General features: G+C 64.7%; 105 protein-coding genes, 2 tRNA genes and 2 pseudogenes (2 of these 109 running past the window's edge). 60 read left to right on the top strand and 49 right to left on the bottom strand.

Annotated features, from left to right (window positions below):
* From sucC to map, 9 genes are all read left to right on the top strand, one after another.
* Nucleotides 1-735: the 3' portion of an ADP-forming succinate--CoA ligase subunit beta gene (gene sucC, locus QQK18_RS08035; RefSeq protein WP_284339787.1), read on the top strand. It extends 459 nt beyond the left edge of the window; 735 of the gene's 1194 nt are visible here — the last part of the coding sequence; its start codon lies beyond the left edge, outside the window; its stop codon occupies nt 733-735.
* A 5-nt stretch (nt 736-740) separates the two neighbouring features.
* Complete coding sequence (locus QQK18_RS08030) at nt 741-1277, top strand: hypothetical protein (RefSeq protein ID WP_284339786.1); 537 nt, start codon at nt 741-743, stop codon at nt 1275-1277.
* A 3-nt stretch (nt 1278-1280) separates the two neighbouring features.
* Entirely contained in the window at nt 1281-1655 is a 375-nt protein-coding gene (locus QQK18_RS08025) for a cupin domain-containing protein (RefSeq protein WP_284339785.1), read from the top strand.
* 8 nt (nt 1656-1663) lie between these two features.
* Entirely contained in the window at nt 1664-2572 is a 909-nt protein-coding gene (sucD, locus tag QQK18_RS08020; RefSeq protein WP_284339784.1) for a succinate--CoA ligase subunit alpha, read from the top strand.
* A gap of 166 nt (nt 2573-2738) precedes the next feature.
* A complete protein-coding gene (locus QQK18_RS08015) occupies nt 2739-5738 on the top strand; it encodes a 2-oxoglutarate dehydrogenase E1 component (RefSeq protein WP_284339783.1) in 3000 nt (999 codons plus the stop codon).
* Nucleotides 5739-5861: 123 nt separating this feature from the next.
* Nucleotides 5862-7187 (top strand): 2-oxoglutarate dehydrogenase complex dihydrolipoyllysine-residue succinyltransferase, encoded by a 1326-nt coding sequence (odhB, locus tag QQK18_RS08010; RefSeq protein WP_284339782.1) that lies wholly within the window; start codon nt 5862-5864, stop codon nt 7185-7187.
* A 150-nt stretch (nt 7188-7337) separates the two neighbouring features.
* Nucleotides 7338-7808, top strand: coding sequence for a hypothetical protein (locus QQK18_RS08005; RefSeq protein ID WP_284339781.1), 471 nt, complete (start codon nt 7338-7340; stop codon nt 7806-7808).
* A 177-nt stretch (nt 7809-7985) separates the two neighbouring features.
* Nucleotides 7986-9395 (top strand): dihydrolipoyl dehydrogenase, encoded by a 1410-nt coding sequence (lpdA, locus tag QQK18_RS08000; RefSeq protein ID WP_284339780.1) that lies wholly within the window; start codon nt 7986-7988, stop codon nt 9393-9395.
* 77 nt (nt 9396-9472) lie between these two features.
* Nucleotides 9473-10225, top strand: coding sequence for a type I methionyl aminopeptidase (gene map, locus QQK18_RS07995; RefSeq protein WP_284339779.1), 753 nt, complete (start codon nt 9473-9475; stop codon nt 10223-10225).
* Nucleotides 10226-10278: 53 nt separating this feature from the next.
* Here the strand turns inward: map and QQK18_RS07990 are convergent, their stop codons facing one another.
* The 3 genes from QQK18_RS07990 to QQK18_RS07980 form a co-directional block, all read right to left on the bottom strand.
* The gene (locus QQK18_RS07990) at nt 10279-11961 is read right to left on the bottom strand and encodes a hypothetical protein (RefSeq protein WP_284339778.1); all 1683 of its coding nucleotides are present in this window, start codon (nt 11959-11961) and stop codon (nt 10279-10281) included.
* Nucleotides 11962-12060: 99 nt separating this feature from the next.
* A complete protein-coding gene (locus QQK18_RS07985) occupies nt 12061-13008 on the bottom strand; it encodes a DMT family transporter (RefSeq protein WP_284339777.1) in 948 nt (315 codons plus the stop codon).
* A 251-nt stretch (nt 13009-13259) separates the two neighbouring features.
* A complete protein-coding gene (locus QQK18_RS07980) occupies nt 13260-14189 on the bottom strand; it encodes a tyrosine recombinase XerC (protein ID WP_284339776.1) in 930 nt (309 codons plus the stop codon).
* 103 nt (nt 14190-14292) lie between these two features.
* Between QQK18_RS07980 and QQK18_RS07975 the strand changes: the two genes are divergently transcribed.
* From QQK18_RS07975 to QQK18_RS07940, 8 genes and pseudogenes are all read left to right on the top strand, one after another.
* Nucleotides 14293-16461 (top strand): primosomal protein N', encoded by a 2169-nt coding sequence (locus QQK18_RS07975; protein WP_284339775.1) that lies wholly within the window; start codon nt 14293-14295, stop codon nt 16459-16461.
* An 82-nt stretch (nt 16462-16543) separates the two neighbouring features.
* Nucleotides 16544-16801, top strand: a pseudogene (locus QQK18_RS07970) (BrnT family toxin); the annotation flags it as partial.
* Between the two features lie 25 nt (nt 16802-16826).
* The gene (locus tag QQK18_RS07965) at nt 16827-17060 is read left to right on the top strand and encodes a BrnA antitoxin family protein (RefSeq protein WP_284339774.1); all 234 of its coding nucleotides are present in this window, start codon (nt 16827-16829) and stop codon (nt 17058-17060) included.
* A 234-nt stretch (nt 17061-17294) separates the two neighbouring features.
* Nucleotides 17295-17837 (top strand): F0F1 ATP synthase subunit delta, encoded by a 543-nt coding sequence (locus tag QQK18_RS07960; RefSeq protein WP_284339773.1) that lies wholly within the window; start codon nt 17295-17297, stop codon nt 17835-17837.
* Nucleotides 17837-19372: a F0F1 ATP synthase subunit alpha gene (gene atpA, locus QQK18_RS07955; protein ID WP_284339771.1), complete on the top strand. Its 1536-nt coding sequence runs from the start codon at nt 17837-17839 to the stop codon at nt 19370-19372. The genes QQK18_RS07960 and atpA overlap by 1 nt, the downstream gene beginning before the upstream one ends.
* Nucleotides 19373-19408: 36 nt before the next feature.
* On the top strand, nt 19409-20293 hold the full coding sequence (locus tag QQK18_RS07950; RefSeq protein WP_284339770.1) for a F0F1 ATP synthase subunit gamma: 885 nt from the start codon (nt 19409-19411) through the stop codon (nt 20291-20293).
* 22 nt (nt 20294-20315) lie between these two features.
* Nucleotides 20316-21752, top strand: a complete 1437-nt coding sequence (gene atpD, locus QQK18_RS07945) for a F0F1 ATP synthase subunit beta (RefSeq protein ID WP_284339769.1) — start codon at nt 20316-20318, stop codon at nt 21750-21752.
* Between the two features lie 100 nt (nt 21753-21852).
* The gene (locus QQK18_RS07940; RefSeq protein ID WP_284339768.1) at nt 21853-22278 is read left to right on the top strand and encodes a F0F1 ATP synthase subunit epsilon; all 426 of its coding nucleotides are present in this window, start codon (nt 21853-21855) and stop codon (nt 22276-22278) included.
* 96 nt (nt 22279-22374) lie between these two features.
* Here the strand turns inward: QQK18_RS07940 and QQK18_RS07935 are convergent, their stop codons facing one another.
* From QQK18_RS07935 to QQK18_RS07850, 18 genes are all read right to left on the bottom strand, one after another.
* Complete coding sequence (locus QQK18_RS07935; protein ID WP_284339767.1) at nt 22375-23088, bottom strand: aspartate/glutamate racemase family protein; 714 nt, start codon at nt 23086-23088, stop codon at nt 22375-22377.
* Nucleotides 23081-23620, bottom strand: a complete 540-nt coding sequence (locus tag QQK18_RS07930) for an RNA pyrophosphohydrolase (RefSeq protein ID WP_284339766.1) — start codon at nt 23618-23620, stop codon at nt 23081-23083. Before QQK18_RS07930 ends, QQK18_RS07935 begins: the two co-directional genes overlap by 8 nt.
* Before the next feature lie 12 nt (nt 23621-23632).
* Nucleotides 23633-24784: a divergent polysaccharide deacetylase family protein gene (locus QQK18_RS07925; RefSeq protein WP_284339765.1), complete on the bottom strand. Its 1152-nt coding sequence runs from the start codon at nt 24782-24784 to the stop codon at nt 23633-23635.
* 91 nt (nt 24785-24875) lie between these two features.
* Nucleotides 24876-26237: a S41 family peptidase gene (locus tag QQK18_RS07920; RefSeq protein WP_284339764.1), complete on the bottom strand. Its 1362-nt coding sequence runs from the start codon at nt 26235-26237 to the stop codon at nt 24876-24878.
* Between the two features lie 17 nt (nt 26238-26254).
* Complete coding sequence (locus QQK18_RS07915; RefSeq protein ID WP_284339763.1) at nt 26255-27622, bottom strand: murein hydrolase activator EnvC family protein; 1368 nt, start codon at nt 27620-27622, stop codon at nt 26255-26257.
* A 135-nt stretch (nt 27623-27757) separates the two neighbouring features.
* Nucleotides 27758-28240, bottom strand: a complete 483-nt coding sequence (gene rlmH, locus QQK18_RS07910; RefSeq protein ID WP_284339762.1) for a 23S rRNA (pseudouridine(1915)-N(3))-methyltransferase RlmH — start codon at nt 28238-28240, stop codon at nt 27758-27760.
* 11 nt (nt 28241-28251) lie between these two features.
* Nucleotides 28252-28578, bottom strand: a complete 327-nt coding sequence (gene rsfS, locus QQK18_RS07905) for a ribosome silencing factor (RefSeq protein WP_284340000.1) — start codon at nt 28576-28578, stop codon at nt 28252-28254.
* A gap of 252 nt (nt 28579-28830) precedes the next feature.
* Nucleotides 28831-29475, bottom strand: coding sequence for a nicotinate-nucleotide adenylyltransferase (locus QQK18_RS07900; RefSeq protein ID WP_284339761.1), 645 nt, complete (start codon nt 29473-29475; stop codon nt 28831-28833).
* Nucleotides 29476-29601: 126 nt separating this feature from the next.
* Entirely contained in the window at nt 29602-30882 is a 1281-nt protein-coding gene (locus tag QQK18_RS07895; protein WP_284339759.1) for a glutamate-5-semialdehyde dehydrogenase, read from the bottom strand.
* Nucleotides 30879-32021, bottom strand: coding sequence for a glutamate 5-kinase (gene proB, locus QQK18_RS07890; protein ID WP_284339758.1), 1143 nt, complete (start codon nt 32019-32021; stop codon nt 30879-30881). The genes QQK18_RS07895 and proB overlap by 4 nt, the downstream gene beginning before the upstream one ends.
* Entirely contained in the window at nt 32018-33061 is a 1044-nt protein-coding gene (gene obgE, locus QQK18_RS07885) for a GTPase ObgE (protein WP_284339757.1), read from the bottom strand. Before obgE ends, proB begins: the two co-directional genes overlap by 4 nt.
* A complete protein-coding gene (locus tag QQK18_RS07880; protein WP_284339755.1) occupies nt 33058-33594 on the bottom strand; it encodes a GNAT family N-acetyltransferase in 537 nt (178 codons plus the stop codon). The genes obgE and QQK18_RS07880 overlap by 4 nt, the downstream gene beginning before the upstream one ends.
* The gene (locus QQK18_RS07875) at nt 33591-34115 is read right to left on the bottom strand and encodes a GNAT family N-acetyltransferase (protein WP_284339754.1); all 525 of its coding nucleotides are present in this window, start codon (nt 34113-34115) and stop codon (nt 33591-33593) included. The genes QQK18_RS07880 and QQK18_RS07875 overlap by 4 nt, the downstream gene beginning before the upstream one ends.
* Nucleotides 34112-34642, bottom strand: a complete 531-nt coding sequence (locus tag QQK18_RS07870) for a GNAT family N-acetyltransferase (RefSeq protein ID WP_284339753.1) — start codon at nt 34640-34642, stop codon at nt 34112-34114. The genes QQK18_RS07875 and QQK18_RS07870 overlap by 4 nt, the downstream gene beginning before the upstream one ends.
* Nucleotides 34569-35297, bottom strand: coding sequence for a Type 1 glutamine amidotransferase-like domain-containing protein (locus QQK18_RS07865; RefSeq protein WP_284339752.1), 729 nt, complete (start codon nt 35295-35297; stop codon nt 34569-34571). The genes QQK18_RS07870 and QQK18_RS07865 overlap by 74 nt, the downstream gene beginning before the upstream one ends.
* 112 nt (nt 35298-35409) lie before the next feature.
* Complete coding sequence (rpmA, locus tag QQK18_RS07860) at nt 35410-35676, bottom strand: 50S ribosomal protein L27 (RefSeq protein ID WP_284339751.1); 267 nt, start codon at nt 35674-35676, stop codon at nt 35410-35412.
* Between the two features lie 11 nt (nt 35677-35687).
* The gene (locus QQK18_RS07855; protein ID WP_284339750.1) at nt 35688-36362 is read right to left on the bottom strand and encodes a 50S ribosomal protein L21; all 675 of its coding nucleotides are present in this window, start codon (nt 36360-36362) and stop codon (nt 35688-35690) included.
* A 224-nt stretch (nt 36363-36586) separates the two neighbouring features.
* Nucleotides 36587-37369: an MBL fold metallo-hydrolase gene (locus QQK18_RS07850; RefSeq protein WP_284339748.1), complete on the bottom strand. Its 783-nt coding sequence runs from the start codon at nt 37367-37369 to the stop codon at nt 36587-36589.
* Nucleotides 37370-37767: 398 nt separating this feature from the next.
* On the opposite strand from QQK18_RS07850, the gene QQK18_RS07845 reads away from it, so the two are divergent.
* A tRNA-Ser gene (locus QQK18_RS07845) sits at nt 37768-37857 on the top strand.
* Nucleotides 37858-37969: 112 nt separating this feature from the next.
* On the opposite strand, the gene QQK18_RS07840 is transcribed toward QQK18_RS07845, so the two are convergent.
* Nucleotides 37970-38359, bottom strand: coding sequence for a VOC family protein (locus tag QQK18_RS07840; protein ID WP_284339747.1), 390 nt, complete (start codon nt 38357-38359; stop codon nt 37970-37972).
* A 202-nt stretch (nt 38360-38561) separates the two neighbouring features.
* On the opposite strand from QQK18_RS07840, the gene chrA reads away from it, so the two are divergent.
* From chrA to QQK18_RS07820, 4 genes are all read left to right on the top strand, one after another.
* Nucleotides 38562-39788, top strand: a complete 1227-nt coding sequence (gene chrA / locus QQK18_RS07835) for a chromate efflux transporter (RefSeq protein WP_284339746.1) — start codon at nt 38562-38564, stop codon at nt 39786-39788.
* A 259-nt stretch (nt 39789-40047) separates the two neighbouring features.
* Complete coding sequence (locus QQK18_RS07830) at nt 40048-40290, top strand: hypothetical protein (protein WP_284339745.1); 243 nt, start codon at nt 40048-40050, stop codon at nt 40288-40290.
* The gene (locus QQK18_RS07825; RefSeq protein WP_284339744.1) at nt 40290-41786 is read left to right on the top strand and encodes a sulfotransferase family protein; all 1497 of its coding nucleotides are present in this window, start codon (nt 40290-40292) and stop codon (nt 41784-41786) included. The genes QQK18_RS07830 and QQK18_RS07825 overlap by 1 nt, the downstream gene beginning before the upstream one ends.
* A 3-nt stretch (nt 41787-41789) precedes the next feature.
* Nucleotides 41790-43067, top strand: a complete 1278-nt coding sequence (locus tag QQK18_RS07820; RefSeq protein ID WP_284339743.1) for an arylsulfotransferase family protein — start codon at nt 41790-41792, stop codon at nt 43065-43067.
* A 6-nt stretch (nt 43068-43073) separates the two neighbouring features.
* Here the strand turns inward: QQK18_RS07820 and QQK18_RS07815 are convergent, their stop codons facing one another.
* The 8 genes from QQK18_RS07815 to QQK18_RS07780 all read right to left on the bottom strand — a co-directional run bounded on the left by QQK18_RS07815 (nt 43074) and on the right by QQK18_RS07780 (nt 52986).
* Entirely contained in the window at nt 43074-44582 is a 1509-nt protein-coding gene (locus QQK18_RS07815; protein WP_284339742.1) for a DUF5060 domain-containing protein, read from the bottom strand.
* Nucleotides 44583-44598: 16 nt separating this feature from the next.
* Nucleotides 44599-46185 (bottom strand): DUF5060 domain-containing protein, encoded by a 1587-nt coding sequence (locus QQK18_RS07810; RefSeq protein WP_284339741.1) that lies wholly within the window; start codon nt 46183-46185, stop codon nt 44599-44601.
* 49 nt (nt 46186-46234) lie between these two features.
* Nucleotides 46235-47065: an ABC transporter ATP-binding protein gene (locus QQK18_RS07805; protein WP_284339740.1), complete on the bottom strand. Its 831-nt coding sequence runs from the start codon at nt 47063-47065 to the stop codon at nt 46235-46237.
* A complete protein-coding gene (locus QQK18_RS07800) occupies nt 47056-48036 on the bottom strand; it encodes an ABC transporter ATP-binding protein (protein WP_284339739.1) in 981 nt (326 codons plus the stop codon). Before QQK18_RS07800 ends, QQK18_RS07805 begins: the two co-directional genes overlap by 10 nt.
* Nucleotides 48033-48950 carry an ABC transporter permease gene (locus QQK18_RS07795; RefSeq protein ID WP_284339738.1) on the bottom strand — a complete coding sequence of 306 codons (918 nt, stop codon included), beginning with the start codon at nt 48948-48950 and terminating at the stop codon, nt 48033-48035. Before QQK18_RS07795 ends, QQK18_RS07800 begins: the two co-directional genes overlap by 4 nt.
* Nucleotides 48947-49948, bottom strand: coding sequence for an ABC transporter permease (locus QQK18_RS07790; protein ID WP_284339737.1), 1002 nt, complete (start codon nt 49946-49948; stop codon nt 48947-48949). Before QQK18_RS07790 ends, QQK18_RS07795 begins: the two co-directional genes overlap by 4 nt.
* A 68-nt stretch (nt 49949-50016) precedes the next feature.
* Entirely contained in the window at nt 50017-51924 is a 1908-nt protein-coding gene (locus QQK18_RS07785; RefSeq protein WP_284339736.1) for an ABC transporter substrate-binding protein, read from the bottom strand.
* Between the two features lie 318 nt (nt 51925-52242).
* A complete protein-coding gene (locus tag QQK18_RS07780; protein WP_284339735.1) occupies nt 52243-52986 on the bottom strand; it encodes a DeoR/GlpR family DNA-binding transcription regulator in 744 nt (247 codons plus the stop codon).
* Nucleotides 52987-53590: 604 nt separating this feature from the next.
* Between QQK18_RS07780 and QQK18_RS07775 the strand changes: the two genes are divergently transcribed.
* The 4 genes from QQK18_RS07775 (at nt 53591) to QQK18_RS07760 (ending at nt 57756) form a co-directional block, all read left to right on the top strand.
* The gene (locus tag QQK18_RS07775) at nt 53591-54343 is read left to right on the top strand and encodes a transketolase (RefSeq protein ID WP_379994906.1); all 753 of its coding nucleotides are present in this window, start codon (nt 53591-53593) and stop codon (nt 54341-54343) included.
* The gene (locus tag QQK18_RS07770; protein ID WP_284339732.1) at nt 54343-55296 is read left to right on the top strand and encodes a transketolase family protein; all 954 of its coding nucleotides are present in this window, start codon (nt 54343-54345) and stop codon (nt 55294-55296) included. The genes QQK18_RS07775 and QQK18_RS07770 overlap by 1 nt, the downstream gene beginning before the upstream one ends.
* Nucleotides 55293-56657 (top strand): FGGY family carbohydrate kinase, encoded by a 1365-nt coding sequence (locus QQK18_RS07765; RefSeq protein WP_284339730.1) that lies wholly within the window; start codon nt 55293-55295, stop codon nt 56655-56657. Before QQK18_RS07770 ends, QQK18_RS07765 begins: the two co-directional genes overlap by 4 nt.
* 118 nt (nt 56658-56775) lie before the next feature.
* Nucleotides 56776-57756, top strand: a complete 981-nt coding sequence (locus QQK18_RS07760) for a sugar phosphate isomerase/epimerase family protein (protein ID WP_284339729.1) — start codon at nt 56776-56778, stop codon at nt 57754-57756.
* Between the two features lie 6 nt (nt 57757-57762).
* Here the strand turns inward: QQK18_RS07760 and QQK18_RS07755 are convergent, their stop codons facing one another.
* Nucleotides 57763-58668 carry a LysR family transcriptional regulator gene (locus QQK18_RS07755; protein WP_284339728.1) on the bottom strand — a complete coding sequence of 302 codons (906 nt, stop codon included), beginning with the start codon at nt 58666-58668 and terminating at the stop codon, nt 57763-57765.
* A 118-nt stretch (nt 58669-58786) separates the two neighbouring features.
* Between QQK18_RS07755 and QQK18_RS07750 the strand changes: the two genes are divergently transcribed.
* The 7 genes and pseudogenes from QQK18_RS07750 to QQK18_RS07720 all read left to right on the top strand — a co-directional run bounded on the left by QQK18_RS07750 (nt 58787) and on the right by QQK18_RS07720 (nt 66368).
* Nucleotides 58787-59821, top strand: coding sequence for an aldo/keto reductase (locus tag QQK18_RS07750; RefSeq protein WP_284339727.1), 1035 nt, complete (start codon nt 58787-58789; stop codon nt 59819-59821).
* A gap of 97 nt (nt 59822-59918) precedes the next feature.
* Entirely contained in the window at nt 59919-60980 is a 1062-nt protein-coding gene (locus QQK18_RS07745) for an aldo/keto reductase (protein WP_284339726.1), read from the top strand.
* The gene (locus QQK18_RS07740; protein WP_379994867.1) at nt 60973-61656 is read left to right on the top strand and encodes a fumarylacetoacetate hydrolase family protein; all 684 of its coding nucleotides are present in this window, start codon (nt 60973-60975) and stop codon (nt 61654-61656) included. Before QQK18_RS07745 ends, QQK18_RS07740 begins: the two co-directional genes overlap by 8 nt.
* The gene (locus QQK18_RS07735; protein WP_284339725.1) at nt 61656-62744 is read left to right on the top strand and encodes an ATP-dependent DNA helicase; all 1089 of its coding nucleotides are present in this window, start codon (nt 61656-61658) and stop codon (nt 62742-62744) included. The genes QQK18_RS07740 and QQK18_RS07735 overlap by 1 nt, the downstream gene beginning before the upstream one ends.
* A 394-nt stretch (nt 62745-63138) precedes the next feature.
* Nucleotides 63139-64938: pseudogene (locus QQK18_RS07730) on the top strand (cation:proton antiporter domain-containing protein); the annotation flags it as partial.
* 634 nt (nt 64939-65572) lie between these two features.
* The gene (locus tag QQK18_RS07725) at nt 65573-66001 is read left to right on the top strand and encodes an RrF2 family transcriptional regulator (RefSeq protein WP_284339724.1); all 429 of its coding nucleotides are present in this window, start codon (nt 65573-65575) and stop codon (nt 65999-66001) included.
* A gap of 220 nt (nt 66002-66221) precedes the next feature.
* Complete coding sequence (locus QQK18_RS07720) at nt 66222-66368, top strand: hypothetical protein (protein WP_284339723.1); 147 nt, start codon at nt 66222-66224, stop codon at nt 66366-66368.
* Nucleotides 66369-66727: 359 nt separating this feature from the next.
* Here the strand turns inward: QQK18_RS07720 and QQK18_RS07715 are convergent, their stop codons facing one another.
* The 4 genes from QQK18_RS07715 to QQK18_RS07700 all read right to left on the bottom strand — a co-directional run bounded on the left by QQK18_RS07715 (nt 66728) and on the right by QQK18_RS07700 (nt 70799).
* Entirely contained in the window at nt 66728-67537 is an 810-nt protein-coding gene (locus QQK18_RS07715) for an ABC transporter permease subunit (RefSeq protein WP_284339998.1), read from the bottom strand.
* On the bottom strand, nt 67537-68493 hold the full coding sequence (locus QQK18_RS07710; protein WP_284339722.1) for an ABC transporter permease subunit: 957 nt from the start codon (nt 68491-68493) through the stop codon (nt 67537-67539). Before QQK18_RS07710 ends, QQK18_RS07715 begins: the two co-directional genes overlap by 1 nt.
* On the bottom strand, nt 68490-69638 hold the full coding sequence (locus tag QQK18_RS07705) for an ABC transporter ATP-binding protein (RefSeq protein WP_284339721.1): 1149 nt from the start codon (nt 69636-69638) through the stop codon (nt 68490-68492). Before QQK18_RS07705 ends, QQK18_RS07710 begins: the two co-directional genes overlap by 4 nt.
* A 72-nt stretch (nt 69639-69710) precedes the next feature.
* Nucleotides 69711-70799: a polyamine ABC transporter substrate-binding protein gene (locus tag QQK18_RS07700; RefSeq protein WP_284339720.1), complete on the bottom strand. Its 1089-nt coding sequence runs from the start codon at nt 70797-70799 to the stop codon at nt 69711-69713.
* Between the two features lie 492 nt (nt 70800-71291).
* Here QQK18_RS07700 and QQK18_RS07695 point away from each other — a divergent pair, with 492 nt between their 5' ends.
* The 4 genes from QQK18_RS07695 to QQK18_RS07680 are packed head-to-tail and all read left to right on the top strand — an operon-like array spanning nt 71292 to nt 73720.
* Nucleotides 71292-72239 carry a pseudouridine-5'-phosphate glycosidase gene (locus QQK18_RS07695; RefSeq protein WP_284339719.1) on the top strand — a complete coding sequence of 316 codons (948 nt, stop codon included), beginning with the start codon at nt 71292-71294 and terminating at the stop codon, nt 72237-72239.
* Entirely contained in the window at nt 72236-73126 is an 891-nt protein-coding gene (locus tag QQK18_RS07690; RefSeq protein WP_284339718.1) for a carbohydrate kinase family protein, read from the top strand. The genes QQK18_RS07695 and QQK18_RS07690 overlap by 4 nt, the downstream gene beginning before the upstream one ends.
* 40 nt (nt 73127-73166) lie before the next feature.
* Nucleotides 73167-73523, top strand: a complete 357-nt coding sequence (locus tag QQK18_RS07685) for a DUF1304 domain-containing protein (RefSeq protein ID WP_284339997.1) — start codon at nt 73167-73169, stop codon at nt 73521-73523.
* Nucleotides 73523-73720, top strand: a complete 198-nt coding sequence (locus tag QQK18_RS07680) for a hypothetical protein (RefSeq protein WP_284339717.1) — start codon at nt 73523-73525, stop codon at nt 73718-73720. The genes QQK18_RS07685 and QQK18_RS07680 overlap by 1 nt, the downstream gene beginning before the upstream one ends.
* A 2-nt stretch (nt 73721-73722) precedes the next feature.
* Here QQK18_RS07680 and QQK18_RS07675 read toward each other — a convergent pair whose 3' ends face one another.
* From QQK18_RS07675 to QQK18_RS07665, 3 genes are all read right to left on the bottom strand, one after another.
* Nucleotides 73723-75123, bottom strand: coding sequence for a M20/M25/M40 family metallo-hydrolase (locus tag QQK18_RS07675; protein ID WP_284339716.1), 1401 nt, complete (start codon nt 75121-75123; stop codon nt 73723-73725).
* Between the two features lie 131 nt (nt 75124-75254).
* Complete coding sequence (locus QQK18_RS07670; protein ID WP_284339715.1) at nt 75255-76598, bottom strand: UDP-glucose dehydrogenase family protein; 1344 nt, start codon at nt 76596-76598, stop codon at nt 75255-75257.
* 100 nt (nt 76599-76698) lie between these two features.
* A complete protein-coding gene (locus QQK18_RS07665; protein WP_284339714.1) occupies nt 76699-77724 on the bottom strand; it encodes an NAD-dependent epimerase/dehydratase family protein in 1026 nt (341 codons plus the stop codon).
* A gap of 282 nt (nt 77725-78006) precedes the next feature.
* Here QQK18_RS07665 and lra1 point away from each other — a divergent pair, with 282 nt between their 5' ends.
* Genes lra1 through QQK18_RS07645 form a run of 4 tightly spaced genes read left to right on the top strand, consistent with a single transcriptional unit; the run spans nt 78007 to nt 81635 of the window.
* Nucleotides 78007-78792: an L-rhamnose 1-dehydrogenase Lra1 gene (gene lra1 / locus QQK18_RS07660; protein ID WP_284339713.1), complete on the top strand. Its 786-nt coding sequence runs from the start codon at nt 78007-78009 to the stop codon at nt 78790-78792.
* A 13-nt stretch (nt 78793-78805) separates the two neighbouring features.
* Nucleotides 78806-79693 carry an amidohydrolase family protein gene (locus tag QQK18_RS07655; RefSeq protein WP_284339712.1) on the top strand — a complete coding sequence of 296 codons (888 nt, stop codon included), beginning with the start codon at nt 78806-78808 and terminating at the stop codon, nt 79691-79693.
* The gene (gene rhmD, locus QQK18_RS07650; RefSeq protein ID WP_284339711.1) at nt 79690-80892 is read left to right on the top strand and encodes an L-rhamnonate dehydratase; all 1203 of its coding nucleotides are present in this window, start codon (nt 79690-79692) and stop codon (nt 80890-80892) included. The genes QQK18_RS07655 and rhmD overlap by 4 nt, the downstream gene beginning before the upstream one ends.
* Nucleotides 80889-81635: an SDR family NAD(P)-dependent oxidoreductase gene (locus tag QQK18_RS07645; RefSeq protein ID WP_284339710.1), complete on the top strand. Its 747-nt coding sequence runs from the start codon at nt 80889-80891 to the stop codon at nt 81633-81635. Before rhmD ends, QQK18_RS07645 begins: the two co-directional genes overlap by 4 nt.
* Nucleotides 81636-81652: 17 nt before the next feature.
* Here the strand turns inward: QQK18_RS07645 and QQK18_RS07640 are convergent, their stop codons facing one another.
* Entirely contained in the window at nt 81653-82477 is an 825-nt protein-coding gene (locus tag QQK18_RS07640; RefSeq protein WP_284339709.1) for a manganese catalase family protein, read from the bottom strand.
* A gap of 194 nt (nt 82478-82671) precedes the next feature.
* Between QQK18_RS07640 and QQK18_RS07635 the strand changes: the two genes are divergently transcribed.
* The 5 genes from QQK18_RS07635 (at nt 82672) to QQK18_RS07615 (ending at nt 87064) form a co-directional block, all read left to right on the top strand.
* Nucleotides 82672-83208, top strand: a complete 537-nt coding sequence (locus QQK18_RS07635; RefSeq protein WP_284339708.1) for a DUF1003 domain-containing protein — start codon at nt 82672-82674, stop codon at nt 83206-83208.
* Between the two features lie 225 nt (nt 83209-83433).
* A complete protein-coding gene (locus tag QQK18_RS07630; protein ID WP_284339707.1) occupies nt 83434-84420 on the top strand; it encodes a tripartite tricarboxylate transporter substrate-binding protein in 987 nt (328 codons plus the stop codon).
* A gap of 161 nt (nt 84421-84581) precedes the next feature.
* Nucleotides 84582-85043: a tripartite tricarboxylate transporter TctB family protein gene (locus QQK18_RS07625; protein WP_284339706.1), complete on the top strand. Its 462-nt coding sequence runs from the start codon at nt 84582-84584 to the stop codon at nt 85041-85043.
* A gap of 15 nt (nt 85044-85058) precedes the next feature.
* Nucleotides 85059-86564 (top strand): tripartite tricarboxylate transporter permease, encoded by a 1506-nt coding sequence (locus QQK18_RS07620; protein WP_284339705.1) that lies wholly within the window; start codon nt 85059-85061, stop codon nt 86562-86564.
* Nucleotides 86565-86638: 74 nt separating this feature from the next.
* Entirely contained in the window at nt 86639-87064 is a 426-nt protein-coding gene (locus QQK18_RS07615; protein WP_284339704.1) for a VOC family protein, read from the top strand.
* A gap of 81 nt (nt 87065-87145) precedes the next feature.
* Here QQK18_RS07615 and QQK18_RS07610 read toward each other — a convergent pair whose 3' ends face one another.
* The 5 genes from QQK18_RS07610 to QQK18_RS07590 form a co-directional block, all read right to left on the bottom strand.
* Entirely contained in the window at nt 87146-87412 is a 267-nt protein-coding gene (locus QQK18_RS07610; protein WP_284339703.1) for a hypothetical protein, read from the bottom strand.
* 237 nt (nt 87413-87649) lie between these two features.
* Entirely contained in the window at nt 87650-88705 is a 1056-nt protein-coding gene (locus QQK18_RS07605) for a VWA domain-containing protein (RefSeq protein ID WP_284339702.1), read from the bottom strand.
* Nucleotides 88702-89619, bottom strand: a complete 918-nt coding sequence (locus QQK18_RS07600; RefSeq protein ID WP_284339701.1) for a DUF58 domain-containing protein — start codon at nt 89617-89619, stop codon at nt 88702-88704. Before QQK18_RS07600 ends, QQK18_RS07605 begins: the two co-directional genes overlap by 4 nt.
* Nucleotides 89594-90613 (bottom strand): AAA family ATPase, encoded by a 1020-nt coding sequence (locus tag QQK18_RS07595; protein WP_284339700.1) that lies wholly within the window; start codon nt 90611-90613, stop codon nt 89594-89596. The genes QQK18_RS07600 and QQK18_RS07595 overlap by 26 nt, the downstream gene beginning before the upstream one ends.
* A gap of 16 nt (nt 90614-90629) precedes the next feature.
* A complete protein-coding gene (locus tag QQK18_RS07590) occupies nt 90630-91661 on the bottom strand; it encodes a S1C family serine protease (protein ID WP_284339699.1) in 1032 nt (343 codons plus the stop codon).
* 309 nt (nt 91662-91970) lie between these two features.
* Between QQK18_RS07590 and QQK18_RS07585 the strand changes: the two genes are divergently transcribed.
* From QQK18_RS07585 to QQK18_RS07575, 3 genes are all read left to right on the top strand, one after another.
* On the top strand, nt 91971-97463 hold the full coding sequence (locus tag QQK18_RS07585; protein WP_284339698.1) for an alpha-2-macroglobulin family protein: 5493 nt from the start codon (nt 91971-91973) through the stop codon (nt 97461-97463).
* Nucleotides 97464-97480: 17 nt separating this feature from the next.
* Nucleotides 97481-99604: a penicillin-binding protein 1C gene (gene pbpC, locus QQK18_RS07580; protein WP_284339696.1), complete on the top strand. Its 2124-nt coding sequence runs from the start codon at nt 97481-97483 to the stop codon at nt 99602-99604.
* Nucleotides 99605-99676: 72 nt separating this feature from the next.
* Nucleotides 99677-100006: a type II toxin-antitoxin system Phd/YefM family antitoxin gene (locus QQK18_RS07575; RefSeq protein ID WP_379994888.1), complete on the top strand. Its 330-nt coding sequence runs from the start codon at nt 99677-99679 to the stop codon at nt 100004-100006.
* A gap of 27 nt (nt 100007-100033) precedes the next feature.
* On the opposite strand, the gene QQK18_RS07570 is transcribed toward QQK18_RS07575, so the two are convergent.
* Nucleotides 100034-100109 (bottom strand) — tRNA-Ala (locus QQK18_RS07570).
* Nucleotides 100110-100176: 67 nt separating this feature from the next.
* Nucleotides 100177-101199, bottom strand: a complete 1023-nt coding sequence (locus QQK18_RS07565) for an NAD-dependent epimerase/dehydratase family protein (RefSeq protein WP_284339695.1) — start codon at nt 101197-101199, stop codon at nt 100177-100179.
* Between the two features lie 87 nt (nt 101200-101286).
* Here QQK18_RS07565 and QQK18_RS07560 point away from each other — a divergent pair, with 87 nt between their 5' ends.
* On the top strand, nt 101287-101862 hold the full coding sequence (locus tag QQK18_RS07560; protein ID WP_284339694.1) for a TetR/AcrR family transcriptional regulator: 576 nt from the start codon (nt 101287-101289) through the stop codon (nt 101860-101862).
* 111 nt (nt 101863-101973) lie between these two features.
* Nucleotides 101974-102486, top strand: a complete 513-nt coding sequence (locus tag QQK18_RS07555) for an HPP family protein (protein ID WP_431307853.1) — start codon at nt 101974-101976, stop codon at nt 102484-102486.
* Here QQK18_RS07555 and QQK18_RS07550 read toward each other — a convergent pair.
* Nucleotides 102483-103025: an NAD-dependent epimerase/dehydratase family protein gene (locus tag QQK18_RS07550; RefSeq protein ID WP_284339692.1), complete on the bottom strand. Its 543-nt coding sequence runs from the start codon at nt 103023-103025 to the stop codon at nt 102483-102485. The genes QQK18_RS07555 and QQK18_RS07550 overlap by 4 nt on opposite strands.
* Nucleotides 102982-104334 carry an NAD(P)H-dependent oxidoreductase gene (locus QQK18_RS07545; RefSeq protein WP_284339691.1) on the bottom strand — a complete coding sequence of 451 codons (1353 nt, stop codon included), beginning with the start codon at nt 104332-104334 and terminating at the stop codon, nt 102982-102984. The genes QQK18_RS07550 and QQK18_RS07545 overlap by 44 nt, the downstream gene beginning before the upstream one ends.
* A gap of 186 nt (nt 104335-104520) precedes the next feature.
* Here QQK18_RS07545 and QQK18_RS07540 point away from each other — a divergent pair, with 186 nt between their 5' ends.
* The 4 genes from QQK18_RS07540 (at nt 104521) to QQK18_RS07525 (ending at nt 108196) form a co-directional block, all read left to right on the top strand.
* Nucleotides 104521-104811 carry an STAS domain-containing protein gene (locus tag QQK18_RS07540; protein ID WP_284339690.1) on the top strand — a complete coding sequence of 97 codons (291 nt, stop codon included), beginning with the start codon at nt 104521-104523 and terminating at the stop codon, nt 104809-104811.
* A complete protein-coding gene (locus QQK18_RS07535; protein WP_284339689.1) occupies nt 104808-105176 on the top strand; it encodes a response regulator in 369 nt (122 codons plus the stop codon). Before QQK18_RS07540 ends, QQK18_RS07535 begins: the two co-directional genes overlap by 4 nt.
* Before the next feature lie 151 nt (nt 105177-105327).
* On the top strand, nt 105328-107649 hold the full coding sequence (locus QQK18_RS07530; protein ID WP_284339688.1) for a chemotaxis protein CheA: 2322 nt from the start codon (nt 105328-105330) through the stop codon (nt 107647-107649).
* 58 nt (nt 107650-107707) lie between these two features.
* Nucleotides 107708-108196: a chemotaxis protein CheW gene (locus QQK18_RS07525; protein ID WP_284339687.1), complete on the top strand. Its 489-nt coding sequence runs from the start codon at nt 107708-107710 to the stop codon at nt 108194-108196.
* A gap of 75 nt (nt 108197-108271) precedes the next feature.
* Here QQK18_RS07525 and QQK18_RS07520 read toward each other — a convergent pair whose 3' ends face one another.
* A complete protein-coding gene (locus QQK18_RS07520; RefSeq protein ID WP_284339686.1) occupies nt 108272-108625 on the bottom strand; it encodes a hypothetical protein in 354 nt (117 codons plus the stop codon).
* A 167-nt stretch (nt 108626-108792) separates the two neighbouring features.
* Here QQK18_RS07520 and QQK18_RS07515 point away from each other — a divergent pair, with 167 nt between their 5' ends.
* The 5 genes from QQK18_RS07515 to QQK18_RS07495 all read left to right on the top strand — a co-directional run.
* The gene (locus QQK18_RS07515; protein WP_284339685.1) at nt 108793-109380 is read left to right on the top strand and encodes a chemoreceptor glutamine deamidase CheD; all 588 of its coding nucleotides are present in this window, start codon (nt 108793-108795) and stop codon (nt 109378-109380) included.
* 103 nt (nt 109381-109483) lie between these two features.
* Complete coding sequence (locus tag QQK18_RS07510; RefSeq protein ID WP_284339684.1) at nt 109484-110329, top strand: CheR family methyltransferase; 846 nt, start codon at nt 109484-109486, stop codon at nt 110327-110329.
* The gene (locus tag QQK18_RS07505) at nt 110326-111372 is read left to right on the top strand and encodes a protein-glutamate methylesterase/protein-glutamine glutaminase (RefSeq protein ID WP_284339683.1); all 1047 of its coding nucleotides are present in this window, start codon (nt 110326-110328) and stop codon (nt 111370-111372) included. Before QQK18_RS07510 ends, QQK18_RS07505 begins: the two co-directional genes overlap by 4 nt.
* Before the next feature lie 121 nt (nt 111373-111493).
* Nucleotides 111494-111883 carry a response regulator gene (locus tag QQK18_RS07500; protein ID WP_284339682.1) on the top strand — a complete coding sequence of 130 codons (390 nt, stop codon included), beginning with the start codon at nt 111494-111496 and terminating at the stop codon, nt 111881-111883.
* A gap of 241 nt (nt 111884-112124) precedes the next feature.
* Nucleotides 112125-113173: the 5' portion of a methyl-accepting chemotaxis protein gene (locus QQK18_RS07495; protein WP_284339681.1), read on the top strand. 1423 nt of this gene lie beyond the right edge of the window; 1049 of the gene's 2472 nt are visible here — the first part of the coding sequence; it begins with the start codon at nt 112125-112127; its stop codon lies off the right edge, out of view.

The following is a 113173-nucleotide window of genomic DNA, read 5'->3' as shown; positions in this document are numbered from 1 at the left end:
ATCGTGACCATCGCCATCGATCCGGATGCCGGGGTGACGGACGCGGATGTCGCAAGCATCGCGCAAGCCCTGAAGCTCGAAGGGGCAGCCGCCGAGGATGCCAAGGCGCTTTTTCCCATACTCTACAAGGCCTTTACCGAAACGGACATGAGCCTTCTGGAGGTCAACCCGCTGATCGTCATGGAGGACGGGCATCTGCGCGTGCTCGATGCCAAGGTCTCGTTCGACAACAACGCCGGCTTTCGCCATCCCGAATGGAGCGAGCTGCGCGACCTCTCCGAAGAGGACGACAAGGAGATCGAGGCCTCCAAGTTCGATCTCGCCTATGTGGCGCTCGAGGGCAATATCGGCTGCATGGTCAACGGCGCAGGGCTCGCCATGTCCACCATGGACATCATAAAGCTCTACGGGGCCGAGCCCGCCAACTTCCTCGACGTCGGCGGCGGGGCTTCCAAGGAGAAGGTGACCGCTGCGTTCAAGATCATCACCGCCGACCCGAACGTCAAAGGCATCCTCGTCAACATCTTCGGCGGGATCATGCGCTGCGACGTCATTGCCGAGGGCGTCATCGCCGCGGTCAAGGAAGTCGGCTTGACGGTGCCGCTGGTGGTGCGGCTCGAGGGGACCCGCGTCAAGGAAGGCAAGGAGATCCTCGACCAATCCGGCCTCAACGTCATCTCGGCGGACGATCTCGACGATGCCGCACAAAAGATCGTGGCGGCGGTGAAAGGATAACGAGCATGCGCGCGCTGCGTCCGGCGGTTCCTCTCTTGCTTGCGGCGCTCGTTGCCGCGACGGCGCCCGCGGGCGCCCAGGAAAAGACCAAGAGCAAGGAACCCGTGGCGCCGCTCGCGATCGAGCTCCTCGAAACCTGCGAGCTGTTTGCTTCGGGCGACGTGCTGGCGAGTGCGACGGCGACCTCCAAGGGCTGGGATGTCGCCGATGCTACGACCGACAACGTCTTCGTCACCTCGTACGATGCCACGCGCAGCATCGAGGGCGTCGGCGACGCCGAGCTCTTCGTCCTCGTCGAGACCTATCCGCAGCTGACGCTCGGCTATTGCCGTATCGACATCAACGAACCGCAGGGCGAGGCCGGCGTGGCCGAACTCGACGGGCTCGAGCGCCTTGCCGGCGAGCTCGAGGAAAACGCCGACGGCACCTATGGCGCCTGGAACGGCGCTGAACTCGGTGCCGACTACATGCTGCTCTCCAACCAGGACGAGTTCAGCTTCGGCCTGCAGCTGACCATCCTGAAGCCTGTGGAGGCGGAGTAGCCAATGCCGCTACCGCGCAAGATCGATCTCGTCGCGGCCGCCGATGAGCGCATCCACGCGGTCTTCCAGCCGCATGTCGCCGGCGACGTCAACGACGCCCAGGTCAAGATCGCCAAGTTCGGCGAGGTGTTCGACTGGCACGCGCACGAGAACGAGGACGAAGCTTTCCTTGTCCTGCGCGGGCGCATCGCCATCGACTTCCGCGACGGAGCGGTGGAGATGGACGAGGGCGAGTTTCTCGTCGTGCCGAAAGGCGTCGAGCACCGGCCGCGATCTCTGACCCACGAGCCGGTGGTGCTGATGTTCGAGCCGGCCACCACAATCAACACCGGCAACGCGCAAAGCGGTCTGACCGTCACCGAACTCAATCGACTTTAGGAAGCTCAATGTCCATTCTCGTCAACAAGGATACCAAGGTTCTGGTGCAGGGGCTGACCGGCAAGACCGGCACGTTCCATACCGAGCAGGCGCTGGCCTATTACGGCACCAGGATGGTGGGGGGCGTGCATCCCAAGAAAGGCGGCGAGACGTGGACTTCTGGGCTCGATGCCTCGGCGAGCCTGCCGATCTTTGCCACCGTTGCCGAAGGCAAGGAAGTGACCAGCGCCAACGCGTCGGTCATCTATGTGCCGCCGGCGGGCGCCGCCGACGCCATCCTCGAGGCGATCGCGGCCGAGATCGAACTGATCGTCTGCATTACCGAGGGCGTGCCGGTCCTCGACATGGTCAAGGTCAAGTCGGCGCTCGAGAAGTCGAAGTCGCGCCTCATCGGTCCGAACTGCCCGGGTGTCCTCACCCCCGAGGAGTGCAAGATCGGCATCATGCCCGGCTCCATCTTCTCCAAGGGGTCGGTGGGCATTGTTTCGCGCTCGGGCACGCTTACCTATGAGGCTGTGTTCCAGACCACCAATGAAGGCCTTGGCCAGACGACCGCCGTCGGCATCGGCGGCGATCCGGTCAAGGGCACCGAGTTCATCGACGTGCTCGAGATGTTCCTCGCCGACGACGCAACCCAGTCGATCATCATGATCGGCGAGATCGGCGGTTCGGCCGAGGAAGACGCGGCCCAGTTCCTGATCGACGAAGCCAAACGCGGCCGCAAGAAACCGATGGCCGGGTTCATCGCGGGCCTGACCGCGCCCAAAGGGCGCACCATGGGTCATGCTGGTGCCGTAATTTCGGGCGGTAAGGGCGGCGCGGAAGACAAGATCGCGGCCATGGAAGCGGCCGGGATCAGGGTGTCCAAATCCCCGGCGCGGATCGGGGCGACGCTGGCCGAGGTCCTCAAGGGCTAACGGTCACGATTTGATGAGCCGCGGCGTGGACGGGGCGCGCCGCATATTTTAACACGATACAAAGGACAAGCGGTCAGTATCGGGCGGGTTTTCTGACTGCATTCCGAGACCGGCGCAGCCGGTTCGTTGAGAAGGACAGCGAGGCGAGAAGCCTCGCGACAGAGCGATGACACGACAGGAAAAGAACGACACGTTCTTGCTGACTTCGTTCCTCTACGGAGGAAACGCCGACTACATCGAACAGCTCTATTCCCGCTACAAGACCGACCCTCAAAGCGTGGACGAGACCTGGGGCTCCTTCTTCTCGAGGCTTGAAGACTCCGGCACCGATGCCAAGCGCAATGCCGAAGGCCCTTCCTGGGCCCGGCGCGACTGGCCGCAGGCGGCCGATGGCGATCTGGTTTCGGCCCTTGATGGCAACTGGGGCGAGGTCGCGGTCAAGACCGAGAAGGCGGTTGCCAAAAAGGCCGAGGCCGCCGGAGCGCCCGCTCCCACCGCCGAGACCATCCTGCAGGCCACCCGCGATTCCATTCGCGCCATCATGATGATCCGCGCTTACCGCATGCGCGGGCATCTGCATGCCGACCTCGACCCGCTAAAGCTCAAGGCCGAGGAGCCGGCACCCGAGCTCGACCCGGCAAGCTATGGCTTTTCCGAGGCCGATTTCTCCCGCAGGATCTTCATCGACAACTATCTCGGGCTCGAATTCGCCACTATCCCGGAGATGCTGGCGATCCTCAAACGCACCTATTGCGGTACGGTTGGCATCGAGTTCATGCACATCTCCGACCCCGATGCCAAGGCCTGGCTGCAGGAGCGGATCGAGGGACCGGACAAGGAGATCACCTTCACCGCCGAGGGCAAGAAGGCGATCCTCAACAAGCTTATCGAGGCTGAAGGCTTCGAGAAGTTCCTCGACGTCAAATATACCGGCACCAAGCGCTTCGGGCTCGACGGGGCTGAATCGGTCATTCCGGCGCTCGAGCAGATCATCAAGCGCGGCGGCGCGCTCGGCATCAAGGACATCGTGCTCGGCATGGCCCATCGCGGGCGCCTCAACATGCTCACGCAAGTCCTCGGCAAGCCGCACCGCGCGCTCTTCCACGAGTTCAAGGGCGGCGCTTTCTACCCCGAGGACGTCGAGGGCTCCGGCGACGTCAAGTATCACCTCGGTGCTTCCTCAGACCGCGAGTTCGACGGCAACAAGGTGCACCTGTCGCTGACGGCCAATCCCAGCCATCTCGAAATCGTCGACCCGGTGGTTCTGGGCAAGGCGCGCGCCAAGCAGGACCTGCATATGTCGCCCGATGGCAAGCTCGCCAATTTCGAGACCGAAGGGCGGCCGGACCGCTCGACGGTGTTGCCGCTCCTCCTTCACGGCGATGCGGCCTTCGCCGGCCAGGGGGTGGTGGCCGAATGCTTTGGGCTTTCGGGCCTCAAGGGTCACCGCACCGGCGGGTCGATCCACTTCGTCATCAACAACCAGATCGGTTTTACCACCGCGCCGCTCTATTCGCGCTCCTCGCCCTATCCGACGGACGTCGCCAAGATGATCGAGGCGCCGGTGTTCCACGTCAACGGCGATGATCCGGAGGCAGTGGTGTTCGCGGCCAAGGTCGCCGTCGAGTACCGTCAGAAGTTCGGCCGGCCGGTCGTCATCGACATGTTCTGCTACCGTCGCTTCGGCCACAACGAGGGCGACGAGCCGAGCTTTACCCAGCCGCTGATGTATTCGCGCATCCGCAGCCACAAATCGACGCTCGAGCTCTATGGCGAGAAGCTGATCGGGGAAGGGCTGGTTTCGGCCGAGGACGTCAACACGCTCAAAGCCGAATGGAAGGCGCGGCTCGAAGCCGAGTTCGAAGCGGGACAGGACTACCGGCCGAACAAGACCGACTGGCTCGACGGCGTCTGGAAGGAAATGAAGCCGGCCGAGCAGGAGGGGCCCCGTCGGGGCGTCACCGGCGTCGAGGTCGACCAGATCGCCCGCCTTGGGCAGGCGATGACGGCGGTCCCGGAGGGCTTCAACGTCCACAAGACGGTCAAGCGCTTCCTCGACAACCGGCTGGCTGCCATCGAATCGGGCGAGGGCATCGACTGGGCGACGGCCGAGGCGCTGGCCTTTGCCACCCTCGTCACCGAGGGCCACCCGGTCCGCTTGTCCGGCCAGGATGTCGAGCGCGGCACCTTCAGCCAGCGCCATTCGGTCCTCAATGACCAGAAGAACGATTCGACCTATACGCCGCTCAACAACCTCTCCGAAGATCAGTGCCGCTACGAGGTCATCAACTCGATGCTCTCGGAAGAGGCGGTGCTGGGCTTCGAATACGGCTATTCGCTGGCTGAGCCCAGGGCGCTGACCGTCTGGGAAGCCCAGTTCGGCGATTTCGTCAACGGCGCGCAGGTGGTCATAGACCAGTTCATCTCCTCGGGCGAGCGCAAGTGGTTCCGCATGTCGGGCCTCGTCATGCTCTTGCCGCACGGCTACGAGGGCCAGGGCCCCGAGCACTCCTCGGCCCGTCCCGAACGCTTCCTGCAGCTTTGCGCCGAGGACAACATGCAGGTCGCCAACTGCACGACGCCGGCCAACTACTTCCACGTCCTTCGCCGCCAGGTGAAGCGCGACTTCCGCAAACCCCTGATCCTGATGACGCCCAAGTCGCTGCTGCGGCACAAGCGGGCAGTCTCCAGTCTTGCCGAGATGGGGCCGGACTCCTGCTTCCATCGGCTGCTCTGGGATGACGCGGAGGCGCCCGGCGCCCCCAAGACGACGATCAAGCTTGCCAAGGACGACAGGATCCGGCGCGTGGTGCTATGCACCGGCAAGGTCTATTACGACCTCCTCGAGGATCGCGAGAAGCGCGGCGTCGACGACGTCTACCTGTTGCGCGTCGAGCAGCTCTACCCGTTCCCGGCCAAGGCGCTGCTCGACGAGCTCAACCGCTTCCCCAATGCCGAGGTCGCTTGGTGCCAGGAGGAGCCCAAGAACATGGGTGGCTGGGCGTTCATCCAGCCCTATGTCGAATGGGTGCTCGACCAGATGGGCCGCACCGGGCAGCGTGTCCACTATGTGGGCCGGCCGGCCTCGGCCTCGACCGCCACGGGCCTTATGCGCACGCATCTGGCCCAGCTCCAGGCCTTCCTCGATGAAGCGTTCGCCGCTTAGAGCGGGATGCGAAAAGTGGGAACCGGTTTTTTGCAGAAAATCCCGCGTCAACAAAAGCTAGAGCGCGCGATTTGATGCAATCAAATCGCATCGCGCTCTAGGGCAGATAACAAGGATCACACGATGTCGACAGAAATCCGCGTGCCGACGCTGGGCGAAAGCGTCACCGAAGCCACCATCGGCCAATGGTTCAAGAAGGTAGGCGATACCGTCGCTGCCGACGAGCCGGTCGTCGAGCTCGAGACCGACAAGGTGACCATCGAAGTGCCCGCGCCGGCCGCTGGTGTGCTCGAGACCATCTCCGCCCAACCGGGTGAGACGGTCGATGTCGGCGCGCTTCTCGGTGCGATCGGCGGGAACGGCGCGGCGGCAACGCCCGCCGAGCCGCCCAAGGCAGAAGCGCCCAAGGCTGAGGCGCCCAAGGCCGAGGCCAAGGAGGAAAGCCCGGCGGCGACAGCCGGCCAGCAGGTGGCCTCCGGCCAGACCCCGCCGACCGCTACGGACCGCGCGCCGACCCCGTCGGCCCAGAAGCTGATGGCCGAGAACAACCTGTCGGCTGAAGGTGTCGAGGGCAGCGGCAAGGCCGGCCAGATCCTCAAGGAAGACGTGCTGGCTGCCATGAGCCGCCCGGCTGCCGCCGCGCCTGCGCCCATGCCGCCGATTCCTGGCGCTGTCGATGCGCAGCCGACCCCACGGCCCGAGGCCAAAGCCCCTGCTGCCCCGCGCGCGCCTGTTGCCGCCGACGACGAAGCGCGCGAGGAGCGGGTCAAGATGACCCGGCTGCGCCAGACCATCGCCCGGCGCCTGAAGGACGCACAGAACACGGCGGCCATGCTCACCACCTTCAACGAGGTGGACATGAAGCCGGTTATGGACCTGCGGAACCAGTACAAAGAGCTCTTCGAGAAGAAGCATGGCGTCAAGCTCGGCTTCATGGGCTTCTTCACAAAGGCTGTCGTCCATGCCCTCAAGGAGATTCCGGCGGTCAATGCCGAGCTCGACGCCGACGACATCATCTACAAGAACTACGCCCATATCGGCGTTGCCGTCGGCACCGACAAGGGTCTCGTCGTGCCGGTGGTGCGCGACGCCGACAAGATGACCATTGCAGAGATCGAGAAGGAAATCGGCACGCTGGGCAAGAAGGCCCGGGACGGCCAGCTGTCCATGGCCGACATGCAAGGCGGTACCTTCACTATCTCCAATGGCGGCGTCTACGGCTCGCTGATGTCGACGCCCATCCTCAACGCGCCGCAGTCGGGGATCCTCGGCATGCACAAGATCCAGGAGCGGCCGGTGGTCGTCGGCGGCCAGATCGTGGTGCGCCCGATGATGTACCTGGCCTTGTCCTACGATCACCGGATCGTCGACGGCAAGGAGGCAGTGACCTTCCTCGTCAGGGTCAAGGAGAGCCTCGAGGCGCCCGAGCGGCTGGTGCTCGACCTCTAAATCTCCGCAATGTGCTGATTTGGAAGGGGCTCGCCACTGGCGAGCCCTTTTCGATTTCGGGGCAGAAGGGGCCGAGGGGAGGGAGGCATTAAGCCTTCATTGAGGATTGCACCGCAAACACTCGGGCAAAGAACGTATTTGGAGTGCGCCTTGCGCAACATCACGCGCTTAGGGGCCGCGCTGGTCGGCGCGACCCTTTGCCTGTCGAGCCAGGCCCTTTCCGTTCACGCCCAATCCGGACCGGGAGACGCCGCGCTCGTCGGCGAGCTCGTTGCTTTCCACGGCTCGAAAACCATCGTCTCGGTGATGACAACACATTGCTACGAGACCACGGGGCTCGATCCGGCCTACAAGCAGGCCGCCGAGGACTGGTATCTGAGGAATATCGGTTTTCTCGATCTGGCCGACCGGGTGGTTGCCCGCCTCGGCGGTGCCGCTCCACAGGAGCAGCAGGCAGTTGAGACCTATGCCGGTGAGCAGATCATGAGCGCCTACAACCAGACCGCCGATAAGAATGCGTTCTGCCGCGAATTTCTCGCCAAGGTGGAAGCGGGCGGGTTCGATATCGACAAGCAACTGCCCGGGCCCCTGAAGCAGGCCCAGGAGATTGCGTCGCAGTAGACTGCAGCGTCGACATTTGGGGCTCGGACGTGCCCGACGAAAGGCGGGCTCGCCGCCGGCGAAACGTCGTTCTATCGAGGGCGCACAGCGAACAAGGCTTTTCCCGGCGGCGATGGTGGTTTAATCGGGTCGTCGGCATTACATCTCCGACTGATCCACCTCAGGGGCACTCTCCAAATGGCAGACCAATTCGACGTCACCGTTATCGGCACCGGTCCGGGCGGTTATGTAGCCGCGATCCGCGCCGCCCAACTCGGCAAGAAGGTGGCGGTCGTGGAAAAGTGGGCGACCCATGGCGGCACCTGCCTCAATATCGGCTGCATCCCCTCCAAGGCGCTGCTGCATACCAGCGAGCTTTTCGAGGAGGCCGGCCACACCTTCAAGCAACTGGGCATCGACGTCGGCACGCCACGGCTCGACCTCAAGCAGATGATGGTCCACAAGGACGACACGGTCGCAGCCAATGTCGGCGGCGTCGACTATCTCTTTAAAAAGAACAAGATCGCCGTCTATCGCGGCATCGGCTCGATTCCGGCCCCCGGCAAGGTGCTGGTCACCCCGCAATCGGGCGCGCCGACCGAGATCGCCTCCAAGGCCATCATCATCGCGTCCGGCTCGGTCCCGGCGAACTTGCCGGGCATCGACATCGACGAGAAGCGAATTGTCACCTCGACCGGCGCGCTGACGCTCGAAAAGGTGCCCGAGCGCCTTTTGGTCATCGGGGCGGGCGTCATCGGGCTCGAGCTCGGTTCGGTGTGGGCGCGGCTCGGCTCCAAGGTCACTGTCGTTGAATATCTCGATCGCATCCTGCCCGGCATGGATTCAGAAGTGGCGCGCAACTTCCAGCGCATGCTGCAAAAGCAGGACATGGAATTCCGTCTCTCCTCCAAGGTTGCCAGCATCGACAAGGCCGAGGACGGCACGCTCAGGGTTCAGGTCGAACCTGCCCAGGGCGGCGAGGCCGAGACGCTCGAGACGGACGTGGCGCTGGTCGCCATCGGACGCAAACCCTATACCGAGGGCCTGGGGCTCGATCTCGTCGGCGTTGCGCTCGACGAACGTGGTCGCATCCGCGTCGACGGGCACTACAAGACCTCGGTCGACGGCATCTATGCGATCGGCGACGTCATTGCAGGGCCGATGCTCGCCCACAAGGCCGAGGACGAGGGCATTGCGGTGGCCGAGATCATCGCCGGTCAGGCCGGACACGTGAACTACGGCGCCATCCCCTCTGTCGTCTACACCAATCCGGAGATCGCCTCGGTCGGCAAGACCGAGGATGAATTGAAGGCCGAGGGCATCGACTACAAGATCGGCAAGTTTCCCTTTACCGCCAACGGCCGCGCCAAGGCGATGCTGGCGACGCAAGGGTTCGTCAAGATCCTGGCCGATGTCACGACCGATCGGGTGCTGGGCGCCCATATCGTCGGAAAGAACGCCGGTGAGATGATCCACGAGCTCGTTACCCTGATGGAGTTCTCCGGCGCCGCCGAAGACCTCGCCCGCACCACCCACGCGCATCCGACCCTCTCGGAAGCAGTGCGCGAGGCGGCGTTGGCCTTGGGCGATGGAGCGATCCATATCTAGGGAGCTACCGTGGTTTCGTTCCCCTTCGCCCTGAAGGCGAGGGTTGGAGCTGCTCCAATCCTAGAGAGAGTGCACTCATGACAGTCTCCAACGAGGAAGAGCTTGCAGGCCTGAAGGCGATCGGTGCCATTGTCGCCAATACGCTGGAGGAGATGCGCAAGACGGTGGAGCCGGGCATCACCACGGCCGAGCTCGATACGCTCGGCCGGCGGCTGCTCGAAGAGGCGGGCGCGCGGCCGGCGCCGGAACTGACCTATGGTTTTCCCGGTGCCACCTGCATCAGCCTCAACGAGGAAATCGCCCACGGCATTCCGGGGGCCCGACGCATCACGGCGGGCGACCTCGTCAATATCGACGTCTCGGCGGAAAAGGACGGCTATTTCGCCGATACCGGCGCCTCGTTCGCGGTGCCGCCGGTTGCAAGGCGCATCGAGCGGCTTTGCCGCGACGGCCGCCGGGCGCTGTGGACCGGCCTGCAGCAGGTCAGCGCCGACCGACCGATGGCCGGCATCGGCGAGGCCATCGGCGCCTTTGCGAAGAGGAACGGCTATAGCCTGGTGCGCAACCTTGCCAGCCACGGCGTCGGCCGCGGTCTCCACGACGAGCCTCACGAGATCGCCACCTGGCCCGACCGCAGCGACCGCCGGCGCATGCACGAGGGCCTGGTCTTTACCGTCGAACCGTTCCTGTCGCTCGGCGCCGAGTGGGCCGAGGACGACGGCAAGGATCCGTGGACGCTTTATAGCGTCCCCAAGGCGCCGACAGTTCAGTACGAGCACACGGTCATCGCCACCCGCAACGGCCCGTTGGTGGTGACGCTACCCAATTAAAGGCCCGTTCCGATGGATTCGGAACGGGCGTTGCAGTCCAACTTTTCCGGCCGCTACTCACCCACCTGCACGATGGTTCCCGCCTCATAGGCCTCACGGCAGTCGGAGGCATCGCGCAGCTCGTCGCTGTCGAGGAGCGTCGTTGCCGTGCCCGGGCCCTCGAAGCGCGGGTCGTCGCACTCGCCGTCATTGGCGTAGGTCGAGGAATCATCGCCGAAATCGATGTGCGAGGAGTCGTAGGGACCAGCGGCGGCATAGGCCGGGTCGAAGACCTTGCGGATCTCGGCTTCGCCCGCCTCTACCAGCGTGCGGCAGTCGGTGGCGTCGCGCATCTCGTCCTCGGCCAAGAGCTTCTTGCCGGTGCCGGTGCCGGCAAAGCGGGGATCGTCGCACTCGCCATCATTGGCCCACTGGCTGGAATCGTCGCCATAATCGAAGACGGCGGGGGCGCTCGAGGACGTCCCGGCCAGCGTCACCGTGCCGGCCTCAAAGGCCTCGCGGCAGTCGGTTGCGTCGCGCAACTCGTCGCTGTCGAGCAGCTGGTCGGCCGTGCCCGGCCCGGTAAAGCGCGGATCGTCGCACTCGCCGTCATTGGCCCATGGGCTGGTATCGTCGCCGAAGTCGATGTCGTCGATGCTGGCGGCATCGCCCTTGAGGGTGATCGAGCCGTCCTCGAAGAGGGTGCGGCAGTCGGTGGCGTCGTGCATGCGGTCTTCGTCGAGGAGCGTCGTTGCCATGCCGGTGCCGGTAAAGCGCGGATCATCGCACTCGCCGTCATTGGCCCACTCGCTGGTGTCGTCGCCGAAATCGACGTCGTCGATGCCGACGGCGTCGCCCTTGAGGGTGATCGAGCCCGCCTCGTAGAGGGTGCGGCAGTCGGTGGCATCGTGCATGCGGTCCGCCTCGAGGAGCTCGGCGGCCATGCCGGTGCCGGCAAAGCGCGGATCGTCGCATTCGCCGTCATTGGCCCACTGGCTCGAATCGTCGCCGAAGTCGATGTCGGTCGGGGCGGCGGCATCGGATTTCTCGCCGGCAAGGGTGACAGTACCTGCCTCATAGGCCTCGCGGCAGTCGGTGGCATCATGCATTCGGTCGGTTTCGATGAGCTCGTCGGCCGTTCCGGGACCGGCAAAGCGGGGGTCGTCGCACTCGCCATCATTGGCCCACTGGCTCGAATCATCGCCGAAGTCGATGTCGGTCGTGGCGGTGGTCTCGGACTTCTCGCCGGCCAGGGTCACGGTGCCGGCCTCGTGGGCCTCGCGGCAGTCGGTTGCGTCATGCATGCGGTCGGCGTCGACTAGTTCGTCCGCCGTTCCGGGACCGGTGAAGCGTGGGTCATCGCACTCGCCGTCATTGGCCCACCGACCCGAATCGTCGCCGAAATCGATGTCGGTTGCAGCGGTGGTTCCGGACTCCTCGCCGGCCAGGGTCACGGTGCCGGCCTCGTGGGCCTCGCGGCAGTCGGTCGCGTCCTTCATCAGGTCGGCGTCGACCAGTTGGTCGGCGGTTCCGGGACCGGTGAAACGCGGATCGTCGCATTCGCCATCGTTGGCCCACTGGCCCGAATCATCGCCGAAGTCGATGTCGTCGAGCTGGGCGACGAGCAGCGCGCCCTTCACGTCCAGTGACGCTGCCGGCAGGTCCTGCACCGGCGCAGCGAGCCCAGGGGTTGCAGCGGCCAGCACAAGGGACAGCCCGAAAAGCGCGCTGCGAAGCAGCGGGGTGGCAGACGGCATGACATGTCCTCCCAGGAGAGCCCGATTATCCAGCCAGACATTACAGCGGCTTTTGGTGTTCAGATAGTCTTGTCGTCGTGCCTTAAGGTCAGGTGAATTTCACGCTGACGCTTTCACCCGGCGTTCGGCCCGGCTGAAGAGGGTGATACCGGCGATGACCATGGCGGTACCGATCGCGTGGAAAATGGTGAAGGCTTCGCCGAGGACCAGAACCGCGATCACCGCCGTCACCACCGGGCCAAGGCCTGCCGTCGAGGCAGTGGCGCGGGCTCCGACGCGAGCCATGCCCGCGTTCATCAGGAACGAGGGCAGCACGGTGCCGAGGATGCCGAGCGCGAGGCCATAGGCGAGGGTTTCTCCATCGAGGCCGGCAAGGTTGCCGGGTCCATGGACGACGGCATCCTGGGTGATGGCCGCCAGCGCGGCGGTCGACATGCCGACGCAGGTGAAGAGCCCGCTGCCGAGCGTCAGCATCTGCCGCTTGGCCAGGTGCTGGTAGAGCGCGAAGGTGAGGGCGGCGGCCATGACCAGCGCCGTGCCGGTGAGGAGGCCTACCGGCTCGGTGACGAGGTTCCAGCCGAAGATGAGCGCGATGCCGAGATAGGAGATCACCATGCCGGGCACCACGCTCCAGGCCATGCGATCCCCGAAGAAGGCAACGCCGAGCACAAGCACGAAGAATGGATAGGTGAACAGCACCAGCCGCTCGTACTGGGCCGTGACGTATTGCAGGCCGAGGAAATCGAGGTAGCTCGAGACATAGTAGCCCAGAAGACCGATGAGCATGGTTGCGGCGAGCACGGGCAGCGTCAGATTGGCTCGCATGCCGGGCTTGCGCACGAGCAGCGCTATGAGGATCACGGCATAGACCGGCAGCGCCACAGCCATGCGCAGCGCCAGGAGCGTTTCGGTGGCGACACCGTGGGCATAGGCGAGCTTGATGAAGATGCCCTTGGTCGAAAAGAGGATCGCACCGCCGATGGCGAGGGCGTAGCCCGTGGTGTCGAAGCGTGTCGAGGCGGCAGGCGAAAGCGGCGGAGCGGACATCAGAGGAACCTTTTAGGGCGCCCGTCCGTCAGTCACCGGTCTTACACCCGGGCCTGGCGGCCGGGCCGGTGAAACGAAATCGCTTGAAAGACTAAATCAGCGTCCGCCCCGGCACCTGTCGGTGCCAAGGAGCCAAATGTTGGCGATAAGGATGGTGTGCGCACGCATGATGCCTCTTGCTACATCGCGGTGCGTTCCGCGTAAAGGCGCAATTGCGGTGCCGGCGTCAGCGCTGGCGATCGGCCCGCATGTCAGCCCCGCGGATGCGCATTGCGGTAGCTTTCGAGCAGTCGCTCGGTATCGACGGCGGTATAGACCTGCGTCGTCGAGAGCGAGGCATGGCCGAGAAGCTCCTGGATCGCCCTGAGGTCACCGCCGCGTCCGAGCAGGTGCGTTGCGAAGGAATGCCGGAGCGCGTGCGGGGTTGCCGAAGGCGGCAGGCCGAGGGCACCCCGCAGCTGCTGGGCCCGAAGCTGGATGAGCCGCGGTGAGAGCGGTCCGCCGCGCATGCCCCGAAAGATCGGCTCGTCCCGGGCAGGATGGAACGGAGAGAGCGATCGGTAGGTGTCGATCGCCTGCCGGACGGGCGCGATCAGCGGCACCATGCGTACTTTGCCGCCCTTGCCGATGACGCGCAGCGCCGCTGCCTCGAGGTCGGCGGGGGTGACTGCCAGGGCCTCGGAAATGCGCAGCCCCGCGCCATAGCAGAGCGCGAGCACCGCCATGTCGCGCGCCGCGATCCACGGACGCTCTTCCAAATCCTCTGTCATGGCGATGGCCTGGCGCGCCTCGGCGATAGTCAGCGCCTTGGGCAGGGATTTAGGGATCTTCGGGGTCCTGATGGTGTTGAGCGCCTCGCTCGCCAGGACGCCCTCGCGCTCGAGGAACTTGAAGAACGACTTCAGGGCCGAAAGCACCCGGGCCAGCGAGCGCGAGCCGAGGCTTTCGGCCCGCCGCGCAGCCATGAAGGCGCGGATGTCGGCGGCGCTGAGGTCGGCAAGCGTTGCCAGCGACACCGTTCCGCCGGTATGGCCGGAGAGAAACGCAATGAACTGCGACAGGTCCCGGTCATAGGCTTCGATGGTGTTGGGCGAAAGGCGCCGCACGGCGACGAGCTCGCGCATCCAGAGTGCGATGCGCTCCTTGACGGCCTCGTCGGTGGCAAAGGCGGTATCGGTCATGGGGTCACCATGCCGCACAGCGGTAAAGTCAGGTTTAACCCGACCGGGCTGGCCGAATCGGCGCCAAAGGCTATCTATGAGCAAGGGAACAGAACGAGCACGAATGTACGGACCCGGCGACATCGTAGCAGTCATGGTGGGGGTCGCCGTCGAGGGGCCGTACTCCTACCGGGTGCCCGAGGGTATGCAGATTGAGCGCGGCGCGATCGTCGTCGTGCCGCTCGGCCCGCGCGCCACGCTCGGGGTCGTCTGGGGTGAGCCCAAGGACACGGTGGCGCACAACCGGCTGCGGGACATCGCTCATGTTTACGACGTGCCGGCTCTTTCGGACGAACTCTTAAAGCTCGTCGACTGGGTAGCCCGCTATACGCTGGCCGCCCCCGGCATGGTGATGCGCGGGGTGGTACGCAGTCCCGAAGCGCTGGAGCCCGAACGGCCGGTCACCGCCTATCGCAAGACCGAATATGAGCCCGAGCGGTTGACCGATGCACGGCTGCGCGTGCTCGACGTCGTTGCCGACGGCATGGTCTGGGCGCGAGCGGCGATCATCGGAGCGAGCGGCGTCTCGGCCTCGGTCGTCGACGGGCTTGAGCGCGTCGGAGCGCTCGAGCGGCTGGAGGTGCCGCCTCCGCCCGCGGTGCTGCCGCCCGACCCGGATGCGAACGTCGCAACGCTCAGCGCCGAGCAGCAGGTTGCCCTCGACGAGGTCCGGCAACTCGATGCCGGGCGTTTCGGGGTGGCGCTGCTCGATGGCGTTACCGGTGGCGGCAAGACGGAAGTGTTCTTCGAGGCCGTCGCCGACACCCTGCGCGCCGGACGACAGGCGCTGGTGCTGCTGCCCGAGATCGCACTGACCCACACCTTCCTCGAGCGCTTCACCAAGCGCTTCGATGCGCGCCCGGCCGAATGGCATTCGGACATGACCCCCGCGCAGCGGGCGCGGGTATGGAGGGGGGTGCTGAAGGGCGAGGTTCGGGCGGTGGTGGGGGCGCGCTCGGCGCTGTTCCTGCCGTTCCGGGAACTCGGGCTGATCGTTCTCGATGAGGAGCATGACGGCGCGTACAAGCAGTCGGACGGCGTCAACTATCATGCGCGCGACATGGCGGTGGTGCGGGCACGCCTGACCGAGGCACGGGTGATCCTGTCATCGGCCACGCCCTCGGTCGAATCGCGCAACAACGCCAATCAGAGACGCTACAGGCATGTCGTTCTTGCCTCGCGCTTTGCCGAGGCGGCGCTGCCGGATGTGACCGCGCTCGACATGCGCGAGGAGGGACCCGAGAAGGGCCGCTGGATCGCGCCGCGCCTGGCGCGCGAGATCTTTGCCACCCTCGACCGCGGCGAGCAGGCACTGCTCTTCCTCAACCGGCGAGGCTATGCGCCGCTGACCCTTTGCCGGGCCTGCGGGCACCAGTATCAATGCCCGGACTGCTCGGCCTGGCTCGTCGAGCACCGGTTCCGGGGCGTTTTAATGTGCCACCATTGCGGGCATGAGCAGAAGATCCCGGCGGCGTGCGGAGCGTGCGGAGCCACGGAGTCGCTGGTGCCGATCGGCCCCGGGATCGAGCGCATCGCCGAGGAGGCGGCCGAGCGTTTCCCCGAGGCGCGTCGTGTCATCCTTTCGTCCGACATGGGCTCGAACGCGCAGCTCAAGCAACGCTTCGCCGAGATCGAGCAGGGCGACTATGATATCGTCATCGGCACACAGCTCGTCGCCAAGGGGCACCACTTCGAGAAGCTGACGCTGGTCGGCGTGCTTGATGCCGACCTCGGTCTTGCCCACGGCGATCCGCGGGCTGCCGAGAAGACTTTCCAGATCCTGACCCAGGTCGCCGGCCGCGCCGGGCGCGCGGTGCGGCACGGCAAGGCCTTTCTGCAGACCTACCACCCCGGCCACCCGGTGATGCGCGCCATGGTCACCGGCGACCGGGAAGCGTTCTACGCTCATGAATTGGCGGCCCGCGAGGCCGGCGGTCTTCCGCCATTCGGGCGGCTGGCGGCGTTGATCGTCTCGGCCAACGACCACGAAGAGGCGATGGGCTATGCGCGACGGCTGCTGTCAACTGCGCCGATGGCCGACAAGCTCAAGCTCTTCGGACCTGCCGATGCGCCCATCGCCATGGTACGCGGCCGGCACCGGGTGCGGCTGTTGGCACAGAGCCCCAAAGACTTTGACCTCTCGGGCTATGTGCGCTTCTGGCTCGCCAGCGCCGAGCGCCCCAAGGGGAGCCTCAAGGTGCAGGTGGACATCGACCCGATGAGCTTCTTCTGAGTTTTTGTATATACGAAAATTGACTCCGGCCGGGATGGGGACTACATAGAGGGAGCTCGATGGAGTCGAATGGGATGAGGCGAAGAACCGGTCGAACAGGATCAAACATGGGGTGAGCTTCGAGGTCGCCTACCTGTTCGATTGGACCGGAGCGGGCGTGCTGGTCGACGACCGGCGAGCCTGTGGCGAAGAGCGGTTGGTCGCGTATGGCGAAGCCGGGGACGGCGATGGCTACGTAATCGTCTTCACCATTCGCGCTGGGATTTATCGGATCATCAGCATTCGGCGGTTCGGCAGAAGGGACTATCTCACTTATGAGCAACTCAAACGCCAAAAATAGAATCTATGGAGTTCCCGACGATGAAATGCCGGAACTCACGCCTGAGCTTGCCAAGAAGCTTCGGCCGTTGAACGACATTCTGGCTGAACGGGGCCTGCCGCCGGTTGGCCGGCCCAAATCCGCCAACCCGAAAGTCTCAGTGAGTCTCAGGCTCGACCGCGAGGTGGTCGAAGGATTCAAGGCCGAGGGGCCGGGTTGGCAGACACGCATGAACGCGGCTCTTGCCGAGAGCCTCAAAGCCAAGCGCAAGCGCGCCTGACCAGTCCCGGCGGCGCACTGCCGGCTGCGACATTTTCGCCGTGAGCGAATCGCGTCCCGGAGCCTTGCAAGCCGCGTTCCGCTTGTGATAGAGCGAGCCCGACTTCTGGGGGTCCGTGGGTGGCCTTCCTCCAAACAAGAAGACCAAAAAACATCGGCAACCGCCGCAGTCCGTTCCGGAAGGGCAGTGGCAGGCTAGCAAGAGGGTGATGCGGCATTGGCAGCGCAAAATTCAGTGCTTGTTGGAATCGCGCGGCCATACGCGTCGGCGCTTTTCGATGTCGCTAAGGACGAAAACCAGCTGGCTTCGGTCGAGACCGCCCTCAGCGACGTTGGGCGCCTGGTCCGCGAGAGCGAGGACTTCGCCCGCTTCCTCAAGTCGCCGGCCATCAATGCCGAGGACAAGGCCGAGGCGGTGAATGCCATCCTTGCCAAGACGCAGACCAATCCGCTGGTGTCCAATCTCCTGAAGCTCGTTGCCCGCAACGGGCGGCTGTTTGCGCTTTCCCAGATCATCGATGCCTTCAAGGCGCTCGCGGCTGCGGCGCGTGGTGAGGTGACCGCCGAGGTCACGTCGGCCGCGCCCCTGACCGACGCCCAGGCCAAGTCTCTTTCCGAGACGCTTTCCGCCAAGGTCGGCAAAGCCGTCACGCTCAACCAACACGTCGATCCCTCGCTCATCGGCGGCCTGCAGGTCAAGGTCGGCAGCCAGTTGATCGATTCTTCCCTCAAGACAAAACTCGCAGCGATGAAGATCGCCATGAAAGAGGTCGGATAATGGACATCAAAGCCGCGGAAATCTCTGCGATCCTCAAGGACCAGATCAAGAATTTCGGCCAGGAAGCCCAGGTTTCCGAAGTCGGTCAGGTGCTCTCGGTCGGCGACGGCATCGCTCGTGTCTATGGCCTCGACAACTGCCAGGCCGGTGAGCTCGTGGAGCTCCCGGGCGGCATCAAGGGCATGGCGCTCAACCTCGAAGAGGACAATGTCGGCATCGTGATCTTCGGCGACGACCGGGCGATCAAGGAAGGCGACACCGTCAAGCGCACCGGCGCCATCGTCGATACGCCGGTCGGCAAAGGTCTCCTCGGGCGCGTGGTCGATGGCCTCGGCAACCCGATCGACGGCAAGGGCCCGATCGAATTCACCGAGCGCCGGCGCGTCGACGTCAAGGCGCCCGGCATCCTGCCACGCAAGTCCGTGCACGAGCCGATGTCGACGGGCCTCAAGGCGATCGATGCCATGATCCCGATCGGGCGCGGCCAGCGCGAGCTCGTCATCGGCGACCGTCAGACCGGCAAGACCGCCATCGTTCTCGACACCTTCCTCAACCAGAAGCCGGCGCATGCGGCGGGCGCGTCCGAGACGGACAAGCTCTACTGCATCTACGTCGCCGTCGGCCAAAAACGCTCGACCGTTGCCCAGTTCGTCAAGACGCTCGAGGACGCCGGTGCGCTCGAATATTCGGTGGTGGTCGCCGCGACCGCCTCGGACCCGGCACCGCTCCAATACATCGCACCCTTCACCGGCTGCGCGATCGGCGAGTATTTCCGCGACAACGGCATGCATGCCGTGATCGCCTATGACGACCTGACCAAGCAGGCCGTCGCCTACCGTCAGATGTCGCTACTGCTGCGCCGTCCGCCGGGGCGCGAGGCCTATCCGGGCGACGTCTTCTACCTGCACTCGCGGCTCCTCGAACGCGCTGCCAAGCTCAACGACGATCACGGCAATGGCTCTCTGACGGCACTGCCCATCATCGAGACCCAGGCCAACGACGTGTCGGCCTATATCCCGACCAATGTGATCTCGATCACCGATGGACAGATCTTCCTCGAGACCAACCTCTTCTTCCAGGGCATCCGCCCGGCGGTGAACGTGGGTCTTTCGGTGTCGCGCGTGGGTTCGTCCGCCCAGATCAAGGCGATGAAGCAGGTCGCCGGCTCGATCAAGGGCGAGCTTTCCCAGTATCGCGAGATGGCGGCCTTTGCCCAGTTCGGTTCGGACCTCGATGCCGCAACGCAGCGGCTCCTCAACCGCGGCGCCCGCCTGACCGAGCTTCTCAAGCAACCGCAGTTCTCGCCCTTGAAGAGCGAAGAGCAGGTGGTCGTCATCTTTGCCGGCATCAACGGCTATCTCGACAGTCTGCCGGTCGCCAAGGTCGGCGAGTTCGAGCAGACGGTGCTGTCGACCTTCCGGTCCAAGCACGCCGACATCCTCGAGGCCATTGCCAGGGAAAAGGCGCTTTCGGATGACCTGCGTGCCAAGGTCAAGGACGCGCTTGACGCCATCAAGAAGACCTTCGCGGCTTAAGGCCCAAACGCGCTTCTAAAAGGGGACGATGGGCTCATGCCGTCGCTGAAGGACCTAAAGAACCGGATCGGCTCGGTCAAATCGACCCAGAAGATCACCAAGGCCATGCAGATGGTGGCCGCCGCGAAGCTCCGCCGTGCGCAGGACGCGGCAACGGCCGCCCGCCCCTATGCCGAGCGGATGGAGCAGGTGCTGGCAGGTCTCTCCTCGGTCTATGAAGGCCGGGAGGGGGCGCCGACGCTCCTTGCCGGTACCGGCAAGGACGACGTGCACCTTCTGGTGGTCGCGACCGGCGAGCGCGGGCTTGCCGGCGGGTTCAACTCCTCGATCGTGCGCCTGGCGCGCGAGCATGCCAATCGGCTGATCGCCCAGGGCAAGACGGTCAAGATCATGACGGTCGGGCGCAAGGGCAACGACGTCTTGAAGCGTACCTTCGGCGACAGGATCATCGACTATATCACCCTGCGCGAAGTGCGGCAGATCGGGTTCTCCAACGCCCACGACATCGCCACCAAGATCCTCGAAAGGTTCGAGGCGGGCGAGTTCGACGTGGCGACGCTCTTTTTTTCGCGGTTCGCTTCGGTCATCAGCCAGGTGCCGACGGCGCTGCAGTTGATTCCGGCCAGGATCGAGGCCGGCGAGGGCGAGAAGACGCCGGTCGAAACCCTCGACTACGAATACGAGCCGAGCGAAGAGGCCATTCTGGCAGACCTCCTGCCGCGCAACATCGCGGTGCAGGTGTTCCGCGCCCTGCTCGAGAACAATGCTTCGTTCTACGGGGCGCAGATGACGGCCATGGACAACGCGACGCGCAATGCGGGCGAGCTTATCGGAAAGCTGCAGCTTTCCTATAACCGCCAGCGCCAGGCGCAGATCACCAAAGAACTTATCGAAATCATCTCGGGCGCCGAGGCGCTCTAGCTAGCCAAGCGAGGATTTGACCATGGCAGACAAGAAAGCCGGGCGTATCGCGCAGGTCATGGGCGCCGTCGTCGACGTGACGTTCGATGAACACCTGCCGGCGATCCTGAACGCGCTCGAAACCGACAACCAGGGCAACCGCCTGGTTCTCGAAGTCGCCCAGCACCTGGGTGACAACACCGTGCGCACTATCGCCATGGACTCGACCGAAGGTCTCGCCCGCGGCGGCGAGGTGTTCGACACCGGCGAGGCCATCACGGTACCCGTCGGCGATGCCACGCTCGGGCGTATCATGAACGTCATCGGCGAGCCGATCGACGAAGCCGGCCCGATCGGCGCCGAGTCCACGCGCGGCATCCACCAGCAGGCCCCCGAATTCACCGAGCAGAGCCCGGAATCGGAAGTCCTGGTTACCGGCATCAAGGTCGTCGACCTCATCGCTCCCTATGCGCGCGGCGGCAAGATCGGCCTCTTCGGCGGCGCCGGGGTGGGCAAGACCGTGCTCATCCAGGAGCTCATCAACAACATCGCCAAGGCCCATGGCGGCTATTCAGTGTTCGCCGGCGTCGGCGAGCGCACCCGCGAGGGCAACGACCTCTATCACGAGATGATCGAATCAGGCGTGAACAAGGACCCGCACAAGGAAGGCACCGCTGCCGGCTCCAAGTGCGCCCTCGTTTACGGCCAGATGAACGAGCCGCCGGGTGCGCGCGCGCGTGTGGCGCTCTCCGGCCTTACCGTTGCCGAATACTTCCGCGACCAGGGCCAGGACGTGCTGTTCTTCATCGACAACATCTTCCGCTTCACCCAGGCCGGTGCGGAAATGTCGGCTCTTCTGGGGCGCATTCCCTCGGCGGTGGGCTACCAGCCGACGCTGGGCACCGACATGGGCGCCCTGCAGGAGCGCATCACCACCACGACCAAGGGTTCGATCACCTCGGTGCAGGCCGTCTATGTGCCGGCCGACGACATCACCGACCCGGCGCCGGCTTCGACCTTCGCCCACCTCGACGCTACGACCGTGCTCGACCGCGCGATCTCGGAAAAAGGCATCTATCCGGCGGTGGACCCGTTGGGCTCGACCTCGCGCATCCTCGACCCGCAGGTGGTGGGCCAGGAGCACTACGAGGTGGCGCGCGCCGTGCAGCAGATCCTTCAGCGCTATAAGTCGCTGCAGGACATCATCGCGATCCTGGGCATGGATGAGCTTTCCGAAGAGGACAAGCTGACCGTGGCCCGCGCCCGCAAGATCGAGCGCTTCATGAGCCAGCCGTTCGACGTGGCCGAGGTCTTCACCGGCACTCCGGGTATTTTCGTGCAGCTCGAGGACACCATCAAGGGGTTCAAGGGCTTGGTCGGCGGCGAGTACGACCACCTGCCGGAGGCGGCCTTCTACATGGTCGGCACCATCGAGGACGCGGTCAAGAAGGCCCAGCGTCTGGCAGCGCAGGCGGCGTGAGAAGAATCGAAAAGCGAATAGGGAGTAGCGAATAGGGATAGAGAGAACAGCGCCTGCGGACGTCCATTCGCTATTCGCTATTCGCTATTCGCTAAGCAACATGGCCGAAGGCATCAAGATCGAGATCGTGTCGCCCGAGCACCTGGTGCTCTCCGAAGTCGTCCGGGCGGTCACTGTGCCGGGCACCGAGGGTTATTTCACCGTCATGAGCGACCACGCCCCGTTCATGTCGACGATGCGGCCGGGATTCGTCACCGTCTCGCGCGAAGACGGCAAGGCGGACATCTTCTTCGTGCGCGGCGGCTTTGCTGATGTCTCGCCCGAGGGCCTGACCATCCTTGCCGAGGAGGCCTCTTCGCTGGCAGATTTCAGCCAGGCCGAGCTCGAGGAGCAGATCAAGGCGGCCCAGGAGGAACTGGAGCGGGCCGAGACCCACGAGGATCGCACCTATGCCCAGGAGCTGGTCAGCGCGCTCCTTAACCTCGCCATCGAAGCCGGGCAGATCAACGGCGCCCACGTTCACTGATACGCGACGGCGAATGCCATAGCTTTTGACGCCGCTCCATCTCTCGGGGCGGCGTTTGGTTTTCCGGCTGCCGTAAATCAGATCATGTAGCTGCTGCTACCGCCCCGTTAGCGCCGCCTCGACCAGTGCTTTGGCATGCAGTTCGGTGGTGTCGTAGACCGGAAGCGGGCTTACGGGGTCGTCGATCAGCATGTTGATCTCCGTGCAGCCGAGGATTACCGCCTGGGCGCCGCGCGCTGCCAGGAGCTCTATCGCCGTGACATAGCGCTGGCGGGAGCCCTCGGTGACGATCCCTCGGCACAGCTCTTCGTAGATGATGCCGTTGAGATTGGTGACATCCACTTCCGGCACCAGGACTTCGAGCCCGCGGCCTGCGAGCCGCTCGCGGTAGAACGGCTTTTCGAGGGTAAAGCGCGTTCCGAGCAGGGCGACGCGTGTGAAGCCGTCGGCGAGGAGCGCGTCGGCGGTCGGCTCGGCGATGTGAATGAACTCGGCGTCGATTGCGTCGGTCAACCGGTCGGCAACGATATGCATGGTGTTGGTGGCAAGGCCGATGACCTCGGCCCCGGCGGCAATGAGGCCACGAGCGCTGGCCGCCAGCCGCTCGCCGGCGGCCTGCCAGTCATCGGCGCGCTGCATCGCCTCAATCGGGGCGAAGTCGAGCGAGTGGAGAATGACGTCGGCCGAGTGCAGTCCGCCAAGGCGCTGGGCCACCTCCTCGTTGAGGATGCGGTAGTAGTGGGCGCTCGATTCCCAGCTCATGCCGCCGATGAGGCCGATGGTCCGCATCGGCGTCTGATTATCAGACATGGGTGAAGCGGCTCGGGATATCGGCGAAGGCGGCAACGACCGCCTCATAGGCGGTGCGCTTGAATGGAACGATGATGTCCGGGGTCTTGGGGAGCAGTTCCCAGCGCCAGGCATCGAACTCGGCAGTGTACTTGCCGCCACCGGGCGCATCGACGTCGATCTCGCTGTCCGGGCCGGTGAAGGCGAAGGCGAACCAGCGCTGTCGCTGGCCGCGATACTTGCCCCTGAGGGCAATGCCCAAAAGCTCGTCGGGCAGATCGTAGTGGATCCATTCGGGCGCTTCGGCAATGAGGCTGACCGAGGCGATGCTGGTTTCCTCGTAGAGCTCGCGCAGCGCTGCGTTATAGGGCGTCTCACCGGCATCGATCCCACCCTGCGGCATCTGCCAGGGCGAGCCCATTTCCGAGGAATCCTCGGGGTCGTCATCGGGCTTGCGCCGACCGATGAACACCTTGCCGTCGCTGTTGAACACCGCCACCCCGATGCAGTCGCGATAGGGAAGCTCAAGTCTGAGGGCCGCAGCGTCACGCATGGTGTTGAAATCCTACTTCATCAACGCGCTGGCCGGCACCAGCGTTATGTTTTTGGCCTCGAGCGTCTGCGCCCACTCGGAAACCGTGCGAATCGAGACGGGCAGGGCGCTGATGACGCCGATGGCGCCGCCGGACTGCCTGGCGCGAGCCTCAAGATCTGCGAGCGCCGAGAGGATCGCGGCACTGTCGGGATTGGCGTCGAGCGTCATGTCGGCACGCGAAAACGGCACCTTGTTGGCGGCGGCGAGCTGAGCAGAAAGAGAACGGTTGGACGAACCGTCGTCGAGATAGCCGAGCCCGCGCAGGCCGAGCTCTTCCATGACCGGAGCAAAATCGACGCCCGAGGCGGTGAAGCGGGCGCCCATGTTGTTGACGACCCCGGCATAGCCACCGAAGCGCGACAGCAGCCAGAAGAGCTTGTCGAGGTTGGCGCGCGGCTCGGCGCCCGTCAGCAGCGTCTGGGGACCCGGATCGTTGTCGGGGTAGTCGAACGGCTCGAGCGGGATTTCGAGGAAGATTTCATGCCCGGCGCGGCGGGCGGTGGCGGCGACATCTTCGAGCGCGCGGCCATAGGGCGCAAAGGCGAGGCTCACCGCGTCCGGCAGCCGATCTATGGCTTCGACCGACCCGGCCTCGTTGATGCCGAGACCGACGACGACTACGGCAACTGCCGGCCGGCCGGCAGCGAGCGGTGCATCCAGCGGGCGCTTGTAAGCGGCAAACGGCGTGTTGCCGGCGGCGGAGCTGCGTGGGAGGGGCCCGTGCTCGCTCTCTTCGACGAGGTCGGGATCGATGCCGAAGGGATTGTCGATGCCGGGTTCGATCACGCTGCCCGAAGCAGGTGTCGTCGCCGTTGCCGCCGCGCCCGGAGCGACCGGATATTGCTGGGGGTCGGGCGTAATGGTTGCCCGGCCCGGGGCGGCGGCGACTTGGCCGGCAACGCTGTTGCCATCGTGGGGGGTGCCAATCGGCGCTTCGGCTACCGGGCGCCCGCCACCAGGATCGTCGAAGACAATAAGCCAGCCGCCAGTGACGGCGAGGATCACAACGATGAGCGCGGCGCCGAGGCGAGCCAAAGGTAGCCCGCCGGAGGCGCGCCGGACCTGCGCCTCGCGGCGGCGGCGCGTGCGGCTCTGCAAGGGGGCGCTGAGGTCGTCGGCCATGGACCTTCGGCTGGTTGAAGAGGGTGACCGAAGGGACGAATCATCCGCCCCTTCGGCCCGCTTTCAATAGCATATCCCTCGGCTCGGCGGATCAGCTCTCGGGCGTCGGCGGGAAGGCGGGGTTGACCTCCTCACCGTTGAGCAGCCGGATGGCGTACTGAAGCTGGGTGTCCTCGGCCTTTTCGATCGGCACGTAAACCGACGAGCCCACCGTCGGCTCCTCTTCGACCTCGCCAGCAATGTGTCCGGCAAGGCCGGCTTCGCCAATGATCTCGTCGCGGCCCTGGAACTCTTCGGGGACCACCTGGGTCACGATGATGTCGGGCTGGATGCCGGCGGCCTGGATGGAACGGTTGTTGGGCGTGTAGTAGCGCGCCGTGGTCAGCCGCATGGCACCGTTGGGGCCAAGCGAGATGATCGACTGCACCGATCCCTTGCCGAACGAGCGGGTGCCGACGAGCGTTGCGCGCTTGTGGTCCTGCAGGGCGCCGGCGACGATCTCGGCGGCGGAGGCCGAACCGCCGTTGATCAGGACGACGATCGGCACCTCGGCGATCTTTTCATCGAGCGCATCGGGCTTGGCATCGTAACGGGCGCTTTCCTCAGGCGTGCGGCCCCGGGTGAGGACGACCGAACCCTGCTTGAGGAACGCGTCGGCAACGAACACCGACTGGTCGACAAGCCCGCCAGGATTATTGCGCAGGTCGAGGACCAGGCCTTTGGGCGCAATGCCGTCGCGCTCCTCGTAGATATCCCCGATGGCATTCTGAATGCCGACGAACGCCTGTTCGGAGAAGCGCGCGAGGCGCAGAACCGCCACATCGCCTTCCATCGACCAGCGCACGGCGCGCAGCGCGATGATATCGCGGGTCATCTCGAACTCGAGCGGCTGGTCAACGCCTTCGCGCACCACGGTGATGATGATGTCCGTGCCGACGGGACCGCGCATCTTGTCGACCGCCTCGTCCAGCGACAGGCCCTGAATGGATTGACCGTCAATCTCGACGATCAGGTCATTGGCCAGGACGCCGGCGCGGGCGGCAGGAGTCTCGTCCATGGGGGTGACCACCTTGACGATGCCCTCCTCCATGGTGACCTCGATGCCGAGCCCGCCAAAGGTGCCGGAGGTATCCTCGCGCACCTCGTCATATGCGGCCGGCGGCAGATAGCCCGAATGTGGGTCGAGCGACGTCAGCATGCCCTGGATGGCGGCGCGGATGAGCTCTTTCTCGTCGGGCGCATCGACATACTCGGCGCGGATGCGGTCGAAGATCTCGCCGAAGAGGTTGAGATCGGAGTAGATTTCCAGCGGATCACGCGCGACGGCCTCGGCGGCATCGACCGCAGCCTCTTCCTGCGTCTGCTCCTGTTCTTGGGCTATCGGGGCGGGGGAGAGCGCCGGCAGCAGCAGCGCCAGGGTCAGGGCGGCCGAGCGTAGGATCGTTGAGCGCATCAAATGTTCATCCACTTTCAGGTCGTTTGGGCTTCGTTCGCCCACCAGCCGGTGGGATCGATCGGCTCGTTGTCGCGTCGCAGCTCAATATAGAGGGTCGGCTGGGAGTTGCCAGCGCTGGTGGTAACCGTGCGGCCAATTGTACGTGATCCCATGGTGCCGACGGGTTCCCCCATCAGTACGAACTGCCCGATATCGACGGTGACCGTTTCCAGACCGGCGAGAAGAGCCGTGTAATTCTGGCCTGTATTGAGAATGACGATTTGGCCGTAATTGAGGTATGGGCCCTTATAGAGCACCCAGCCGTCAGCGGGCGCCACCACCTGCGCCTCGGCGCGGGTGGTGATCGAAACGCCTTGGGCGATGCCTCCGAAGCCATCATTGGCGCCATAGTCGACGACGGTCACCCCGTTGGCCGGGCGTGCAAGCCAGCCCCGGGCCTGGGCGAACGGCACTGCCGGCTCGGTGCGTGCGGCGTTGGCGAGGGCGACGCGAATGGCCTCCTCGCTCATGGCCGGAACGTCCTCTGCGGGGGTGCCGGCGGCATTGGCGCGTGCGCTGAGGCTCTCGATCAAATCCTTGAGCGAGGTTGCCCGCTCGGCGAGGGCGAGCGCCTCGCGCTCTTCCTCAGCCAGTTGCTCGTTCCTGATCTCGACGCCCCGCTTGCGGGCGAGGATGAGGGTGGCGATGCGCAGCTGCTCCTCCTCGAGCACCGCGAAGTTGGCCCGCAGCAATTGTTCCTCCTCCTGCGCCTTGGCCTTGATCTCGGTGAGGCGGGTGAGGTCGGCGGTAATGGCCATGGCCTTGTCCTGCAGCTGCGGCAGGAGGGCCGAGATCAGCAGGGCACCGCGGGCCGAGCCCAGGGCATCGGAAGGATCGACGATGAGAGCGGGCGGCGGGCTGCGCGAGATACGGGCAAGGGCGGCGAGCACGTTGGCGATCTCGGTGTCGGCGCCATCGAGGCGTCCGCGCACCTCGAGTTCGGAGACGATGAGCTCGTCGAGCCGCACCTCGATATCGTCGATCTCGATCTCGGCGAGCTTGACCCGCTGGGCGGCAGCAATGAGCGCTGCGTTCTGGCGGGTGCGGTCGCCCTCCATATCGGCGATTTCCTGACGCAGCTCGTCGGCCCGCTCACGCGACAGGGTGATCGAGCGCTCGATCTCTTCAAGGGTGGCCTGAGCTTCTTCGGCAGTCGCAGGTTCAGGGTCCGGGTCGGCGGTCGGATCGGCCGTACCGGCGGAAGTTTCCTGGGCAGGGGCTCCGTTGCCTGTGGCCTGCGCGCCTTGCTCGACCGGAGGCGACATTTGACCGCTGGTTTGGTCCTGCGGCTCGGTCTGAGCGATCACCGGCCAGCCGAAAGCCAGCGCCAGGACGAGGCCCACCGCCCAACACCGCCATCGCAAATCGAGCCCAACCGCCACCGCCGCCGCCTCAGCTCCTCGTCTTGCCGCGAATCATTGCCGGGGACATTAGCAATCGCGCTCACAATCGGAAGTTAACATTGCTTAACCATGGCATCAGTCTCCCCGGTGGTAGGGATGGCCGGAAAGGATGGTGGTGGTGCGGTAGAGCTGCTCGGCCAGCATGATGCGCACGAGCTGGTGGGGCCAGGTGAGCGGGGAAAAGCTGAGGACGAGGTCGGCACCGACCACATAGGTGGGATCCAGCCCGTCGGCGCCGCCGATGATGAAGGTGATGACCGGGCGTCCATCGTCGCGCCAATGCGCAATACGGTTGGCAAAGGCCGCCGATCCCATGGACTTGCCGCGTTCGTCGAGCGCGACGCGTATGCCCTCGCGGGTATGCTCGGCCAGCACCCGGCCCTCGTCGGCCTTACGTGCATCGGGCGTGGCGGCGCGCGACTCGGCGAACTCGGCGACATCGAATCCGGTCAGTGCCAGGGGCTTACCGGTCGCTGCCGCCCGCTCCAGATAGCGCGCAACAAGCTCACGTTCCGGCCCCGCCTTCATGCGGCCGATGGCGGCGATCGCAATGCGCATCGAGGGACCGGCTAGTTCGGGTTATCCGAGAACTCGGCCTGCCACATCTTCTCGATGTTGTAGAATTCACGCACTTCCGGGCGGAAGATGTGGACGATGACGTCGCCGCCATCCACCAGCACCCAGTCGCAATGGGGCAATCCCTCTACGCGCGCGTTGCCGTAGCCTCCGTCCTTGAGTGCTTTCATCAACTGATCGGCGACGGCGCCAACATGCCGGTGCGAACGACCGGACGTCACCACCATGTGGTCCGACAGCGACGACTTGCCGGTGATGTCGATGGCGACCGTGTTCTCCGCCTTGGCATCGTCAAGGCTGTCGAGCACCACGTCGATCATCGCGCGTTGGGGAGTTGCGGCCGGATTGGCCTTGAGCGCCTCTGCCGAGGCCTTGTGGGGCTGGGTCGCCATCAGCAATAGCTTCCCGCCCACGCATTACTAGCATGGGTCATGCGTTCTAAGAGCATCCTCTCGAGTAAAGTGAATGGACCTGAGCTTTCGTTCCAAGAACAAGCGGTCATTCCCGTTTGGTGATCACTATCACACCACGTCAATATGCGCCTTGGAGCTTAGCGGTGCAAGATGGCGGTATTATTTCGTCCCGTTTGCCTTGGCGTGGGCGCGTATCGCCGTCGAGGAAAGGGGCGAGACCAGCCCGTGGAGATAGACCCAGGCGGGCGGCACGCGGTCGGCGAGCGTGGGCGCGTCCGTCTCGTCGACCCGGTAGCGCGCCAGTGTTGTGGCGGCCTTCGACGACGGGGCAAGGCGCGAGGACCCGGGGCGGACATAAATGGCCATCGGCAAAAGCCTCGCGATGTCGCGCCAGCGCTCCCAGCGATGGAAGCCGACCATGTTGTCGGCACCCATGATCCAGACGAACTTGCGGTCGGCGAGGCTCTGTTTCAGGTATCTTATGATCTCATAGGAATAGCCAAAACCCTTTGCCGCCTCGAAGCCGGTGACGCGGATCGAAGGTCCTCCCATCAACGCACGGGCGCCTTCGACCCGTTCGGCGAGCGGAGCGAGGTCGGTTTTGTCCTTCAGAGGATTGCCGGGGGTGACGAGCACCCAGACGGCGTCGAGGGCGAGTCGGCGCAGCGCCTGCTCGGCGACGAGCTTGTGGCCTTCATGGACCGGATTGAAGCTGCCGCCGAAAAGGCCGATGCGCATGCCGCGCGCCGAGGGCGGCAGTTCGGTGATGCCGGGGATGTGCCGGGGACTGATGCGTTGCGTCAAAGGCGGTTACTCGCGCCGGTCAGAGCGCGAGGCGATTTGATGGACTCAAATCGCGCGCCTTGGTTTTTTGTTGTCGCCGGTTCTTCCGCGAAAACCCGGTTCCCACTCTTGCGTATCCCTCTCTCGTCATGGCCGCGTCTGACCGTTGCCGCGCACGCGGTATTTGAAGCTCGTCAGTTGCTCGACGCCAACGGGTCCGCGCGCATGCATCTTGCCGGTAGCAATGCCGATCTCGCCGCCGAAGCCGAACTCGCCGCCGTCGGCGAACTGGGTCGAGGCGTTGTGCATGAGGATGGCCGAATCGATTCCGGCAAAGAACTCTTCGACCGCAACCGGATCCTCGGCGATGATCGCCTCGGTGTGGTGGGAGGAATAGCGCTCGATGTGGGCGATGGTCTCGGCGACGCTGTCGACGACCTTGACCGAAATTATGGCGTCCTCGTATTCGGTGCGCCAATCCTCCTCGGTGGCGGGCCTGGCGGAGGGCAGGCGCGCCAGCACGTCTTCGTCGCCACGGATCTCGCAGCCCCTTGCCATCAAGGCTTCGAGAATGGGCAGAAGGTGGGTGCCGAGGACGTCGTGGTGGACGAGCAAGGTCTCGGCCGCTCCGCAGATGCCGGTGCGGCGCATCTTGGCGTTGAGGGTGACGGTCACTGCTTTGTCGAGGTCGGCGGATTTGTCGATGTAGACGTGGACGATGCCTTCGAGGTGGGCAAAGACCGGCACACGCGCCTCAGCCTCGACGCGGGCAACAAGCGCCTTGCCGCCGCGCGGCACGATGACGTCGATATTGCCGCTCAGGCCCTTCAGCATCTCGCCGACCGCCTCGCGGTCGGTGACCGGCACGATCTGCACGGCATCGCGCGGCAGGCCCGCCTGTTCCAGCCCCTGCCAGAGGCACTCGACGAGCGCGCGTGAGGAATGGAAGCTGTCCGAGCCACCGCGCAGGATCACGGCGTTGCCCGATTTGAGGCAAAGGGCGCCGGCGTCCGCCGTGACATTGGGTCGGCTTTCAAAGATGACGCCGATGACGCCGAGGGGCGTGCGCACGCGCTCGATATGGAGACCGTTGGGCCGGTCCCATTCGGCAATGACCGAACCGACGGGGTCGGGCAGCTCGGCAATGGTGCGCAGCGCCTCGACAATGCCCTCGAGCCGGGGACGCGTCAGCAACAGGCGGTCGAGAAAGGCCTTGGAGATGCCTTTCTTCTCGGCCGCTTCCATGTCGAGCACGTTGGCAGCAAGGATATCGTCGGCGCGGCGGCGAACGGCCTCCGCCGCCCCGATGAGGGCAGCATGCTTGCTCTCGGCACTTGCCGTTGCGAGCAAGCGGGCGGCCGCGCGGGCCCTGGTGCCCATATCAGTCATCAGCTCGGCGAGGGTCTGGTTCTTCTCGAGCGCGCTCATTCGACTTCCTCCGTCTCACCGGCCAATAGCACCAGATTGTCCCGGTGCACCAGTTCGGCGCGGGTATCGAAGCCCAGCATCTGCTGCACGACCGGGCCCTTCTTGCCCTTGACGAGGCGGGCGTCGTCGCTGTCGAGGCCGACGAGCCCACGGGCGATCTCGCGGCCGTTGGGATCGAGAATGGTGACGGCATCGCCTCGCTCGAACTCGCCCGAAACCTTGGTGACGCCGACCGGCAGCAGCGACTTGCCGGTCAGCAGCGCCTTGACGGCACCGGCATCGAGGGTGAGGCTGCCGGCGACGGCAAGCGAGCCCATGATCCAGCGCTTGCGAGCCTGGCCGCGGCTCTGGGCCGGCTGGAAGAGCGTATGGCGGGCGCCTTGTGCAAGGGCCCCGATAGGATGGTCCTCGGTGCCCCTGGCGATGATCATGGCGGTGCCGGCCTTTGTGGCGATCTTGCCGGCCTCGATCTTGGTGGTCATACCGCCGCGAGAGAAGTGACTGGCCGCGCCGCCGGCCATGGCTTCGATGGCGGGCGTGATGGCGGCGATCTCGGCGATATGGCGCGCCTGCGGGTCCTTGGCCGGCGGGGCCGTATAGAGCCCGTCTATATCCGAGAGCAGCACCAGCAGGTCCGCCTCGATCATGGTGGCAACCCGGGCCGAAATGCGGTCGTTGTCGCCATAGCGGATTTCTGCGGTGGCAACCGAATCGTTCTCGTTGATGATGGGCACAGCCCCCATGGCGAGAAGGGTGGAGATGGTGGTGCGCGCGTTGAGGTAGTAGCGGCGTTCCTCGGTGATGTTGGGCGTGATGAGGATTTGGCCGGTCACGATGCCATGTTGCGAGAAGGCGTGACTCCAGGCCTCGGACAGCGCGATCTGGCCGACGCTGGCGGCCGCCTGGCTCTGCTCGAGCGAGAGCGAAACCGCATCGAGCCTGAGGATGTGCCGGCCGAGGGCGATGGCTCCCGACGATACGATGACGAGCTCGCGGCCTTCGTTTTTGAGGACGGCGAGATCTTCGGCCAGTGCGTCGAGCCAGGCCGATCGCGGGCGGCCCGTCGCACCGTCGACGAGAAGGGCCGAGCCGATCTTGATGGTGATGCGCCTATAGGGCGCAATAGGACCAGCGGTCACGGGGCCCAGGCCCCCTGGGCCTTGCGTCTCGCGGCTTCAGCCTTGTCGGCGCGAGCCTGTTCCAAGGTGCGCACAACGGCGTAGAGCACCCCGTCCACACCCTTGCCGGTTGCTCCGGAAACCTCGTGGACCTCCAGCTTGCTGGCCTTGCGCAGCGCCCGGACCTTGTCCTTCAACTCCTCGGGGGCGATGGCGTCGACCTTGTTGAGCACCACGATCTCGGCCTTCTCGACGAGGTCCTCTTTATAAAGCCCGAGTTCGGAACGGATGGTGCGGTAGGCGCCGGCCACATCCTCCTGCGTGCCGTCGATGAGGTGGATCAGCACCTCGCACCGCTCGATATGGCCAAGGAAGCGGTCGCCGATCCCGGCGCCTTCGCTCGCCCCTTCGATGAGGCCGGGAATATCGGCGAGCACGAAATCGCTGCCGCCGATGCTGACGACGCCGAGATTGGGATGAAGCGTGGTGAAGGGGTAATCGGCGATCTTGGGCTTGGCGGCCGAGACGGCGGCGAGGAACGTCGACTTGCCGGCATTGGGCAAGCCGACGAGCCCGGCATCGGCGATGAGCTTCAAACGCAGCCAGATCCACTTCTCGACCGCTTCCTGACCGGGGTTGGCATGGCGTGGCGCCTGGTTTGAGCTGGTCTTGAAATGGGCGTTGCCGAAGCCGCCATTGCCGCCTTTCAACAGCACGACGCGCTGGCCGACCTCGGTCATGTCGGCGATCAGGGTCTCCTGGTCGTCCTCGAGGATCTGCGTGCCGACGGGAACCTTGAGAACAGAGTCCTTGCCATCGGCGCCGGTGCGGTTCTTGCCCATGCCATGGCCGCCCTTGGCCGCCTTGAAATGCTGCTGGTAACGGTAATCGATGAGGGTATTGAGCCCATCGACGCACTCGACCACGACGTCGCCGCCGCGCCCGCCATTGCCCCCGTCCGGCCCGCCGAACTCGATGAACTTTTCGCGCCGGAAAGAGACGCATCCGGCCCCGCCGTCGCCGGCACGGATATAGATCTTGGCCTGATCGAGGAATTTCATCTTTTGCCAGCCTTCCAGGCGCCGCGCGTCAGTTGCGTGTCGATATGCTCCACCTCGACGCCGCGCGCAAGGCAGAGGAGGCTCGAGCGGCCGGTCACGGTAAAGCCGAGCTTCTCCTGGACCTTCATCGAAGCCGTGTTGAAGTGGAAGACGCCCGAGAGAACCGTCTGCGTATCGGTGGCTTCGAACAACCAGTCAAGGGCAGCGCCGGCTGCCTCGGTCATGATGCCACGGCCCCAGAAGGGACGGGCGAGCCAGTAGCCAAGGATGGTGCCATTGACGCCCTGGTGGAAGCCAACGACGCCAACGCACCCTTCTCCCGGCAGATCGATGGCGAAATTGGTCTCGGCCGGCGGCAAGCCGGGCCGCCGGGTCTTGAGCCACGCCTCGGCATCGATCCTCCGGTAGGGGAAGGGTACGCGCGCCAGATTGCCCGAAACGGCGAAGTCGTTGAGATAGGTGGCGATATTGCCCGCGTCGTCCATGACCGGCGGGCGCAGGAGGAAGTGGGCAGTTTCAAGCGTCGGGCTCATTGCATCCATCCGCGCTCGATGAACGCCGATCGCGTCAACCGGGTTTCGACATGCTCTATGTTGTGCTGGCACGCCTGCGAGAAGCGGTAGGATCGGCCGTGCTCGACGAAGCCGAGCTTTTTCTGCACGGCAAGAGAAGCGACGTTGTCGACATGGGCGCTCGAGTGCATCTCCTCAGTCTGCGTCTCGGTGAAATGCCAGGAGATGAGCCGCGCCGCTGCCTCGGTCACCAGGCCTTTGCCCCAATGGGGCCTTGCGATCCAATAGCCCAGCTCGCTCAAAAGCGAGATGCAGCCGACGAGGCCGGACCCCTCGAGCTCGATGATGAAGCAGTTGCGCTCGGGCGTATTCTGCGGCGCTCCGGCGAGCCAGTCGCGCGCCATCTTGCGCGAATAGGGGTGCGGCACGGCCGTCAAGAACCGCGCGACCTCGTAGTCGCCGACGCCCTCGGCGATGGCGTCGGTGTCTTCCAGCCGGGGTGCGCGCAGGACCAGCCGCTTTGTCTTGAGGGACAGGGTCATCGCTCGAAGTCCAGTTCGAGGTAGACGATGAGCCTCCCCTGGTTGCGGCCGCAGTCGCCGACGACTTCCTCTACACGCACAAAGCCCTGCTTTTCGAGAACCCGCAGGGAAGCGCGATTGTGGGCAAGGGCGCGGGCTTCGACAACCGGAGCAAGCCCGGTCGCCCGGGTTGTGTCGAGCAAGGCCGAGACCGCCTCGCTGCCATAGCCGCGACCCCAGAAGGGTTCGCCCAGCCAATAGCCGAGCTCGGGGCGATCGCTCGGGAACATCAGGCTGACAATGCCGACGAAGGCGCCGGTTTCGTTGCGGATGGCGTAGGGACGCTCGCCGGCGCCGGTGGCGATGTTTTCGACGAAGTCGACACCGTCTGCATGGCCATAGGGGTAGGGCATGCGCGCCGTCCAGCGCGTCACGTTCTCATTGTTGGCGAGCGGCACCAGTTCGGCCAGGTCCTCAAGCCGCGGCGCGGCAAGGGTCAGGCGGTCGGTCCGGATCGTTGCCGGCAGGGCGTCGCGCAGTCCGGTCATTGCTCCCTCCAACAAGTCTCAACTCTTCTCTCTCAACAACGATGGCTTCCCCGTCACGGAGCGTACGGTGGGGCAGGCCCAGCCGCGTCAATCGCTCGGCGGTGACCTTGGCGCTCGCGGCTTCCGGATGATCGGATTCGAAATGCGGCACTATGGAGAAATCGACGAGATTGAGACCTTCCCAGACGATTTCGGGATCGTAGCCGGCCGGGACGCCATAAGGATCGTCCATGAGTTCGATGCCACGCAAGGTCGGCGTTGCCGTGACCGCGCCGGCACTGAAACCGCCATAGACGAGGGCGTCTGCGGTGAGCGCCTCGCGGATGGCGGCATCGAAACCGCTCTTCTTCATGGCCCGCCGCAGGACGAAGCAGTTACCGCCCATCACCCAGACGAGGTCGCATGTCTCGAGGGCGCGGGTAATTGCGGCCGACCCCCCGTCGGTATCCTGCAGGTCCCAGAGTTCGGCAGCAATCCCGAGGTCGGCAAATGCCGCCACCGGATCGTAGACGGTTCTGCGGTGGGCTTCACGCCGCTCGGGCGGAATGGTGTCGAGGGCGTTGGTGACGACGAGCGCACGTCGGCCGCTGCCTATGAGCCCGAGGAGTTCATCGACTGCGTTGCCGAGCCGATAGGATGAAAGATAAAGCCGCATCTGGCTTCTCCAACGAAAAAGGGGAACCGATGACCGGCTCCCCTTTGTATCCTACTGGCTTTAAATCGCCTGCCGGGGAGTGGTCTCCGGCAGGGATGAGGTCCATGCCGGGTTATTCGGCGGCCTCTGCCGGGTCAACGGACACGAAGACTTTGGAGTTGGCTCGGGTTTTGAACGAGACATTGCCGTCGACGAGGGCAAAGATCGTGTGGTCCTTGCCCAGGCCCACGCCCGTGCCGGGATGCCATTTGGTACCGCGTTGGCGCACGATGATGTTGCCGGCAACGACGGATTCGCCGCCGAACTTCTTGACGCCGAGACGACGGCCGGCCGTATCGCGACCGTTGCGGGAGGAACCGCCTGCTTTCTTGTGTGCCATCTTCTAGCTCCTTATTCCTTGTCCGCCTTGGCGCGCGGGGGCTTGCCGGCGATGAGATCCTTGGCCTGGTCGATCCACTCCTCGCGCTCGATGCGGCCCTTGAAGTTCAGTTCCGCATCGAACCGGGCGACGTCTTCGTCGGTCCAGGCGGCGATCTGGGTCAGGCTGGTAACGCCGGCGGCGGCGAGCTTCTTCTCGAGTGCCGGTCCGACGCCGCCGATTTGCTTGACGTCGTCCTTGAAGTTCGCGGCGGGCGCGGCCTCGGCGGCGGGCGCTTCGGCTTTGGTTTCGGCCTTCTTGGCCGGCGCCTTGGCGGGCTTGGCCTCGGCGACAGTCTCGGTCTTCTCGGCCTTGGTCGCGGCCTTCAAAGACGGCTTCTTGCCGCCGGTCAGGATCTCGGTGATGCGCACGGTCGAGAGCAACTGACGGTGGCCATTGCGGCGGCGATAATTGTGGCGACGGTTCTTCTTGAAGACGATGACCGTCTTCTGCTTCCTGGTCTCCACCAGCTCGGCGGCAACGAGCGCACCGTCCACCAGCGGCGTGCCGACGGTGTCGCCCACCATCAGCACCTGATCGAAGGTGACGATCGAGCCGGCCTCGGCCTCGATCTTTTCAACCTTGAGAACGTCGTTGGCGGCGACCTTGTATTGTTTGCCGCCGGTCTTGATCACAGCAAAAGTCATATCCATCAACCGGAACGTATGCGTTCCGGTCCTTGTTCTGTCGCGCCCTGTGGCGCCGCAGGCATTGCCTATAATCCTGCGGGCTTCAAGGAATTCGCGCCGGACACTCCGGCAGGCGGCCTCGAGCAGCGGTTTCATGAACGAGCGCGCGCCGACGGGAGCCGGCACGCATTCGGATGCGGCTTATCCTTTGAAACGCCCCGCGAGTCAAGCCTTTCCGGGGTTTAGCTTTCCCCTCCCGGGTACCAGTTGGCGATGCGGACCTCGGTCAGCGGCTGGACCTGCTCCTCGAACACGGAGAGATCGCTGCCACGGTGGTGATAAGGGTAGACGATCCGCGGCTGGAAGGCGTTGACGCCGTCGGCGGCCTGCTCAACGCTCATGGTATAGGGCAGGTTCATGGGTATGAACGCCACTTCGATGCCGGCAAGGGCGCGCATCTCCTCGGTGTCCTCGGTATCGCCGGCGATATAGACGCGCTTGTCGGCAAAGGTGAGGATATAGCCGTTGTCGCGGCCTTTCGGGTGGTATTGCTGGCGCTCGGGCGTGGTGTTGTAGGCAGGGATCGCCAGCAGCTGAATACCGCTGATGCTGCCGCTCTCGCCGTTGGCAACGGCCGTAGCGCGCTCCTTCATTGCCTCGGGCAGCATGTCGAAGACGGCAGGGTTGGTCACCAGCGGTGCCTTGCCGCCGATCGCCTCGAGTGTCGGCAGGTCGAAATGGTCGCCATGCTCGTGAGTGATGAGGATGCCGGTCGGTGCCGGCAGGTCGGTATAGGCCTCGGCTCCGCCTACGGGGTCGACGTAGATCACGTGTCCTCCCCAGGCGAGAAGCAGGCTCGCATGATCGACCGGATGAATGACGAGGGGGCCCTGCGACGTGTCGATGGTGTCACCGTCCATCGCCGGCGCCTCCGTTTGTGCCAGTGCCGGAACAAGGGCCGCGCCCGCCAGCTGAACTGCCGGCAGGGCCGACAGTGCCAAAACAACATCACGCCGCCGTATCATATTCTCAGCTCCTCAAAAATCCCAAATAGGGCGCCGAACGACGCCCTCGTGTCAGCATGGCATCGTGTTGTCGGCCCAATTGCGGCGAGCGTCAGCGATCAACGGTTTTGTGATCGCAAAGCGCCATGTCGGCCAGCATCCCGGCCTTGTAGCGCACGATCCATTCCTAGAGCGTTCAGTCGGAAGCATTCCGAGCGATGGTAAACGGCCGGCGGCGAGAGTATTGGGGTTGCGCAGTATGCCGTAGACAAACAGGGGCTGCGGCATCGGTTCTCCATGAGCCTTGCAAGGCAAACCCGGCATACACAAATGGGGTGTTGCGGCAGGCAAATTGCTATGCCATAAGCCCGATCTTGTCGACCGGCCGCTTGGTCACCCGAGCGGAATGACGGCCTCGCGGAGAGGTGGCAGAGCGGTTGAATGCACCGCACTCGAAATGCGGCATAGGGGCAACTCTATCGGGGGTTCGAATCCCTCCCTCTCCGCCACTCGACATCTGTGTTCGGCCCGGAGGCGGGCCTACGCGATGCGAACCTGAAGTTCAGGCGCCACTGGCACACGAAGGCGGTTCGCGCCGCGACAAGCAATATTTCGCGCTGACTACTGCCTGGCGCTAAGCCCAACGCGATTGCCTTCAGAGTCGATGAAATAGGCGAAATAGCCTCCGACGCCGGGGATTTCCGTCTTTTCGACCACAATGCGGCCGCCGGCGGATTTGACGCGTTCGATCCAGTCGTCGATGCTCGGCTCGGCGTTCAGATAGACTCGAGAACCGAATTCTGAAGGCTTGTCCTCGGGAGATTTGTACAAGCTGCCCGTCACACCGCCGTTTTGCGAGGCAAACAGCGCCGTCTCGTCACCATTTTCCAGCGCCAAGGGCTTCATCTCAGATTGGGTCACCGCTTCATAGAAGCGGATCGCGCGATCCAAGTCGGTGACAGGAATATCGAACCAAACAACCGTGTTGCGCATGCTTACATTGTTCGTCATCGTTTGCTCCTCTTGAGCTTTGCGGATGGCTGTATAATGCCTCCTGACCATCCCGACGTATTTCAAAAATCCGCAGACGATTACCAGCCGCGCGGCCGACTTCATCCAGAAGCGTTCGCTCAGCAGCTTCCGATCACTCGGAGTATTACCGGTCCATCACGCCGCCGCGTCAGGACGGGATTCGCAGGCGAGGCAATGACCGATGGATGAGACGACAGCGGAGGCACCTGCACGTGCGCACAATCGAGGGGGAAGTCAGGGAGAGGTCTTTGCCGCCTTCCTCAAGCTCGGGCTGACGTCCTTTGGCGGACCGATCGCGCATCTCGGCTATTTCCGCGAGGAACTGGTCGTTCGCCGGCGCTGGATCGATGAGAAGGGCTATGCCGATCTCGTTGCCCTCTGCCAGTTCCTGCCAGGGCCGGCGTCGAGCCAGGTGGGTTTCGCGCTCGGACTTCTGCGCGGTGGTCCTTTGGGCGCCGCGGCCGCCTGGACGGCGTTTACGCTGCCCTCGGCGATCCTGCTGGTGCTCTTTGCGTTCGGCGCCGGAGCCTTTGGTGGACCGGTCGGGACCGGCGTCATCCACGGCCTCAAGGTCGTCGCCGTCGCCATCGTTGCCCAGGCCGTCTGGGGGATGGCCAGGACCCTCTGTCCCGACCGGGAACGGGCGACCATTGCGCTTGCGGCCGTGCTCATTGTCGTCTTCGTTTCGGGCTCGCTGGGTCAGATCGCCGCCATCGTCACCGGTGGTCTGGCGGGGCTGTGGCTCTGCCGGACAAAAGGGGAGGCGATTACCGGGCACGTGACCTTCCCGGTCTCGCGCACGGCCGGGGCAACGGCGCTGGTCCTGTTCTTCGCGTTGCTGTTCGGCCTTCCGGCGCTCGTTGCTACCACGCAAGCGCAGGGGCTTGCTGTCTTCGATTCCTTCTACCGGGCCGGATCCCTGGTGTTCGGCGGCGGGCATGTGGTGTTGCCGCTGCTCCAAACGGAGGTCGTGCGCACGGGCTGGGTGTCGGCGGACCAGTTTCTTGCCGGTTATGGCGCCGCCCAGGCGGTGCCGGGCCCGCTTTTTACCTTTTCTGCTTATCTCGGAACGGTCCTCGGACCGGAGCCTAATGGGCTCATCGGCGCGGCGATCGCTCTCATTGCAATCTTCCTGCCGGGTCTCCTGCTGCTCATCGGAGTCATTCCGTTCTGGGATGCATTCCGTGCCAGACCTGCCGCGCAGGCGTTGATGCGCGGAGCGAATGCGGCCGTCGTCGGTATTCTGGGCGCTGCCCTCTATCAGCCCGTGTGGACAAGTGCGATCCTCGGGCCATACGAGTTCGCGCTGGCCCTGACCTGCTTTGTCCTGCTCATGGCCTGGAAATCATCGCCCTGGATCGTGGTGATCGTTGCCGCCATCGGCGGGGTCCTTATCGGGTTTATCTAGAGCTGGCAGCGCGAATGCTTGCCAAGGGGGCTGTAGGCGCACGGCGCGCGCTGCAAGTCAATTCTCGTGTCGGATCATGATCATGCCACGATAGGCCCATGTTGGTGCCACGATAGGCGGCGAAGTTGACGTACGTTCCCGTGGTTCGAGCGTTCGAGAGCCAACGCGGGAACAGATGTAAGCAATCTGCGTTGAAGAAGAACTTTGTTGTCTGGTGCATTCCGTGCCGAAAATATCTCAAGCTTGAAGGAACTCTGCCATGTCCTTGCAGGCCACCCGTAGTGCCGTGACCGGTCCTGCTTTGGCTGCATTTGCCGCCGCCTTGCTGTTCTCCCCACCAGCCTTTGCCTATGTCGGCCCGGGTGCCGGGCTCACCGCCATTGGAACCATGGTTGCGGTGGTCGCCGTCGTCGTATTGGCCATTGCCGGTTTCGTCTGGTACCCCCTGAAACGTATCCTGCGAAGAAGCCGAACCGCGGACCAGGCGGATACGCCTAAGTGATGGCTGTCGCCGCGCTGGTCGCGGGGCTCGTTGCTTTCATTGCGGTTCTGGAAGGGCTGAGCGTGCGGCGTCACGTCGTTGCCATGCTCGGCACCGCACAGAACGCCATTGGTGCGATGGCGGATCCGGATCTCGATGACGAGGCCAAGGAAAAGCACGCCCAGCGCGCCACCCTCCTGATGCTCAAGAACCTGCTGGTCCTCGTTGCGATCGGTGCGGCGGCGTGCCTTGCCGCGGCGCTGTTCGTGGTCGGGGGCAGTCTCATCGGCCTCTTCAGCCTCGCAACGGCGGTCGGGATCGCGATGAGCTGGTCGTTCATCCTCTGGTCGACCGTAGGCGGCATTGCGCTCTGGCTGTTGCTTGCCAAGGTTGGCCGCAAACCCGGTGCCGAAGCGAAATCGGACGTCGGGGGAGCAGAGGTGCCCTATTCGCCGCTCGACAAGGCGCTGCACAATTATGCCTTCGCTTCGCCGGCGCGCCAGATCAGGCTCGCTTCGATCGAAGACAAATTGTGGGATCGCACCATTGCCGCAACGCGGGCCGAGCGGCCGGTGTTCGTCACCTCGCTGGCGCGCGCCGGAACGACGATCCTCCTGGAGCTCCTGGCCGCCCATAAAGAGTTCGCCTCCGCCACCTATCGCAACATGCCCTTCACCATGGCGCCGCTCCTCTGGGGTCGGGTTTCGGGTCTTTTCTATAAGGCCGGCGAGAAGGCCGAGCGGGCACATGGCGACGGGATCGCGGTCAATCTCGACAGCCCCGAAGCCTTCGAAGAGATGATCTGGATGGCTTTCTGGCGCGAGCATTATGCGAACGGTCACATCGAAATCTGGACCGAAAAGGACCGCTACCCGGAGTACGAGGCATTCCTTGCCCGGCACATGAAGAAGGTCGTCGCCGGCCGGCCAGGCGCTCATCGGTACCTCTCCAAGAACAATGCCAATATCGCACGGCTGCCGCTGATCCTGGCGGCCTTTCCCGACGCGCAGGTGCTGATCCCGGTTCGCGATCCGGTCGCCCACGTCGCCTCATTGATGCGCCAGCACCGGCGGTTCCTGGACCTGCATGCCCGCGACCGCTTCGCGCGCCAGTATATGGAGGGGATCGGGCACTTTGAGTTCGGGGCGGCGCTGCGGCCGATCGCCTTTCCGGGTGGCCCGGAAAGTGCGGAAGGGGCCGAGCATGCGGACTATTGGCTGGGCTATTGGATCGCCGCTTATGAGCATGTGCTGCGTACGGCGCCGGCTGCGGCCATTTTCGTCGACCATGATGCGCTGAGCACGCATCCCGTTCTCCACCTGCCGCTCTTGGCCGAGGCCCTCGGCCTCGACGACAAGGCGGCACTCCTCTCGGCATTGGGCATGTTCCGTTCACCCAAGGCCGCGCCCGCGCTGCCCGGCGCCTCGCTGGACCTGCTGCGGCGCGCGGGTGAGCTGCACGCGGCCCTTATCGAGCGCGCGCTGCAGCCGATGCAAATCGATAGAAAGGCTGTCTGAGTAGTGAGACAAGCAATCGCGGACCGTATGGGCTCAACGCTGTTCGTTGTGTCGATCGTGATCATGGCCGTTGTCTACGGTACCGTGTCGTCGTGGTGGGGATGGTTCCCCGCGCCGCAGATCGGTCTCGCGCACCGCACCTATCTCGATATCGCCGAGAATTGGCGGAACGACCTGGCGCTCGAGCCCACCCGGCACCTGATCGTTCCCGGCGGCGCCAACGCGGGGCCCGAGCGGGGATTCTCCGGCGCTCTGACGGGCGCGGCCGCCGAGGGCTACATCCTCGTTTCCGGCCTCAGCCAGCATCAGGACGAATCCTTCCATTCGGTCACGCTCTACGACGGGGCCGGAAACGAGGTCCATCGCTGGCCGATCCGCTACGCGCAGTTCAACGAAAACCACAAGCCGCAGAACGTCATGCTGCATGGCATGGAGGTGTTCGAGGACGGCTCGGTGGTGGTGACCTTCGATTCCGGCGGCGCCATGGCCCGGGTCGACGCCTGCGGGGCGACGATGTGGAATCGGATCGGCGCTTTCAGTCATGCCATTACCCGCGACGGCGAAGGCCATCTGGTGACCTGGGAGGGCGATGTTATTACCTGGCTGGACGAGGAGACCGGTGAAACCGTCAAAAAGCTCGATGTCAAGGACATGATCGCTGTCGACGACGATGCGCAGAAGGCGACGTTCAATATCCGCACGCGCACGCCTGAAACCGCCGACGAAGATATCCGCTATATGGACGATCCATTCCACCCCAATGATGCCGAGGCGTTGCGTGCGGACATCGCCGATGCCTTCCCGATGTTCGAGGCCGGGGACGTGTTGTTCAGCCTCAGGGAGCTCAACCTCGTTGCCGTCGCCGACCCGGATACGGGGCGCCTGAAGTGGTGGCGTCACGGGCCGTGGTTCAAGCAGCACGATCCGGACTTCCAGCCCGACGGAACGATCACGGTCTACGACAACAACACCGGCACGGATAAAAGCCGGATCCTCAAGATCCGCCCGGGCGAGGATGAAGTCGAGACGGTCTTTGCGGGGTCGGATGCCGTGCCCTTCTATAGCTGGCGCCGCGGCAAGCACCAGTATTTGCCCGACGGCAATATCCTTTTGACTGAGGCGGAAGGCGGGCGCGTCCTTGAGATCACGCCCGAAGGCGAGCTTGTCTGGGAGCGGCATATGGTCTGGGACGACGAGCATAACCTCGTTGCCACCGAGGCCCGGTATGTTCCGTCCGACTTCTTTGCGAACGGCGCACCGCGCTGCCCTTCGCCAATGTGATTGGCCTTACCCGCGACATCTGATCGCCAGGTGCGGCCGGCCCGGCAGCTTGACGCCGAAGGCGGCGTCGGGCTTGCCGCCACGCACCACAGCGCCGTGACGGGTTGGATGCGGGATAATCGGCGCGATCCTTTCGGCCGGGGTGATGGTCATGTTCCAGGTGTCGATGATGTCGACCTGGTAGTCGCCGTCCTCTTGCGGCAATCCACTGGTCCACTGGGCTGGCTGATGCTCGCCGAAATAGATGTAGCGCACATTGCCGTCGCGGGCGCCCGACACGCGGCTCCATGGCCACGTCTCGGGTCCGCCGAGGGGGGTGAGACCCTCCACGGCATCCTCTTCCAGCACCTGACGCAGGAACGCGATCCGCTTCCACGCCTCACCATAGAGCTTGCCGCCCTTGGCCCACCAGATGATGTCGTCGGGGTGCGCATAGGTCTCGCCATGGCCGGCATAGCCTCCGCGCATCAGCGTCACCCAGAAGCGGTGCACAAGCTCCTCTGCAGAGATGTTGCCCCAGGCCGGCCAGATGTTGCCCTCATATTCGGGCTCGTCGTTGACGACCGGCTTGCCGTACTGCTCGCGCCATTCGGGCGTGCGCTTGACGTCCCAGTTCTGGATGCAGACATGGGTGACCCAGGGCTTGGTATGGTCGTAGTTCATCCGCACGTCGCCATTGTGGATGGACCTGAGGTGCCCGTAAGGGTCGTTCTCCTCGAGGATGGCGAAATAGCGGTCCCACTGCTCCATCGGCTTGGTGTCGAGCAGGAAGTCGTATTCGTTGGCAAGCGACCACCAGACATTGGAATAAGCGGCCAGCCGGGCCGCGAGGTAGGTGACATAGCGATAGTCCTCATCGGCGGACATGTCGGCGTAGCCCCAGCGGTCATAGGGGTGAAAGATGATGATGTCGGCTTCAATCCCCATCTCGCGCAGCCGCCCCAGTTGCTGCTCGAAGTGCCGGAACGCTTCCGGGTTGGGCCGGTCGAAATCGAGATTGCCGTCGGCGTTGCGCTCGAAGATGTCCTGGAGCGGCTCGTTGACGTTGAAGGGGTAGTTCTTGGGAAACACCCCCATGCGGATCTTGTTGAAGCCGGCTTGCGAAAGCGTTGCCAGCGTCTCCTCCTGCAGGGCCAGGGGCTGGTGGGTCCAGGCGTAGCAGGTCGTGCCGAAGGGGAGGTACGGCTTGCCGTCGGCGTGGGCGAAATGGAAACCATTGCGTACCCGCACCGGGCCATGCATGCCCGGGCGGGCGGCGGTGACGGTCAGGGCGCCGGTCCTGCCGGATAGGGCGGGAGTCGAGGAGGAGGTGGTGTAGGTCCATTCGCCTTCGGCGTCGGGCATGAACCGGATGCGGTAGCGGCCGTCGCCGTCATAAAAGCCGGGCACGCGGATGCTGCGGTCGCCTTGCGTGATAGTCGCCTCGAGGCTGACCTCGAGGTAGGGGTTGCCGTCGGTCGGTCCTTCGAGCTCAAGCTCGAACATGTCCCATCTGGCGATAGTGGCGTTCATCATCGGTGCTCGCTGTTGGTCAATCGCTTATCCGGCGCAGCAGGAGCGCCTGATAGGGCTTTGCCGGAATGTTCAGCACGTCGCCGCGCTCGACACCCTCGCCGACCATCGTCTTGGTCATGCCCCAGGTATCGATGAGCATTGCCGCATAGCGCTCGCCCGGCGGCACGGCGACCTGCACCTCGCGCGGCTGGTTGAGGCCGAAATAACTGAGGTAATAGCGGTGCGGCTGCCCGGCCGTCGGATGCTGGAGACGCGCGGGCGTCCAGTCCTCCTCACCCGGCGCCGGGCCCAGGAGCTCGGGCAGGGTGACGTTGTCGATCCCTTTCTTGAGGATGCGGTGGAAGCTGCTGTTGGGAACGGGATCGAGACCCTCGTCCGGAGCTTCCTCGAGGATGCGTTTCAAGTACGCGATGCGCTGAACGCTTTCTCCGGTGAGCCTGCCGCCCTTGGCCCACCAGAGGGTCTCATCCTCGTTGTAGTAGGTCTCTCCATGCGTGACGTAGCCGCCGTTGACCGTGCCCATCCAGAACCGGTGCACAAGTTCCTGGCCGCTGATGTTGCCCCAGTTTTCGGCGATGTCGCCCTCATAGCAGCACTCGTCGACCGAAACCGGCTTGCCGAACTCTTCGCGCCAGAGGATCGAGCGCTCCGTATAAGGCCGCTGGATGCTGACATGCGTGATCCTCTTATGGCTGTAGTCGAAGGGTGCAAATCCGTTGTGGATCGACAGAAGGTGACCGTGCGGATCGGTGTCGGCAACGACGTCGATCATGCGGTTCCAGTCGTCGAGCGACTTGCTGGCCATGAAGTCGTACTCATTGGCCATCGACCACCAGACGTTGGGAAAGGCGGCAAGCCGCGCCACAAGATAGCGCAGGTAACGGTCGTCCTGCTCCGGGCTCATGCGTGAGAAGCCCCAGCGGTCGTAGGGGTGGAGGACGATTAGGTCCGCTTCGACGCCGATCGCTGCAAGCTCACCGAAGCGTTTTTCGAGATGCCGGAAATAGGCGGGATCGGGCCGATCGAAATCGAACTCCCAGTCCGAGTCCTCGATCTTGGCGGGCCACTTGCTCGCTCCCTTCTTCAGCAGTGCGAAAGGATATCGCTCCGGCTCGTTCTGGTTGTAGCGGTAGTGCTTGGGAAAGACGCACATGCGGATTTTGGTGAAGGGCGCCTCGGTGAGGGTTGCCAGCGTCTGCTCCTCGAGTTCATCGCCCTGCAGGTTCCACACATAGGCGGTGGTGCCGATGTTGATGTAGCGGGTGCCGTCGGCGTAGCGGAAATGCAAACCGTCGGCCCGCACCGGCCCGTGGTCACCCGGCTTGGCTGCCCCGATCGAAACCGATCCGGTAGTGCCGTCGAGCTCCTTGACGTTGCTTGCCGTTTCATAGGTCCATTGACCCTCCGCCTCGGGCATGAAACGGACGCGATAGGTGCCGTCGCCGTCGTAGAAGCCGGTGACGCGAATCTGCCGATCGGTCTGGCGGAAGGTGGCGGCCAGATCGACGTCGAGGAACGGATTACCCTCTGAGGGGCCTTCGAGGACGAGTTCGAACAAGCCCCACAGCGAAACCTCGCCGCTGGCATTGGTAGTGGTGCTCATGTCAGTTCCCGTTTGTGGAGGCGGCGCCTCTCGGCCCGCTGATACAAGGTTAGTGGGCGGGCGCTGCCGCGGGCCTTGGCCGCCAGCGGCTGCGGGTGGTGGGGATGGAATCGAGGAGGAGGCGCGTATAGCCGTGCTGCGGGTTGGACATCACCTCGCCGGCTCGGCCGAACTCGACCACCTGTCCCTTGTTCATGACGGCGACGTAGTCGCTGATGTAATAGGCCGTGGCGAGGTCGTGGGTGATATAGAGGAAGCTGCGCCCTGCCTCGTCGCGAAGCCGCTTGAACAGGTTGATGATGATCATGCGGCGTGAGGCATCGATCATGCTCACCGGCTCGTCGGCAACGATCAGGCTCGGCTCGGGAATCAGCGCGCGGGCGACCGAGATGCGCTGCAACTCGCCGCCCGAGAACTGGTTGGAGTATTTACCCCGGACATCGGCATAGTCGAGGCCGACGGCGCTGAGCGCATGTTCGAGCGCGTCGACAACGGCCCGGCCCGAAAGTCCGGCGACGCGCGTCGCCGTTTCCTCGAGATAGGCATCGACGGGCCGATAGCGGCTGAAGGCCTCGAACGGATTCTGGAAAATCGGCTGGATGGAACCGAGGAATTCCCGCTTGCCCGGCTTCGATCCCCGCCCCGCGACCAACCGGTCGTAAACCGTCACCTGCCCCGAACTTGGCTCGACCAGCCGTAACAGGGTCTTGGCAAGCGTCGTCTTGCCGCTCCCCGATTCCCCAACCACCGCGATGATGGCCGGTTGGTCGCTCTCGACCTTGATATTGACGTCGTCGAGCGCCTGGATGTGCCTGGCACGCCCCAGCCCGCCCAGGCGATAGGTCTTGTTGAGATTTTCCGTGTGAAGAATCACTGCCATGTCGGTTCTCCCGAGGTGGGAATCTCGGCGCCGGCGTAGTGGCAGGCGGCAAAGTGGCCCGGCTTGTGCTCGACCAGCGGCGGTTCCACCGCCCGGCATTTGTCGGTTGCGAGCGGGCAGCGCGCCGCGAAGCGGCATCCGCGCAACTCGCCCCAGAGGCTGGGCGGACTGCCTGGAATGCCCTGGCGCGCCCGGTCGTCGCCGATCGTGGGCAGCGAGCTGATCAGGAGCCGCGTATAGGGATGGAGCGGCGCCTCGAAGACGCTGTCGCTATCGCCATATTCCACCGCCTTAGCCGCATACATGATCAGCATGCGGTGGGTGATCTGGTAGTGCACGCCCATGTCGTGCGAGACGAGGATGATGGTGTTGCCCATCTCCTCCTGCAGCTCCATCAGGAGCATCAGGATCTCCTTCTGCACCACCACGTCGAGCGCAGTCGTCGGCTCATCGGCAAGGATGATGTCGGGCTGGAAGAAGGTTGCGAGTGCGATCATCATGCGCTGGCGCATGCCGCCGGAAAGCTGGTGCGGATAGGCATCGAGCGCCTCGACCGGCAGGCCCAGCTTGCCAATGTAAGCCTTGACCTCACCCATCACCTTGCGCTTGTCCGGCTCGTGGCCCGGAAAGTCGGTGAACTGCCTGCCGATCTTGATGACCGGATTGAGCGAGCTCATCGAACTCTGCGGGACGTAGGAAATGCGCTTGAACCACTCGCGCTGGATATTGTCGCTGGTGACCTTGTCGCCGCGATCGTTGGCAAAGCCGTAGTCGATCGAGCCCTGGGCCAGGGACATGGGTGACAGCACGTCGCCATAGATGACCTTCATCAAAGTCGACTTGCCGCAGCCGGACTCCCCCGCAACGCCAAGAACACAGCCATCGGGAATGGTGATGTCGACGCCATCGACGGCACTGATCGAGCCGCGCCCGGTGCGATAACGGGCGACCACATTGTTGAGGCGGATCATGAAACACCACGCTTGCTGGCGAAGGCCTGGTTGAACCCCGTCGAGGTCAGGAACAGGCCGAGGAACAGGGTGACGGTCGCGACGATGGGCCCCACGATCCAGGGATAGTGCCCGGTAAAGAGCGCATTGTAGCTCAAGGCCCAGAAGATGATGGATCCGAGCGTCGGTACCTCCACCTTGGAAAGACCGATCACAGCCAGCGTCGCCTCGGTGTTGATGGCGAAGAGCACGGTATTGATGAAGCCGACGAGGATATACGCCGACACATAGGGCAAGATTTCCTTGGCGAGGATGTCGAAGGTATTGGCGCCCGAGAAGCGGGCCATGTTGATGAATTCGCGCTCGCGCAGCGACAGTGCCATGGACCGCACGGTGCGCGCGTCCCAGGCCCAGCCGAAGATGATGATGATCAGCCCCACCGTGAAAAAGGACGTGTTTCCACGGATGAGCGCGCCGAGAATGATAAGGATCGGCAGCAGCGGGATAGTGATGAAGGTGTCGACGATCAGCATCACCAGACGTTCGAACCGTCCGCCGATATAACCGGCGCTGAGCCCGATCACGCTCGCGACGAGGGTGACGCCGCAGGCGACGACGATGCCTAGCGCCAGCGAGTTGCGCACCGCGAAAACCAGGAACCAGAAAATGTCCTGCCCCAGCGCATTGGTCCCCAGCCAATGGACGCCCGACATGGGGAGGTTGCGCATATATGTCGCCTGGATGGACGGATCGGCCGGTGCAAAGACGGGCAAGATGAAGCTGCCGAGCCCCATGACCGCCAAGATGACGAGGCCCACGGCAAGGCGCGGATTGAGGAGCCAAAGGAGATTCGATCCTGACCGGCGCTCCGCGACGGCGGGCGACGGGGCAATGACCAACTCGACCGGATCGGCGTCTTTCGTATCGATGCTCATTTGCGCCGGATCCGCGGGTCGAGAAGAGGATAGATAAGGTCGATCACCAGCCCGGCGGTCGCGACGGCGAGGATCGACAGCGTGATTGCGCCATAAAGGACATTGTAGTCTCCGCCCGTCGCGGCCGTGCGCATGATCAGCCCGATGCCGGGATAGGAGAAGATGATCTCGGTCAGGAGCGCGCCGTTGAACACCATGCCGAGGGAAAGAGCGAGGGCCGTCACCTGCGGCAGCAGCGCATTGCGGAACACGTAGCGCGTCATGCGCGTCCAGTTCGAGGCGCCCTTCAAGCGCGCGTAGGTGACATAAGGCTCTTCGGCGGTTGCCACCGCCAGCGCCTTCATACTGAGGATGTTCCAGCCAAAACCCGCCAGCACCAGCGTGATCGCCGGCAGGAGGGAATTGTAGATGATCATCCCCACCTTCTCGGGTGTCATCTGCCCGACCGGGAAAGTCGGCGAGAGCGGGAAGATCGGGAAAATATAGGCAAGCGTCAGCAGGACCGTGACGGCAAGGATATAGTAGGGGATCGGATAGAGCAGGATGCCCACGAATTCGAGAATCGAGGCCGCCTTGCGCTTGTGAAAGTATCCCGCGACCAGCCCCACCATGTTGCCCAGCAGCCAGGCGATGACGGTCGCGGTCAGCAGAAGACCGAGCGTCCAAGGCAAAGCCGTGACGATCATGGTCGAGACGCTTTGCGGGTAGTAGGTGAAGGACGGTCCGAAATCGAAATCGATCACCACGCGTTTCAGGTAGGACAGGTATTGGGTCAGGAGATCGCCCTTGAGGCCATAGAGCTCTTCGAGGTTGCGCCGCATTTCGGCGATGGCCTCGGGGGTGAGCGTGCCGCTGGCTCGGCTCTGGATCTGCCCGATATAGCCATCGACCGGATTGATCGGCATCAGGCGGGGCAGCAGGAACGTGATCGTCAGTCCGATGAACAGGACGGCGAGATAGAGTCCGAACCGCTTGGCAACGTAGGCGACAACACCCATTGGTCAGTCCTTGGCTGAAAGAGAAGGGGCGGCCTGGAGGACAATGGCCGCCCCGACCCGTCGACGGGTTACTGCGGGCTCGCCGGTTCGATGTTGACCACCGTCTGCTTGAAGGAACTCCACCAGGTGTAGGGCGCAGCGTAGAAGTTGTCCTGCTTGGGAAAGTTCGTCCAATAGCTCTTGTTGGTCGGGATCGTGGTCGGAATGTTCATGAGATTGATCATCTGCATGTCCTCCGTCAGGTATTTCGCGATCTCGCGACCATTTTCGAGGAACTGCGGGTCATCCGTCGGCAGCCTGGCGCTGTCGGCGACGACATCGAAGATCCGCTGATCGGTCACGCGCATGAAGTTGCCGTTGAGCGCGTCCGTCGAGTCCGCCGGTTCGACGTAAGTTTCTGCGAACTGACGCCAGGAGTTCTGCCAGTTGGCGTTATAGGTGCACGAGTTCGACCAGTTGATCTGCAGCTCGTTGCGGGCATTGGTGTTCTGGACAGTGGTAAATTCGCCGTTGTCCACCTGGCGGGCATTGATGTTGAACCCGGCCTGGCGCCAGCTGTCGGCAATCGAGAAGCCAATGCGTTGCAGCACCTTGTTCCAATCGCCCGGAATGACGAATTCCAGTACCCAGGGCGAGCCATCGGGCAGGGCGAAGAACCCGTCCGAACCCTTGGTGATGCCGACCGACTCCAAGAGCTTGGCGGCCTCTTCCGGGTCATGCTTCCACCAGCCCATGCCGAAGCCGGCTTCGAGGGCGTCGCCCGTCGGCAGCTGCGAGGCATCGACGCCCTGAGCTGCGAGGGTTTCGGCCAGCTCAGCGCCGAAGTTGGTGTTGTAGGGCTTGTAGCCGTCCGGCAGCGTCAGCTCTTCGAGCCACGATTGCAACGGTCCGTAATAGAGCGGGCCGGTGATCGGCGTATCCGCCAGCGGCAGGGCGCCGGCCTTGAACTGGCCGCTCATCGAGGAGATGCCGACTTGCTGGAGGTCGAGCGCGAGAGCCAGGGCCCAGCGCACTTCCGGCATATCGTAAGGTGCGCGCTGCTGGTTGATGTAGATGCCGTAGGAGCAGGCATCGTTCATGTCGTGGTAGGGGAAGGTCGGCGAGAAGGTTTCGATATTGGGATTACGAGACTGCGCGGCCTGGATGCTGTCCGGGCTCATGAAGGTATCGACGTCGTACTGGTTCTGCACGAAAGCGAGCGCGCGGGTCTCCTCGGGGCCGAAGTCCTTGTAGAGGACGTATTTGGGTTTGGGCTCCCCCAGGTTCCCCCAGCCGGAACGCTCCCAATCCTCGCGCAATTCCCAGAGCTGCCAGGAGCCGTTGGGGTCGAATTCCTTGATCCTGTAGGGCCCGAGCGTTACTGCGTTGGTGTTCTGGAAGGTGACGACGTCGTCGCCGAGCGGCTCGAAGATGTGCTTTGGCACGATCACGAATTGCGAGCCCCAGGTATAGACACCCATCACGGTCTGGAAGTCGTAGGCGGGCCGGGTGGTCTCGACCTCGAAGGTATAGTCGTCGACCTTCTTCCAGCTCTTCACGTAGTTGGCGATCACCGCCACGCGGCCGAGCTGCTCGCGGTATTTGATATAGGTCTCAAGCGAGTAGATCACGTCGTCGGCCGTGAACTCGGTGCCGTCGCTCCAATAGACACCTTCGCGCAGCTTCACCCGGAACTGGGTGTGCTCGTCATTGAGCACTTCTGCGGGCCCAGCCGCCAGTTCGGGATAGGACTCGCCGGTAGCGGTGTCCATTTCCCATAGCCAACTCCAGCCAAGCTCGCGGAAGCCGCGCCAGATGGCATAGGCGTTCATCGGATTCTGCGCCGATGCGTTGGCCGCGCGCCCGTCGAACGTCTGGACGATCAGCGTTTCGCTGCGCGGCGTTCCGACATCGGTCATCGCGCCCTGCGCCAAACCGGTGGTGGTCATCAAGGCGCCCATCAGCGGCGCCAACAGGTAGCGGCCGAGCCGTGCCATGTTCTTTCCTCCCTCTTTGACCAGCAGGACGCGGGGTTGCGCGGCGCCGGTCCGTGAAAATGGGTGATTGTCCAGGAAGCCCGCGGGCCGATCACGGCACTCGAGCGCTCGCCTTCAAACAGGCGTGCTGCCGCCTCCTACGGCAACTCCCTACGGATCCTTTCGCGCGCACCCAATCACGCGCCTCGCAGGTTTGCGGTAAATTTCGCTTTCCTTGCGATTTATTACGAATATGTGTGGAAAGATGCGATGTCAATGCCCTCCATGCGTGCAGCCCGGAGCGGATCGAAGGAAGACGCAAATGAAGTCAGCAGGAGGTCAGTCGGCGAGAATGACTTCTACGCCACGCCGCTCGAACTCGGCGCGGTCGGCATCGGAGATGCCATCATCGGTGATGAGGGTGTGGACGATTTCGACGCCGCCGAGGGCGGAGAAGGAAACGCGCCCGATCTTGGTGGAATCGGCGAGGAGATAGATATGTGACGCTGCCTTGACCATGGCGCGCTTGACGTAGATGTCGCCGATGGCCGGGTAGGTAAGGCCGGCTTCGAAGGAGACGCCGGCCGTCGCCAGGAACAGCTTTTGCGCATAGATGCCGACGAAGAAATCGGCAGATTTCTCGCCGCTCAACGATAGTGTCGGCGCCTTGAACTGGCCTGCCGGCATATGAACCGTGTTGGTCGGAATGCCGCCCAGGATCAGGGCGATATTGAGGGCGTTGGTAATGATGTTGAGGTCGTGCCGGCTCTTCAGGTTCTCGGCAAACTGTGTGGTGGTGGTGCCGGAATCGATGATAATCGTTTCGTGATCGCCAACAAGAGAAGCCGCAGCCATCCCGATCCGCAGTTTCTTGTCCATGTTCTGGACGTGCTGCAGCGACATGGATTGCACCTGCTGTGGCACCGAGCGCAAATAGGCACCACCGTGCTCGCGGGTGATGTAGCCGTCGGCATCGAGTCGCTCGAGATCCTGACGTATCGTCGCTTCCGATACGGCAAAAGCCGCCGACAAGTCGCGCACCCGGGCGCTACCCTCTTCCTGCAGCCATTCGAGGATCTTCATGCGCCGAGGCTCTGCCAGCAGCTGCTGCCCATCGGCGCCTCGTGTGCGGATCGGCCCAGAGCTTCTCGTTTTGTGCATCGACACCCCTTACCCCGCCTGCCAATGCGAGACTGCGCTAAGGTCTGTTTGTCACTGGGACCGGCGGAAAGCAACAGATCTGACGACCCTGGCACCAGGATGGCGCGCTAACGTTCGACAGTAAACCGCACAAATCGAAATTTTTCCGTATTGCACGAAAGCAAAACGCATTATAGGTTCCGATCAAATCACGATCGGCCGGCGGCACGCCGACGGGTCCCGGTGGGAGGCATTCTGCAACCGGGCGCCGCGTATCTGGCCGAAGGCGATCCCGCCGCCGTAAGGGGAATTGCGGCCCGGCCGGATCATCGGTTGGCGAGAGCCTTTCCCGCTCTGATTGTATCAGAAAGGGATCTCTAGGTAGTTGAACTGTCGCGTTTTCGAACCGCAAAAGTTGGCATCCATTTTTGCTGGAAACGCTCTAGGAGGTCAGATGTCATCGGCGCCGGTACATGCCCCCGCATCCAATGACGTGATCGCCACGATCCGCGACAAGGCGCTGTGGATCCGCAGGCGCAGCTTCCAGATGGTCTACGAAGCCCAGTTGGGCCACCCCGGCGGCGACTTCAGCGCCGCCGATATCCTGGCAACCCTCTTTTTCGGCGTGCTGCGTTACGATCCGGAGCGACCGGACGACCCGGGCCGCGACCGGTTCGTGATGAGCAAGGGGCATTGCACTGGCGCCTTCTATTCGGTGCTGGCCGCTGCCGGCTTTTTCTCCGAGAGCGAGCTTTCGACCTATATGCAGCCGCTTTCGCGCCTCAACGGCCACCCCAACCGTAACTATCTTGCCGGGGTCGAGACCAATACCGGGCCGCTCGGCCACGGCCTGCCCGTCGCCACCGGCATCGCCATTGCCGGCCAGATCGACGCAGCCGGTTTCCGTACGTTCGTACTGACCGGCGATGGTGAACTGCAGGAGGGCAGCAACTGGGAGGCTGCGCTCACCGCGGGTCACAGGCGCCTCGAAAATCTGACGCTCATCATCGACCGCAACCGCCTGCAGCAGGGTGCACGCACCGAAGAGACCGCCTCGCTCGATCCGCTCGACGACAAGTGGCGCGCCTTCGGCTGGCAGGTGGAGGTGGTCGACGGGCACGATCACGCGCAGCTACTCGAGGTGCTTTCGGCGAGCCCAAGAGGCCGTGGCCGACCGCTCTGCGTCATCGCCAATACCTTCAAGGGCAAAGGCGTCAGCTTCATGCACGACAACGTCGCCTGGCATCATGGCGTGCCCAACAAGGAGCAGTACGAGCAGGCCATGGCGGAGTTGGTGTGATGAGTGCGGCGGTTTCGGTCGAGAGCGGGTTCTTCGATTGCCGCGACAGCTTTGCCTCGACCATCGAGGCGCTGGCGGCGGCCGACGAACGCATCGTCACCGTCGTCAGCGACAGCGTCGGCTCGTCCAAACTCAACGGCTTCCGCAGCAAATTCCCCGAGCGCATGGTCAATGTCGGCATCGCCGAGCAGACACTGGTGGCGGTGGGTGCAGGTCTTGCCAATGGCGGCAAGGTGCCGTTCGTTTCCGCTGCCTCCTGCTTCATTACCGGTAGGGCGCTGGAGCAGGTCAAGGCCGACATCGTCTATACCAACGTCAACGTCAAGCTCATTGGCCAGTCGAGCGGGGTCGCCTATGGGGAATTGGGGCCGACCCACCATTCCATCGAGGACATGGCGTGGCTGCGCCTCTTGAATAATCTGACGCTGATCGTCCCCGCCGATCCGTGGCAGACCGAGCATGCGATCCGCGCCGCGGCGGCGATCGACGGGCCGGTGTTCGTCAGGGTCAGCCGCATGCCGGTGCCCGCGCTCGAACACGCCGGCGCGTTCGAAGTCGGCAAGGCCGAAGTCCTGTTCGAAGGAGATGACGCGGCCATCATCGCCAACGGCACCATGGTGCATCGCGCGCTGGCGGCGGCGAAGAGCCTGGCGGGCGAGGGCATCCGGGCGCGCGTCGTCAACATGGCAACCGTCAACCCGCTCGACGAGGCGGCGATCCTTTCAGCCGCCCGGACCGGCGCCATCGTCACGGTCGAGGAGCATTCGGTGCGCGGCGGGCTAGGCGGCGCCGTCGCCGAAGTGGTCACCGCCCACGATCCGGTGCCCATGCGCATCATGGGCTTTCCGGGGTTCCTCCCCACCGGCTCGGCCGAATGGCTGATGGAGCATTTCGGGCTGACCGCAGCGGCTATCGCCGACGCCGTGCGCCAGACCATCTCGCGCAAGCGATGAGCACGTCCGGCCTCGTCCTCGCCATCGATCAGGGCACGACCAACACCAAGGCGGTGCTGGTCAGCGCCGACGGCCGGATCGCTGCGCGGGCGAGCGTTGCCAATCCCGTTTCGTACCCGCGTCCCGGCTGGGCCGAGCAGTCGGGAGAGGCTTTATGGCAAGGCGTGGTCGAGGCCATAGCCGTGGTGACGGGCGCGGCCGGCGCGGTCGAAATCGACGCGGTCGCGATCTCCAACCAGCGCGAATCCGTCCTGGTCTGGGATGCGGAGACGGGCGAACCCATCGGGCCCTGCGTCATCTGGCAGTGCCGTCGCACCGCGGATGCCTGCCAGACGCTGCGCGAAGCCGGGCTCGGCGAGCGGATCGCGGAAAAGACCGGGCTGGCGCTCGACCCATTGTTTCCGGCTGGCAAGATCGCCTGGTTGATCGACTCCGTTCCCAGTGCCCGCGAGCGCGCCGCGCGGGGCGAGTTGCGCGCCGGCACCGTCGACACCTGGCTGCTCTGGCAACTCACGAACGGCGCCGTTTTCGCGACCGACCATTCGAACGCTTCCCGGACCCAGCTCTTCGATACCAGGCGCATGGAATGGGACGAGGAGCTCGCCGATATCTTCAACGTCTCGTCGCAGCTGATGGCGCAAGTGCTCCCGTCGAACGCAAGCTTCGGACTGACCGCGGCCGGCGCCACCGGCCTGCCTGCCGGCATACCGATCCAGGCGATGATCGGCGATTCACACGCGGCCCTTTACGGACACGGCGTGCGCCAGCCGGGCACGGTCAAGGCCACCTATGGCACCGGCACGTCGCTGATGACGCTGACCGGCGGGCGGGTCCGCTCGCGCAACGGCCTCTCGGCCACCATCGCCTGGAGCACAGGTGAGGGACCTGTGCACGCGCTCGAGGGCAATATCTCGGTTTCCGGCCAGGCTGCAGCGTTCATGGCCGAGCTTCTCGGGCTATCCGATGTCGGAGCGCTCGCCGATCTCGCCGGCACCGTTGCCGACAGCGACGGCGTCACCTTCGTTCCGGCGCTGGTCGGCCTCGGCGCGCCCTATTGGCGCAGCGACGCGCGCGGGATCATCACCGGCATGTCGCTCGGCACGCGCCCAGCCCATCTCGCCCGCGCGGCGCTGGATGCCATCGCCCTGCAGGTCAGCGATGTGTTCGAGGCGATGCAGGCCGACCTCGGCAGCGAGCTCGTCGGCTTGCGCGCGGACGGGGGCGCCTCGTCGAACCATGCGCTCATGCAGTTCCAGGCCGACCTCCTCGGCAAGACGGTGACGGCAAGCGCAGTGCCGGAGGTCAGCGCGCTCGGTGCGGCGGCGCTCGCCTTTTCGGGGCTTGGGATCGAGACCTCATGACCGATGCCGGCACCGGCTTCACGCCCGCGATGCCACAAGCGGAGCGCGAGGCGATCCGCGATCGTTGGCAGGCGGCCATACGCCAGACATTGACTGAAAGCTGAGAGGGAGACGAGAATTGAGCAATCCGCGTTTCGGTGCCGGCATCTGGCACTTCGCCACCTATGTCGACCGCTATGCCACCGACGGATATGGCGAGCCGCGCAGCGTCATCGAGGCCATCGACCTTGCCGGTAAGGTGCGCGACCTTTCGGTGGTCGACATCAACTATCCGTTCTTTGGCGGCAACTTCACCAGCGATGAGATCAAGGCGGCGCTCGACCGCAACGGGCTCGGCGTCATTGGCATCACGCCGGAGATCTATACCCGAGAGTTCCGAAAGGGTTCGTTCACCAATCCCGATGCCGGCATCAGGCGGCGCACCCATGAGCTTATCACCGAGGCCTGCGTAGAGGTCCGCTATTTCGGCGCCGAGTACGTCAAGCTCTGGCCCGGACAGGACGGCTGGGACTATCCCTTCCAGGTCGACTACGGCACCTTATGGAAGCACTCGCTCGACGGCGTCGGCCAGCTCGCCAGTGAGAACCCGGACCTGAAATTCGTCATCGAATACAAGCCGCGCGAGCCGCGGGTGCATATGAGCTTCGATTCCCTGGCGCGCACGCTCCTCGGCATCGAGAAGATCGGCCTGCCCAATGTCGGTATCCTCCTGGACTTCGGCCACGCGCTGTTCGGCGGCGAGTCGGCGGCCGACTCGGCCCAGCTTGCCATCGACTACGGGCGGCTGTTCGGTATGGACGTCAACGACAACTACCGCAGCTGGGACGACGACCTGGTTGCGGGGAGCCTGCATCCGATCGAACTCTTCGAGTTCTTCTACGTTTTGAAGAAAAACAACTGGGAGGGCGTCTGGCAGCTCGACCAGTTCCCCTTCCGCGAGGACAGCGTTGAAACGGCCAACCACGCCATCGACTTCCTCAAAGCTGCCGCGCGTGGACTCGATGCCCTCGATGTCGATGCGCTGAAGGATGCTCAGGTCCGTCACGACGCGATCGGTGCGTTGAAAATCGCCCAGAAGGCCCTGTTCGGCGCGATGTAGCCGAGTTCAGGTCAGCTTTATGCGCTGGTGAAGGAAGTCGAGCACGGCGCGGACGCGGGCCGGCAAATGTCCGCCCTGGCCGATGAAGACGGCATGGATGGCCTCGGTCTCGCCAGGATCGAACGCATCGAGCACTTGCTTGAGGCGACCGGCTGCGATGTCCGGCCCGATATGGAACATTGCGAGGCGGGTGATGCCCGCACTGGCGAGCGCCAGTTGCCGGGCACTCTCGCCGTCGCCCACGGCCACATTGCCGATGATCGGTCGCCGTTCAATACGGCCGCCTTCAAGGAACGGCCAACCCTCGACCAGCCGTTCGAAGCTGAAGCCGATCAGGTTGTGCCGGTCGAGATCGGCAGGTGTCTGGGGCGTGCCATGGTGCTCGAGATAGTCCGGCGAGGCGACGAGAAGCGTACGGCTCTCACCGAGCTTTCGCGCCGTCAGGCGTGAGGCGCGCATGGGGCCGACGCGGATGGCGATGTCGGCGCGCTCTTCCATCAGATCGATGACCGTGTCGGTCATGAGGATGTCGAGAGTCACCTCGGGATACTCGGCGAGGAACTCCGGGACAAGCGGCAGCAGGTAGTGCCGGCCGAACGGCACGTTGGAGTTGATGCGCACCCGGCCACGCGCCGCCGCGCCGGCGCCCGCCTCGCGCTCGGCCTCGGCGATGTCGGCAAGGATGCGCATGCAACGCTGATAGAATAGGGCGCCTTCCGGGGTCAGCTGCAGCTTGCGGGTCGAACGGTTGAAGAGACGGGTGCCGAGGCGGCCTTCGAGCCGTGTAACGAGCTTACTGACCGCCGAGGGCGACATCCGGCAGGCGCGGGCCGCGGCCGAGAAGCCGCCGAGTTTGACGACGCGGACGAGGATTTCCATCTCCCCGGACCGGTTGCTTTCAGCACGAGTCATTTGTGAATTCAACTCCAAGCCGATGTGCTTTGCGGCAGTCTAATTCATCGCATGGGTGACTTCTATCTTGGCGGCATTGGCCTGCTGGCCAGCGGGCATTTGCTATCGGGAGCATGACATGGATTACAGACGCCTGGGCACATCGGGGCTCAAGGTTCCCGCCCTCAGCTTCGGCACCGGCACCTTTGGTGGAAAGGGGCCGCTCTTCAGCGCCTGGGGCAATACCGACGCCCGCGAGGCGCGGCGGCTCATCGACATCTGCCTCGAGGCCGGGGTCAACCTTTTCGATACGGCCGACGTCTATTCGGCCGGCGCCTCCGAAACGGTGCTGTGCGAGGCGATCAAGGGCAGGCGCGACGAGGTATTGATCTCGACCAAGACCAGCCTGCCGATGGGCGAGGGGCCGAACGAAGCCGGCTCCGGACGGTCGCGGCTGGTTGCGGCGGTCGAGGCGGCGCTGCGCCGGCTCGGCACCGACCATATCGATCTTCTGCAGCTCCACGCGTTCGACGCCGGCACTCCGGTCGAGGAGGTGGTGACAACGCTCGGCGAGCTCGTTGCGAGCGGCAAGGTGCGCTACATCGGCGCTTCCAATTTTTCCGGCTGGCAGCTGATGAAGTCGCTGGCGGCGGCGGACCGCCTTGGGCACCCGCGTTACGTGGTCCACCAGGTCTATTATTCGCTGGTCGGGCGCGACTACGAGTGGGAATTGATGCCTCTGGCCCGCGACCAGGGGGTAGGAGCGCTGGTGTGGAGCCCTCTTGGCTGGGGACGGCTTACCGGCAAGATCAGGCGGGGGGCACCGCTGCCCGAAGGCAGCCGTCTGCATGGCTCGGCCGAGTTCGGTCCGCCGGTCGACGAGGCCCGGCTCTTTGCGATTGTCGACGCGCTGGAAGCCATCGCCGGCGAGACCGGCAAGACGGTACCGCAGGTCGCGATCAACTGGCTGTTGCAGCGCCCAACAGTCGCCTCGGTCATCATCGGGGCGCGCAACGAAGAGCAGTTGCGCCAGAACCTCGATGCCGTCGGCTGGTCGCTCGAGGCCGACCAGATGGCGCGGCTCGACGCGGCGAGCACCGTCGTCCCGCCCTATCCCTATTTCCCCTACTACCGGCAAGAAGGGTTTGCCCGGCTTAATCCGCCAATGGTCTGAGAAGGCATCGATTCTCCCATCGTTTTCGCCGAGCGGCGTTGACCCGACTCCCCGGTCGCAGTAGCCCTTATCGCTCTTGAGAAGAGGAGAGGGTGCAATGGAATACCGGTATCTCGGGCGGTCCGGCCTCAAGGTTTCGGTTCTCAGCGTCGGCACGGTCACGTTCGGGGGAGATGGCCTGTGGGGTGACACGGACCTTACCGGTGCCGCCCGGCAGGTCGACATGTGCCTCGATGCCGGCATCAACCTCATCGACACGGCCAATGTCTACAACATGGGTGTGTCAGAGGAGATCACCGGCGAGGTGCTCGCCGACGGCGGCCGACGCCAGCGGGCGCTGATCGCCACCAAAGTGCGATTTCCTTTCGGCGACGGGCCCAACGATGCAGGCCTGTCGCGCCACCACATCATCGCGCAGTGCGAGGCGAGCCTCAAGCGTTTGAAAACCGACGTCATCGACCTCTACCAGGTACACGAATGGGACGGGCAGACGCCGCTAGAGGAGACGATGGAGGCGCTCGATACGCTCGTTCGTCAGGGCAAGGTGCGCTATATCGGCTGCTCGAACTATTCAGGCTGGCACCTGATGAAGGCGCTGGCCGTCGCCGACAAGCGCGGCTATCAGCGGTTCGTTGCCCAGCAGATCCACTATACGCTCTATTCGCGCGAGGCCGAATACGAGCTGCAGCCCATCACCATCGACCAGGGGCTCGGCATCCTGGTGTGGAGCCCGCTGGCGGGCGGATGGCTCTCGGGCAAATACACGCGTAACAGCCAGCCGACCGACGGGCGGCACGTGCGCGGTTTCAAGGAGCCGCCGATCCCCGATCCGGAGCGGCTCTACGACATCATCGACGTCATCGACGCGGTCGCCGGCGAGCGCGGCGTATCGGGTGCGGTGATCTCGCTGGCCTGGCTCCTGCAGCGCAAGGGTGTCAGCTCGGTGATCGTCGGCGGGCGGACCGACGCGCAGTTCGCCGACAACCTCAAGGCGGCGGATCTCAAGCTCAGCCCCGAAGAGGTCGCCCGGCTCGACAAGGCGAGCCAGCGCCCGCTTCCCTATCCCTATTGGCACCAGTCCTTCACCGCCCAGGATCGCCTCGGCGAAGCGGACCTCGCCTTGCTCGAGCCTTACCTTGAGGACTACGCCCGTGGCTGAGTTCGTCATTGCCCGACCGGCGCCGGTCGCACTGCCTGTCGCTGGCGGCGGGTTATTTCCGGTCCGGCGGATCTATTGTGTCGGGCGCAACTATGCCGAGCATGCGCGCGAGATGGGCAACGACCCCAAAGCGCCGCCGTTCTTCTTCGGCAAGCCTGCCGATGCGCTGGTGATCGGCGGGGGCGATGTGCCCTACCCGACGCAGACGAACGATCTTCACCACGAGATCGAGTTCGTTGTTGCCATCGGCAAGGATGGCGCAGGGATCGAATCGGAGGACGCCCTCGATCACGTCTATGGCTATGCGGCCGGCATCGACCTTACCCGCCGCGACCTGCAGGCTGAGGCCAAGAGCGCGGGTCGCCCCTGGGACATGGCCAAGGGGTTCGATCATTCGGCGCCCATCGGTGAGATCACGCCGGCCTCGTCCATCGGCCATCCGGCGAGCGGCGCCATCACGCTGGCGGTCAACGGCACCGAACGGCAGCGCGGCAACCTTGCCGACCAGATTTGGGCGGTACCCGAAACCATCGCCTTCCTCTCGCAGTTCGTCGCGCTCAAGGCCGGGGACCTCATCTTCACTGGCACGCCGGCCGGTGTCGGACCGGTCGTTGCCGGCGACGCGCTGGAAGGGCGGATCGAAGGCGTCGGCCAGGTCACGACGCGGATCGTCTGATGGTCACCTGGTCGTCCCAGCAGGAAGCCGCATTGAAGGCCGTGTCGGCCTGGCTCAAGGACCGGGACGGGCCGCAGGTCTTCCGGCTCTTCGGCTGGGCGGGCACGGGCAAGTCGACGCTGGCGCGGCATCTGGCCGAGGGGGTGAAAAGCGTCAAATACGCTGCCTTCACCGGCAAGGCGGCACTCGTCATGCGCAAGCGCGGCTGCAAGGGCGCGCAGACCATCCATTCGCTGATCTATTCGTTGGTCAGCGAAAAGGAGGGCGAGCCGCGCTTCGTGCTCGATCCGGAAAGCGCGGCGGCCAACGCCGACCTCATCGTCATCGACGAGGTGTCGATGGTCGACGAGCAGCTGGGGCAGGACCTGCTGTCGTTCGGGGTCAAGGTGCTGGTGCTGGGCGACCCGTTCCAGCTGCCGCCGGTGCAGGGGGCGGGTTTCTTCACCGCCGACGAGCCCGATATCATGCTGACCGAAATCCATCGGCAGGCGGCCGACAATCCGATCATCCGCCTTTCCATGCAGGTGCGCGAGGGCGGACGCATCGAGCGCGGGCGCTATGGGGAGAGCCTCGTCATCGGCAAGGACGAGGTCGACCGCAACGCCGTGCTCGATGCCGACCAGGTGCTGGTCGGACGCAACAAGACGCGGCTGATGTACAACGACCGGCTGCGCGAACTGAAGGGCCTGCCCTTCCATGAGCCGGTCGCCGGCGACCGCGTGGTGTGCCTGCGCAACAATCCGCGCAAGCGCCTGCTCAACGGCCAGATCTGGATCGTCACCGAGGTTTCCCGCAAGGCCAACGGCAAGTACCAGTTGCTGCTTGCGGTCGAGGACGGAAGGGGCGAAGCCAAAGTCCTCACCCACAAGGCATTCTTTTCGGGCGAAGAGGACCAGATGGCCTGGCCGGAACGACGCCAGTACGATGAATTCACCTTCGGCTACTGCCTGACCGTCCACAAGGCGCAGGGCAGCCAGTGGGACAAGGTGTTCCTCTTTGACGAGAGTTTTGTGTTTCGCGAGGAGCGGGCGCGCTGGCTCTATACCGGCATCACCCGGGCTGCCGAGCAGATCACCATCGTGAACTAGGTGTTCCCGTTCTGACGAGAAGGCGCCAGAGCTCCAACACTCACAGGGTCATTCCCGCGAAAAGCGGGAACCTCCGTTTCCCTTGCCGGCTCTGCCAACAGAGGTCCCCGCTTTTCGCGGGGATGACTCCGTGGTTGTGATACACTTAAGGGTCAGCACACCCTAGATGTAGGGCCTCAGCAGGTCCTCCTCGAGGGGCGGTGTGCGCAAGCATCGGATGCACCTGCGCCACAAGGGTGACAAATTCAGCCTGCTGTTTCGCCTGGATGGCGTCTCCTCGCACAATCCCGCGTTGCCCGAATTTTGGGCGAGCGACGTGCTTGCGTGAAAGAACGTCATACCCCATCATCGCGCTAGAGATTTCTCTCTGCCGCCCGGAACCTTGGAGAGCTGGATGTACCACGACACCCCCTTGATCACCACGATCGTCGCGGGTCTCGTGCTGGCCTTCATCTTCGGTGCTCTTGCCAACCGGCTCCGCCTGCCGCCGCTGGTCGGATATCTGTTTGCAGGCATTTTGGTCGGCCCCCACTCGCCCGGGTTTGTTGCCGACCAGGAGCTTGCGGCCGAGCTCGCAGAGCTCGGCGTTATCCTCTTGATGTTCGGTGTCGGGCTGCATTTTTCCTTGCGGGACCTGATGAGCGTGCGGGCCCTGGCTGTTCCCGGTGCAATCGTGCAGATCGGCTTTGCGACGCTCCTGGGGCTGGGGCTGGGCTTTGCCATGGGCTGGGACCTCGGCGCGGGGCTGATCTTCGGCCTGGCGCTTTCGGTCGCCTCGACAGTGGTGCTGCTCAAGGCTCTGCAGGACCGGCGGCTCATCGAGACCGAACGTGGACGCATCGCGGTCGGATGGCTGATCGTCGAGGACATAGCGATGATCCTGGCGCTGGTGCTGATCCCGGCCATTGCCAGCATTGCGGGCAATGGCGAGAGCCTCGTCCATGATCCCTTCGTTTCCTTCGTCGAGCGGGTGCTGCGCACCAATGTCGGCATCTGGGGCGTCCTGGCGCTCACCATCGTCAAGCTCGCCGCCTTCGTCGGTTTTATGCTGGTCGTCGGGCGCCGGGTCATTCCCTGGGCCCTGCACGCGACCGCCCATACCGGCTCGCGCGAGCTCTTCCGCCTGGCGGTGCTCGCCATCGCGCTCGGCGTCGCGCTGGGTTCATCGGTCCTCTTCGGCGTGTCGCTGGCGCTCGGCGCATTCTTTGCCGGCATGATCCTGTCGGAAAGCGAGCTCAGCCATAGGGCAGCGCAGGAGACCCTGCCGCTGCGCGATGCCTTCGCGGTTTTGTTCTTCGTGTCGGTCGGCATGCTGTTCGATCCCTCGATCGTCCTCACCGACCCGCTGCCGCTGATCGCCACGGTTTTCATCATCATCGTCGGCAAGTCGCTGGCAGCCTTCGGCATCGTCGTCCTCTTCCGGCGGCCGGTGTCGACGGCGCTGACCATTTCGGCGAGCCTGGCGCAAATCGGAGAATTCTCCTTCATCCTAGCCTCGATGGGGGTGGCGCTCGCCATCATGCCGGCCGAGGGCCAGGATCTGATCCTCGCCGGCGCGCTGATCTCGATCATCCTCAACCCCCTGGTGTTCGCCACGCTCGATTTTGTGCGGCCGCGCCTCGAGAGCCGGATCGCGCAGCGCCGGGCCGCGCACCACGAGCCCGTGGAGCCATTCGACGGACCACTGATGCCGTCCGAGACGATGACGGCCAACGATGCGATGAGCTCGGCTGCGCCCGAGCCCCAGGTTGCCGCCGGGGAGCCGGACGAACAGGCGGTCGAGGACGACCTCGTCCATCCCACCAGCAAGACGGACCACATCATCCTTGTTGGATTCGGACGCGTCGGGGGTGTCGTCGGCGAAGGTCTCCATGCAGCGGGGCTGCCGCTTGTCGTCATCGAGGACTCCGATACCTCGATCAAGGCGGCGCGCGAGATGGGCATCGAGGTGGTGGTCGGCAATGCGGCGAGCGTCGACGTCCTGAGGCTTGCCAACCTCGAAGCGGCGAGGACGCTGCTGATCGCCATCCCCAACTCCTTCGAGGCGGGGCAGGTCGTCGAGCAGGGGCGCAAGATCAATCCGGGCATCCGCATCATCGCGCGGGCGCATTCGGACGAGGAGGAGAGCTATCTCGCCAATCTGGGCGCCGACACGGTGATCATGGGCGAGCGCGAGATCGGGCTCGGCATGCTGGCCTGGGTCAAGGGCGAGCGCGAGGCCATGGCCGCCGCGGTCGCCGAGGCGATCCGGCTGGCGCCGACCGAAAACGTCATCGAGAGTGCGTCGCGACCGGCGGCCACAGAGGCGGCGGTACCCGCCGAGCCGACCGAGGCGCAGGGCACCGAGGACGTTCCGCCTCCTGCAACGACCGTTGCAGACGAGCCGGAACCGCCACGTGCTCTGCCGGACGAGCCCATACCTCTGCCGCACCCCGCCGTCGAAGAGGAGGCGCTGGTCCCAAGCGAGGATGCGGAGGTGAAAGCGGAGCCGGCGATGGGTCTGGGTGAAGAGGATCCGGGCGCGCAAGCAGGCGAAGAAGAGCCCGCGGTGGCAGAAGGGTCAGACGAGGCAGAGGAAGAACCTGCGGTGGCCGGAGGGACTGACGCGGCTGAGAAAGAGCCTGCGACCGGAGGGACCGAGACGGCGGAGAACCAGACAGCCGTGGCTGAACGGATCGAGGAGGCGCACGAAGAGACTGCGACGGTCGAAGAGACTGTGGCGGAGCAAGAGCCTGCGGTGACCGAAGAGACCGAGAAAGCGGAGGAAGAACCGCAGATCCCGGTCGTCGAGCCGGAGCCGCGCAAATGAAGGGCAGGGGGGCGCTCGGATGATATCGCAAAAGGCCAAATATGCACTGCGTGCGCTCGTTGTCCTGGCGCGCCTCAAGGCCGGAACGACGATGATGATCGGACAGATCTCGCGCGAGCAGGCGATTCCGAAAAAATTCCTCGAGCAGATCCTGCTTGAGTTGAAGCGGGCTGGCATCGTGATGAGCCTTCGCGGGCGAGCGGGCGGCTATGCCCTGCTCAAGGCTCCGGAGGAGGTGACGTTTGGAGAGGTGCTGCGCCTCGTCGACGGACCGATCGCGCCGCTGCCGTGCCTCTCCAAGATCGCCTATCGGCGCTGCGAGGACTGCCAGGAGGAGACGAGCTGTGAGGTGCGGCACGTGTTCGAGCGGGTCACGCTCGCCACCCGCGCCGTGCTCGACAGCACGACCCTTGCCGACGCCCTAAAGCTCGACGACATCCCCGTCTGACCTGTCGTCAGCCTGAACGAGCGTTTACGCGACGTTAGCAGTTTGAAATGCATTTGCTTAGCGGGGGCACGACCAAGCGATTCGCGATCGTCGGAAATTGGGAAAGGCCCGCTGAGCGCAATGATATTTCCCGCGCCTGTTTCGTGAAGAAACCGTTACCTTGTCAATTCCCGACTAATGCGATAGAGTTTTGGTCATTAAACCTCTGTCGGGAGACGGAATGAAAACTCTGGCAACCGTTCTGGCCTATGCGGCGCTCGCCGCTTCCGTGGCCTTCGGCTTCCTCGTCATCACCGCCCATGCCGGCACTACGCCGCTGGTGACGGCGCCCACCATGGAAGGCAGCCTGCTGGCTAGCCTCCACTAACTCTTCGACATCGATGCTGTCCTTGACGCCCTGGAGCTCGATCAGCTCGGGCACTGGCAGCTCTCGTGCGAACGCAAAAGTACTGCGACGTACTGTAATCAGTAAAAAGGGCCGTCTCCTGAGAGACGGCCCTTCCTGAGTTTCACGGCTGCAAAAGAGCCTGGCCAGGTAAACCGGCCCAAAGGAAGCAGGTGCTTGCTAGCGGAGGATTACCTCCCGCGTGAACACCTTGAATCCAAGCCCTTCGTTACGAGCCGTAACCTCATGAGACATTGGATCACCTCCTTTCGCTGATTGAACATGACCAAAGCATGCTCGGCTTTGCCGGCGGTGTCTAGTCACAAAGTTCGTGAACCGCCTCAGGCCCGCGCGCGCCTGGGGCGGGCGCGCAGCTGGATGACGGTGGCGGCGACGACGCCCAGCGCTACGATGCCGACGATGATGGTGGCGAGCGCATTGATGTCGGGTGAGACGCCGAGGCGGACCTTGGAGAAGATGACCATGGGCAGGGTCGAGGACCCCGGGCCCGAAACGAACGAGGCGATGACCAGATCATCGAGCGAGAGGGTGAAGCCGAGGAGCCAGCCCGAGACCAGCGCCGGGGCGATGATGGGCAGGGTAATGTCGAAGAAGACCCGCACTGGGTTGGCACCGAGATCCATGGCCGCTTCCTCCAGGCTGAGGTCGAGGTCGGAGAGGCGCGACTGCACCACGACGGTGACATAGGCCATGCAGAAGGTCGAATGGGCGATGATGATGGTCAGCATGCCGCGCCCGGCCGGCCAGCCGAAGAAGCTCTCCATGGTCACAAACAGCAGGAGCAGCGAAAGGCCGGTGATGACGTCGGGCATGACCAGCGGGGCCGAGACCATGCCGGCAAGAGCGGTGCGGCCGCGGAAGCGCTTGAAGCGCACGAGCGCCACCGCACAGAGCGTGCCGAGCACCAGGGCTATGCTGGCGCTGACGGCAGCGATCTGCAGGCTGAGCCACGCGGCGCCGAGGATCTGCGGATCGCGCAGCAACTCGCCGTACCACTTGACCGAGAAGCCCGACCACACGGTCACCAGCCGGCTTTCGTTGAAGGAGAAGACGACGAGCGAGATGATCGGGGCGTAGAGGAAGGCAAAGCCCAGGACCGCCGCGATGGGGAGGAACCAGCCGCGCCGCATCACTTGTCCCTCTCGACGACGGCGTCCTGCGCCTTCTGCATCAGCATGATCGGCACGACCACCACGACCAGCATGGCAATGGCAACGGCGGACGCGCGCGGCCAGTTGGTGTTGGCGAAGAACTCGTCCCAGAGCACGCGGCCGATCATCAGCGTGCCCGGTCCGCCCAACAGCGAGGGAATGACGAACTCGCCGATGGCGGGGATGAAGACGAGCATGGAGCCGGCAACGATCCCGGGGATCGAGAGCGGCAGCGTCACCGAGAGAAAGGTGCGCCACGGCTTGGCACCGAGATCGGCGGAGGCCTCGAGCAGCGCCTCGTCGAGCTTAACGAGGTTGGTATAGAGCGGCAGGATCATGAACGGCAGATAGGTGTAGACGATGCCCACATAGACGGCGAAATCGGTCTGCATCATCACGATCGGACCGAGCCCAAATGCGCCGAGGAAATTGTTGATGACGCCATTGCCGCGCATGAAGCCGGAAAGCGCGTAGACGCGCAGCAGGAACGAGGTCCAAAACGGCAGGATGACGAGCATCAAGAGTATGTTGCGCCAGGGATCGTTCATGCGCGCAATGAAATAGGCCATCGGATAGCCGATGAGCAGCGCGACGACCGTGGCGATGGCGGAGATCTTGATGGAGTTGAGGTAGGCGTTGACGTAGAGCGCGTCAGTAAAGAGCCGGATGAAGTTGGAAAGATGCAGTGTGAGCTGCACCGTACCGTCCTCGGCAAAGGTCAGAAGATCCGAATAGGGCGGGCGACCGAACTGCTTGGTGGCGAGCGAAATACCGAAGACGACGGCAAGCGGCACGAGGAAGAACACCGTCAGCCACAGGGCCGGGGCGAATATGACCAGCGCCCGGCCGGAAAGACCGGCAGTGCGCAGGCCCCGCTCCAGCACCGACCAGGGACGCTGACGGGGCCGGACCTCGATTTCGGCCAGGCTCGTCATACCGTCAGCACCGAACCGGACGCGCTGCCCCAGCTGGCATAGACGGTTTCATCCCATTTGATGCCGTCGGGGTCGCCGCGTTCGGTGTTGGCCTTGAACACCTTCAGGCGCTTGCCGCTCTCGAGCACCACCTGGAAGACGCTCATGTCGCCGAGATAAGCGATGTCCTCGACGATGCCCTTGGTGACGTTGGCGCCCTGGAAGTCATCGGGCTTTTCGCGGGAAAGGGTGATCTTTTCCGGGCGGATGGCCCACCAGAGGATCTGGTCGGGCGCGCAGTCGACGCCGTGGCTGACATAGATGTCGCAACCAAGTTCCGCCGAGCGGATGCGCACATGGTCGTCCTCGTCTTCGGTCACGACCCCCTCGACCATGTTGACCGAGCCGATGAATCCGGCAACGAAGCGCGAATTGGGGAACTCGTAGATGTCATGCGACTCGCCGATCATGGCGATCTCGCCCGAATTCATCACCCCGATACGGGTGGCCAGGCTCATGGCTTCTTCCTGGTCGTGGGTAACGACGATGAAGGTGACGCCGAGCGTCTCCTGGATCTTGACCAGCTCGAACTGGGTCTCCTCGCGCAGCTTCTTGTCGAGGGCGCCGAGCGGCTCGTCGAGCAGCAGGAGCTTGGGGCGTTTGGCGAGCGAGCGGGCAAGCGCCACGCGCTGGCGCTGGCCGCCGGAAAGCTGGTGGGGCTTGCGCCGCCCATAGTCCTGGAGCTTGACCAGGGTCAGGAGCTCGGCGACGCGGTCGGCGATCTCGCCCTTCTGCATATGGTCGCGCTTGAGGCCATAGGCGATGTTCTGCTCGACGCTCATATGCGGAAAGAGCGCATAGGACTGGAACATCATGTTGACCGGACGGTTGTAGGGCGGCACGCCCGTCATGTCCTGGCCGTCGATCTCGATGCGGCCTGCCGTCGGCTCCTCGAAGCCGGCGAGCATGCGCAAGAGCGTCGACTTGCCCGAGCCCGATCCGCCGAGCAGACAGAAGAGCTCGCCCTTATAGATGTCGAGCGAGACGTCCGAGACCGCATGGACATCGCCGAACTTCTTGGTGACGTTCTCGATGCGCACGAACGGCTTGGCTGCGGGATCGCGCCAGGGGCGGGTGTCGGCGGCGATCTGGGGCTTTTTGGCCATGGCGGTCCCGAAAGCAAAAAAGGGATGGCGGGTACCGGAAACACGCCGGAACCCGCCATCCGCTCTGGTCGATTACTGGCCGGTCTTTACCCGGGTAAAGCTGCGCGTCAAGAGCTCGTCGTATTCAGGCGAGTGCGCCTTGAGGGTGAAAAGGTTCTCGGCGACTTCGGCCGTCGGATAGATGGCCGGATCGTTCTTGACCTCGTCGTCGATCAGCTCGAGCGCGGCACCGTTCCCCGAGGCGTAAAAGACGTAGTTGGTGTTGGCCGCGGCGATATCCGGGCGCAGCATGAAGTTGATGAACGCATGAGCGTTTTCGGGATTCGGCGCATCGGCGGGGATGGCGAACATGTCGAACCACTTGAGCGCGCCTTCCTTGGGGATCACATAGGCGATCTCGACCCCCTGGCCGGCATCGGCGGCCGCGGCCTGGGCGATGAAGACGTCGCCCGAATAGCCCATGGCGAGGCAGATTTCGCCGTTACCCAGATCATCGATATACTGCGAGGAGTGGAAGTAGCGGATGTGGGGACGGACCGAAAGCAGAAGCTCCTCGGCCCTGGCCAGATCCTCCTCGCTTTCCGAGTTCGGATCGAGCCCGAGATAATTGAGCGCGGCCGCATAGGCCTCGGCCGGCGCATCGAGCATGGCTACGCCGCAATCGGCGAGCTTGGCGACCGTCTCGGGATCGAACAGCAGGTCCCAGCTCTCGAGATCGGCGTCCTCGCCCAGGCGCTCGGTGACCGCGGCCACATTGTAGCCGAGGCCGGTGGTGCCCCACATGTAGTCGACGGCATATTCGTTGCCCGGATCGTGCGCGGCGGTCTCCTCCATGATCGTGGGATCCATGTTGGAGAGGTTGGGGAGCTTCCCCTTGTCGAGCGGCTGGAAGAGCCCGGCCCGGATCTGGCGCTCGAGGAAGAAGCCGGAGGGGACCACGACGTCGTAGCCGGAATTGCCGGCCAGGAGCTTGGCTTCGACCAGCTCGTTGCTGTCGAACACGTCGTAGTTGACGGTGATACCGGTCTCGGCGGTGAAATTGCCGAGGGTGTCCTCGGCGATGTAGTCCGACCAGTTGTAAACGTTGACCACCTGGTCCTGAGCGTGCGCGGGCACCGCGGCGACCAGGGTGGCAAGGGCAAGGGCGAGCGGGGTTCTCATTGTTCTAGGGCTCCTGTCTCAAGGGGTGTCGCAGTTGTTCGGACCTGCGGAAACGTACCAGCCGCAGGACTGTGCGGCGCAGCGGAGATTCACATGCCCATCGGCTCGCCAAGGCGCGCAAAGCCGGCCAGGGCATGCGCGGCGGCCAGGTGAGACTGCGACAGTTGTGAAACGGAATCATGAAGGTGTGGAAACGTCGCGGCCGAGGCGCTTCGGCGCGTCTCAGGCAGAGAACCGGCAATGGGCCCGGAGCCGGGCGCGTATCGATTGGCGCGAGCCGCCCAATCAACGATGCTCGTGTTCAGTGAAGTCGCCCTTCGCCTGGGAGTTTCGCTGCGCAAACTAGAGTGAAAAACAGGGAGGGACAAGGGGCGAAAAGCCCCTAAGATGCGAACCTTTCAAAGGGGTTGACGGCTGTTGCCGCAAGGGCGCACAACCGCGCCTCGAAGCGGCGCCCGGCGCCGACGATCCCCGTCACGGAGTGCGTAGCCGATGAGCGCAAAAGCCTATCTCTCGATCACCGCCGATATCAAGAAGGCGCTGGCGGAAGGTAAGCCCGTGGTGGCGCTCGAATCGACCATCATCACCCACGGCATGCCCTATCCGCAGAACCTCGAAATGGCCAATGCGGTGGAAGCGGTGGTGCGCAACAATGGCGCCATCCCCGCCACCATCGCCATCATGGACGGGCGTTTCGCGGTCGGGGTTTCGGGCGAAGACCTCGAGCGGCTGGCCGAGGAGAGCGGCAGCGCCGCCAAGGCCTCGCGCCGGGATGTCGCCAGCCTCATCGTCAAGGGCGGCCTTGCCGGAACGACCGTTGCCACCACCATGCAGATCGCGGCACTTGCCGGCATACGGGTGTTCGCGACCGGCGGGATCGGGGGTGTCCATCGCGGCGCCGAGGAGACCTTCGATATCTCGGCCGACCTCGAGGAGCTGGCAAGGACGCAGGTCGCGGTGGTCTGCGCCGGCGCCAAGTCGATCCTCGATATCGCCAAGACGCTCGAGGTGCTCGAGACCAAGGGCGTGCCGGTGATCGGCTACGGGACCGACGCCTTTCCCGCCTTCTGGGCGCGTGAGAGCGGGCACAAGGTCGACCATCGGTTCGACACGGTCGAGGAGATCGCCAGGATCGTATCGCTGCAGGCCGATCTCGGGCTCGGCGGGGTGCTGGTCGCCAACCCCATCCCCGAGGCCGATGCGCTGCCTGCCGATGCGATCGAAAAGCGTATCGGCGAGGCCATTGCCGATGCCGAGGCGCGCGGCGTCTCGCGCAAGGACCTGACGCCCTTCCTCCTGCAGCGGATCTTCGAGTTGACGCAGGGCCAGTCGCTCACAGCCAACATCGCCCTCGTCGAGAACAACGCCAGGGTCGCGGCCCGCATTGCCGTGGCGCTCTCGGCGATGACCTCAGCGCAGTCCGCCGTCCGCCGCGCATGAAGGGTTCGCGGCGGATCGTCGTCGTCGGCGACGTGATGACCGACGTCATCGTTTCGCCGGAAGGCCCAATGGTCAAAGGCTCGGATCGGCGGGCCCAAATCCGGCAGCGTCCGGGTGGGTCGGGCGCCAACCAGGCAGTCTGGCTTGGGGTGCTGGGCGCCAGGGTCACTTTCGCGGCGCGTGTCGGGGAAGCCGACAAAGCGCGTTGGGAGGCGTATTTTCGGGGCCGCGGCGTCGAGCCGAGCCTGACAGCCGATCCGGCCTTGCCGTCCGGCGTACTGGTGACCATTCTCGATCCGGATGGGGAACGCAGCTTCTTGACCGACCGCGGCGCCAACCTCAACCTCTCGTCGGCCGACCTGCCGGACAGCCTGCTGGTCGATACCGCGATCCTCGTGGTCTCGGGTTACAGCTTCTTTGCGCCGGGACCGCGGACCGCGGTGATGGACCTGATGGCGCGAGCCAAGGCGCGAGGCATCGGCATTGCCGTCGATCCGGCATCGGCGGGCTTCCTTGCCGAAGTCGGAAGCGAGAGCTTCCTGTCCTGGACTTCGGGCGCTTCGCTCCTATTTGCCAATCGTGAGGAGGCGGCGTTGTTGACGGACGCGGCCGATATCGGCGAGCAGATTGCACTGCTGGGGGCGCATTTCGAGACGGCCATCGTCAAGTGCGGCGCGCACGGCGCGGCACTTGGAGGGGCTGGCGGCGTACGGCTTGAGATGGCGGCGCCGAGGGTCGTGGCAGTCGACAGCACCGGCGCAGGCGACGCGTTCGCTGCCGGGTTTCTCAAAACCCTCTGCGAGGGCGGGGACGAGAAACGCGCTTTGGCAAGCGCCATTGCAGCCGGTGCTCGCGCAGTGCAAGCTGTTGGAGGACAACCCAACTAGAGCGTGTCGTCAGGGTCTAGGGGCAAGTAAGCGCATGCAGCTGATCGCAACGATCCTGGTGGCGGCAATCGCGCTGCTGCATATCTACATTCTCGTCCTCGAGATGTTTGCGTGGACGATGCCACGAGTACGCAAGACTTTCGGCACCACGCCGGAGTTTGCCCAAGCCAGCCGGGCCCTCGCCGCCAATCAGGGCCTCTACAATGGGTTCCTCGCCGCCGGTCTCATCTGGGGGCTGGTGCATCTGGACGCTGACGTCGGATGGCAAATCCAGATGTTTTTTCTCGCTTGCATCGCAGCCGCCGGAGTTTTCGGGGCCGCGACCGCCAAGCGCTCGATCCTCTTCATCCAGACCGTGCCGGCAGTCCTCGCCATGCTGGCGGTGTTGTTTGCCTGATGCCCGAGCGGCCCGACCTCGAAGAACTGGAAGCGACCGTCAAGCGCATGGAAGCGCGTTGGCAGGGCGCGCCGCAGTTCCCGACCTACCGCGCTCTCTGCCGCCGCTTCGAGGCCGATCTTGCCGATCCGCGCGACCTGGCGCTGGCCAAGAGCGCGGCGCTGATGCTGGTCAAGTTCCTCAACGAGGATAGTTGAGGTTATCCCGCAAACGCCGCCAGCACTCGCGCCCAGCTGCGGATGCCGCGGTGGAAGCTTGCAAGATCGTATTTCTCGTTGGGCGAGTGGATGCGGTCGTCGTTCTGGGCAAAGCCGATGAAAAGCGTATCGAGCCCGATGAGGCGCTTGAACTCGCCGCCGACGGGGATGGAGCCGCCCGAGCCGGTGATGACGGCAGGCTTGCCCCATTCGGCCGAGAGCGCGTCGAGAGCCCTGCCGAGGAGCGGTCCGTCGGCGGGCACGGTCAGTGCCGGGCTTGCGCCGTGCTCCTTGAAGGTCACCCTGCAGTCGGCGGGAAGCCGGGCGCGCACATGGGCGCGGAAAGCCTGGCGGATCTTGTCGGGCTGCATGCCGGAAACAAGGCGGAAGGAGATCTTGGCGCTGGCCTTGGCGGGGATGACCGTCTTGAAGCCTTCGCCGGTATAGCCGCCCCAAATGCCGTTGATCTCGCAGGTCGGGCGGGCCCAGATCTGCTCGAGGACCGAGCGGTCGTTCTCGCCGGCAGGGATCGACAGCCCGGCGCCGGCGAGGAATGCCTTCTCGTCGAAGCCGAGCCCCTTCCACTGGTCCTTCACGGCATCGGGTAGTTCGGCGACGTCATCATAGAACCCGTCGATGGTCACGCTCCCGTCGACATCGCGCAGCGAAGCGATGATGTCCGCCAGCACCTGGTTCGGGTTGCGCGCGGCGCTGCCGAACATGCCCGAATGCAGGTCCTTATCGGCGCAGGTGATCTCGATCTCCTCGCCGACCAGCCCGCGCAGCATCGTGGTGATCGAAGGGGTTTGACGGTCCCACATGTCGGTATCGCAGACGAGGGCGATGTCGGCCGCAAGCTCGGCGGCGTTGGCCTCGATGAACGGCGGCAGGTTCTTGCCGCCCGATTCCTCCTCGCCTTCGAGGAGGATCGAGACCTTGACCGGCAGGCCGCCGGTCGCTGTGCGCCAGGCACGGCAGGCCTCGATGAAGGTCATCAGCTGCCCCTTGTCATCGGAGGCGCCGCGGCAGACGATCTGGCGGGTACCGTCGGGGAGGGCGACGATCTGCGGCTCGAATGGATCAGTGTTCCAGAGCTCCACCGGATCGACAGGCTGCACGTCGTAGTGACCGTAGAACAGCACATGCGGACCCTCAGCCGAGCGGTCATGAGCGACGACCATCGGATGGCCGGGTGTCGGGCGGACGAAGGCCTCGAAGCCCTCCTGGCCAAGCGCTTGGGCCAGCCATTCGGCCGCCTGACGACAGTCCTTCGCATAGGCGGGGTCGGTTGAGATGGATTTGATGCGCAACAGCGCCTTCAGCCGCTCGAGGCTCGCATCGAGGCCGCGGTCGACCTCGGCAAGGACGGTGTCGAGCTTGTCGGGCGAAACGGGGCTGGTCATGCGGCGGTCCTTGGAATCGTCTTTCGGAACGACGCGCACAATGACCCGAGGCGGACGGCGATGTCCATGCCGACAGTCGGCGGACCTGCAAGGGTATGGTGGATCCAGGCCTTTGCCGCGCCTGCCGCGGCCTATTCGGCCGCGATCTCCCGGACCTGGTCGTCGCCGTCACCGGAGCGGCCGATGCTGTGATAGGCAAAGCCAGCCGCCTCGAGCTCGCGGCGCCGATAGACGTTTCTGAGGTCGACGAAGTTGGGCGCGGCCATGGTGGCCTTGAGGCGCTTCATGTCCAGCGAGCGGAACTGGTTCCACTCGGTGATCAGCACCAGGCAATGGGCGCCGGCCGCCGCGTCATAGGCATCGCTGGCATAGTCGATGCCCTCGATCAGGGTGCGCGCCATCCCCATGCCTTCCGGATCATAGGCCTTGATCCTGGCCCCGGCATCCTGCAACGCCTGGATGATGGCGATCGAGGGCGCCTCGCGCATGTCGTCGGTGTTGGGCTTGAAGGTAAGGCCCAAGACGCCAATGGTCTTGCCGCGCACCGAGCCGCCGAGCGCGGCGATCACCCGCCGGCCCATGGCGCGCTTGCGCTGGTCGTTGACGGCAACCGTCGCCTCGATCAGGCGTAAAGGGCTCTCATGGTCCTGGCCGGTCTTGACCAGGGCCAGGGTGTCCTTGGGAAAGCACGAGCCGCCATAGCCGGGGCCGGCATTGAGGAACTTGGATCCGATGCGCTTGTCGAGCCCGATGCCGCGCGCCACCTCCTGCACATTGGCCCCGGTCTTTTCGCACAGGTCCGCGATCTCGTTGATGAAGGTGATCTTCATGGCCAGGAAGGCATTGCCGGCATATTTGATCAGCTCGGCGGTGCGCCGGCCGGTAAACAGCAGCGGTGCCTGGTTGAGGTAGAGCGGGCGATAGACCTCGGTCATCAGCTCACGGGCCCGCTCGTCCTCGAGGCCGATGACGATGCGATCGGGGCGCTTGAAGTCCTCGATGGCCGCGCCCTCGCGCAGGAACTCGGGGTTGGAGACCACGGCCACATCGGCATCCGGGTTGGTCTCGGCAATGATGCGCTCGACCTCGTCGCCGGTGCCGACCGGCACCGTCGACTTGGTGACGACGACGGTAAAGCCGCTGAGGGCGCGGGCGATGTCGGCGGCGGCCGCATGCACATAGGAGAGGTCGGCATGGCCGTCGCCGCGGCGCGAAGGGGTGCCGACGGCGATGAATACCACCTGGGCATCGGCAACGGCCGGGGCTAGCTGCGTGGTGAAGCGCAGCCGGCCGGCCGCGACATTGTCGGCCACCAGCCGATCGAGGCCGGGCTCGAAGATGGGGATCTCGCCGCGCCCGAGCGCGGCGATCTTCTTGTCGTCGAGGTCGACGCAGACGACGTCGTGGCCGAAATCGGCAAAGCAGGCGCCGCTGACAAGGCCGACGTAACCGGAACCGATCATTGTTATGCGCATCAGGCGTGCTCCAGGGCGCTCGCAGGAAGATGAACTCTCGCATGAGGGTAAACAGAAGGTAAAGGCGATTGCCAAGTCATGGTTGACGCGGCGGGTTCGCTCAATCCTGACGGACCAGGTAGTCCTGCCGGTACCATTCGACGAACGCGCGCACGCCTTCGTCGATACCGGTCGTGGGCCGATAGCCCGTCAGCGCCTCAATGAGGCCGGCATTGGCGAAGGTTTGCTCGACGTCCCCCGGCTGCCTGGGCAGCAGGATCTTTTCAGCGGGACGGCCCAGGATCTTCTCGATGGTCGCGATGAAGTCCATCAGCCCTGCCGGCTGTCCGCCCCCGATATTGACGACACGCCAGGGAGCGACCGGCGACAGCGAGTCGACGACGCCCTCGGCTTCGACTGGCCTTCCCGCCTCGGGAACGGCATCCATCAGCCGCACGATCCCTTCCACCAAATCGTCGATATAGGTGAAGTCGCGCTGCATGCGCCCCTCGCCATAAACCTCGATGGGCTGGCCCCGCTCGATGGCCGAGACGAACTTGAAGAGCGCCATGTCCGGCCGGCCCCAGGGGCCGTAGACGGTAAAGAAGCGGAAGCAGGTGGTCGGCAGCTCATGGAGATGCGCATAGGCATGGCTCATCGCCTCACCGGCCTTCTTGGTGGCGGCATAGGTCGAAATGGGGAAGTCGGTTCGATCGGCTTCCTCGAACGGCATCTTCAACTTCTCATTGCCACCATAGACCGATGAGGTCGAGGCGATGAGCAGGTGCCGGGGCGGATGGAGGCGGGCGGCCTCGAGGAGGTTAAAGGTGCCGACGAGGTTAGAGCCGACATAGGTCTCGGGATGTTCGAGGCTGTAGCGCACGCCTGCCTGGGCGGCTAGGTGCACGATGATGTCGGGGGCAAAGGCGGCGACGGCCTCTTCGAGGGCGGCTTTGTCCTCGAGCATGGCCTCGACGGCGCTGAAGCCGTTGCAGCGCTTGAGAATCGCGTGGCGCTCGCGCTTCAGCGACACATCGTAGTAAGGCGTAAGCCCGTCGAACCCTACAACCTGATGCCCATCGGCGAGGAGCCGGCGTGCGAGATGGAAGCCGATGAACCCGGCCGTGCCGGTGACGAAAATCTTCATTAGCGACGGTTCCGCAATGGTTCACCAGTCTTCATTGCGAGCCTGCTCCGAACGCATCACAATCTGGACCGAGGTCTAGCGGAATTCGGGTAGGGTGGGAAGGCAAGGGTCGGCAAAGCGTTAACTGTAAACTTGACTGACAAGTTGGCAGGTGGCAGTCTGACCGGATAAGCGAACGCCGCGAGAGCGTGGGGAGGCCGGATTACCGGCCGCGGAGGACGAAATGCCCGAATCGAACCAATTGCGCGGCCGGAAAGCGGTTGCGGCGGGCGCGGACAGACAATGACGTTGCTGACGGGCAAGCGCGCCATCGTCACCGGCGGCTCGAGGGGCATCGGCCGGGGCATTTCGGTCGAGCTGGCGCGCCAGGGGTGCGACGTCGTCATCGGCTATCATGTCGCCAATGACGAGGACTACGGGCGCGACCGGGCGATCGAGGACGTCGTGGCCGAGATCGCCGCTCTCGGCCGCCGGGCCATCGCGGTCGAAGGCGATATCGCCGATCCGAAGGTGGCGCAACGGCTGGTCGCGGCTGCCGTCGACAATTTCGGTGGGGTCGACGTCCTTTCATCGAACGCCGGCATCTGCCCGTTCCACGCCTTCCTCGACATGCCGCTCGAAACCTACCAGCAGACTGTCGCGGTCAATCTCAACGGGGCGTTCTATGTCAGTCAGGCGGCAGCCAATCGCATGAAGAGCCAAGGGACGGGCGGGGCGATCATTGCCACCTCGTCGATCTCGGCGCTGGTCGGCGGCGCCATGCAGACGCACTACACGCCGACCAAAGCGGGCGTCCATTCGCTGATGCAGTCGGCGGCCATCGCGCTCGGCCCTTATGGCATCCGCTGCAATTCGGTGATGCCGGGGGCCATCGCTACCGACCTCAACAAGGACGACTGGTCGGATCCGGAAAAACGCGCCTATCTCGACAAACGCATTCCACTCGGTCGGTTCGGCACGCCCGAGGACGTGGGCAAGGTCGTCGCCTTTCTCGCCTCGGACATGGCCGCCTATGTCACTGGTGCGGCGCTGCTCGTCGACGGCGGCCTTTTCGTCAATCTGCAATAGGACGGGGGTGCGAATGCAGAAGCTTACCGTCGTCGATCCCCACATCCATTTGTGGGACCTCTCGACCCGGCTTTATCCCGGTCTCGAGACGCCTTCGACCGGGCTCATTGGCGACAATACCGCCATTGCCCGCTCCTACCTCCTCGATGACCTCATCGCCGACGCGGGCGAGGTCGAGATCCTCAAGGCCGTGCACGTGGAAGCCTTCCCGACCGACCCGGTCGCCGAGACGCGCCACCTGCAGGCGATGGCCGACACCCGCTCGCAAGTGAAGCTCGCCATCGTTGCCAATGCTGATCTCTCGGCGGCCGATGCCGAGGCGATGCTGGCGGCGCATGCGGCATACCCGGCGGTGCGCGGCATCAGGCAGGTCATCAACCTGCACACGGATCCCCTCTTTACCTATGTGACGAAGGACTACCTCGCCGATCCCGCCTGGCAGAAGGGCTTCAAGCTCCTCGACCGGTTCGGCATGAGCTTCGACCTGCAGCTCTATCCGCACCAGATGCAGGCGGCGGCGCGCCTTGCGGCAGATAACCCCGCCACACAGATCATCCTCAACCATGCCGGCATGTTCGTCGACCGCACGCTTGCCGGCTGGCGGCAATGGCGGGTCGGCTTGCGGCTGCTGGCAGAACAGCCGAACGTCTGCGTCAAGATCAGCGGGCTTGGCATGTTCGACCATGACTGGACGCTTGAGAGCATCAGGCCTTACGTCCTCGAAACGCTCGATGTCTTCGGCGCTGAGCGCGCGATGTTCGCCTCAAACTTTCCGGTCGACAAGCTCTTTTCCTCCTATGGCGATCTCTGGCGGGCGTTCGCGGCGATCGTTGCGGACCTTTCGGGCGATGAGCAGGCGGCGCTGATGCGCGGTACGGCCGAGCGGGTCTACCGCCTATGACGAGATCGCCGTTCAGGATCACCGCCGTCCGCGTCTTCCTCGTTGCCAGCAAAGGCAATGGCGGGGATTATTTCCAGCAGGGCGCCGGCCACTGGGTGATCGACAGCCTCATTGCCAACCCCATGTCCGGCTATGCCGATTACCGGGAGAAGCGCTCGAGCTGGGGGATTGGTGCGCTGGGCTCGATTGTTGTCGAGCTCGAAAGCGAGGGCGGTGTGACGGGGGTCGCCACGGGCTTTGGCGGGCCGCCGGCCGCCTGGCTCGTCGCCCATCATTTCTCGCGCTTCCTCGTCGGGGCCGACGCGCGCAACATCAACCTCATCTGGGACCAGATGTATCGCGCCTCCATGCCCTATGGCCGCAAGGGTTTGCCGGTCGCGACCATCAGCGTCGTGGACCTCGCACTCTGGGATCTCGTCGGCAAGCTTAGGGACGAGCCGGTCTACAACCTCATCGGGGGCCTGACCCGCGAGGAGATCTCCTTTTACTGCACCGGCCCGTCGGCCGCGGCGATCAAGGGCCACGGTTTCTGGGGCGCCAAGGTGCCGCTGCCCCACGGGCCGCATGACGGACGCGAGGGGCTCAAGGCCAATATCGCCTTCCTTGCCGGCCACCGCGAGGCGGTGGGGGCGGATTTCCCGCTGATGGTCGACTGTTATATGAGTCTGACCGTCCCCTATGCGATCGAGCTTGCGCAAGCGGCCAAACCGCTCGGCATCCATTGGTGGGAGGAGGTGCTCTCGCCCGACGACGTCGAAGGTTTCCGGCAGTTGAAGGCCGCGCATCCGACGCTCAAATGGACGACCGGCGAGCACGAATACACCCGCTACGGTTTCCGACGGCTGATCGAAGAGCGCACCGTCGATATCCTGCAGCCGGACGTGATGTGGGTCGGCGGGCTGACGGAGCTGTTGCGGATCGCCGCGCATGCCAGCGCCTACGACATCCCAGTGATCCCCCACGGCAGCGGGCCCTATTCCTATCATTTCATTGCCAGCCAGCCGCAGCCACCGGTCTGCGAGTACGTGGCGGCGAGCGCCGATGGGTTGACCATCAGGCCGGTTTTCGGCGACCTCTTTTCCGGCGAGGCGCTGCCGGTCGAGGGCAGGCTCAGGGTAGGCGATGCGCCCGGCTTCGGCATGACCATCGCCGACCGCGACAAGCTTGTGCCGTTGAATGAGGAAGCATTAGGCAAATGAACCAGATCGATCTTGCCGGCCAGGTGGCAGTGGTGACGGGCGGCGCCCAGGGAATCGGCTTTGCTATCGCCCGGCGCCTGCTGGCGTCGGGGGCAAAGGTCAGCCTTTGGGACATGAACAGGGAAGCCCTGACCGCGGCGACGGCGGCGCTCGGGACTGACGCCTCGGGCAAGGTGGTCGACATCACCGACCTTGCCGGGCTCGAGCGCGTTCATGGCGAGGTCGAAGCGGAGACAGGCCCGGTCTCGATCCTCGTCAATTCGGCCGGGGTTGCGGGCAGCAACGCGACGCTCGAGGACTACGATCCGGATGAATGGCGGCGCGTGGTCGAGATCAACCTCAACGGCACCTTTTACGTCAACAAGGTGGTGATCCCGTCGATGAAGGCGCGCAATTACGGGCGCATCGTCAACATCTCATCGGTCGCCGGCAAGGAGGGCAATCCCAACCTTTCGGCCTATTCGGCCGCCAAGGCCGGGGTCATCGGGCTGACCAAGTCGCTGGGCAAGGAACTGGCCAAACACGACATCGCGGTCAACGCCATCACGCCGGCAACCGCCAAGACGAAGATCCTCGACACGCTGACCGAGGAATTCATCAACTACATGCTCGTGCGCATCCCGCGCGGGCGGTTCCTCGAGGTCGAGGAGGCGGCGGCGATGGTTGCCTGGCTGGTCTCGAAGGACAACAGCTTCACCACCGCCTCGGTCTTCGACCTCTCAGGCGGGCGCACGACCTACTGATCCACCCGCCCTGCCGGTCAGCTCTGTTCCTTTTGGGCGCCGACGTCCGGGCGGGCCTTGCCGAGACTGGGCTTCTGGCCCAGCGGCTCGGGCTTCTCCACCACACTGAACTTGGAGCGGCCGTCGAGGGATGGGCCGGATGACCAGCGGCCCTTGGGCGTCGGCTCGTCAAGCGAGGTATTGAGGAAATAATAGGAATGCTCGGTCGCCTCGTGCTCGGGCGGCGTCGAGTTGGGGATGGGAAGCTGCTTTTCGAGCCCGCCCAGTTCCTCGATCACCGCCAGCCATTGCTGCTGGTGCATGGTGTCGCGGGCGATGAGGAACGAGAGCATGTCCTTCATTCCGGCATCGTCGGTCAAATTGTAAAGGCGAGTCGCCAGCACACGCCCGCTGGCCTCGGCCATGGCGTTGGCGAGCATGTCGGCGCCGATATTGCCGCTCGCATAGACGTGGCTCATATCGAACGGAACGCCATTGGCGTTGACCGGCATGGCCGAGAGACCCGACGAGAGGATGTGCCGCGGGTTCATTCCCCCCATGATCGCATTGACCACCGGGTCGCCCGCCGCCTTCTCCTGCAGGGACGTGGGCGCGCCATCGAGGTTGAGCGCCACGGCGTGGCCCAGGAATTCGATGTGGGAGAGTTCTTCCGTCGCCGTCATCATCAAGAGGTCGCGATATTTGGCATCGCCGCGCGCGCCCATGGCCTGGAAGAAATACTGCATGGCAACGCGGATCTCGCCTTCGATGCCACCGATCGCCTGCTGGAGATGGCAGGCGAATTGCGGGTTTGGGTTCTCGACACGCACCTCGTACTGAAGCTTGCCGGAATGGTGGAACATGCTGGTCTCCTTGGGTTGGACGAACGTCAACCGGCAAGGCACGGACCCGTTCCACTCGCCGTCGCTGAACCGGGATCGACGGGCAGGCGCCTAACACAGATGAGCCATGCAACCCTTTTCGATCGCACGAACCGGGAACGCCCCGCCCCGGTTCGTGCGTTGTTAGGGTCACGCACAACAAGGGCCTGCCTCAAATGGAGAAGGAAAGCCGCGCGCCTCAAGCTTCGGTCCTTGAGCGCAATATCGAGGCGCTGCTCGACCGGCGGCGGCGCGAAGTGGAAGAGCAGGGCTGGCAGGAGCGACTGGCGATCACCATCTCCAGTTTCGCCGGCAGCATGACGTTCGTCTATCTCCACCTTGTGGTGCTGATCAGCTGGATTGCCATCAATCTGCGCTGGATACCGGTCGTGCCGGCCTGGGATCCGACCTTCGTGGTGCTGGCGATGGTCGCGTCGGTCGAGGCGCTGTTCCTGACGGCGTTCATCCTCATCAGTCAGAACCGCCTTGCACGGCTCAGCGACAGGCGGGCGGATCTCGACGTGCAGATAGGCCTCCTCAACGAGCGCGAAACGACGCGCTTGCTCGAGCTGGTCTCGGCGATCGCCGAGCGGCTCGAGGTGCCGGTTCGCGATGACGATCGCGAGCTTTCCGAGCTGCGGCGCGAAGTCGAGCCGGAGGCGGTGATCGACGAGATCGAGGCCGCCGAGGCGCGGGGGGAGCGCGGACAGTGAGGTCCCGATTACCCGGTTTGAGTGTCCTCAGCCTGAGCCCGCGGTTACTTCAGATCACCAGGTCACTTCCGCGTCAGGAGCCTCAGTTTCTGTCTGCCGGCGAACCACTACCTCACCGGCATGACTTCATCATGCGCGTCTCTCCTGCATCCAAAGCGCTTTGAAAGGAGTTCATCCGTCTGCCGGGTCTGCAACCGGCATTGGACCCATCTTCGGGAGGACAAGATGAGAAAGACCATTTCCACACTGCTCGCCGTCGCGCTTGCGGCGGGCGCGGCCTTCAGCGCTCATGGGGCGGCTGCCCAGGACTATCCGGCCCAGCCGATCACCATCATCGTGCCCTTCTCGGCGGGCGGACCGACCGACACGGTTACCCGGCTCGTGGCCCAGGCGATGAGCGAGGATCTCGGCCAGCAGATCGTCGTGCAGAATGTGGGCGGCGCGGGCGGAACGCTCGGAGCGGCCCAGGCGGCGACGGCGGCGGCTGATGGCTATACGCTGCTCCTCCACCATATCGGCATGTCGACGGCGCCGGCGCTCTACCAGAGCCTGCCTTACGACCCGCAAACCGACTTCGCCCCCATCGGTCTCGTCACCGAAGTGCCGATGACCATCGTTGCCAGGCGCGATTTCGAGCCGGAGACGCTCGAGGACCTGCTCGCCCATATCCGCGAGAACGGCGAGAACATCACCTATGCCAATGCGGGCGTCGGAGCGGCCAGCCAGCTGTGCGGCATGCTGTTGATGGATGCGCTCGACACGAGGATGACCGAGGTACCCTACCAGGGCACGGGTCCGGCCATGACCGACCTCCTGGGCGGCCAGATCGACATGATGTGCGACCAGACGACCAACACGACCACGCAGATACAGGCCGGCGAGATCAAGGCCTACGCCGTCACCACGCCTGAACGGATCGATGCGCTGCCCGACGTGCCGACGGCAGCCGAAGGCGGGCTCGAGAACTTCGAGTTGGCCATCTGGCACGGGCTCTATGCGCCGGTCGGCACGGATCCGGCGATCGTCGAGCGGCTAAGCGCCTCCCTACAAACGGCGCTTGCCACTGAGACGGTGGCGCAGAGCTTTGCCGATCTCGGCACCGCTCCGGTGCCGGCGGACCAGGCGACGCCAGACGCGCTCGCCGAAAAGCTCGCAACGCAGACCGAGCTCTGGGCCGAGGTGGTCGCCGCGGCCGGCGTTACGCCGCAGTAAGAAAGCGCGCTGGCCCCGGTCGGGGAGGACCGGGGCCGGCCGGACACTGGAGCTTTCACGTTCCGACTGGAACGTGAAAAGCTCTAGGTCTTTGAAATGGCGCGTTTTCGAACTGCAAAAGTGGTGTCCACTTTTGCTGAAAACGGTCTAAGGGGGGAGTGATGGCCATCAACGCAGCGCGCAACGACCTTGCCTCGGGCGGCATCTTTGTCGCTTTCGGCGCCTATTTCGTCCTCGAGGCGATGACCTACGAGTTCGGTACGCCCCTGCGCATGGGGCCCGGCTTCATGCCGGTGGTGCTGGGGGCAATCCTGGTGCTGCTGGGGATCGCTGTCATCTTCAAAGCCTTCGCCAGGCCCGAGGAGGAAGCACGCCGGCCCGTGCCTTGGCGTGGCATCGTCCTCGTCCTCGGCACCATCGTCTTTTTCGCCGCAACCATCCGCGGACTGGGCTTCATCCCGGTGGTCCTCGTCACGGCCTTTGCCTCGGCCATGGCCAGCCGCAACAACAGATGGCTGTCGGCCGCCATCATCGCGGCGGGGCTTTGCGTGCTCTGCCTTGCCGTCTTCGTTGTCGGGCTCGGGCTTATCGTACCGCTCGTCGGCCCCTGGCTGCGGTTCTGACGGGAGGAGCGGGACATGGACCTCATCTCCTCCCTCGGACTTGGCTTTTCGGTCGCGCTCGATCCGATCAACATCCTCTATTGCTTCATCGGCGTGTTGCTCGGCACGCTGGTCGGTGTGCTGCCGGGCATCGGCCCGACGGCCACCATCGCCATGCTCTTGCCCATCACCTTCTCGCTGCCGGCCGAAACCGCGCTGATCATGCTCGCCGGCATCTATTACGGCGCCCAGTATGGCGGCTCGACGACGGCGATCCTCATCAACCTGCCCGGTGAATCCTCGGCGGCGGTGACGGCGATCGACGGTTACCAGATGGCCCGCAACGGCCGGGCAGGCCCCGCCTTGGCGACCGCCGCCCTCGGCTCGTTCTTTGCCGGGACGGTGGCGACGTTCCTTCTTGCCGCCTTCGCCCCGCCACTGGCCCGGGCCGCGCTCAGCTTCGGGGCCCCGGAATATTTCTCGCTCATCGTCCTCGGGCTCCTCGTCTCGATCGCGCTGGCGCATGGCTCGGTCCTCAAAGCGTTGGCCATGATCGTGCTCGGCTTGCTGCTCGGCATGGTCGGCCAGGACATCTATACGGGAACCCCGCGCTTCACCTTTGGGCTGCGCGAGCTGTTCGGCGGGCTCAATTTCGTCTCGGTGGCGGTCGGTGTCTTCGGTATCGCCGAGATCCTGCGCAATCTCGAGGACGAGACCGAGCGCGATGTCGGCATCAGGAAAGTCACCAATCTCTGGCTGACGCGTGAGGACTTCCGGCGGATCGTCTGGCCGGTGCTGCGCGGGACGGGCCTTGGCGCGGTGCTCGGCGTCCTGCCCGGCGGCGGGCACGTGCTCTCCGCCTTTGCCTCCTATTCGGCCGAAAAGCGGCTCTCCAAGACTCCGCGTGAGTTCGGCAAGGGCATGATCGAGGGCGTTGCCGGGCCGGAATCGGCCAACAACGCGGCCGCGCAGACCTCGTTCATCCCGCTGATGACGCTCGGCATCCCCGCCCATCCGGTGATGGCGCTGATGATCGGCGCGTTCATCCTGCAGGGCATCACTCCGGGACCCAATGTCATCAACCAGCAGCCGGCGCTCTTTTGGGGGATCATCGCCTCGATGTGGGTCGGCAACGTGCTGCTCGTCGTGCTCAACCTGCCGCTGATCGGGCTGTGGGTGAGGATGCTCTCCATCCCTTACCGGGTGCTGTTCCCCGCCATCGTCGTCTTTGCGGCGATCGGCACCTTCTCGATCAACCAGAACATTTACGATGTCTATGCCATCGCCTTTTTCGGCATCGTGGGATACGCGCTCATCCGCTTCGGTTGCGAACCGGCCCCGCTGCTCCTCGGCTTCGTGCTGGGCCCGCTGCTCGAGGAGCACCTGCGGCGCGCCATGATCATCTCGCGCGGCGACCCTTCCGTTTTCGTCACCCGCCCGATCTCGGCAACGCTGCTCGCCCTGGCGCTGCTGGCGGTGGTGATCGCGGTGCTGCCCAGCATCAGGCGCAAGCGTGAGGAGGTGTTCGTCGAGGAAGATTAGGGTGCCGGGCCAACATAGATTTGGCCGTTTCATCCTCTATCCGGTCGAGAGTTTTGCAATCGGAGGAGACTGTTATGAAGCCACGCATATCGGTGCTGACCATCGGTGTTGCCGATCTGGAGCAGTCTCTTGCGTTCTATCGGGACGGGCTGGGGCTGCCGACCGAAGGGATCGTCGGGCGGGAATTCGAGCATGGAGCGGTGGCGTTCTTTGAGCTCTCGGGCGGACTGAAGCTGGCGATCTGGCCACAGGACGACATTGCCTACGATACAGGGCTTGCCAGAACCCCGGTCAGCTCAACCTCGTTCACCATCGGGCACAACGTTGTCCGCCGCGAAGAGGTCGACGAGGTCATGGGAGAGGCTCGCCGTGCCGGAGCCGAAATCATCAAGGCGGCACAGGAGACCTTCTATGGCGGCTATGCGGGATATTTCAGGGACCCGAACGGGCACCTCTGGGAGATCGTGTGGAACCCGGCCAACCTTCCGGAGGACGAGTAGGCGCGGAGGAGCGGACGGCGCGGCGCGTGGCTCTCGGCGAGTTCGCCGCGCTCACCCTTGAGGGTCTGCATGGTGGTCAACCTAGGCTGCCGAAACAGCATTCGGCGTCCAGTTCAGGGCCCGAGCGGTGCGGCGGGCTTCGAGGCGCGGGCCGGCGGGCAGGGTGCCGGTGACGGCGTCGCGGACGTCCTCGATGCTGATGCCGAGATCATCGAGCCGGCTCGGGTCCATCTCCATCAGGGCGACGAGCGCCAGGCGCTGGGCCCGCCGGACGCGGTAGCCATCGATCAGGGACCCGACGGTGTTGAGGACAGAAGCAACAGTGGACTGAGTGGTAAACGTCGTCATTTCAACCTCCTCTTGCGCCCGGACCCTCCGGGCAGGTGCGGAAGATGTCCTTCCGCCTTCACGACGAGCAGGAGGCGATGGATTCGACAGGACAGTTCATTTTTATGGTCAGGCGTTAGCGCAGGCAAAAAAGCTAGAGCGTTTTCAGCAAAAGTGGACGCCACTTTTGTGGTTCGAAAACGCGCCACTTCAAGGATTTAGAGCTCACGTTCCGATCCAGACGGAACGTGAGAAGCTCTAGGTGATGCGGCCGAACCAGAGCACCGAGAGCGATGCCGCGGCAATCGAGACGAGCGCGGCAATGCCGGCCAGGATGAAGGCGATTTCGGTGAGCTTGCGTTCGGGCACGAGGCGCGTCGAAAGCGTTTGATAGACCTGCGCCAGGGCCTCGGAGGACTGGGCCTCGAAATACTCCCCGAGGGTGACGTCCGCTACAGTCTGCAGGGTCGGGGCGTCGAGCTGGGCCCGCATCGAGCGCCCGCCGAAATCGACGACGTCGCCCTCGGTCGAACCGAAGCCGACCGTGTGAACACGAACGCCGTACTCGGCGGCAAGGCGTGCGGCGAGGATCGGATCGGGGCCCGTCGTCGTTGCTCCGTCCGTCAACAGGATGATGACGGCGCTCTGGTAGGAGCCGGGCTCGACCGGCTCGCGCTCGGGTTCCTCTGGCTCCGGGTCGTCGAGGGAGCGGCCGGAGCTGCTCGGCAGGCCCAGCCGGTCGCGCGGATCCTCCGATCTTTCGATTTCGAATTTCTCGTCGGGAAAGATGGTGGCGAGCGCGGCGATGATGCCTGCGCCGACCGCCGTCCCGCGCCGCAAGTCGAAGCTGTTGATGGTCGCGTGGAGCTGGTCGCGATCGAGCGTGGGAGCTTGCATGAGCATCGCCGCCCCGGCGAAGGCGACGATGCCGATTTCGACGTCGACGGGCTGCTGGGCAATGAAGGTTTTGGCCGCCTCCTGGGCCGCGGCAAGGCGCGATGGCGGCATGTCGGTTGCGCGCATCGATCCTGAAACGTCCATGGAGAGGATGACGGTCGAGCGCGAGGAGGCGAGCTCGACCATCGCCACCGGACGGGCGACGGCAACGATCAAGAGGGTGATGGCGAGGAGCAGCAGGGCCGGCGGCACGTGCCGTCGCCAGGTCAGGTTGCGGCCAACGGCTTGCCTGAGGAGCGGCAGGTTTGCATAGCGCAGCGCCGAACGTTTCCGGCGCGACAGCAGCCAGAAATAAAGGGCGATAAGAGCCGGCACCAGCACCAGGAGCCAGAGCATGTTGGGCCAGAGAAAGTTCATGCTGCCGCTCCTTTCCGGCCGGCTTCTGCCAGCCCCTTGCGCAGGCTAATGAAACCGAGGAGCGCCTCGAAGAGATCGGTGTCGGTCGAGAGCTCCAGGGCATCGACGCCTGCGCTCCCGAAGCCGCTGACGATCATTTCATTCCAGCCTCGGGCAATCTCGGCGAAGCGCCGGCGCAGACCCGGTTCGGAGGTGTCGACCAGCACGCGCTCGCCGGTCTCGGCATCTATGAAGTCGAGAAGCCCTATATCGGGCAGGTCAGTTTCGAGCGGGTCGATGAGGCGCACGGCGACGGCGTCGTGCCGGCGGGCGATCATGGAAAGCGGCGCCTCCCAGCCGGGAACCGAGATGAAATCGGAGATGACGAACACCACCGAACGGCGCCGGATGGCGGCGGCGGAGCGCTTAAGGAACGCGCCGAGATCGGTCTGTGGCGCCCGCAGCCGGCGTGGATGGGCAAGGATCTTGTCGAGCATATAGGCGAGGTGCCTGCGGCCGGCGCGGGCCGGCACCACGTGCTCACTGACGCCATCGAAGAGAATGGCGCCGACCTTGTTGCCCCGCGCCGCCAGCAGGCGGGCGAGCACGGCGACGAACTCGGTGAGCATCTGGCGTTTGTCGGCATTGCCCGAGCCGAAATCGACGGAGGGGCTGAGATCGAGCAGGAACCACCCGGTGACGTCGCGGTCCTCGTTGAAGACGCGTACATGCGGCACCCCGGTGCGCGCGGTGACATTCCAGTCGATATAGCGGATGTCGTCGTGGAACTGGTATTCGCGCAGATCCGCAAAATCGAGCCCGAGCCCGCGAAAGAGCGTGCGATAATCGCCCTGCATCACCCCGTCGAGACGGCGCACCACCGTCCATTCGAGGCGTCTCAGAAGGTTCTCAGCGTGTCGCTGCGATGTCGACATGGCTTTGCAAGGGCTGTTCCGGCGCGGGCACGGCGCGCAGGACCTGGTTGATGATGTGGTCAGGCGAAATGGATTCCGACAGCGCCTCGTAGGAGAGCGCCAGGCGGTGGCGGATGACGTCCGGGGCGATGTCGATCACATCCTCCGGCAGCACGTAGTCGCGCCCGCGCAGGAACGCCAGCGCCCGCCCCGCCTCGATGAGGTTGATGCTGGCCCGCGGGCTCGCCCCGAAGGTAATGAAGCGGGAAAGATCACCCAAGCCCACCGTCTCGGGGTTGCGGGTCGCGGTGACGAGCCGGACGGCGAACTGGATGAGGGTTGGATCGACATAGAGCTCGCGGCACCTGCTCTGCAGGGCAGCCAACTGCTCGGTGGTCGCAACGGGCGAGGCGGCAAGCGCGGTACCGGTGACTCGCTCGACGATGACGAATTCCTCGTCCTCGCTCGGATAATCGACGAGCACCTTCATCATGAACCGGTCGACCTGCGCTTCGGGCAGGGGATAGGTGCCTTCGGTCTCGATGGGGTTCTGCGTTGCCATGACGACGAAGGGGTTGGGAACGGGGTGGCTTTCCCCGGCGATGGTGACCTGCCGTTCCTGCATCACCTCGAGCAGGGCGCTCTGCACTTTGGCTGGCGCACGGTTGATCTCGTCGGCCAGCAGCAGGTTGCAGAAGACGGGGCCAAGCGAAGTGTTGAATTCAGCGAGCTTCTGGTTGTAGATCCGGGTGCCGACGAGGTCGGCGGGCACGAGGTCCGGGGTGAACTGGATGCGCCGGAAGCTGCCCTGGATGGCCTCGGCAAGGGTGTTGACGGTCAGCGTCTTGGCCAGACCCGGCACACCTTCGACGAGCAGGTGGCCCCTGGCGAGGAGCGCGATCAGCACCCGTTCGAGGAAGTGGTCCTGGCCGACCACCACCCGTTTGATCTCGTAGAGGATCTCTTCCATCAGCGAAGCGACGGCGGGGGCGGATTTGTCTCTGCGTTCGGCCATGGTTCGATCCCGTTGGTTAGAGTGGAGAGTCGGACACTGCGCCCCCCGCTTCCTCGATGGTCACGGCAAGGCCGATGCCGGCAAAGGTGCGGATGCCGGATGGGTTGAGGATGGCTGTGACGATGCCGACGACCTCGCCATCGGCATTGAGCAGCGGCCCGCCGGAATTGCCGGGATTGGCCGCCGCATCGAACTGGATGAGATTGCGGATCGAGCCCTCGCTCTCCCGGTCGAGCACGCGCAACAGGCCCGAGACGATGCCCGAGGACACGGAGGGCCCGATGCCGAAGGGAAAGCCGATGGCGATTACCTCGTCGCCCGGTTTGAGGGCAGCGGCCGAGCCCAGCGTCGCCGGCTGCAGGTCGTCGGGCAGGACACTCGGGCGGATGACGGCGAGGTCGAGGTCGGGCCGGGCTCCGACCATGAAGGCGGTAGATTCGGTTCCGTCGGCGAATTCAACCCGCAGGCGCTTGGCGGCGCGGGCGACGTGCAGATTGGTGAGGATAGTCCCCTGATCGTCGATGATGACGCCGGTGCCGACGGCGGTGTAGCGCTCGTGGAAATTCTCCTCGACGCGGCCCTCCTCAGGCAGTTTCACAGGCGGTCCACCCTGCTGAGCTTGCGGATTCGGCGCGGATCCGGCCAAGGGCCCGTCCTCCGGATCATAGCCGTTGACCCGGACCACGGCGGGCAGGGCGGCCGCGTAGGCCTGGGAGGCAATGGAGGGCGGACGCGGGCGTTCGCTGAGCGCGAAGTTGACCGCATCGTTAATATTGGTCTGCGTCAGGTTCTGCCCCGGCGGGCGCAGGAGCTCGTAGAGCCCCATGATGAGGAGAACGATGGCGACGGAGGCCAGGACCAGCGCCTTGGCCTGGTGGCGAGTGTAGACGGTGGCAAGCCCGGCGCCGAGCCTTCTTCGCCAGGACGGGGGTCTCGGTTCCGCGGGCGCACCAAAAGGCGCCGGCTGGACAAATCCCGTCCCAGCCGATTGCGCCGCACCCCGTGTCCGCCCTCGGGACGAACCGCTGTAGACCGGCCGCCGCTTCACAATCGCAAGCTCCGATAAAAAACGGGCACCGCCCCGCTTTCCGAACCAGCTTAACGCGTCAGGCGTCGGAACGGATCACTGATCTCTAAAATTTGTGCGGCCGATCACCACGCGCTGCTATGATCCTCGATACCTGCGCAAGCTGGTACGGGGAAACGCTGTCGAGCCTCTGGTACGCGTGCCTCCGGCGGCTGACACAAACTCCTGACAATGAACAACATTGAGCGCCGGCGAGGTCGGCCATCTCCGCTTTACCGCCGCAATTGCGGTTTCTATGATTGGCACAATTGTGGGGCGAGGAGGGACGATATGCCGGGGACTCGGGACTGGGCGCGTTGGTTTGGTGCGGCCGTGCTCATGTTGGTGGGACTGGCCAGTGTCTCCGCCGATACGAAAATCAACCTCTTCGACAACACCGACTTGCCTGGGTTCGACTATGGAATCCTGCGCAACACCACCCTCGATGCCTGCCAGGCAGCTTGCGCCGACGATCGCATCTGCCGGGCATTCACGTTCAACGACAAGTCGGGCTGGTGCTTCCTCAAGGGCGAGATGGGGACCCAGACCGACTATGACGGGGCCACCTCCGGGCGGGTCAGCCGGTCGCCTTCCCCGGCCATGATCAGCGCCGAACGGCTTGCCGAGCTGCCGTTCCCGGGCCAGAACATCGTCGATGCCGCCAAGCGGTTGGCGACCGACCTGCCCTCGACCGACACGCCGCCGCCGGGCGCCCAATATGCCGAGCTGGTGGCGTCCGGACACCAGGCGATGACCGGCCAGAATCCGGCCGGCGCGATGGTCGCCTATCGCCAGGCGCTGGCCATCAACGTCAATGATCCGGCCATCTGGCAGGCCCTTGCCGACGCGGCATTGACGCGCGCGGAGGCCGTTGCAGGCCGGTCGTCGGGCGACAACAGCTATGATCTGGGCTGGCTGGCCGCCCAGGCCGCGATGAACGCATTCCTGCGCTCCGAAAGCGAAGCCGACCGCGCCGATGCGCTGCGGACCTTGGCGCAGGGACTGGAATACCGCGAAATGTGGCGCGAGGTGATTGCCAGCTATCGCGCCAGCCTGGCGCTCGAGGCCGATCCGGAACTGGAAGCGCATCTCGACGAGGTCGTTGCCCAGCACGGCTTCCGCGTCACCGACCATGAGGTGAATGCCGAGGGCGCCGTGCCGCGCATTTGTGCGAACTTCTCGGAGCCCCTGGGGCGCAGCAACGCCAATCTCTCCGACTATGTGGTCGTCGACAGCGCGCAGGCGGCCGTGGATATCGAGGACAACCGCATCTGCATCGAGGGCGTCGAGCACGGCAAACGCTATTCCATTCGCCTGCGCGCCGGCCTGCCCTCGGCGACCGGCGAAACCCTGCGCAAGGACGTAGCGCTCGACGTCTACGTGCCCGACCGCAGCCCCTTCGTCGGCTTTGCCAACACGGCCTATGTGATGCCCTCGAGCCTGGGGGGCGGCTTGCCGGTCAGCTCGGTCAACGCCGAGACCGCCGAGATCATGATCTACCGCATCGGAGACCGGACCATCGCCACGGCCGTGCGCGACGGCCTCTTCAGCGGTGATCTCACCCAGTATTCGGCCGAGGAGATCGCCGACCAGACCGGCGAGCTGGTCTACGAGGGCGAGGTCGATCTCGACCGGGGTCAGCGTAACGCCATGGTGACCACAGCCATTCCGGTGGGCGAGGCCATCGGCGAGATGCAGCCGGGCGCCTATGTGATCACCGCCACCGTCAAGGGCGAGGAGCAAACGTATTGGTCGGAGCGGGCGACGCAGTGGTTCATCGTGACCGATCTCGGCCTCACCACCGTCAAGGGCGACGACGGCGTCCACGTCTTCGTGCGCAATCTTTCGGGCGCGGCGCCCGTCGACGAGGTCACGGTGCGGCTGGTGGCCGTCAACAACGAGATCCTCGGCGAAGTGACCACCGATGCCGATGGCCGAGCGGTGTTCGCCCCGGGCTTGGCGCGGGGCACCGGCGGGCGGGCGCCGCAATTGCTGACCGCCGAGACGGCGGATGGCGACTATGCCTTCCTCGACCTATCCCAGCCCGCCTTCGATCTGACCGACCGTGGGGTGGAAGGTCGGCCCTCGCCTGGCCCGCTCGACGTGTTCGCCACGACCGAGCGCGGCGTTTACCGTCCGGGCGAGACGGTGTTCTTCACCGCGCTCGTGCGCGACGCGCGCGCCAATGCCGTTGCCGACCTGCCGCTGACGATGGAGTTGCAGCGCCCGGACGGCGTCGTCGCCAACCGCCAGGTGTTCGACGCGCAGGGCGCAGGGAGCTATTTCGTGGCCCTGCCAATGGCCAGCGAAGCCCTGCGTGGCGCCTGGACATTGCGGCTCTATGCCGACCCGAAGGCCGATGCGCTGAGCAGCACCACCTTCCTCGTCGAGGATTTCGAGCCTGAACGGCTGGCCTTCGAGCTCAGCGCCAGCGACGCCCCGATCGTGCCCGGCGAGGTGACCGAGGTGGATGTCGCGGCCAAATATCTCTATGGGGCCACGGCCCCCGGTCTCAAGATCGAGGCCGATGCCATCACGCGGCCGCGCACGACGCTGGCGGGTTTTGCCGGCTACGTCTTCGGGCGCGTGGACGACACCGTCGAGACCAGCCGCTTGCCCTTGGGCGTGGTGGGCACGACCGACGATGCCGGCAACGCCGTTGCCGAAATCACCCTGCCGGAACCCTATGCGACGACGCGGCCGCTCGAGGCGCAGCTGCTGTTGCGTCTGGTGGACACGAACGGGCGGACGATCGAACGCAGCCTGACCCGTCCGGTCAGGGCCGAGGGCGACCGGCTCGGCATCAAGCCGGTGTTTCAGGATTCCTCCGAGATCGACGCCGGCAGCCCCGCCATGTTTGAAATCATCGCCGTTTCACCAGACGGCGACGCGATAGCCAAGCCAGGGGTCAGGTGGTCGCTGTCGCGCATCGAGACCAGCTATCAATGGTATCGCGACGGCTCGACCTGGAAATGGGAAGCCATCACCACGCCGCGCGAGGTGGCGACGGGCACCGCCGATATCCCGGCCGGAGGCCCGGCGAACGTCGGCGCCAATGTCGATTGGGGGCGGTATCGGCTCGAAGTCGAGAGCGATGGCCCCGACCGGCATTCGTCGAGCTACGAATTCTATGCCGGCTACTATTATGTCGATGCGGGCTCGGACACGCCCGATACGCTCAAGGTCGCGCTCGACAAGGACGCCTACAGGGTTGGCGAAACCGCGCAGTTGCGCCTCGAGCCGCAGTTCGCTGGCAACGCGCTCATCATGGTCATCGACAACCGCGTCATCGCCATGGAGGCGGTGGAAGTGCCCGAGGAGGGCACAACCGTCGCCCTGCCGGTGACCGAGGAATGGGGCCCGGGTGCCTATGTGACGGCGGTACTTTACCGGGCGGCCGACAGAAGGCAGGAACGAATGCCCACCCGCGCACTGGGCCTTGCTTTCGCCGATGTCGATCCGGGTGACCGCAAGCTCGATGTCGCTCTCGACGTGCCGAGCGAATCCTTGCCGCGCCAGGGCCTCGAGGTCACCGTCGACCTCGGCAACGTGCCGGCCGGGACAGAGGCTTATGTGGCGGTGGCGGCCGTCGATCTCGGCATTCTCAACCTCACCAATTTCGGCGTGCCGGCGCCCGACGACTGGTATTTCGGCCAGCGCCAGCTCGGCATGGACATCCGCGACCTTTATGGGCGGCTGATCGATCCGACCCAGGGTCTGCCGGGTGCGCTGCGCTCGGGCGGCGATGGCGGCGCCTCGCGGCTGGGCACGCCTCCACCCACCACCGTTCTCGTCGCCCAGCATTCGGGCATTGTCACCGTGGACGAGAACGGCACCGCCAGCATCAGCTTCGATCTGCCCGACTTTGCCGGGACGGTGCGGCTGATGGCCATGGCCTGGACCGACACGGCCGTAGGCCATGCCTCGGAGGACGTCATCGTGCGCGATCCGGTCGTGGTGACACTCAGCCCGCCGCGCTTCCTGCGTGTGGGCGACGAATCGCGTCTTTTGGTCGAGGTCAACAACGTCACCGGGGAGGCGGGGACCTATACTGTCGCCCTCTCGACCGGCGCCGGTATCGGCACCAATGCCGGCACCACCGAAGTGGAACTGGCAACGGGCGCGCGTACGGCGCTCGATCTGCGTCTCACCGGCGATGCAATAGGCGATTGGCCCGTGGTGCTGACCCTGACCCAACCGGATGGCTCCTCGCTCGAGAAGCAGTTGACGCTGGGTGTGCGTCCGGTGAGTGCGCTGGTTTCGACGCGCGAGGTCATTCCGATCCCTGCAGGCGAGGCGGTCAGCATCGGCGACGATTATCTCGAGCGCTATCTGACCGGAACCGGCGAGTTGACCATTGCCATAGGTCCCATGGCGCGTCTTGACCTGCCGGGCCTGCTCACGGCGCTCGACCGCTATCCCTATGGCTGCGTCGAACAGGTTTCCAGTCGCGCTCTGCCGCTCGTCTATCTCAACGAGGTGGCCCAGCGCATTGGCCTCGGCACCGAAGGCGAGATCGACCAGGCCGTGGCCGATGCCATCACGGCGGTCCTTGCCAAGCAGAGCTCGTCGGGCGGGTTCGGCCTGTGGAGTCCCTATGACGGCGGCAGCCTTTGGCTCGACGGCTTCGTGACCGACTTCCTGCTGCGTGCCAAGGCAGGGGGATATACAGTACCGGAGCTGGCGCTGACTATGGCACTCGACAACCTCGCCAACCAGCTCGCCTATGCCAGCGACTTCGAGGATGGCGGCGAAGACGTGGCCTATGCGCTCTACGATCTCGCTCGCGCGGGCCGGGCCTCCATAGGGGATCTGCGCTACTATCTGGAAGCCAGGCTCGATGCGTTCGCCTCGCCCCTGGCTCAGGCCCAGCTTGGTGCGGCCCTCGCGCTCTATGGCGACCAGCCCCGCGCCAATACCGCCTTTGAGGCGGCGTTGGCCAAGCTCGACGAGGAGGGCAGAAGCAGCCGGCACGTAGACTATGGCAGCAACATCCGCGATCTTGCCGGCGTCATCGCGCTGGCCGCCGAGTTCAAGCCTTCGGGCGTGGACCTGGTGGCGCTCACCGGCGAGCTGGCGAGGCTGCGCGACGAGGTCAGCTATACCTCGACCCAGGAAGACAGCTGGACCCTGCTGGCCGCAGCCGCGCTCGGGCGCGAGGCGAGCAGTGGGGAGGTCACCATAAATGGAGAGGCTGCGAACGGTGAGATCTATCGGCGCTTCCTTGCCGATGACCTCACAACGCCGGTCGAGATCGTCAATACCGGCAGCTCGGATACCGAGCTCGGCGTGACCAGCACCGGCTATCCCACCACGCCGCCGAAGCCCTCGGCTAACGGATTCACGCTCAGCCGCAGCTATTATCTGCCCGACGGCACGCCAATTGATCCAACCGCCGCTCCGCTGGCGCAGAACGATCGGCTGGTGGTGATCGTGAGGCTGCGTCCCCACGATCTGGGGTCGGGCCAATATGTGGTCGCCGACCCGCTGCCCGCCGGCTTCGAGATCGAAAACCCGGATCTCTCGGCCGGTGAGGGCGCTTCGGATCTCGGCTGGCTCGAAGTCGATCGGCCGGTGCATGTGGAATCGCGCACCGACCAGTACGTGGCGGCCTTCCGCTATTATTCGAAACCGAGTGGCAGCATCACCACCGCCTATATGGTGCGGGCGGTCTCGCCCGGCAGCTTCGTGCTGCCGGGCGCTACGGTCGAGGATATGTACAGGCCCGAACGGCGCGCCATCACGGCCAGCGGCATGGTCGAGGTCACGCCGACCGGGCCATGAGTGGGGATATGAGCGGGATGGCTGCTCCCTCGCCGGACCATGGGCCGCGCCTCTGGGCGCGGCTCCTGGTGCTCGGCGGGTTCATGCTCTTCGTCGGCGCGGCGGCTGGGGCCATTCAGATCAACTCCATGATTGCCGGTATCTCGCGCACGCTGCCGCCGGCGCCCGATCCGGCGCTGCTCCCCGTGTCGGTGGTGGTCGTTGACCGCAACGGGCAGTTGCTGCGGCCCTTTACCACCGCCGATGGGCGCTGGCGCCTGCCGGTCACGCAAGCCCAGGTCGACAGGCGCTTCCTCGACATGCTGCTCGCCTACGAGGACGGGGGGTTCTACGAGCATGACGGCATCGCCTGGACGTCGATGGCCCGGGCAGCGGGGCAATTCCTGCTGGCCGGCGGCCGGGTGGTCTCGGGCGGCTCGACCCTCACCATGCAGGTTGCACGTCTGATCGAGGGCGGCTCGACCAGGAGCCTCGATGGCAAGCTGCGCCAAATGGTCCATGCCGGCCGGATCGAGCGCGAGCTCGGCAAAGAGCAGATCCTCGATCTCTATCTGTCGCTGGCGCCCTATGGAGGCAATATCGAGGGTATCCGCGCGGCGAGCCTTGCTTATTTCGGCAAGGAACCTTCGCGCCTCACCACCGCCGAGGCGGCCTTGCTGGTGGCCCTGCCGCAATCACCCGAAGCGCGCCGGCCCGACCGCGATCCCGGGGCGGCACGCGCCGCGCGCGACATGGTGCTGGACCGGCTTGCGGTCGCGGGCGTGCTGAGCCGGGAAGAGGCCGCTGCCGCAAGGCTCGAGCCCATTCCGACGGCGCGGCGCGACTTCCCGATGCTGGCCGCCCATATGGCGCAGGCGGCGCAGACCGCCCAGCCGCAAATCCGAGAGATTGCTCTGACCATCGATAAGCCCCTCCAGGACGCACTCGAGCGGCTGGCGGCGGCGCGTGCGCGCTTCATCGACCCGAGAGTGTCCGTGGCTATCGTTGCGGCCGATGTGGAAAGCGGCGAGGTCCTGGCGTCGGTCGGCTCGGCGGGGCTGTTCAATTCCGAGAGCCAGGGTTTCGTCGACATGACCACGGCGGTGCGCTCTCCGGGCTCGACGCTCAAGCCCTTCATCTACGGCCTTGCCTTCGAGATGGGCCTGGCGCATCCGGCGAGCCTGATCGAAGACCGTCCGACGGCCTTTGGCGCCTACGTGCCCGCCAATTTCGACGGGTTCACCCGTGGCACGGTCAGCATCCGCCAGGCGCTGACCGAGTCGCTCAACATTCCGGCGATCGTGGTGCTCGATGCGGTGGGGCCGGCGCAGCTTGCGCTGCGCCTGCGGCGGGCGCATGCGCCACTGCGGTTCCCGCCCGATACCGCTCCCAGCCTTGCCATCGGGCTCGGTGGGGTGGGTGTCACGCTCCGCGATCTCGTCTCTGCCTATGCCGCCATCGCCCGGGGTGGGCGGTCGGTCCTACTGACCGACGGAGTCACGCCGCTGCCGGCCGCAATGGACGGGGCGGCGCCCGTGTTCGATCCTGTAGCGACCTGGTATGTCGCCGATATCCTCGCCGACGTGCCGCCGCCGCTCAATGGCTCGCCCGGCCGCATCGCCTACAAGACCGGTACGTCCTACGGATATCGCGATGCCTGGGCCATCGGTTTCGACGGCCGCACCGTGGTCGGCGTCTGGGTCGGGCGGCCCGATGGCACCCCGGTTCCAGGCCTCGCGGGCATCACCGCCGCCGCGCCCGTGCTTTTCGAGGCCTTCGACCGGCTGGGGCAACGCCAAGCGCCGCTGCCGCGGGCGCCGGCAGGGGCGCTGATCGCCTCCAACACGGAGCTGCCGGCGCCGCTCCGCCGCTTCCGCCATCCCGACCAGGAGATGGTGGCACGCGATACCGGGCCGCAGATCGCCTTTCCCAGCGATGGCGTCGACCTCGACCTCGCCTATGCCGCCAACGTCATCTCGCCGCTCACCATCAAGGTGCGCAACGGCGTGCCGCCCTTCACCTTCATGACCAACGGCCTTCCGGTGGGCCGCACAGCCTTTGCCCGCGAGAGCCGGTGGCAGCCCGACGGCCCCGGCTACGTCACGCTTTCGGTGATCGATGCCGAAGGGCGCGCCGATAGCGTTACGGTGTTCCTGAATTAAGCTGCATTCGTCCGATGTTGGATCGAACGCCTACTTAACTCAGTTTAGTGGACCAAGTCGGGGAGAGGTGCTGTGCGCACTGCCAATATTCGTGAGGCCAAAAAGCACTTGTCGCGTTTGATCGAGCGGGCGGCCCGAGGCGAGCCTTTTGTCATCGTCAAGGCCGGCAAGCCCTTGGTGAAGGTTGTGGCCCTCGACGCGCCCTCGCTGCATGAGGCGCGCCGGGTCGGCTTCATGGCCGGTCAGTTCAAGGTACCCGATGACTTCGACCGCATGGCGAAAAGAGAATCGAACGGATGTTCGGTAGTGACGCGTGAAGCTTCTGCTCGACACCCATCTTCTCCTCTGGGCGGCGGGCGAACCTGCAGTCGCGGGGTGAGGGTAGCGCGGGCGCGCAAGTAGCAGTGCGTGCTGAGCGATGGGTCGGAATGGTGGAGCTGAGGGGAATCGAACCCCTGACCTCATCATTGCGAACGATGCGCTCTCCCAACTGAGCTACAGCCCCGCTCCGACGCAAGGGGCTATAGCGAAAAGCGCGTGGGGAGAACAGCCCCTTTTTTCGTTGGTCACGCTCAGATGAGCTTTTGGGCGATGAGGCTGCGCACGCTTTCGGCGACCGCTTCGCGGCCGGGGATCAGCGGGTGGTCGAGAAGGGCGATGGTGTCGCGCGAGTCGAGGCGCTTCAAGATGCCGAGCTCGCCGGTATTGCCGCGCACGTCCGCATCGAAGAGGGCGTAGAGGCGCACCAGCCAGTCGGGCATGGTCAAGCGCGGGACTTTTGCTGCGCGGTCGGGGGCGGTGGCGCGGGCAATGTCGGCGATCTCGGAAAGGAACATGGTGCGATCGCCGATGGGAAAGCGCCGGCCGCCGGCGGCGGGGTCGGTCATGGCTTTGACATGAGCTTGCGCGACGTCGCGTACGTCGACAATGGTCAGGGGAATGCGGGGCGTCGCGGGGGTCGAGCCGTCGAAAAGCCGCGTGAGGAGCGCGGCGGAGGTGCCGGGGTCCTCGTCGAGCAGCGGGCCGAGGATGGCGCTCGGATTGACGACGGCGAGGTCCTTCTCGCGTCCCGCCGCGCGCATGATCTTCCAGGCGCGGCGCTCGGCGCGGGTCTTGGATTCGATATAGGCGTTGACGTTGCGGCCTTCGAGGTCGGTCCAGTCGGCGGCGGTGAAGGGCGCGGTGCGGGACTTGTCGTGGCCATAGGCGATGGCGGCCATGGAGGAGGTGAGGACGACCCGCTCGACACCGGCGGCGAGCGCCGCCTCGAGGGCGCGCTTGGTGCCGGCGACGGCCGGGCCGATAAGCTCCATCCTGTCGCGCGGCATCTTGGTGACGAAGGGCGAGGCGGTGTGCTGGAGGTAGCGGCACTCCTCGGCTGCTGCGCGCCAGCCGTCGTCGCGGGTGAGGTCGAGCTCGACGAATTCGAGCCGGCCGATATCGGCGCCGTGGCGGGCGAGGGTGTCGCGAACCTTGCCGGCCTTGCCGCTGTTGCGCACACTGCCGCGTACGGTATAGCCGGCTTTAAGGAGCTCAAGGGCGACATGGCCGCCGAGGAAGCCGGATATGCCGGTGAGAAGGACGCGATCGGTCATTGCATGGCCTCCTTGGAGTAGCTTTCTTGAGAATTGAACGATATATACGAATATCGTTCAATTAGTTCAATGGTGCGAGAAGCAACAATGTCGAATGCCCTCAAGGACCGAGCCGGCGAGAAGCGCGAGCGGATCATCGATGCGGCGCGGGTACTGTTCCTGCGCCAGGGTTTGCGGGCAACGACGATGGAAGCGATCGCGCGCGAGGCGGGCATCGCCAAGCCGACGCTCTATGTGCAGTTCTCGGACAAGGACGCGGTGTTCATGGCCATCCTTGAAAAGCTGGTGACGGCCAAGATCGCGGCCTTCGAAACCGGCATTGCCGGTGAGGGAACGGCAACTACACGGGTCGGCCGGGCCCTTGCCGGGATGTACGGTGTGCTGGCTGCTGCGCTCGAGGGATCAGCGCACGCCGAGGAACTGTTCAGCGCGCACAAGCGCGGCGCGAGCCTTTCTGCCGATGCCGACAGCCGCATTGCCGGGCGGCTCGCCGAAGAGCTGCGGATGGCGGGCGCGGCCGACCCCGAACGCCTCACCCGGCTGCTGCTCGATGCGGCCTACGGTCTTGCCAGCAAGGCCATCGCCAGCGAAGCGCTGGGCGCGGACCTGAAGCTGCTTGCCGAGCGGTTGATCGGCCCGGCCTTGCCGGGCGATCAGGACTAGTGCTCGGCTGATGCCGATCCAGGTTACCCGGGGACAAAATCCGCAGAGGCGGTGTTCAGACCGGCGATGAGTTGCTAAGGGCTTGAGCCTTTTCGAGTCATTGCCAATCCGATGCCGCCTGCACTTGCCCGCTATATTTCCCGTCACGAACCGCGCGCCAGCTGGCGAGTGCATCTCAAATCAACCGCCGGGGCGGCCCTGGGGGTGACGCTGGTCGGCGGCGTCTCGGCCTGGTCGGGCTTGCCACTGCTGATGGCGCCGCTGGGGCCGACGGCGCTGGTGATGTTCGCGCAGCCGCACAGTGCCTCGGCCCAGCCCGTCCCGATCTTTGCCGGCTATTTCATCGGCGCGGTATTCGCCAGCATCATGGAGGTGGCGTTTCCCGGCGCCTGGTGGGCGGCAACGCTCGCTGTCGGCCTCGTCATGCTGATCATGCTGACGGCGCGGGTGACGCATCCCCCGGCGGCGGCCGTGCCACTCGTCGTCTATTCCAGCCCGATCGCGCCGCAGGTGCTGTTCGTGGTCATGCTCGCGGCCTGCATCCTGCTCACCGGACTGGCCATCGTCTGGCACCGCACCTCGCCACGCATCAGCTATCCGCTCTGGCAGGGGCTGGAGCCTTAGCCGCCAAGGGCGGCACGTAGCTCATCGATCAGGCGAGCGTCGTCCCAGTAGTTGGCCCGCAGCCATTCGGACGCTTCGTCCAGATCGCTCGCATGTGCCGGGACCCAGCCGATGCGCAAGGCGGTGCCGTGGCGTCCGGGCATGCTGGAGTACATCGCTGCCATCGCCTCGAAGACACGCTTGGAATGCCCGTAGGTGTTGACGGTCATCCCCGCCCCCTTGGGCGCCGCCCAGTCGGAGGATGCCAGCACCACATTGGCGAGCCCGGCGCCGTGGCATGCCTGCAGCAGGCGGGCGGCATTAGCGACGGCTTGCCAATGAACGGCGTCGGGGGCGTCCGGATCGGGGTTGGTTGCCAGGTGCACCAGCGCATCGACGCTGACGAGCGCCCGAGCAATGTCGCATTCCGCGTAGTCGAGCGTTGCCAGGTCGGCAGCGATGTCCGCTCCCGGGCGGAAGTCGAGGCCGATGCTGCCGGGGAATGCCTGCGTCACCTTACGGCCGACGGTTCCCATCGATCCGGTGACGAGCAGCTTCATTATCCTGGATCATCTGGTCCTGGCGCTGGCGCAGAGCGTAGAGGCGCGTTGAGGTGTCGGGTTCGGCATTGGCCAGCGTGAGCAGGTCGCCTTTCCTCACCGCCGTCTTGACCCTACCGCCTTCGAGCAGGCCCACCGGGATGGCGTTGGTCTGGCGCGCCTCGCCGGCGGTCATGGTGAAGGAGCGGTAGCAGGTCTCGCCGATGGCATCGAGTGCTTCACCGGGTGCGAGGTCACGCTTGGCGACGGCGCAGACTTCGGCGACGGGCTCGGAGAGCGGCACCATGTCGGGCTTGCCGTAGAGCATGATGCGCGCGCAGGTCAGCGGGACCTCGAGGCTGGTCAAATGGTAGGGGCGAAAGAATGCGTAGTAGGGCCCGTGGCCGATATGGAGGTCGTCCATGCGCTCTATGATGCGCGGATGCTCGGCCTTGACGATGACGAAGACGCCCGGCGCTACGCCCTTGCCGATGGTGAAATCGACGACGCCCATTCTGTTGAGGATGCCTCCGTCCGCCTTCGGGATCAGGACCTTGGCCATGTCGTCGCGGTCGGCTTTGGGTCCGTGCATGCCCGGCACGTCCGGCACCAGGCCGGTGGCGTTGGCGATGGCGGCCATCTCGACCATGGTCTTGGAGCCGTCGACGAACTCGACCAGCATCCGCGGGTTCATGTTGCGCCGCTCGGCTTCCTCGCGATAGTCGTCGGGCACGGCGTCGTGGCGCAGGGGATTGTTCTTGCCCTTGCCGGCGGCAACGATGGGCAGGCCGAGGGCCGAGACGAACTCGATCAATTCCATGCAGGAGGACGGCTCGTCGCCGGCTCCGACGGTATAGACGACGCCTAGCCGGTCGGCTTCTTTCTTCAAATAGCGGCCGATGGTGACGTCCGCCTCGACGTTCATCATCACCACATGCTTGCCGTTCTCCATGGCCGTCAGGTCATAATCGGCCGCGACACCCGGCTTGCCGGTCGCATCGATCACGATGTCGAGCTGCGGCGTTGCAACGAGGGTTTCGGCGCTGACGATGGCGATCTTTCCCGCTTCGATGGCGGCGCCCGCCCGGTCAGGGGTTTCAGCTTCCTTGCCGCGCGCGTCCTCGCCATAGGCGATGCGGATGGCTTCGCGCGCCGTATGCGGGCGGCGGGTGGCGATGGCGGCGATCTCGATGCCCTCCATCAGCGAACCCTGGGTGACGAGATCCGTGCCCATCTCGCCCGAGCCGATCACCCCCACCCTGATGGTCTTGCCGCTGTCGGCACGCGCGGCAAGGTCGCGGGCAAGTCCGGTCAGGGTGATGTTGGTCATAGGTGGCATCCGCTCGCAGTTGCGGCTCACTAGCATCCACCAGGGTCCATGGAAACCACCGGCAGCGATATTGGACGGCTACCACCTCCCAAGTAACGGCCGCTCACGCCCGGCTGGCTTAGCACTTCTTAAAGGGTTGGCGTGGAAACTGCCGACGGGGAAAATCTCCGGGGGCTTTCCATCGTCATGGCCAGAACAGCCAGCAAACGCATTGCGCTGCCCGCAGTCGTCGATCTCGATTCGCTCGATGGCATCCGCGACGGGTTGATCGACGCGCTCGATGTGGGCGCGGTCACCGTCGATGCCGGCGCGGTCGAGCGGCTGGCAACCAATGCGCTCTTCATGCTGATGAGCGCGGCCGAGACGGCAAAGCAGCACAATTTCGCGTTCTCCATCGAGGCGCCGAGCGCCGTAATGCTTGCGGCCGTGGATCGGCTGGGCCTCGACGGACACTTTCAAGGATTGATCAGACGATGACCGGTTTGCGCGTTCTCACAGTCGACGATTCCCGCACGATCCTCGCGATGCTGCACCACACGCTCTCGAATGCGGGTTTCAAGGTGCTGCAGGCCGAGGACGGCAAGCAGGGCCTCGAGGTCCTGAAAAGCGAGAGCGTCGATGTGGTCATCACCGACATCAACATGCCGGTCATGGACGGCATCGAGTTCATCAAGAACGTGCGGGCCAGCGGCCACTACCAGAGCCTGCCGATTCTGATCCTGACAACCGAGACCAGCCAGGACAAGCGCGACCAGGGCAAGGCCGCGGGCGGTACCGGTTGGATCGTCAAGCCTTTCGATCCGGATAAACTGATCAGCGTCATCCACCGCGTCGTGCACTAGAGCGCGATGCGCTTCCCCAATTTTGTTGTCGCGGGATGTTTCGCGGAAAAACCGGTTCCGATCCTGGATCAAGTCCACGACAGGCTTTTCCGGATCCCGCTCCAGGCGGCCTCGGCCAAGACCAAACCAGAAGGTTTGAGCAAGACTTAGAATGAGCGAACTCGACGACTTCAAGGCCACCTATTTCGACGAATGCACCGAGCTTCTGACCGAGCTCGAGGAGCAGTTCGCCGCCATCGAGGCGGGCGAGCGCGATGCCGAGCGGCTGAACGCGGTGTTCCGGGCGATCCATTCGATCAAGGGTGGCGCCGGTGCCTTCGGGTTTACCGGCCTGGTGGGCTTTGCCCATGCCTATGAGACGCTGCTCGACCATGTGCGCGACGGGCGCGTCGAGATGAGCGACGATGTGGTGGCGCTTTCGATCCGCGCCAACGACATCGTGGCCGACTACGTCAACGCCGCCCGGTCCGGCGACACGCTGCCGCCCGACTACGGCGCCCACGAGAAGAGCCGGTTCGACGCCCTCTGCCGCGGCGAAGCGGTCGACGCCGAGGCGGGCGAGGACGGGGGCGAGCCGATGGACGACTTCGACATCGACTTTACGCCCGTGCGCGTCGAGCTCGAGGCGGCCGAGGGCGCCGCGGAGGAGGACGATGCGTTCGAGGCGCCGCCCTTTGCAGCGCCTGCCGGCCACTGGGAACTCCGCTTCACTCCGCACCAGGCGCTCTATGCACGCGCCAACGATCCGCTGCTGCTCTTTCGCGAGCTCGCCGCGCTCGGCGAGATCACGGTACGTCCCGTCATCTCGGATATCCCTGGCCTTGCCGATTTCGAGCCGTTCGGGGTCTATTGCAGCTGGGAGATCACTCTTGTTGCGCCGTCGCTGACCGAGGCGCAGATCCGCGAGGTCTTCGAGTTCGTCGAGGGCGATTGCGACATCGTCATCACCGGGCTTGGCGCGAGCGCGCCGGCTGCCGCCGCGCCCGACCCTGCCGATGTGGAAGAGCCCGAACCCGCTGTCCGCACGCCGGATTTTCTTGCGCTTGCCGAAGACGAGATCGAGACCCGCGGGACGAGCACGTCTCCCGCAGCCGAAACCGTGCCGCAGGCCGATGCAGAACTCGCTTCGGGCGACAGCTTCTCAACGCCGCCGGCGCCGAGCTTTGCCGAACTTGCCGAGACCATTAAGCCGGTTCAGGCACCGGTTGCGGTGCGCCCGGCTCCCGAGGCTGTGGTGCCTGCCGCTCCGGCGATACCTCCTTCCAGCAATGATGACGGCGAGCGGCGCGGCGGCGGCGTGCAGTCAATCCGCGTCGACCTCGACAAGGTTGACCGGGTGGTCAACATGGTGGGCGAACTCGTGATCACCCAGTCGATGCTGACCCAGCAGATGGACGAGACCCTGCGGGCCCGCTACACGGAGCTCGTGCGCGGCCTCGAGGTTCTGGCGCAGACGACCAGGGGCCTGCAGGACTCGGTCATGGCCATCCGCGCCCAGCCGGTGAAGTCCGTGTTCTCTCGCATGCCGCGGCTCGTGCGCGAGCTCGCCACCAAGACCGGCAAGAAGATCAAGCTGGAGACGATCGGCGAGAACACCGAGATCGACAAGACGGTCATCGAGCAGCTCTCGGATCCCTTGACGCACATGATCCGCAACTCGGCCGACCACGGCATCGAAACGCCGGAAAAGCGCCTTGCCGCCGGCAAGCCCGATACCGGCACCATCCGTCTCTCGGCCGAGCAGGCGGGCGGCAATATCCTGATCGTCATCGAGGACGACGGGGCCGGCATCAACCGCGAGAAGGTGCTGCAGGTTGCCCGCGACAAGGGGATCGTCGCCCCCGATATCCAGCCGACCGACGAGCAGATCGATCAGCTGATCTTCGCGCCGGGGTTCTCGACCGCCGAGGCGGTCAGCGACATCTCCGGGCGCGGAGTGGGCATGGACGTGGTCCTGTCCAACATCAAGAAGATCGGCGGCTCGGTGCATGTGCGTTCCCGGCCGGGCAGGGGGACACGCATGACGCTGCGCCTGCCGCTCACCCTTGCGGTGCTCGACGTGATGCTGGTGCGGGTCTCGGGCAGCCCTTATGTGGTGCCGCTCTCCTCGATCGTTGAAACCATCCAGTGCTCGCGCGCGCCCTTCGAGCGGGTGCCGAGCGGCGGGCGCGTGCTGCAGGTCCGGGGCGAATACGTACAGGTCATCGACCTCGCACAACGCTTTGCCCTGCCGACCGAGGCCGATCCCGACAGCCAGATGCTGGTATTATGCGAGGCCGAGGGCGGCTCGAAGGTCGCGATCATCGTCGATGACATCATCGGCCAGCAGCAGGTCGTGATCAAATCCCTCGAAGAAAATTACGAGCGAGTCGAAGGCATTGCTGGCGGCACGATCCTGGGCGACGGCAATGTCGCGCTGATCGTAGACGTGCAGGGCCTCAAGACCACGCTCCATCACAAGAACGCGGCCTGACCGGCCGACGGAACAAAAACGCAAGCGCCGCCCAGAAAGGGCGGGGAAAGGCCAGAAAATGGAAGTCCTCGGACTGCGCGACGACGTGACGGACAGGGCCGCTATGGTCGCCCAGAATACGCTGCAACTCATCGCCTTCTCGATCGGTGAGCAGACCTATGGGGTCGAGATCACCACGGTGCGCGAGATCCGTGCCTGGAACGGAGCGACGCCCCTGCCCAACACGCGTGAATATGTGCGCGGGGTCATTAACCTGCGCGGTACGATCGTGCCGATTTTCGACCTTCGGGCCCGCTTCGGCGACGGCCAGACTTCGCCGACCAAGAACCACGTCGTCGTGGTCATGAGCGTCGGGGACAAATGGGTCGGCATCCTCGTCGACGCGGTCAGCGATATCCTGACCGTTTCGCGCGACGACATCCACGCCGTGCCCGAGGGCAACTCGATCGACACCGAGCTCCTCAACGGCATCGTCACCCATGACGGGCGCATGGTCGGCCTCATCGATCTCTATTCGATCGTTTCGGGCGCCAAGCTCGATGGCTGATGGGGTTTGAATGCCGCTGAAAACAAAAAGGGCGCCTTGCGGCGCCCTTTTTCGTTCCGGAATGGCGGCTGCCGATCAGAAGAGCTCGGCTTCCCCATGGCGGGAATGGGCGGCGATGCCCGAGAGCGCGGGCACACGCAACTCGTCGAGTGTCAGGCTCGACCAGATCTCGTCATAGACCGAATCCGGGGCGGTCGGCGGCAGGAGGGCGAACTGGCGGACGGCCAGCGCCAGGTTCTGGCAGCGCTGCTCGATGCGATCCTGGCCCTGTAGGGCAACGATGATCATCTCGACGGCCTGCTTGCGCGCCTCGCCGGCATCGACATCATCGTCGGCGAGAAGAGCCAGCGCATCGGCGATGCCTTCGAGCATACAGGCCGTCTGGCGCGCCGTCTCGTCGAGTTCACGTGCAAGCTTTTGTAACGACATCCAGAAATTCCCGAGCCCCAGTTCCCGTTCACCTTATCGACCCATATCTAAAACACTCCTTGCCGGCCAAGGAATGAAACTGCGCCATGGCGCGCGTGGTTAGCGTTTCCCTAACCGGTTCTGCCTACACTCGCCCAATAAGTTCGGTGAGGTTACGAATTCCATACATGACTTCCGCGAAATCTTTGCCGCCCGAGTTCGATCGCGGCGTGGTGACAACTGTGCATCAAGGCGACTGCTACGTATCGAGCGATGTGGATCTCACCTATTCGACGGTTCTTGGGTCATGCATTTCGGCCTGCGTGCGCGACCGCGCGGCCAATGTCGGGGGCATGAACCATTTCCTGCTCGCCGAGCAGTCAGGCTCGGCCAAGGACCGCTATGGGGCGTCGGCCCGCTACGGCGCCTTCGCCATGGAACAGCTCATCAACAAGGTGCTGACCAGCGGCACCGGCCGCAAGGCCAATCTCGAGATCAAGGTGTTCGGCGGCGGCAAGATCAATGCGTCGCTCGACGACGTTGGTGCCAAGAACATCGAATTCATCCGCGAGTTCCTCAAGGCCGAAGGCTATAGCCTCTCCAGCGAAGACCTCGGCGGCACCTTCGCGCGCCGGGTGCTGTTCAAGCCGCATTCGGGCCGAGCCTTCGTCAAGCGCCTCGACAGCGCGGTCGGTGCCAGCATCGCCCAGGAGGAACTGGCGATCGCCGGCAGGCGGACGGCCGTACCGCCAGTCGATGACATCGAACTGTTCTAGATGTTCGGCTGCCAAAGTCTTTACGCAAAATAAGCGATGGGGCGGTCACTATCGAAAAAGACAAAGGGCGGTCCAGGAAGGGCCGCGAAACCGGGGGCAATCGATGGAACAGGGGGAAATCTCCCTTAGCGAACGCGAGTTCGCGCGGGTCAAGGCCAGAGTCTATGCGGCGGCCGGCATCTCTTTGAGCGATGCCAAGCGCACGCTGGTCATCTCGCGTCTCTCCAAGATCGTGCGGACCCTCGGCCTCAAGAGCTTCGACGACTATCTCGACCATCTCGAGCGGGTTGGCTCACCCGAGGATGCGCAGAACTTCGTCAATGCGCTCACCACGAACCTCACGCGGTTCTATCGCGAGGATCACCATTTCGATCACCTGCGCGGTCACGTCGAGCGCATCATTGCGCAAAAGCCGCGCGGCACGCGCCTGCGCATCTGGTCGGCGGGGTGCTCGACGGGCCAGGAGCCCTATACCATCGGGCTCGACCTGATCGCCGCATTCCCGGAACTGAAGCGCTGGGACTTCCGCATTCTTGCCACCGATATCGACACCGCTGTTCTCGGCAAGGCGGCGCGCGGGGTCTATCCGGAATCCGAACTCAATGGGCTCACGCGCGAGCGCGCGAGCCTCCTCGAGCGCGCCGACAACGGTACCATTCGGGTGCCGGTGGGCGTACGCGAGCTCATTTCCTTTAAGCCGCTCAACCTCATCGCCGGCGCTTGGCCGATGAAGGGGCCGTTCGACGCCGTCTTCTGCCGGAACGTTGCCATCTATTTCGACAAGCCGACCCAGGGAGCGCTGTTTTCGCGCCTCGCCGCGATGCTGGCGCCAGAGGCCTTCCTCTATATCGGGCATTCGGAAAACCTCGGGAGCGGCGCCGACGGCTTCCGGCTGGTCGGCAAGACCATCTACCAGTTGCGTGCGAAGGAAAAGCGGGTGGCAGCATGAGCATCAGGGTTCTCGTCGTCGACGATTCGGCGCTCATCCGCGAGGTCCTGTCGCGCACCCTCGTGCGGGACGGCGACATAACGGTGGTGGGCACCGCCACAGATCCAATCGAGGCGCGCGAGAAGATCAGGACCCTCGATCCCGATGTCGTCACCCTCGATATCGAAATGCCCAACATGAACGGGCTCGCCTTCCTCGACAAGCTGATGCGCCTGCGCCCGACGCCCGTCATCATGGTCTCGACATTGACCAAGAAGGGCGCGAGCGAGACGCTCCTTGCTCTCGAGCTCGGCGCGGTCGATTTCGTCGCCAAGCCCGGCGCGGACCTGTCGGGCGGCATCGAGGCCTTTGCGGCGGGGCTGCGCGACAAGGTGCGGGCGGCGGCGCGCTCGGACGTGCGCGGCCGGGCCGGCCGGGTCGAGGCGCCCAAGGTCGCGGTGCGCACCGCCGCGGCGCCGGCGGGGGCGGTCATCGCCATCGGGGCTTCGACCGGCGGGGTCGAGGCCATCCGGGCCGTGCTTTCGGATATGCCGGTCGATTGTCCGCCGATCCTCATCGCCCAGCATATGCCGGCCGGGTTCACCTCGCGGTTCGCCGCGCGGCTCGACGAACTGTCGGCCGTCACTGTCGTCGAGGCCGAAGACCGGCTGCCGCTTCAGGTCGGCCATGCCTATGTGGCGCGCGGCGACTATCACCTGCGTATCGAGCGCTCCTCGGGCCAGCTCAAGTGCCGGCTCGGCCAGGACGACCCCGCCTCCGGCCACCGGCCGAGCGTCGACGTTCTCTTTGAATCGGTGGCGCGCACCATAGGACCGATGGCGGTGGGCGCGATCCTCACCGGCATGGGCAGGGACGGCGCGCGGGGGTTGAAGCTGATGCGCCAGGCGGGGGCTTATACCGTCGGGCAGAGCCAGGCCTCGGCCCTCGTCTACGGCATGCCGCGGGTCGCGTTCGAAGAGGGTGCGGTCGTCGAGCAGGCGCCGCTCGAGGCCATTGCGGCGCGCCTGGCAAACGCGCTCTCGCGCCTCAGAAGCGCGGCGTAGCTGGAGTTTGGCGTCCGGCGCAATACCCCTGATCCAATTGAGGTATTGGTAACGGATTTTGCCTAAGTTGAGCCACAATTTGCCGGACGCGGACGTCCGGTATGCGTAGAGGTGAGCAAGAATGCCCAAAGCCAGCGCAGTTAGCGTCCTGATCGTCGACGACCAGCAGTCGATGCGAGGCATCTGCAAGTACATCCTGACCCAGTTGGGCTTCAAGGAGATCATCGAGGCCAAGAGCGGTCGGGACGCGCTCGGCAAGCTCGAAAAGGCCAATGTCGACCTCATCATTTCCGATTGGAACATGGAGGACATCGACGGGCTGACGCTCTTGAAGGTCATCCGCAAGCATCCGCGTACCCAGGCGATGCCGTTCATCATGGCCACCGGCCGCTCCGACAAGGAGCAGGTCAAGGAAGCCATATCCCATGGCGTCAACAACTACATCATCAAGCCGTTCGATGCCTCGACGATGAAGAAGCGCATCGAGGCCGTGATCGGCGCGTTATCGTAGACCTCTGCCGATCAAGGCAAGGCCGGGCCGCCTGCGGGCGGCCCTTTTCGTTTGTCGCGCCCGGCAGAGGCGAAGCGGGCGCGTAAGGAGAAATTAACAACGCGGCCCGTAAGCTCGCGCCTCCATTTGATCGACTTTTAAGGGGAAGGGTCGACGCGCGGGCTGCAGAAGCGGCCCCTTTCCATAGTCCGCCGTCAGGCAGGGCGCGCGGCTCTTCAGCAAGGAAGCTGGGGGCTTTTACATGAAATTTCTGCCCAGTCTCAAAATAGCGCAGAAGCTGCCACTGGCCCTGGTGGGCTCGGCGCTGCTGGTCAGCGCGGGCGTCGGTATTGCGAGCTATCTCATCGGTTCGTCGATCGTCGTCGACCTGTCGCGTCGCCAGATCGAGACGATCGCCACCCACCGCGCCGATGTCATCGAGAGCTATTTCGGCGACCTTGCTGCCCGCCTCACGGACCTGGCCCGTTCGGAGACGACCCAGGCGGCCGTGCGCGACATGGCGCTCTCCTGGGGGCAGTTCGAGGGTGACCCGAAGACCTCGCTGCGCACCGCCTATATCGACGAGAATCCGAACACGGGCTGGGCCCGGATGGACCTCAACGAGCCGACATCGGCCAAGCGCTCCTACTTTGATTTCACCCACCAACGGGTGCACCCGGAACTGCGCCAGCAGCTGCAGACGGCGGGTCTCACCGACCTCTACATCTTCGATCTTACGGGCAACCTCGTCTATTCGGTCGGCAAGCAGGACGATCTCGGCGGCAATTTCGCCGACGGCGGGGACCAGGCGGGCACGGCGCTCGGCACGGTCTACCGCGCGGCGATGGCGATGACCGAGCGCGGCGAGCTGGCGTTTGCCGACTTTTCCGCCTACGCGCCCTGGGGCAATGCGCCGGCGAGCTTCATGGCAACTCCGGTCTTCAACAATCGCAACAAGCCGGCCGGCATCCTGGCGGCGTCGGTCTCGACGGCAGCGCTCAATGGCCTGCTCGCCACCACTGACGGGCTCGGGGAAACAGGCGAGTCCTTCATCGTCGGCGCCGATTTCCTGTTGCGCTCCGATTCCATGTTTTCGGATGGGGCCGACGAGCTGACGACTTTGTTCCGCAACCCCACGGTCGAGACAGCCCTTGCTGGGGCAGAGGGTTTCGGGACGACCTCGGATTATCGCGGCATGGAGATGATCGTCACGGCCGAACCGATCTCGTTCAAGGGCACCACCTGGGCGGTGGTCACGGCCATCGGCGCCGACGAGGCCTATGCGCCGGTGACCGACATGCGCAACATGAT

Origin of the sequence: Devosia nitrariae, assembly GCF_030160115.1 — a bacterium.
Taxonomy (GTDB): domain Bacteria; phylum Pseudomonadota; class Alphaproteobacteria; order Rhizobiales; family Devosiaceae; genus Devosia; species Devosia nitrariae.
The sequence above is the reverse complement of the archived record's forward strand: the minus strand, read 5'-3'. Positions and strand labels throughout refer to the sequence as shown.

Coding starts and splice junctions, on each gene's coding strand:
- QQK18_RS08030 (WP_284339786.1), top strand. CDS start 741: ATGCGCGCGCTGCGTCCGGCGGTTCCTCTCTTGCTTGCGGCGCTCGTT.
- QQK18_RS08025 (WP_284339785.1), top strand. CDS start 1,281: ATGCCGCTACCGCGCAAGATCGATCTCGTCGCGGCCGCCGATGAGCGC.
- sucD (WP_284339784.1), top strand. CDS start 1,664: ATGTCCATTCTCGTCAACAAGGATACCAAGGTTCTGGTGCAGGGGCTG.
- QQK18_RS08015 (WP_284339783.1), top strand. CDS start 2,739: ATGACACGACAGGAAAAGAACGACACGTTCTTGCTGACTTCGTTCCTC.
- odhB (WP_284339782.1), top strand. CDS start 5,862: ATGTCGACAGAAATCCGCGTGCCGACGCTGGGCGAAAGCGTCACCGAA.
- lpdA (WP_284339780.1), top strand. CDS start 7,986: ATGGCAGACCAATTCGACGTCACCGTTATCGGCACCGGTCCGGGCGGT.
- map (WP_284339779.1), top strand. CDS start 9,473: ATGACAGTCTCCAACGAGGAAGAGCTTGCAGGCCTGAAGGCGATCGGT.
- QQK18_RS07990 (WP_284339778.1), bottom strand. CDS start 11,961: ATGCCGTCTGCCACCCCGCTGCTTCGCAGCGCGCTTTTCGGGCTGTCC.
- QQK18_RS07985 (WP_284339777.1), bottom strand. CDS start 13,008: ATGTCCGCTCCGCCGCTTTCGCCTGCCGCCTCGACACGCTTCGACACC.
- QQK18_RS07980 (WP_284339776.1), bottom strand. CDS start 14,189: ATGACCGATACCGCCTTTGCCACCGACGAGGCCGTCAAGGAGCGCATC.
- QQK18_RS07975 (WP_284339775.1), top strand. CDS start 14,293: ATGTACGGACCCGGCGACATCGTAGCAGTCATGGTGGGGGTCGCCGTC.
- QQK18_RS07965 (WP_284339774.1), top strand. CDS start 16,827: ATGCCGGAACTCACGCCTGAGCTTGCCAAGAAGCTTCGGCCGTTGAAC.
- atpA (WP_284339771.1), top strand. CDS start 17,837: ATGGACATCAAAGCCGCGGAAATCTCTGCGATCCTCAAGGACCAGATC.
- QQK18_RS07950 (WP_284339770.1), top strand. CDS start 19,409: ATGCCGTCGCTGAAGGACCTAAAGAACCGGATCGGCTCGGTCAAATCG.
- atpD (WP_284339769.1), top strand. CDS start 20,316: ATGGCAGACAAGAAAGCCGGGCGTATCGCGCAGGTCATGGGCGCCGTC.
- QQK18_RS07940 (WP_284339768.1), top strand. CDS start 21,853: ATGGCCGAAGGCATCAAGATCGAGATCGTGTCGCCCGAGCACCTGGTG.
- QQK18_RS07935 (WP_284339767.1), bottom strand. CDS start 23,088: ATGTCTGATAATCAGACGCCGATGCGGACCATCGGCCTCATCGGCGGC.
- QQK18_RS07930 (WP_284339766.1), bottom strand. CDS start 23,620: ATGCGTGACGCTGCGGCCCTCAGACTTGAGCTTCCCTATCGCGACTGC.
- QQK18_RS07925 (WP_284339765.1), bottom strand. CDS start 24,784: ATGGCCGACGACCTCAGCGCCCCCTTGCAGAGCCGCACGCGCCGCCGC.
- QQK18_RS07920 (WP_284339764.1), bottom strand. CDS start 26,237: ATGCGCTCAACGATCCTACGCTCGGCCGCCCTGACCCTGGCGCTGCTG.
- rlmH (WP_284339762.1), bottom strand. CDS start 28,240: ATGCGCATTGCGATCGCCGCCATCGGCCGCATGAAGGCGGGGCCGGAA.
- rsfS (WP_284340000.1), bottom strand. CDS start 28,578: ATGATCGACGTGGTGCTCGACAGCCTTGACGATGCCAAGGCGGAGAAC.
- QQK18_RS07895 (WP_284339759.1), bottom strand. CDS start 30,882: ATGAGCGCGCTCGAGAAGAACCAGACCCTCGCCGAGCTGATGACTGAT.
- obgE (WP_284339757.1), bottom strand. CDS start 33,061: ATGAAATTCCTCGATCAGGCCAAGATCTATATCCGTGCCGGCGACGGC.
- QQK18_RS07880 (WP_284339755.1), bottom strand. CDS start 33,594: ATGAGCCCGACGCTTGAAACTGCCCACTTCCTCCTGCGCCCGCCGGTC.
- QQK18_RS07875 (WP_284339754.1), bottom strand. CDS start 34,115: ATGACCCTGTCCCTCAAGACAAAGCGGCTGGTCCTGCGCGCACCCCGG.
- QQK18_RS07870 (WP_284339753.1), bottom strand. CDS start 34,642: ATGACCGGACTGCGCGACGCCCTGCCGGCAACGATCCGGACCGACCGC.
- QQK18_RS07865 (WP_284339752.1), bottom strand. CDS start 35,297: ATGCGGCTTTATCTTTCATCCTATCGGCTCGGCAACGCAGTCGATGAA.
- rpmA (WP_284339751.1), bottom strand. CDS start 35,676: ATGGCACACAAGAAAGCAGGCGGTTCCTCCCGCAACGGTCGCGATACG.
- QQK18_RS07855 (WP_284339750.1), bottom strand. CDS start 36,362: ATGACTTTTGCTGTGATCAAGACCGGCGGCAAACAATACAAGGTCGCC.
- QQK18_RS07850 (WP_284339748.1), bottom strand. CDS start 37,369: ATGATACGGCGGCGTGATGTTGTTTTGGCACTGTCGGCCCTGCCGGCA.
- QQK18_RS07840 (WP_284339747.1), bottom strand. CDS start 38,359: ATGACGAACAATGTAAGCATGCGCAACACGGTTGTTTGGTTCGATATT.
- chrA (WP_284339746.1), top strand. CDS start 38,562: ATGGATGAGACGACAGCGGAGGCACCTGCACGTGCGCACAATCGAGGG.
- QQK18_RS07830 (WP_284339745.1), top strand. CDS start 40,048: ATGTCCTTGCAGGCCACCCGTAGTGCCGTGACCGGTCCTGCTTTGGCT.
- QQK18_RS07825 (WP_284339744.1), top strand. CDS start 40,290: ATGGCTGTCGCCGCGCTGGTCGCGGGGCTCGTTGCTTTCATTGCGGTT.
- QQK18_RS07815 (WP_284339742.1), bottom strand. CDS start 44,582: ATGATGAACGCCACTATCGCCAGATGGGACATGTTCGAGCTTGAGCTC.
- QQK18_RS07810 (WP_284339741.1), bottom strand. CDS start 46,185: ATGAGCACCACTACCAATGCCAGCGGCGAGGTTTCGCTGTGGGGCTTG.
- QQK18_RS07805 (WP_284339740.1), bottom strand. CDS start 47,065: ATGGCAGTGATTCTTCACACGGAAAATCTCAACAAGACCTATCGCCTG.
- QQK18_RS07800 (WP_284339739.1), bottom strand. CDS start 48,036: ATGATCCGCCTCAACAATGTGGTCGCCCGTTATCGCACCGGGCGCGGC.
- QQK18_RS07795 (WP_284339738.1), bottom strand. CDS start 48,950: ATGAGCATCGATACGAAAGACGCCGATCCGGTCGAGTTGGTCATTGCC.
- QQK18_RS07790 (WP_284339737.1), bottom strand. CDS start 49,948: ATGGGTGTTGTCGCCTACGTTGCCAAGCGGTTCGGACTCTATCTCGCC.
- QQK18_RS07785 (WP_284339736.1), bottom strand. CDS start 51,924: ATGGCACGGCTCGGCCGCTACCTGTTGGCGCCGCTGATGGGCGCCTTG.
- QQK18_RS07780 (WP_284339735.1), bottom strand. CDS start 52,986: ATGAAGATCCTCGAATGGCTGCAGGAAGAGGGTAGCGCCCGGGTGCGC.
- QQK18_RS07775 (WP_379994906.1), top strand. CDS start 53,591: ATGGTCTACGAAGCCCAGTTGGGCCACCCCGGCGGCGACTTCAGCGCC.
- QQK18_RS07770 (WP_284339732.1), top strand. CDS start 54,343: ATGAGTGCGGCGGTTTCGGTCGAGAGCGGGTTCTTCGATTGCCGCGAC.
- QQK18_RS07765 (WP_284339730.1), top strand. CDS start 55,293: ATGAGCACGTCCGGCCTCGTCCTCGCCATCGATCAGGGCACGACCAAC.
- QQK18_RS07755 (WP_284339728.1), bottom strand. CDS start 58,668: ATGACTCGTGCTGAAAGCAACCGGTCCGGGGAGATGGAAATCCTCGTC.
- QQK18_RS07750 (WP_284339727.1), top strand. CDS start 58,787: ATGGATTACAGACGCCTGGGCACATCGGGGCTCAAGGTTCCCGCCCTC.
- QQK18_RS07745 (WP_284339726.1), top strand. CDS start 59,919: ATGGAATACCGGTATCTCGGGCGGTCCGGCCTCAAGGTTTCGGTTCTC.
- QQK18_RS07735 (WP_284339725.1), top strand. CDS start 61,656: ATGGTCACCTGGTCGTCCCAGCAGGAAGCCGCATTGAAGGCCGTGTCG.
- QQK18_RS07725 (WP_284339724.1), top strand. CDS start 65,573: ATGATATCGCAAAAGGCCAAATATGCACTGCGTGCGCTCGTTGTCCTG.
- QQK18_RS07720 (WP_284339723.1), top strand. CDS start 66,222: ATGAAAACTCTGGCAACCGTTCTGGCCTATGCGGCGCTCGCCGCTTCC.
- QQK18_RS07715 (WP_284339998.1), bottom strand. CDS start 67,537: ATGCGGCGCGGCTGGTTCCTCCCCATCGCGGCGGTCCTGGGCTTTGCC.
- QQK18_RS07710 (WP_284339722.1), bottom strand. CDS start 68,493: ATGACGAGCCTGGCCGAAATCGAGGTCCGGCCCCGTCAGCGTCCCTGG.
- QQK18_RS07705 (WP_284339721.1), bottom strand. CDS start 69,638: ATGGCCAAAAAGCCCCAGATCGCCGCCGACACCCGCCCCTGGCGCGAT.
- QQK18_RS07700 (WP_284339720.1), bottom strand. CDS start 70,799: ATGAGAACCCCGCTCGCCCTTGCCCTTGCCACCCTGGTCGCCGCGGTG.
- QQK18_RS07695 (WP_284339719.1), top strand. CDS start 71,292: ATGAGCGCAAAAGCCTATCTCTCGATCACCGCCGATATCAAGAAGGCG.
- QQK18_RS07690 (WP_284339718.1), top strand. CDS start 72,236: ATGAAGGGTTCGCGGCGGATCGTCGTCGTCGGCGACGTGATGACCGAC.
- QQK18_RS07680 (WP_284339717.1), top strand. CDS start 73,523: ATGCCCGAGCGGCCCGACCTCGAAGAACTGGAAGCGACCGTCAAGCGC.
- QQK18_RS07675 (WP_284339716.1), bottom strand. CDS start 75,123: ATGACCAGCCCCGTTTCGCCCGACAAGCTCGACACCGTCCTTGCCGAG.
- QQK18_RS07670 (WP_284339715.1), bottom strand. CDS start 76,598: ATGCGCATAACAATGATCGGTTCCGGTTACGTCGGCCTTGTCAGCGGC.
- QQK18_RS07665 (WP_284339714.1), bottom strand. CDS start 77,724: ATGAAGATTTTCGTCACCGGCACGGCCGGGTTCATCGGCTTCCATCTC.
- lra1 (WP_284339713.1), top strand. CDS start 78,007: ATGACGTTGCTGACGGGCAAGCGCGCCATCGTCACCGGCGGCTCGAGG.
- QQK18_RS07655 (WP_284339712.1), top strand. CDS start 78,806: ATGCAGAAGCTTACCGTCGTCGATCCCCACATCCATTTGTGGGACCTC.
- rhmD (WP_284339711.1), top strand. CDS start 79,690: ATGACGAGATCGCCGTTCAGGATCACCGCCGTCCGCGTCTTCCTCGTT.
- QQK18_RS07645 (WP_284339710.1), top strand. CDS start 80,889: ATGAACCAGATCGATCTTGCCGGCCAGGTGGCAGTGGTGACGGGCGGC.
- QQK18_RS07640 (WP_284339709.1), bottom strand. CDS start 82,477: ATGTTCCACCATTCCGGCAAGCTTCAGTACGAGGTGCGTGTCGAGAAC.
- QQK18_RS07635 (WP_284339708.1), top strand. CDS start 82,672: ATGGAGAAGGAAAGCCGCGCGCCTCAAGCTTCGGTCCTTGAGCGCAAT.
- QQK18_RS07630 (WP_284339707.1), top strand. CDS start 83,434: ATGAGAAAGACCATTTCCACACTGCTCGCCGTCGCGCTTGCGGCGGGC.
- QQK18_RS07625 (WP_284339706.1), top strand. CDS start 84,582: ATGGCCATCAACGCAGCGCGCAACGACCTTGCCTCGGGCGGCATCTTT.
- QQK18_RS07620 (WP_284339705.1), top strand. CDS start 85,059: ATGGACCTCATCTCCTCCCTCGGACTTGGCTTTTCGGTCGCGCTCGAT.
- QQK18_RS07615 (WP_284339704.1), top strand. CDS start 86,639: ATGAAGCCACGCATATCGGTGCTGACCATCGGTGTTGCCGATCTGGAG.
- QQK18_RS07610 (WP_284339703.1), bottom strand. CDS start 87,412: ATGACGACGTTTACCACTCAGTCCACTGTTGCTTCTGTCCTCAACACC.
- QQK18_RS07605 (WP_284339702.1), bottom strand. CDS start 88,705: ATGAACTTTCTCTGGCCCAACATGCTCTGGCTCCTGGTGCTGGTGCCG.
- QQK18_RS07600 (WP_284339701.1), bottom strand. CDS start 89,619: ATGTCGACATCGCAGCGACACGCTGAGAACCTTCTGAGACGCCTCGAA.
- QQK18_RS07595 (WP_284339700.1), bottom strand. CDS start 90,613: ATGGCCGAACGCAGAGACAAATCCGCCCCCGCCGTCGCTTCGCTGATG.
- QQK18_RS07585 (WP_284339698.1), top strand. CDS start 91,971: ATGCCGGGGACTCGGGACTGGGCGCGTTGGTTTGGTGCGGCCGTGCTC.
- pbpC (WP_284339696.1), top strand. CDS start 97,481: ATGGCTGCTCCCTCGCCGGACCATGGGCCGCGCCTCTGGGCGCGGCTC.
- QQK18_RS07565 (WP_284339695.1), bottom strand. CDS start 101,199: ATGACCGATCGCGTCCTTCTCACCGGCATATCCGGCTTCCTCGGCGGC.
- QQK18_RS07560 (WP_284339694.1), top strand. CDS start 101,287: ATGTCGAATGCCCTCAAGGACCGAGCCGGCGAGAAGCGCGAGCGGATC.
- QQK18_RS07555 (WP_431307853.1), top strand. CDS start 101,974: ATGCCGCCTGCACTTGCCCGCTATATTTCCCGTCACGAACCGCGCGCC.
- QQK18_RS07550 (WP_284339692.1), bottom strand. CDS start 103,025: ATGAAGCTGCTCGTCACCGGATCGATGGGAACCGTCGGCCGTAAGGTG.
- QQK18_RS07545 (WP_284339691.1), bottom strand. CDS start 104,334: ATGACCAACATCACCCTGACCGGACTTGCCCGCGACCTTGCCGCGCGT.
- QQK18_RS07540 (WP_284339690.1), top strand. CDS start 104,521: ATGGCCAGAACAGCCAGCAAACGCATTGCGCTGCCCGCAGTCGTCGAT.
- QQK18_RS07535 (WP_284339689.1), top strand. CDS start 104,808: ATGACCGGTTTGCGCGTTCTCACAGTCGACGATTCCCGCACGATCCTC.
- QQK18_RS07530 (WP_284339688.1), top strand. CDS start 105,328: ATGAGCGAACTCGACGACTTCAAGGCCACCTATTTCGACGAATGCACC.
- QQK18_RS07525 (WP_284339687.1), top strand. CDS start 107,708: ATGGAAGTCCTCGGACTGCGCGACGACGTGACGGACAGGGCCGCTATG.
- QQK18_RS07520 (WP_284339686.1), bottom strand. CDS start 108,625: ATGTCGTTACAAAAGCTTGCACGTGAACTCGACGAGACGGCGCGCCAG.
- QQK18_RS07515 (WP_284339685.1), top strand. CDS start 108,793: ATGACTTCCGCGAAATCTTTGCCGCCCGAGTTCGATCGCGGCGTGGTG.
- QQK18_RS07510 (WP_284339684.1), top strand. CDS start 109,484: ATGGAACAGGGGGAAATCTCCCTTAGCGAACGCGAGTTCGCGCGGGTC.
- QQK18_RS07505 (WP_284339683.1), top strand. CDS start 110,326: ATGAGCATCAGGGTTCTCGTCGTCGACGATTCGGCGCTCATCCGCGAG.
- QQK18_RS07500 (WP_284339682.1), top strand. CDS start 111,494: ATGCCCAAAGCCAGCGCAGTTAGCGTCCTGATCGTCGACGACCAGCAG.